Annotated in this window: 101 protein-coding genes, 3 tRNA genes, 3 pseudogenes and 1 riboswitch (1 of these 108 running past the window's edge); of the genes and pseudogenes, 59 read left to right on the forward strand and 48 right to left on the reverse strand. The window is 35.5% G+C overall.

The window, feature by feature from the left end; genetic code table 11:
* The 4 genes and pseudogenes from C9E89_RS23235 to C9E89_RS00020 all read left to right on the forward strand — a co-directional run.
* Nucleotides 1–326: pseudogene (locus tag C9E89_RS23235) on the forward strand (hypothetical protein); the annotation flags it as partial.
* A 23-nt stretch (nt 327–349) separates the two neighbouring features.
* Nucleotides 350–2,362: a hypothetical protein gene (locus C9E89_RS00010; RefSeq protein WP_107006396.1), complete on the forward strand. Its 2,013-nt coding sequence runs from the start codon at nt 350–352 to the stop codon at nt 2,360–2,362.
* A complete protein-coding gene (locus tag C9E89_RS00015; protein WP_107006397.1) occupies nt 2,349–4,307 on the forward strand; it encodes a hypothetical protein in 1,959 nt (652 codons plus the stop codon). The genes C9E89_RS00010 and C9E89_RS00015 overlap by 14 nt, the downstream gene beginning before the upstream one ends.
* Entirely contained in the window at nt 4,300–4,704 is a 405-nt protein-coding gene (locus C9E89_RS00020; RefSeq protein WP_107006398.1) for a hypothetical protein, read from the forward strand. Before C9E89_RS00015 ends, C9E89_RS00020 begins: the two co-directional genes overlap by 8 nt.
* 185 nt (nt 4,705–4,889) lie before the next feature.
* Here C9E89_RS00020 and C9E89_RS00025 read toward each other — a convergent pair whose 3' ends face one another.
* Entirely contained in the window at nt 4,890–5,378 is a 489-nt protein-coding gene (locus C9E89_RS00025) for a hypothetical protein (RefSeq protein WP_107006399.1), read from the reverse strand.
* Between the two features lie 69 nt (nt 5,379–5,447).
* Between C9E89_RS00025 and C9E89_RS00030 the strand changes: the two genes are divergently transcribed.
* The 13 genes from C9E89_RS00030 (at nt 5,448) to C9E89_RS00095 (ending at nt 23,492) form a co-directional block, all read left to right on the forward strand.
* Nucleotides 5,448–5,666 carry a helix-turn-helix domain-containing protein gene (locus C9E89_RS00030; RefSeq protein ID WP_107006400.1) on the forward strand — a complete coding sequence of 73 codons (219 nt, stop codon included), beginning with the start codon at nt 5,448–5,450 and terminating at the stop codon, nt 5,664–5,666.
* A 317-nt stretch (nt 5,667–5,983) separates the two neighbouring features.
* Nucleotides 5,984–7,465 (forward strand): type I restriction-modification system subunit M, encoded by a 1,482-nt coding sequence (locus tag C9E89_RS00035; protein WP_107006401.1) that lies wholly within the window; start codon nt 5,984–5,986, stop codon nt 7,463–7,465.
* Complete coding sequence (locus C9E89_RS00040; RefSeq protein ID WP_107006402.1) at nt 7,462–8,649, forward strand: restriction endonuclease subunit S; 1,188 nt, start codon at nt 7,462–7,464, stop codon at nt 8,647–8,649. The genes C9E89_RS00035 and C9E89_RS00040 overlap by 4 nt, the downstream gene beginning before the upstream one ends.
* A 390-nt stretch (nt 8,650–9,039) precedes the next feature.
* A complete protein-coding gene (locus C9E89_RS00050) occupies nt 9,040–10,926 on the forward strand; it encodes a nuclease-related domain-containing DEAD/DEAH box helicase (RefSeq protein ID WP_171405046.1) in 1,887 nt (628 codons plus the stop codon).
* Nucleotides 10,927–11,093: 167 nt separating this feature from the next.
* A complete protein-coding gene (locus tag C9E89_RS00055; protein WP_107006405.1) occupies nt 11,094–14,534 on the forward strand; it encodes a DEAD/DEAH box helicase family protein in 3,441 nt (1,146 codons plus the stop codon).
* A gap of 26 nt (nt 14,535–14,560) precedes the next feature.
* Nucleotides 14,561–15,253, forward strand: a complete 693-nt coding sequence (locus tag C9E89_RS00060) for a P-loop NTPase family protein (protein ID WP_107006406.1) — start codon at nt 14,561–14,563, stop codon at nt 15,251–15,253.
* Nucleotides 15,254–15,260: 7 nt separating this feature from the next.
* Complete coding sequence (locus C9E89_RS00065; RefSeq protein ID WP_107006407.1) at nt 15,261–15,713, forward strand: hypothetical protein; 453 nt, start codon at nt 15,261–15,263, stop codon at nt 15,711–15,713.
* Between the two features lie 62 nt (nt 15,714–15,775).
* Nucleotides 15,776–16,618, forward strand: coding sequence for a hypothetical protein (locus C9E89_RS00070; RefSeq protein ID WP_107006408.1), 843 nt, complete (start codon nt 15,776–15,778; stop codon nt 16,616–16,618).
* A gap of 205 nt (nt 16,619–16,823) precedes the next feature.
* Nucleotides 16,824–18,017, forward strand: coding sequence for an SIR2 family protein (locus tag C9E89_RS00075; RefSeq protein ID WP_171405052.1), 1,194 nt, complete (start codon nt 16,824–16,826; stop codon nt 18,015–18,017).
* Entirely contained in the window at nt 18,010–19,677 is a 1,668-nt protein-coding gene (locus C9E89_RS00080) for an ATP-binding protein (protein ID WP_107006410.1), read from the forward strand. The genes C9E89_RS00075 and C9E89_RS00080 overlap by 8 nt, the downstream gene beginning before the upstream one ends.
* Nucleotides 19,678–19,713: 36 nt before the next feature.
* Nucleotides 19,714–19,923: a hypothetical protein gene (locus tag C9E89_RS00085; RefSeq protein WP_107006411.1), complete on the forward strand. Its 210-nt coding sequence runs from the start codon at nt 19,714–19,716 to the stop codon at nt 19,921–19,923.
* 171 nt (nt 19,924–20,094) lie between these two features.
* Nucleotides 20,095–21,828, forward strand: a complete 1,734-nt coding sequence (locus C9E89_RS00090) for a hypothetical protein (RefSeq protein WP_107006412.1) — start codon at nt 20,095–20,097, stop codon at nt 21,826–21,828.
* Nucleotides 21,825–23,492, forward strand: a complete 1,668-nt coding sequence (locus C9E89_RS00095; protein WP_107006413.1) for a hypothetical protein — start codon at nt 21,825–21,827, stop codon at nt 23,490–23,492. Before C9E89_RS00090 ends, C9E89_RS00095 begins: the two co-directional genes overlap by 4 nt.
* A 151-nt stretch (nt 23,493–23,643) precedes the next feature.
* Here C9E89_RS00095 and C9E89_RS00100 read toward each other — a convergent pair.
* The 3 genes and pseudogenes from C9E89_RS00100 to trpS all read right to left on the reverse strand — a co-directional run.
* Nucleotides 23,644–24,249: pseudogene (locus C9E89_RS00100) on the reverse strand (flotillin family protein); the annotation flags it as partial.
* 29 nt (nt 24,250–24,278) lie between these two features.
* On the reverse strand, nt 24,279–24,917 hold the full coding sequence (locus C9E89_RS00105) for a YqiJ family protein (RefSeq protein WP_107006415.1): 639 nt from the start codon (nt 24,915–24,917) through the stop codon (nt 24,279–24,281).
* A gap of 641 nt (nt 24,918–25,558) precedes the next feature.
* Entirely contained in the window at nt 25,559–26,572 is a 1,014-nt protein-coding gene (gene trpS, locus C9E89_RS00110) for a tryptophan--tRNA ligase (RefSeq protein WP_107006416.1), read from the reverse strand.
* A gap of 213 nt (nt 26,573–26,785) precedes the next feature.
* On the opposite strand from trpS, the gene C9E89_RS00115 reads away from it, so the two are divergent.
* Entirely contained in the window at nt 26,786–27,700 is a 915-nt protein-coding gene (locus C9E89_RS00115; protein WP_107006417.1) for a DUF808 domain-containing protein, read from the forward strand.
* A gap of 67 nt (nt 27,701–27,767) precedes the next feature.
* Nucleotides 27,768–28,658 carry a KPN_02809 family neutral zinc metallopeptidase gene (ypfJ, locus tag C9E89_RS00120; protein WP_107006418.1) on the forward strand — a complete coding sequence of 297 codons (891 nt, stop codon included), beginning with the start codon at nt 27,768–27,770 and terminating at the stop codon, nt 28,656–28,658.
* Between the two features lie 49 nt (nt 28,659–28,707).
* Here the strand turns inward: ypfJ and C9E89_RS00125 are convergent, their stop codons facing one another.
* Nucleotides 28,708–29,253, reverse strand: coding sequence for a hypothetical protein (locus tag C9E89_RS00125; RefSeq protein ID WP_107006419.1), 546 nt, complete (start codon nt 29,251–29,253; stop codon nt 28,708–28,710).
* Between the two features lie 241 nt (nt 29,254–29,494).
* Here C9E89_RS00125 and C9E89_RS00130 point away from each other — a divergent pair, with 241 nt between their 5' ends.
* The gene (locus C9E89_RS00130; RefSeq protein WP_107006420.1) at nt 29,495–30,994 is read left to right on the forward strand and encodes a cation:proton antiporter; all 1,500 of its coding nucleotides are present in this window, start codon (nt 29,495–29,497) and stop codon (nt 30,992–30,994) included.
* A gap of 80 nt (nt 30,995–31,074) precedes the next feature.
* On the opposite strand, the gene C9E89_RS00135 is transcribed toward C9E89_RS00130, so the two are convergent.
* From C9E89_RS00135 to C9E89_RS00145, 3 genes are all read right to left on the reverse strand, one after another.
* On the reverse strand, nt 31,075–31,950 hold the full coding sequence (locus C9E89_RS00135) for an arginase family protein (RefSeq protein WP_107006421.1): 876 nt from the start codon (nt 31,948–31,950) through the stop codon (nt 31,075–31,077).
* 12 nt (nt 31,951–31,962) lie between these two features.
* Entirely contained in the window at nt 31,963–32,937 is a 975-nt protein-coding gene (locus C9E89_RS00140; protein WP_107006422.1) for a hypothetical protein, read from the reverse strand.
* Between the two features lie 249 nt (nt 32,938–33,186).
* Nucleotides 33,187–34,152 (reverse strand): alpha/beta fold hydrolase, encoded by a 966-nt coding sequence (locus C9E89_RS00145; protein WP_107006423.1) that lies wholly within the window; start codon nt 34,150–34,152, stop codon nt 33,187–33,189.
* Between the two features lie 102 nt (nt 34,153–34,254).
* Between C9E89_RS00145 and C9E89_RS00150 the strand changes: the two genes are divergently transcribed.
* From C9E89_RS00150 to C9E89_RS00190, 9 genes are all read left to right on the forward strand, one after another.
* Nucleotides 34,255–34,590, forward strand: coding sequence for an MGMT family protein (locus tag C9E89_RS00150; protein ID WP_107006424.1), 336 nt, complete (start codon nt 34,255–34,257; stop codon nt 34,588–34,590).
* Between the two features lie 279 nt (nt 34,591–34,869).
* Nucleotides 34,870–35,565: an outer membrane lipoprotein chaperone LolA gene (lolA, locus tag C9E89_RS00155; RefSeq protein ID WP_107006425.1), complete on the forward strand. Its 696-nt coding sequence runs from the start codon at nt 34,870–34,872 to the stop codon at nt 35,563–35,565.
* A 98-nt stretch (nt 35,566–35,663) separates the two neighbouring features.
* A complete protein-coding gene (locus C9E89_RS00160; protein ID WP_107006426.1) occupies nt 35,664–36,383 on the forward strand; it encodes a hypothetical protein in 720 nt (239 codons plus the stop codon).
* A 17-nt stretch (nt 36,384–36,400) separates the two neighbouring features.
* A complete protein-coding gene (locus C9E89_RS00165) occupies nt 36,401–37,099 on the forward strand; it encodes a hypothetical protein (RefSeq protein ID WP_107006427.1) in 699 nt (232 codons plus the stop codon).
* 77 nt (nt 37,100–37,176) lie between these two features.
* Entirely contained in the window at nt 37,177–37,989 is an 813-nt protein-coding gene (locus C9E89_RS00170) for an RsiV family protein (RefSeq protein ID WP_107006428.1), read from the forward strand.
* Between the two features lie 115 nt (nt 37,990–38,104).
* Nucleotides 38,105–39,376, forward strand: coding sequence for a serine--tRNA ligase (gene serS, locus C9E89_RS00175; RefSeq protein WP_107006429.1), 1,272 nt, complete (start codon nt 38,105–38,107; stop codon nt 39,374–39,376).
* Nucleotides 39,377–39,482: 106 nt separating this feature from the next.
* The gene (locus tag C9E89_RS00180; protein WP_107006430.1) at nt 39,483–42,365 is read left to right on the forward strand and encodes a UvrD-helicase domain-containing protein; all 2,883 of its coding nucleotides are present in this window, start codon (nt 39,483–39,485) and stop codon (nt 42,363–42,365) included.
* Nucleotides 42,366–42,376: 11 nt separating this feature from the next.
* Complete coding sequence (gene cysG / locus C9E89_RS00185; RefSeq protein ID WP_107006431.1) at nt 42,377–43,759, forward strand: siroheme synthase CysG; 1,383 nt, start codon at nt 42,377–42,379, stop codon at nt 43,757–43,759.
* A 141-nt stretch (nt 43,760–43,900) separates the two neighbouring features.
* A complete protein-coding gene (locus tag C9E89_RS00190; RefSeq protein ID WP_107006432.1) occupies nt 43,901–44,380 on the forward strand; it encodes a tRNA (cytidine(34)-2'-O)-methyltransferase in 480 nt (159 codons plus the stop codon).
* A gap of 93 nt (nt 44,381–44,473) precedes the next feature.
* On the opposite strand, the gene C9E89_RS00195 is transcribed toward C9E89_RS00190, so the two are convergent.
* Nucleotides 44,474–44,878: a winged helix-turn-helix transcriptional regulator gene (locus tag C9E89_RS00195; protein WP_107006433.1), complete on the reverse strand. Its 405-nt coding sequence runs from the start codon at nt 44,876–44,878 to the stop codon at nt 44,474–44,476.
* A gap of 121 nt (nt 44,879–44,999) precedes the next feature.
* Here C9E89_RS00195 and C9E89_RS00200 point away from each other — a divergent pair, with 121 nt between their 5' ends.
* Nucleotides 45,000–45,554, forward strand: a complete 555-nt coding sequence (locus tag C9E89_RS00200) for a flavodoxin family protein (protein WP_107006434.1) — start codon at nt 45,000–45,002, stop codon at nt 45,552–45,554.
* Between the two features lie 70 nt (nt 45,555–45,624).
* Here C9E89_RS00200 and C9E89_RS00205 read toward each other — a convergent pair whose 3' ends face one another.
* The 6 genes and pseudogenes from C9E89_RS00205 to rpoD form a co-directional block, all read right to left on the reverse strand.
* Nucleotides 45,625–47,010 carry an APC family permease gene (locus C9E89_RS00205; RefSeq protein WP_107006435.1) on the reverse strand — a complete coding sequence of 462 codons (1,386 nt, stop codon included), beginning with the start codon at nt 47,008–47,010 and terminating at the stop codon, nt 45,625–45,627.
* Between the two features lie 267 nt (nt 47,011–47,277).
* Nucleotides 47,278–48,462 (reverse strand): iron-containing alcohol dehydrogenase, encoded by a 1,185-nt coding sequence (locus C9E89_RS00215; protein WP_107006436.1) that lies wholly within the window; start codon nt 48,460–48,462, stop codon nt 47,278–47,280.
* A gap of 3 nt (nt 48,463–48,465) precedes the next feature.
* Entirely contained in the window at nt 48,466–48,999 is a 534-nt protein-coding gene (locus C9E89_RS00220) for a hypothetical protein (protein WP_107006437.1), read from the reverse strand.
* Nucleotides 49,000–49,079: 80 nt separating this feature from the next.
* The gene (lipB, locus tag C9E89_RS00225; protein ID WP_171405047.1) at nt 49,080–49,748 is read right to left on the reverse strand and encodes a lipoyl(octanoyl) transferase LipB; all 669 of its coding nucleotides are present in this window, start codon (nt 49,746–49,748) and stop codon (nt 49,080–49,082) included.
* A 158-nt stretch (nt 49,749–49,906) separates the two neighbouring features.
* The gene (locus tag C9E89_RS00230; RefSeq protein ID WP_107006439.1) at nt 49,907–50,194 is read right to left on the reverse strand and encodes a YbeD family protein; all 288 of its coding nucleotides are present in this window, start codon (nt 50,192–50,194) and stop codon (nt 49,907–49,909) included.
* Between the two features lie 115 nt (nt 50,195–50,309).
* A pseudogene (gene rpoD, locus C9E89_RS00235) lies at nt 50,310–52,199 on the reverse strand (RNA polymerase sigma factor RpoD); the annotation flags it as partial.
* Nucleotides 52,200–52,576: 377 nt separating this feature from the next.
* On the opposite strand from rpoD, the gene C9E89_RS00240 reads away from it, so the two are divergent.
* Both C9E89_RS00240 and C9E89_RS00245 read left to right on the forward strand, forming a co-directional pair.
* Nucleotides 52,577–52,786 carry a PA3496 family putative envelope integrity protein gene (locus tag C9E89_RS00240; protein WP_065994931.1) on the forward strand — a complete coding sequence of 70 codons (210 nt, stop codon included), beginning with the start codon at nt 52,577–52,579 and terminating at the stop codon, nt 52,784–52,786.
* A 67-nt stretch (nt 52,787–52,853) separates the two neighbouring features.
* On the forward strand, nt 52,854–53,378 hold the full coding sequence (locus C9E89_RS00245) for a YecA/YgfB family protein (RefSeq protein WP_107006441.1): 525 nt from the start codon (nt 52,854–52,856) through the stop codon (nt 53,376–53,378).
* 64 nt (nt 53,379–53,442) lie between these two features.
* On the opposite strand, the gene C9E89_RS00250 is transcribed toward C9E89_RS00245, so the two are convergent.
* From C9E89_RS00250 to trhO, 3 genes are all read right to left on the reverse strand, one after another.
* Entirely contained in the window at nt 53,443–54,054 is a 612-nt protein-coding gene (locus C9E89_RS00250; protein WP_107006442.1) for a DedA family protein, read from the reverse strand.
* A gap of 100 nt (nt 54,055–54,154) precedes the next feature.
* The gene (locus tag C9E89_RS00255; protein ID WP_107006443.1) at nt 54,155–54,436 is read right to left on the reverse strand and encodes an FUSC family protein; all 282 of its coding nucleotides are present in this window, start codon (nt 54,434–54,436) and stop codon (nt 54,155–54,157) included.
* Between the two features lie 214 nt (nt 54,437–54,650).
* Nucleotides 54,651–55,583 carry an oxygen-dependent tRNA uridine(34) hydroxylase TrhO gene (gene trhO, locus C9E89_RS00260; protein WP_107006444.1) on the reverse strand — a complete coding sequence of 311 codons (933 nt, stop codon included), beginning with the start codon at nt 55,581–55,583 and terminating at the stop codon, nt 54,651–54,653.
* 115 nt (nt 55,584–55,698) lie between these two features.
* Here trhO and C9E89_RS00265 point away from each other — a divergent pair, with 115 nt between their 5' ends.
* Together C9E89_RS00265 and C9E89_RS00270 are read left to right on the forward strand one after the other, a co-directional pair.
* Nucleotides 55,699–56,211 (forward strand): DUF1289 domain-containing protein, encoded by a 513-nt coding sequence (locus tag C9E89_RS00265; RefSeq protein WP_107006649.1) that lies wholly within the window; start codon nt 55,699–55,701, stop codon nt 56,209–56,211.
* 34 nt (nt 56,212–56,245) lie between these two features.
* Nucleotides 56,246–56,854 carry a LysE family translocator gene (locus C9E89_RS00270; protein ID WP_107006445.1) on the forward strand — a complete coding sequence of 203 codons (609 nt, stop codon included), beginning with the start codon at nt 56,246–56,248 and terminating at the stop codon, nt 56,852–56,854.
* On the opposite strand, the gene C9E89_RS00275 is transcribed toward C9E89_RS00270, so the two are convergent.
* Nucleotides 56,836–57,396, reverse strand: coding sequence for a TetR/AcrR family transcriptional regulator (locus C9E89_RS00275; RefSeq protein ID WP_107006446.1), 561 nt, complete (start codon nt 57,394–57,396; stop codon nt 56,836–56,838). The genes C9E89_RS00270 and C9E89_RS00275 overlap by 19 nt on opposite strands.
* A 97-nt stretch (nt 57,397–57,493) precedes the next feature.
* On the opposite strand from C9E89_RS00275, the gene C9E89_RS00280 reads away from it, so the two are divergent.
* Nucleotides 57,494–58,024 (forward strand): HPP family protein, encoded by a 531-nt coding sequence (locus C9E89_RS00280; RefSeq protein WP_107006650.1) that lies wholly within the window; start codon nt 57,494–57,496, stop codon nt 58,022–58,024.
* 86 nt (nt 58,025–58,110) lie between these two features.
* Here the strand turns inward: C9E89_RS00280 and ribB are convergent, their stop codons facing one another.
* Nucleotides 58,111–58,770: a 3,4-dihydroxy-2-butanone-4-phosphate synthase gene (ribB, locus tag C9E89_RS00285; RefSeq protein WP_107006447.1), complete on the reverse strand. Its 660-nt coding sequence runs from the start codon at nt 58,768–58,770 to the stop codon at nt 58,111–58,113.
* A 107-nt stretch (nt 58,771–58,877) separates the two neighbouring features.
* Nucleotides 58,878–59,035, reverse strand: a riboswitch (FMN riboswitch).
* 193 nt (nt 59,036–59,228) lie between these two features.
* Here ribB and C9E89_RS00290 point away from each other — a divergent pair.
* Nucleotides 59,229–60,065 (forward strand): SDR family NAD(P)-dependent oxidoreductase, encoded by an 837-nt coding sequence (locus C9E89_RS00290; RefSeq protein WP_107006651.1) that lies wholly within the window; start codon nt 59,229–59,231, stop codon nt 60,063–60,065.
* A gap of 69 nt (nt 60,066–60,134) precedes the next feature.
* On the opposite strand, the gene C9E89_RS00295 is transcribed toward C9E89_RS00290, so the two are convergent.
* Together C9E89_RS00295 and rsmI are read right to left on the reverse strand one after the other, a co-directional pair.
* A complete protein-coding gene (locus C9E89_RS00295) occupies nt 60,135–60,584 on the reverse strand; it encodes a universal stress protein (protein ID WP_107006448.1) in 450 nt (149 codons plus the stop codon).
* Nucleotides 60,585–60,882: 298 nt separating this feature from the next.
* Nucleotides 60,883–61,725 (reverse strand): 16S rRNA (cytidine(1402)-2'-O)-methyltransferase, encoded by an 843-nt coding sequence (rsmI, locus tag C9E89_RS00300; protein WP_107006449.1) that lies wholly within the window; start codon nt 61,723–61,725, stop codon nt 60,883–60,885.
* 73 nt (nt 61,726–61,798) lie between these two features.
* On the opposite strand from rsmI, the gene C9E89_RS00305 reads away from it, so the two are divergent.
* From C9E89_RS00305 to C9E89_RS00320, 4 genes are all read left to right on the forward strand, one after another.
* Nucleotides 61,799–62,686, forward strand: a complete 888-nt coding sequence (locus tag C9E89_RS00305; protein ID WP_228198959.1) for a penicillin-binding protein activator — start codon at nt 61,799–61,801, stop codon at nt 62,684–62,686.
* Nucleotides 62,687–62,716: 30 nt separating this feature from the next.
* The gene (locus C9E89_RS00310) at nt 62,717–63,145 is read left to right on the forward strand and encodes a YraN family protein (RefSeq protein WP_107006450.1); all 429 of its coding nucleotides are present in this window, start codon (nt 62,717–62,719) and stop codon (nt 63,143–63,145) included.
* 75 nt (nt 63,146–63,220) lie between these two features.
* Complete coding sequence (locus C9E89_RS00315) at nt 63,221–63,919, forward strand: BON domain-containing protein (RefSeq protein ID WP_107006451.1); 699 nt, start codon at nt 63,221–63,223, stop codon at nt 63,917–63,919.
* On the forward strand, nt 63,906–64,793 hold the full coding sequence (locus tag C9E89_RS00320) for an alpha/beta hydrolase (RefSeq protein ID WP_107006452.1): 888 nt from the start codon (nt 63,906–63,908) through the stop codon (nt 64,791–64,793). Before C9E89_RS00315 ends, C9E89_RS00320 begins: the two co-directional genes overlap by 14 nt.
* Before the next feature lie 29 nt (nt 64,794–64,822).
* Here C9E89_RS00320 and nudC read toward each other — a convergent pair whose 3' ends face one another.
* From nudC to dnaQ, 3 genes are all read right to left on the reverse strand, one after another.
* Nucleotides 64,823–65,578, reverse strand: coding sequence for an NAD(+) diphosphatase (gene nudC / locus C9E89_RS00325; protein ID WP_107006453.1), 756 nt, complete (start codon nt 65,576–65,578; stop codon nt 64,823–64,825).
* Complete coding sequence (locus C9E89_RS00330) at nt 65,578–67,218, reverse strand: chemotaxis protein (RefSeq protein WP_107006454.1); 1,641 nt, start codon at nt 67,216–67,218, stop codon at nt 65,578–65,580. The genes nudC and C9E89_RS00330 overlap by 1 nt, the downstream gene beginning before the upstream one ends.
* Before the next feature lie 228 nt (nt 67,219–67,446).
* Entirely contained in the window at nt 67,447–68,883 is a 1,437-nt protein-coding gene (dnaQ, locus tag C9E89_RS00335) for a DNA polymerase III subunit epsilon (protein WP_107006455.1), read from the reverse strand.
* Nucleotides 68,884–69,098: 215 nt separating this feature from the next.
* On the opposite strand from dnaQ, the gene C9E89_RS00345 reads away from it, so the two are divergent.
* The 6 genes from C9E89_RS00345 to C9E89_RS00370 all read left to right on the forward strand — a co-directional run bounded on the left by C9E89_RS00345 (nt 69,099) and on the right by C9E89_RS00370 (nt 79,374).
* Nucleotides 69,099–72,401 (forward strand): LysM peptidoglycan-binding domain-containing protein, encoded by a 3,303-nt coding sequence (locus C9E89_RS00345; protein WP_107006456.1) that lies wholly within the window; start codon nt 69,099–69,101, stop codon nt 72,399–72,401.
* A 42-nt stretch (nt 72,402–72,443) separates the two neighbouring features.
* Nucleotides 72,444–74,288, forward strand: a complete 1,845-nt coding sequence (locus C9E89_RS00350; RefSeq protein ID WP_107006457.1) for an extracellular solute-binding protein — start codon at nt 72,444–72,446, stop codon at nt 74,286–74,288.
* A 57-nt stretch (nt 74,289–74,345) separates the two neighbouring features.
* A complete protein-coding gene (locus tag C9E89_RS00355; RefSeq protein ID WP_107006458.1) occupies nt 74,346–75,425 on the forward strand; it encodes a microcin C ABC transporter permease YejB in 1,080 nt (359 codons plus the stop codon).
* Nucleotides 75,425–76,438: an ABC transporter permease gene (locus C9E89_RS00360; RefSeq protein WP_107006459.1), complete on the forward strand. Its 1,014-nt coding sequence runs from the start codon at nt 75,425–75,427 to the stop codon at nt 76,436–76,438. Before C9E89_RS00355 ends, C9E89_RS00360 begins: the two co-directional genes overlap by 1 nt.
* Nucleotides 76,413–78,011 carry an ABC transporter ATP-binding protein gene (locus C9E89_RS00365; protein ID WP_107006460.1) on the forward strand — a complete coding sequence of 533 codons (1,599 nt, stop codon included), beginning with the start codon at nt 76,413–76,415 and terminating at the stop codon, nt 78,009–78,011. The genes C9E89_RS00360 and C9E89_RS00365 overlap by 26 nt, the downstream gene beginning before the upstream one ends.
* 118 nt (nt 78,012–78,129) lie before the next feature.
* The gene (locus C9E89_RS00370; RefSeq protein ID WP_107006461.1) at nt 78,130–79,374 is read left to right on the forward strand and encodes an NADH:flavin oxidoreductase/NADH oxidase family protein; all 1,245 of its coding nucleotides are present in this window, start codon (nt 78,130–78,132) and stop codon (nt 79,372–79,374) included.
* Here C9E89_RS00370 and C9E89_RS00375 read toward each other — a convergent pair.
* Nucleotides 79,371–80,072, reverse strand: coding sequence for a glutathione S-transferase (locus tag C9E89_RS00375; RefSeq protein WP_107006462.1), 702 nt, complete (start codon nt 80,070–80,072; stop codon nt 79,371–79,373). The two genes, C9E89_RS00370 and C9E89_RS00375, sit on opposite strands and share 4 nt — an antisense overlap.
* 85 nt (nt 80,073–80,157) lie before the next feature.
* On the opposite strand from C9E89_RS00375, the gene C9E89_RS00380 reads away from it, so the two are divergent.
* The gene (locus C9E89_RS00380; RefSeq protein WP_107006463.1) at nt 80,158–80,754 is read left to right on the forward strand and encodes a YiiX family permuted papain-like enzyme; all 597 of its coding nucleotides are present in this window, start codon (nt 80,158–80,160) and stop codon (nt 80,752–80,754) included.
* A gap of 70 nt (nt 80,755–80,824) precedes the next feature.
* On the opposite strand, the gene C9E89_RS00385 is transcribed toward C9E89_RS00380, so the two are convergent.
* From C9E89_RS00385 to pyrC, 7 genes are all read right to left on the reverse strand, one after another.
* A tRNA-Glu gene (locus tag C9E89_RS00385) sits at nt 80,825–80,900 on the reverse strand.
* A gap of 48 nt (nt 80,901–80,948) precedes the next feature.
* Nucleotides 80,949–81,024, reverse strand: a tRNA-Glu gene (locus C9E89_RS00390).
* Between the two features lie 148 nt (nt 81,025–81,172).
* Complete coding sequence (locus tag C9E89_RS00395) at nt 81,173–82,045, reverse strand: lipase family protein (RefSeq protein WP_107006464.1); 873 nt, start codon at nt 82,043–82,045, stop codon at nt 81,173–81,175.
* 128 nt (nt 82,046–82,173) lie between these two features.
* Entirely contained in the window at nt 82,174–83,589 is a 1,416-nt protein-coding gene (locus tag C9E89_RS00400) for an amino acid permease (RefSeq protein WP_107006465.1), read from the reverse strand.
* Between the two features lie 211 nt (nt 83,590–83,800).
* Nucleotides 83,801–83,876 (reverse strand) — tRNA-Glu (locus C9E89_RS00405).
* Between the two features lie 20 nt (nt 83,877–83,896).
* A complete protein-coding gene (rnt, locus tag C9E89_RS00410; protein ID WP_107006466.1) occupies nt 83,897–84,556 on the reverse strand; it encodes a ribonuclease T in 660 nt (219 codons plus the stop codon).
* A complete protein-coding gene (pyrC, locus tag C9E89_RS00415; protein WP_107006653.1) occupies nt 84,541–85,575 on the reverse strand; it encodes a dihydroorotase in 1,035 nt (344 codons plus the stop codon). Before pyrC ends, rnt begins: the two co-directional genes overlap by 16 nt.
* A gap of 539 nt (nt 85,576–86,114) precedes the next feature.
* On the opposite strand from pyrC, the gene C9E89_RS00420 reads away from it, so the two are divergent.
* The 5 genes from C9E89_RS00420 to C9E89_RS00440 all read left to right on the forward strand — a co-directional run bounded on the left by C9E89_RS00420 (nt 86,115) and on the right by C9E89_RS00440 (nt 91,420).
* Nucleotides 86,115–87,146, forward strand: coding sequence for a L,D-transpeptidase family protein (locus tag C9E89_RS00420; protein ID WP_107006467.1), 1,032 nt, complete (start codon nt 86,115–86,117; stop codon nt 87,144–87,146).
* 282 nt (nt 87,147–87,428) lie between these two features.
* Complete coding sequence (locus C9E89_RS00425; protein ID WP_107006468.1) at nt 87,429–88,733, forward strand: GGDEF domain-containing protein; 1,305 nt, start codon at nt 87,429–87,431, stop codon at nt 88,731–88,733.
* A gap of 89 nt (nt 88,734–88,822) precedes the next feature.
* A complete protein-coding gene (locus C9E89_RS00430; protein WP_107006469.1) occupies nt 88,823–89,890 on the forward strand; it encodes a 4-phosphoerythronate dehydrogenase in 1,068 nt (355 codons plus the stop codon).
* The gene (gene epmA / locus C9E89_RS00435) at nt 89,887–90,870 is read left to right on the forward strand and encodes an EF-P lysine aminoacylase EpmA (protein WP_107006470.1); all 984 of its coding nucleotides are present in this window, start codon (nt 89,887–89,889) and stop codon (nt 90,868–90,870) included. Before C9E89_RS00430 ends, epmA begins: the two co-directional genes overlap by 4 nt.
* Nucleotides 90,871–90,946: 76 nt before the next feature.
* Complete coding sequence (locus C9E89_RS00440) at nt 90,947–91,420, forward strand: hypothetical protein (protein WP_107006471.1); 474 nt, start codon at nt 90,947–90,949, stop codon at nt 91,418–91,420.
* Between the two features lie 54 nt (nt 91,421–91,474).
* On the opposite strand, the gene C9E89_RS00445 is transcribed toward C9E89_RS00440, so the two are convergent.
* The gene (locus C9E89_RS00445; protein WP_107006472.1) at nt 91,475–91,942 is read right to left on the reverse strand and encodes a hypothetical protein; all 468 of its coding nucleotides are present in this window, start codon (nt 91,940–91,942) and stop codon (nt 91,475–91,477) included.
* Nucleotides 91,943–92,418: 476 nt separating this feature from the next.
* Here C9E89_RS00445 and C9E89_RS24010 point away from each other — a divergent pair, with 476 nt between their 5' ends.
* Nucleotides 92,419–92,541: a hypothetical protein gene (locus C9E89_RS24010; RefSeq protein WP_265935918.1), complete on the forward strand. Its 123-nt coding sequence runs from the start codon at nt 92,419–92,421 to the stop codon at nt 92,539–92,541.
* Nucleotides 92,542–92,664: 123 nt separating this feature from the next.
* On the opposite strand, the gene C9E89_RS00450 is transcribed toward C9E89_RS24010, so the two are convergent.
* The 13 genes from C9E89_RS00450 to C9E89_RS00510 form a co-directional block, all read right to left on the reverse strand.
* Entirely contained in the window at nt 92,665–93,906 is a 1,242-nt protein-coding gene (locus C9E89_RS00450; RefSeq protein ID WP_107006473.1) for a multifunctional CCA addition/repair protein, read from the reverse strand.
* A 79-nt stretch (nt 93,907–93,985) separates the two neighbouring features.
* A complete protein-coding gene (locus C9E89_RS00455; protein ID WP_107006474.1) occupies nt 93,986–96,265 on the reverse strand; it encodes an NADP-dependent malic enzyme in 2,280 nt (759 codons plus the stop codon).
* A 133-nt stretch (nt 96,266–96,398) separates the two neighbouring features.
* Nucleotides 96,399–99,257, reverse strand: coding sequence for a sensor domain-containing protein (locus C9E89_RS00460; protein ID WP_107006475.1), 2,859 nt, complete (start codon nt 99,255–99,257; stop codon nt 96,399–96,401).
* 161 nt (nt 99,258–99,418) lie between these two features.
* The gene (locus C9E89_RS00465) at nt 99,419–100,132 is read right to left on the reverse strand and encodes a 16S rRNA (uracil(1498)-N(3))-methyltransferase (RefSeq protein ID WP_107006476.1); all 714 of its coding nucleotides are present in this window, start codon (nt 100,130–100,132) and stop codon (nt 99,419–99,421) included.
* A gap of 36 nt (nt 100,133–100,168) precedes the next feature.
* A complete protein-coding gene (gene metF, locus C9E89_RS00470; RefSeq protein WP_107006477.1) occupies nt 100,169–101,005 on the reverse strand; it encodes a methylenetetrahydrofolate reductase [NAD(P)H] in 837 nt (278 codons plus the stop codon).
* A 196-nt stretch (nt 101,006–101,201) separates the two neighbouring features.
* Complete coding sequence (gene ahcY / locus C9E89_RS00475; protein WP_107006478.1) at nt 101,202–102,584, reverse strand: adenosylhomocysteinase; 1,383 nt, start codon at nt 102,582–102,584, stop codon at nt 101,202–101,204.
* Nucleotides 102,585–102,977: 393 nt separating this feature from the next.
* Nucleotides 102,978–103,487 (reverse strand): tetratricopeptide repeat protein, encoded by a 510-nt coding sequence (locus C9E89_RS00480; protein ID WP_107006479.1) that lies wholly within the window; start codon nt 103,485–103,487, stop codon nt 102,978–102,980.
* Nucleotides 103,488–103,585: 98 nt separating this feature from the next.
* Complete coding sequence (locus tag C9E89_RS00485) at nt 103,586–103,924, reverse strand: DUF3325 domain-containing protein (RefSeq protein ID WP_107006480.1); 339 nt, start codon at nt 103,922–103,924, stop codon at nt 103,586–103,588.
* Nucleotides 103,921–105,627, reverse strand: coding sequence for a PepSY-associated TM helix domain-containing protein (locus tag C9E89_RS00490; RefSeq protein WP_107006481.1), 1,707 nt, complete (start codon nt 105,625–105,627; stop codon nt 103,921–103,923). The genes C9E89_RS00485 and C9E89_RS00490 overlap by 4 nt, the downstream gene beginning before the upstream one ends.
* Before the next feature lies 1 nt (nt 105,628).
* Complete coding sequence (locus C9E89_RS00495) at nt 105,629–105,985, reverse strand: hypothetical protein (protein ID WP_228198960.1); 357 nt, start codon at nt 105,983–105,985, stop codon at nt 105,629–105,631.
* A gap of 208 nt (nt 105,986–106,193) precedes the next feature.
* Nucleotides 106,194–106,580, reverse strand: a complete 387-nt coding sequence (locus C9E89_RS00500) for a carboxymuconolactone decarboxylase family protein (RefSeq protein ID WP_107006482.1) — start codon at nt 106,578–106,580, stop codon at nt 106,194–106,196.
* A gap of 174 nt (nt 106,581–106,754) precedes the next feature.
* Nucleotides 106,755–107,159: a hydroxyphenylacetyl-CoA thioesterase PaaI gene (gene paaI, locus C9E89_RS00505; RefSeq protein ID WP_107006483.1), complete on the reverse strand. Its 405-nt coding sequence runs from the start codon at nt 107,157–107,159 to the stop codon at nt 106,755–106,757.
* A 209-nt stretch (nt 107,160–107,368) separates the two neighbouring features.
* Nucleotides 107,369–108,157: an rRNA large subunit pseudouridine synthase E gene (locus tag C9E89_RS00510; protein WP_107006484.1), complete on the reverse strand. Its 789-nt coding sequence runs from the start codon at nt 108,155–108,157 to the stop codon at nt 107,369–107,371.
* A gap of 555 nt (nt 108,158–108,712) precedes the next feature.
* Between C9E89_RS00510 and icd the strand changes: the two genes are divergently transcribed.
* From icd to C9E89_RS24125, 3 genes are all read left to right on the forward strand, one after another.
* On the forward strand, nt 108,713–109,969 hold the full coding sequence (gene icd, locus C9E89_RS00515) for an NADP-dependent isocitrate dehydrogenase (protein WP_107006485.1): 1,257 nt from the start codon (nt 108,713–108,715) through the stop codon (nt 109,967–109,969).
* Between the two features lie 97 nt (nt 109,970–110,066).
* Nucleotides 110,067–110,555 (forward strand): hypothetical protein, encoded by a 489-nt coding sequence (locus C9E89_RS00520; RefSeq protein WP_107006486.1) that lies wholly within the window; start codon nt 110,067–110,069, stop codon nt 110,553–110,555.
* 60 nt (nt 110,556–110,615) lie between these two features.
* Nucleotides 110,616–110,936: a pentapeptide repeat-containing protein gene (locus C9E89_RS24125; RefSeq protein WP_407641415.1), complete on the forward strand. Its 321-nt coding sequence runs from the start codon at nt 110,616–110,618 to the stop codon at nt 110,934–110,936.
* 71 nt (nt 110,937–111,007) lie between these two features.
* Here C9E89_RS24125 and C9E89_RS00530 read toward each other — a convergent pair whose 3' ends face one another.
* Nucleotides 111,008–112,171: a YbfB/YjiJ family MFS transporter gene (locus C9E89_RS00530; RefSeq protein WP_107006654.1), complete on the reverse strand. Its 1,164-nt coding sequence runs from the start codon at nt 112,169–112,171 to the stop codon at nt 111,008–111,010.
* 386 nt (nt 112,172–112,557) lie between these two features.
* Here C9E89_RS00530 and C9E89_RS00535 point away from each other — a divergent pair, with 386 nt between their 5' ends.
* The 3 genes from C9E89_RS00535 to C9E89_RS00545 all read left to right on the forward strand — a co-directional run.
* A complete protein-coding gene (locus C9E89_RS00535; protein ID WP_107006488.1) occupies nt 112,558–113,949 on the forward strand; it encodes an L-cystine transporter in 1,392 nt (463 codons plus the stop codon).
* Nucleotides 113,950–114,083: 134 nt separating this feature from the next.
* Nucleotides 114,084–114,914 (forward strand): PhzF family phenazine biosynthesis protein, encoded by an 831-nt coding sequence (locus tag C9E89_RS00540; RefSeq protein ID WP_107006489.1) that lies wholly within the window; start codon nt 114,084–114,086, stop codon nt 114,912–114,914.
* A 198-nt stretch (nt 114,915–115,112) separates the two neighbouring features.
* Nucleotides 115,113–115,343, forward strand: the 5' portion of a protein-coding gene (locus C9E89_RS00545; RefSeq protein WP_107006490.1) for a winged helix-turn-helix domain-containing protein. 945 nt of this gene lie beyond the right edge of the window; 231 of the gene's 1,176 nt are visible here — the first part of the coding sequence; its start codon is at nt 115,113–115,115; the stop codon falls past the right edge of the window.

Raw genomic sequence — 115,343 nt, forward strand, 5'->3', positions numbered from 1 at the left:
TATTTCCTGTTAGTAAGCCATTTTCTGAAAAAGATGGTAAAGCTGTGTATAAAAATATGAAAGATCTTTTCCAGAAGATGGAAAATGATAAGCAATTAATACGAAAATTTAGTATTCATGATTTAAGAGCAACATTCGGTTTAAATTTAGTACATCTTCTTCAAAAATATGGTGTACCTGAGTCTCATATCATTGAAGAAGTTAGAGAGAGGATGGGACATAAAGATAGAGAAACAACATATCTTTATTTGAATTATAGTGCGAAAAATAAGCTTTATGAAAGTGTGAAGCAGGAATTTGTCGAGCTTATTTATTGTTTTAATTAATTGATATTGATAGAAGTGAAACTATGTTTGAAGAAAGAAATATTGAATTCGTCCATATAGAAAATTTCTATAAGTTTTCAGAAAATGGCTACGATGTGGAAAAATTAGTTTTAATTACAAAACAAGGCAATACAGATAGTTATGTTGATATAGGTTCTCTTTGTTATGCTAAAAGATCTAAATCATGCAAAACAAAACATTATGCAAAAGTTGTTAAAAGTACATTTAATGAAAAGATTGCAAGTGCAATAAAAGAGTTTCTAGATTACAAATGCACTAAGCTAACCGTTGGTTCAGCGAGAGTAATTTTAGGGCGGTTAAAAGTGACACTTGATGAACTGTATTCTATTGGTAGCGAACAGAATATAGAAATAAGTTTTGATGATATTAATCAATGTCACATTATTTATGAGTTTTATACTAAGTTTCTTATTGCAAAGATTAAAAATGAATTTAAGAATCCCAATTTTAAATCTACAAAAAATATAGCTGCTAAGCAAAAAATATGTGCTGAATTAATATCTTCAACTTGTAACGTTGATTTAGAAGATTTTATAGGTAAGTATATTGATATTAAAGGATATGATTCTCCGAATAAAGATAAAGAAGTATCAGAAACTGAGGATTACCGTGTATATATAAATAATTGTCAGAAGATATATAAGATCTTTTCTCAGTTTTCTTTAAATAATAGTAATTTTCCAATTAATTTTAATATTAATGATGATATTTCTGAAGTACCTTCTTTTTTATATATTACAAGCGCTTCTGCTCTTGTAAAAAAATATTTTTATAATAAGGAAGGTAGGTTTTTAACCCGAATTGAAGCAGTTAAGAATGTTAAAAAGATTGATGATGTAGATGAGTTGAAAATTCGTTATAAAGATAAAAATGACGAATTACCCTTTGAAATTAAAAAGAGCTATAACAAGCATTTGAAAATGCTTTTAAATGCTAATAGACATAATAGTAGAGAGCGGTTAAAGGTTATTAATATAGCTATGTCAAGTATGGCATTATGGATAATAACTGATTCAGGATGTAATTTGTCTGTGATATATGGGCTACAAACTCAAGATTTGAAAAACTTAAATCCTGATGTACCAAATCAAAAAATATTTTATGTTAAAGAGCGTTCAGGAGGACGAACTATTCCTGTAGGGTTAACTAATAAAATTGTTCAGCCTTTAAAAGACTTTTTAGCCTTTCGTGAATATGTATTGAATTTAGTTGATGAAAAAGAACGAAAAAAAATAGGGAATTATGTTTTTTTTACATTTAAATTAAATGCTAATAAAAATATTAAGGATCTAATAGGCCTTTATAGTGCTAAAGATTTGATTTTATACAAAAATTGGTATAACTCAATTTTTGGTAAAGGGTCCTATATAAGTCCAAGAGTAGGACGAGGGAGTTATGCCAACATCTACAAGAATTTAGAGGGTGTTAAAAATCATAATCAAGCAATTGATATTAGTGCAGAAATATTAGGTCATACCTCTACAGTAGATTTTAAATATTATACTGATGCTACAAAGGAACAAGTACGTTCTCAATTTACTGAATTTTTTGATAATGTATATGACCAAATGATTTTTAAGAATCGTACTACTAGGAAAGCTATTCCTGTTATTACTGATATTGAAAGTAGCCCTACGATAGCTGGACATTGTAATCATACATCGCCTATTAGAGCTGATGGTTTTAATGAAAATATAGAACAACCAAATTGTTCAAATCCATCCACATGCTTATTTTGCGAAAATTATGTTTTACATACAGATGAAATCGATTTACGTAAATTACTTTCTTTAAGAAAAATTACTGAGATGCATTCTGATCTAAACGAGGAAATGCTAATAGTTAAATTTCGTATAGATGAAATATTGAAACAGATAGTTAATAAATACGACCACGTAAAAAGTCTTATACATACTATTAAAGATGAAGTTGATGATGGGTATTTTGATGAAAACTGGCAAAACATATTAGAGTTATTGATTGATTTAGGGGTGCAGTTTTATGTTGAAGACTAAATTTATAAATTTAGAAAAAATTAAGCTTTCAAATACATTACCCAATCAATCTACAATAGTAATTTTTGAAAATGATAAACCTTTGAATTACTTTACTGATGATTGTTGGGATTTTAAAGATTATATTACAAGTTATGCTCAAGCGACTGTAATCGATTTTAGTAAATCTAATTTGAATGATGAGTCAAAATATTATGTGAAGTTATGTTTATATTATTATATGTACTATTATTCAAATAATGTAGCAGGGCTTTCCTTTAATACTATTGAAGGTAAATATTCAGATCTAAGAAGATTAGCAACCTTGTGTGAATCCTTTAAATTGAATTTTTCTAATATGAGGGATAATGTTTTTTATTTCAATGCATTAATTGATACATTGGCAACTGATAATAGGATGCTTATCGAAAAGTATATATCTATTTTATCTTTGATCAGTAAAACTGGTGTATTTTTCAATCTTGAAAATTTTGGGATTTCAAAAAAACAGTTCTCCAAACTTGATAAGATGAAAAAGGTGGCAACTAAAGAGCCTAATCAAACTGTATTGATACCTTCAAGAATACTTGCCGATTTTATATATAAATCAACTGAATTTTTTCAATTTTACCATAGTATTCGATCTGAACTTATAGATTTTATTAATCATGAAAAATTCACTAGTAGACGCCCTAGTAAAGGATTTAGATGCTCTTTTAGCCAACTTTTAATTAAGCTTAATATATCAAATGAGCTTAAACTTTATTTTGAAAAATATTCAATTACACAAAGACCTCATTTAATAAGTCATTTTCTTTACATTCAGTCATTGGGAAGTGCATTTATTTCTTGTTTCAGTGGTATGCGTAAGAATGAGATTACTAATTTACCTTATTATTGTTTAGAAGAAATAACGAATAAGGCAGATGGTAGTAAGACTTTTATTTTAAATAATTTTACTTCTAAGCTCACTAAATTAGGAGTAGTATCTGCAATTTGGGTAACTTCAAAGCAAGTAGTTCAAGTAGTTGAAATTCTACAAGATATTGCTAAGCTACATAAGTTTTTATTGAGTATAGGATATATTGAAGAAAAAATAATAAATATTCCTCTTGAAGAATACCCTTTATTACCAATTTTTAATCAGCAGAAACACCCTGTTGGTATAAATCCTTTATATGATTATGCTACTTTATTTACACCTACTTTAGGGAAAAATATTTATAAAATAATTGAACCTATTATAATTGAAAATTCTGATCTTGAAGAGTTATTTAATTTCAATATGTTAGTAGATTGGGAGGGTGATTATAACATTCAAATCGGTCATGCATGGAACTTTGCTTATCATCAATTTAGAAGAAGCCTAGCAGTTTACGCTTCTCGTAGTAATATAGTTAAGCTACCTGCATTAAAAAAACAGTTAAAACACATTAGTTTTAGTATGACTATGTATTATGGAAATAATTTTCATAATGCAAAAAACCTAAACTTTCAAAAGGATATAGTTAATCAATATAGAGCAGAAAGTGAGTTATTCCAATTTTCCTCCTTCTCGCATAACGTTATTGAAAATGATTCAGTCTTATTTGGTGCAAAAGGAACTTATTTTGAACTACAGAAAAATGCCCCTCACCCACCTAAGTATTTAACTGATCGTCAGCAAACTCTTAAACATATTAAAGACGGTCGCATTTTTTATAAAAAAACTCCCTTAGGGGGCTGTGGTAAAAGTGATAACTGTAATAAATTGTCTTTTGCATTTGCTACTGCATGTGTAACTTGTAGCGAAGCAATTTTTGATGACAATTCGTTGGATGCGTTGAATACAGCAAAGGAAAATTATTTAAAACAAATTGATAAATTGGATGAAAATTCAATTACATATAAACAGTTTAGAATAGAAATTGATGCTATTGATAGAGTATTAGCGAAAAGAAATGTATTGGAGGATAACAATGTCTAAAATGCGTGAAAACTATGAATTAGCATTAGACCGTTTAATTTTAAATAAGCCTACCCATCCTGAATTAATTAATAAGAAGTACAAGATTAATAAGGCAACTGTAGCAATTGAAGCTGGTAGAGACCCTAGTTCAATTAGAAATGATAATCCAGAACTTGAAGAGTTAAGAGATAAGATAAAAAAGGCTGAGCTTGCTAGAAGAATTGCATCAAATTCTCCTGTTCAGAAGGACCTGAAAGCAAGTATTACTATAAAAAATGATAAATACAAAGAATTATGTGCTCTCTATGAAATAGCGCTAGGGCAAGTTAATTCATTAATTATTGAAAATAAAAGATTAAAAGATGAGCTTAAATATTATAGGAAAAAGGATAATATATTAGATTTTAAGTATTAGTTTGATCCCTAAAAGTTATATCTAATTTCTAAAAATTATATGTGGAATTATTTTAATTTTAAAGTTTTTTAGATATTGGCTTTAAGTAAATTTTAGCCAATATCTAAAATATTTCTACATCAGAAATGCGTGGTTAAGTAGATTATTATCAGACTTCTTCTTATTATTGCTGTTATTTTGGAAGATTATGAAATATTCTCTAAAATAATATCTATAGCTAGTAATTCTGATTCAAGTTTTAAAAGTTTATACTCTCGTTCATTCATAAATGAAGCAATTTTTTCCTGAATCTTGGGATACAGTAATAAATACTTATTAAAAATTTCTAGTTCTGCTTTAATTTTATGTAATTCTGATTTTTTTTGATGATACTCGACTAACAGTTGGTTCTGTAAAGCATTTTTATCATATGATTGCTCTAATAAACTTAAGAATTTTTTTTGGTCAGCATTCGTACTGTATTTATAAGTACAGCCAGATTTATCAATTTCAAGTAAGTTTAATTCTTCAAACTCTCGGATGAGATGATAAATTTTTTGGTAGTACTTTTTTGACTTAAATTCAGGTAAATTCTGAATAAATCCTTCATATATATACTTAAATTCACTTTTCTCAAAAGTATTTTTAGATAGATATATCAAAATATCCTGTTTGAGACTGTGAGCAACATTCATTCTAGAACCAAAGACTTATGAAATATCCTATTTTGGGATATTTTGTCTCATAGTTCAATATCTGTTTCTATGAGTTCATTACATGACCCTAGATATCGGGCATTCATCAGAAAGTTAATTGAATTACGTGAGTCTAAAGTAATGACTCAGGTACAACTTGCTTCGTCTTTAAAAAAGCCGCAGTCATATGTGGCTAAAGTTGAAAATTTTGATCGCCGACTTGATATTATTGAATTACAAGACTGGCTCAATGCATTAGATATAGAGATATCTAAATTTTTTAATTAAATTTTTTCTTTTTCTCATTATTAAAATATAGGTGTTGATTAGGATTTTGTTAAAAACTCAATTAAAATTTAACGAATTAGAAGATGCTTTTATTAAAGATGATATAGCTGATGATCATGGAATCTTAATGTCTTAATAAATCATGAACTGCTTGTAAAGAAATTATATTGAAAAATAATTAGATATTAAAAGAAATCTCTTTTATTACTATATTTAAGTATTTAAACGCCATTCTCTGTCGCATCTTCTTTAATTCCAATAGCTTTTCCAACTAAAATCCAACACAATACTTTCAAAGAAATTTGAGAGTCATCTACGTGATTACAGGCGAAATTAAAAGCAAAATTGACCAGATTTGGAATGCATTTTGGAGTGGTGGTATTTCTAATCCTTTAGAGGTCATGGAGCAAATGACTTATTTGCTGTTTATCCGCCGACTTGATGAAATTCAGATTACCAAAGAAAAGAAAGCCAACCGTTTAAAAATAGAAGTTGAGCAACCCATTTTTACACCTGAGCAAGACCATTTACGTTGGTCAAAGTTTATTACTTTAGGTGATGCAGCAACGCTATATAACACCGTTGCCAATGAAGTTTTCCCATTCATCAAAAACTTAGGTGCAGAAGACGAAACCACCTATAGCCATCACATGAAGGATGCTCGTTTTACCATTCCTACACCTGCGCTTTTAACCAAAGTGGTGGATTTGGTTGCCGTTGTGCCAATGGATGACAAAGACACCAAAGGCGACATTTACGAATATATGCTCGGTAAAATCGCTTCAGCAGGACAAAACGGTCAGTTCCGTACCCCTCGCCATATCATTAAGATGATTGTGGAGCTGATGCAACCTAAACCAACTGATACCATCTGTGACCCTGCCTGTGGAACAGCAGGCTTTTTGGTGGCTGCAAGTGAATATTTAAACGATCACTACAGCACTGAGATTTTTGCCAATCCTGAAGCAGCAAAACGCTTTAGTGAAGAAACTTTCTTCGGTTATGACTTTGACAGCACCATGCTTCGTATTGGTTCGATGAACATGATGCTGCACGGTGTAGAAAACCCAAGTATTGAAAACCGTGATTCTTTAAGTGAAGCGCATTCGCATATTGCTGAAAAATACAGTTTGATTTTAGCCAATCCGCCATTTGCAGGAAGTTTGGACAATGAAAGCTGTGCCAAGAATATTCAAGCTGTGGTGAAAACCAAAAAGACTGAATTGTTATTTTTAGCTTTGTTCTTACGTCTACTTAAAACAGGTGGTCGTGCTGCGGTGATTGTGCCTGATGGTGTGTTATTTGGTTCATCAACTGCGCATAAAGCTTTGCGTCAAAAGATTGTAGAAGAGCAAAAGCTTGAAGCGATTATCTCGATGCCGTCAGGGGTATTTAAGCCGTATGCAGGCGTTTCAACTGCAATTATGATTTTTACCAAAACCATGTCGGGCGGTACGGACAAAGTTTGGTTTTATGATATGCAGGCAGATGGTTATTCGCTGGATGATAAGCGTAATGAGCTTGATGCGTCTAAGCATGAAAATAATAACATGCCTGACATTATTGCTCGTTTTAAAAACTTGGAAGCGGAAAGTTCTCGTAAAGCCACAGAGCAAAGCTTTATGGTGGATAAAGCCGATATTGCTGCCAATGGTTATGATCTGTCGATTAACCGTTATAAAGAAGTGGTTTATGAGCAAGTGGAATATGAAGCACCAAGTAAAATTTTGGCGGATTTAGAAGAGCTTGAGCAGGATATTTTAAAAGGAATGGCTACGCTTAAGGAGTTGTTAAAATGACAATTCCTGTTAAAAAAATAAGTACATTTTGTAAAACAGGTAGTGGTGGTACACCTTCTCGATCAAATAATGCTTTTTTCGAAAATGGTACAATTCCGTGGGTTAAATCAGGTGAATTAAAAAACCGTTATATCACCGAGGTTGAAGAATATATAACTGATTTAGCAGTAGAAAAATCATCAGCTAAATTAGTTTCAAAAGGTTCTTTATTAATTGCTATGTATGGTGCAACAGTTGGAGAGGTTTCTCAGCTTACTTTTGATGCGACAACAAACCAAGCTATTTGTAATATTCAACCTGATGAAAATGTCTGCGATGTTAATTATCTATACAGATTTTTAGAAGCATCAAAACCATATCTATTAAGCCGTCGAGTTGGTGGTGGTCAGCCAAATATTTCTCAAGGTGTGATTAAAGACCTAAAAATCCCACTCCCACCACTTGCAGAACAACGCCGAATTGCCTCTATTTTAGATCAAGCGGATGAGCTACGCCAAAAACGTCAGCAAGCGATTGAAATGTTAGATCAGCTTTTACAAGCCACCTTTATTGATATGTTTGGCGATCCTGTCAGTAATCCTAAAGGGTGGAGTTTGGTTAAAGTTGGAGAAGTAGTTGATGAGTTCATTGGTGGAAAAAATATAGAATGCCCTGATGAAAGTGACTCTGATTATAAAATTCTAAAAGTTAGCGCAGTCACTTCAAAAGTTTATAAACCTAATGAAAGTAAATTTGCACCTAACACATTTGAGCCTAATCCTTTAGCAATTGTCGAAAAAGGTGATTTACTTTTCAGTCGAGCAAATACAACCGAATTAGTTGCGGCAACAGCATACGTTTGGGAAACTCCTGAGAATATTGTTTTGCCTGACAAATTATGGAAATTTTCTATTTCAGATGAATCTAAAGTAAATAAACTTTATTTATGGGATTTATTTAAAAACATAGAGTTTAGAAATGAGCTCTCAAAACTATCAAGTGGTACAAGTGGCTCAATGAAGAATATTTCCAAAGGGAAATTGAACGAGTTAAAAATGCCATTACCCCCTAAAGAGCTTCAAGATAAATTTGCTGAATTTTCAACAAAACTTTGGGGGCAAATTAAGACTTTTCAGCAATCTTCTGATAGTTTGGATTCATTATTTAAATCATTACAAAACCAAGCATTTAACGGCACTTTATAAAATTTAATTTAAAATATGAGGGAAAGTATCATCGTTATATGTGTTACTTTCTCTATTTATTTGAATTTGATCAAAAAAATAACATACAGCGACTATAATTTTAGTTTCCGCTCAAAAATAAAACGATCTGCTATTTTGAATATTGATACATTTATTTTATTGATATCTAATAAGTTATTTACATTATTTGTTTGGGTAATAGTATGATTTACAAAATCAGATCCTCATTAACCAATTTTTTCGGGTGGATAGCATTTATATCAACAGCTTTGATTATATTATGTGGCTCGATGTTTAGTTACGTTGGTGTAAAAATACAATATGCTTTAATACCTACAGCCGTTATTTCAGGTCTAATTTGGTGGTTGATTCATCCAAATGAAAATAACAATGAAAACTGAAAGAATCATTTCACCGCCCAAAGCTGATTGGGATCAATTGCGCCAACCATTAGAAATCGGCGAAAAACAATTTATTGACTATTTAGATGAACATCTGCCAAGAGATTGGGAAATCTATATTCAGCCACATTTAAATGGTCTATGCCCTGATGTTGTTATTCTTCATCCTAAAATCGGAATTGGTGTATTTGAAGTAAAAAACTGGAATTTTTCTGCCATGCAATATGGTGTTGAAGCTAAAAATAATGGGAAAGTTCATCTGTATGCAATCAATCAGCAAGGAGAAAAAATATCCTATGTTAAGAAAAATCCTGTAGATCAATTACTTCTATATCGTAAAGAAATTATAGACTTATATTGTCCAATTTTAAGTAGACCTAAACATTCAATAGTTGTTTCGTGTGGTTTGGTACTGCCTTCTGCAACACAAGAAAATGTGGAAAATTTATTTAAACCGATTTTTCAAAGTCGAAATAGAAAGATCTTTGCTCGCAACGAGGATGATCAACACAATAGCTATATCATATTTTCAAAAGAAAGTTTTTCAAAAAAATTAGCTGAAAACTTTCCTTCAGGTATAGATAGAATATCATCAAATTACATGAATCCAGTGATTGCTCAACAATTGAGAGTTTGGCTTGTTGAACCAGAGTCAAGCAAAGAACAACGAGAGCCAATAAGATATAATTCACAACAACAAAAATTTATAAAGGAACGTACAGAATCAGGTTTTCGACGTTTAAAGGGACCTGCAGGTTCGGGAAAATCTGTAGTTGTGGCAGGTCGTGCAGCAACATTGTTAAGAGAACACAAGTCTGTATTGATCGTGACCTTTAATATTACATTAATGAATTACTTACAGGATTTGGCTGTTAGGGAATACCCCAAAATTAGATCAGATGCGACATGGATTAATTTCCATTACCTCTGTAGAAGATTGTGTTATGACGCAAGTTTAGATACTGAATATTCTGGATTATTTCGAAATGCAAAAGAACAAGGATTAAGCTTTCCTGACAATGATCAAATCTGCGATGTCGTCAATCAAGCATTAGATATCAGTGAACCAGAAAAATACGATGCAATTTTGGTGGATGAAGGACAAGATTTTAATCCTAAATGGTGGGATATTTTGAAAAAATTATTGGCTGATGGCGGTGAAATGCTGTTATGTGCTGATACAACCCAAGATATTTATTCATCTGCAGATTTGTGGACGGATGATGTGATGAAAAATGCAGGATTTAGAGGTGCATGGGCTGAATTAAAACAAACCTATCGATTACCCGATAATTTAATTCCATTGGCAAATAAATTTGCAGAAATGTTCTTGCCACAAGAAAAAATCATTAAATCAGAATCAAAAACATCACAACAAGATTCATTTGATTTTGGAGTAATTGAAGAATCAACGTTAATTTGGGAAAATGTTGAATCTATAGATTCATTGACCTTTTTTAATGCATTCAGTAAATTCAGAAATGAAGTTGTAAAACTTCAACTCAGTCATTCCGATATTACAATATTAGTCCAAACACATGAAGTTGGTATGAGTGTTTGCCAAACTTTAGATCAGCTCAAATTAAAATATATAGACATTTTTTCTAAAGATCCGACTGAATCTCGTCAGAAAAAAATGTGGTTTTTTAAAGGTGATACAAGGATTAAAGTTTGTACTGTTCATAGTTTTAAAGGCTGGGAAGCAAAAGCGCTCTTAGTTGTTTGGGATCAAATGTATTTGGATAAAGAATATGCGCTATTGTATACAGCAATCACTCGATTAAAATCAGGTCGAAGTAGCATTTTATACGTAGCTAATGCAGAACCAAGTTTGATTGAATATAGTAAAATGTGGAATTCTTCAAATTACTTATAAACTCTTATGATCTAAATTTCTCCTTGTTGAATATTTTTGTATAAAAGCACGTTCGAGGAGAAATTTACTTTTAGTTATAATTTAGATAATTAAATATTAAATCAGTCACTTAATTCAGTTATAGTATGGAAATAAAGTATATTTGAAAATAATTTATAGAGGGATAAATGAGCAATTTTCAGTTTTTAGAACCTGAATTTAAAAGCTTGGCAGCTACGGCTAAAGAAGCCGAAAAGCTCACGTATATATCCCCACAATTTGCCCTTGCTGCGGCTCGTACTTCGCTTGAAAACCTCGTGCTGTGGTTGTATCAATACGACAAAAAACTTACCCAACCTTACGATGCTTCACTGCATAACTTACTCAACGACCTCAAATTTAAAGATCTGATCCCGCCTTATATCTGGGACAAAATGGATAATATTCGCATGGTCGGCAACAGTGCCGTACATGGGAAAAAGTTCAAACAACTTACCACCGAAGAAACCGTCAAACACATCAGCCATTTATTCCTGATGTATGTTTGGTTTGAACGCAACTATGGCTCACCATCCAAAGACCGTTCTCAACAGCATATCTTTAAAACTGAATTGATTCCAAATTCAGATAACACCCAACAAATCACCGCCAATAAAGAGCAACTGCAAAAAGAAACCGAAGCCAAAGAAAAACAATTTGCAGAACAACACAAAGCACTACGTGAACTTGAACAACGACTGTTTGAACAATCTGCAAACTTAGAAGAACGTGAAAAACTATTAGCCAACATAGATGCTGAACTTGCACAGAAACGTGCCGACGTTGAACAAGCCAAAATTGCCAATAGCAAAATCGAAGACCATACCGACTATAAAGAAGACGAAACTCGAAAACTTAAAATTGACCTCATGCTTGAAGAAGCAGGTTGGGAAATTGGTACAACAGTTCGAGAAGAAGTCGCTGTTACAGGCATGCCAAGCCCATCGGGTAAAGGTGCAGTGGATTATGTACTGTATGATGCCAATGGCTTGCCTTTAGCAGTCGTTGAAGCCAAACGTACATCAACCGACCCTGATATAGGACAACAACAAGCTAAACTCTATGCCGACTGCTTAGAACAACAAACAGGTCAACGCCCTGTAATCTTCTATACCAATGGCTACAAAGCCCGAATCTGGAATGATGTTCAAGGTGGCCCACCACGTTTAGTCCATGGCTTTTATACACAAGCAGAACTCAAACGTCTGATCGAAAGACGTAAGAACAATCCTGATTTAAGCAGCTTTCCAATCAATGCGGACATTGTCGAGCGTTACTACCAAACTCGTGCCATCAAAGCGATGCTTGCAGCCTATCAACGTAAAGAACGTGCAGGCTTACTGATTATGGCAACAGGCACAGGTAAAACCCGTACCGCCATTGCATTGGTCGATGTGCTAATGAAAGCTAATATAGTGCAAAAAGCCTTATTCCTTGCAGACCGTACTTCATTGGTCAATCAAGCTCACAACGCCTTTAAAGCCAATTTAAAAGATGCCTCATTCGTCAATTTACTTGAAGATAAGAACCAAGTCGGTCGAGTCTATTTCTCTACCTACCAAACCATGATCGGCTTGATTGATGAAAAAAATGCCGATGGTACACGACAATTTGGCACAGGTATGTTTGACCTGATTATTATTGATGAAGCACACCGTAGCGTTTACCAAAAGTTTGGTGAGATTTTTAAATACTTCGATAGTTTGCTTGTCGGTTTAACCGCAACGCCACGAGATGAAGTTGACCGTGATACCTATGCACTCTTTGGTTTAGAAAGTGGTGTACCAACGGATTACTATGGTCTCGATCAAGCTATTGCTGATGGTTATCTCGTACCACCCAAAGCCTATTCTGTTCCACTTAAATTCATGCGTGAAGGCGTGAAATATGACGAACTCTCAGAAGAAGAAAAACAACATTGGGATAGCCTAAATTGGGGCGATGAAGATGCGCCTGAAGAAGTATCAGCCTCTAAAATCAATAAAGAGCTGTTTAATACAGGAACCATTGATTTAATGCTCAAGCATTTGATGGAAAATGGCATTAAAACCGAAGGTGGTGATCGTCTAGGCAAAACCATTATCTTTGCTGTGAATCAAAAACATGCACAGTTTATTGCAGACCGTTTTAATGAAAACTATCCGCAATATGATGGTAAGTTCGCTCGGGTGATTACCCATGCCACCAAATATCCGCAAAGCCTGATTGATGACTTTAGTAAGAAAGACTTAGCTGAGCCACAAATCGCCATTTCAGTCGATATGCTCGATACTGGGATTGATGTACCAGAAGTGGTCAATCTGGTGTTCTTTAAAGCAGTACGCTCTAAAGTAAAGTTTATGCAGATGATTGGGCGTGGTACACGACTCTGTGAAGATCTATTTGCACCTGATGAACATAAAAAAGAATTCTTTATCTTCGACTATTGTTCAAACTTTGAATACTTCAATGGAAATCCTGATGGTGCGCCTGTTGCGACCACTGAACCACTCGGACAGCGTTTGTTTAAAGCACGTTTAAATATCTTAAGTTTACTCAATGCAAAGGACTACGACATCGAAGAATTAAAAGCTGTACAGCAAGATATGCGTCAGAGTTTACAGACTGAAGTGAAGTCGATGAACAACGATAATTTCATCGTGAAGTCTGAACTTGAGCATGTTGAACATTTTAAGAAAGATGATGCTTGGAACAATTTAGATGACCTTGCGATTGGCACATTACGAGAACACATCTCTAAACTACCGAATCAGCTTGAGCCTGAAACACTAGAAGCCAAACTATTCGATATGTTGTGCTACAACTTAGAACTTGCCGTATTGGAAAAGAATAATAAGGCAATTGAAAACTATGCCAATCGAGTGATTGAAATTGCGTCTAAGTTAGAAGGCAAAGAAAATATTCCAGTGGTTGCGGAACAGATTGCACTGATCCAAGACATCCAAACCGTAGAATATTGGAAAGGCATTACCTTACCCATACTTGAGGCGATGCGTAAGCGGATTCGTGGCTTGGTCAAACTCATCGAGAAAACGACCTCAACCATTGTCTACTCCATGCTAGATGATGAAATTGGAGATATGCAAGCAGTCGATATTCCTGTTGTATCAACAGGTGTAAACCTTGTCCAATATCGCAAGCGTGTAGAAAGCTTCATTAAAGCCAATGAAAACCATATTACTATTGCCAAACTCAAGCGTGGCTTGGTTCTTACACCGACAGACTTAAGTGAGCTAGAGCGTTTTGTTTTTGAAGCTCAGGAAGTAGAAAGCCGAGATAAATTCGAGGAATGCTTTGGGACTGAAAAGTCGTTACCGTTATTTATTCGCTCTTTGGTTGGACTTGATCGTCAAGCTGTACAAGACGCTTTTTCAAAGTATTTGCAAGGCACAAGCTATAACGAAAAACAGATTCGCTTTGTGGAAATGTTGATTGAGCATTTGACACAAAATGGTGTACTAGAAGCAGCACAGTTATATGAACCACCTTTTAATCAGATCCACTATGAAGGGATTGATGGTGTGTTTAGTGATGGGGATGCTGACAACATATTTGGGGTTGTTGAAGTGTTTAATGAAGCGGTAGCTTAAGTTTTATTTTAAAGGAGAAAAATAACATGGTTTTACCAATATGGGCTGCTTATACTGTAGCAGGGTTAGCAATAAGTGGCGTATCAAGCTATTTTATTTACAATAACTGGGAGAAATTAAAAAAACTATTTAATGGTAAATCTATTGTCATTTTAGGGCAGCGTGCTACTGGTAAAACAACCCTTCTTAATTATTTACTTAAGGGGGAAATTACTTTGGAGCATGAAGCAACAATTGGTGTAAAAAAAGTAAAAGTTATTAAAAAAAAATTAGCTGACCTTGGTTGGGATGTTCGACTTAATAGCACACAAAATGATTATAGCGGTGTAACTTCCAATTATGAACAGTGGTTAAAAGCACTAAAAAATGCTGATATTTTTATTTACCTATTCAAAATTGATGAATGGATAATTGATGAAGGATCTGTTGAAAACCAAATTGAAAAAGATATAAAAAATATTCAAAAAGAATTAAATGGTAAAAATATACCGATGTTTATTATTGGAACTCATCTAGATTTGCTTGAAGGTATTGAATTTAATAATCAAGAGGAAAAACTTGATTTGATAAGTGATCTCCAAAATGAAGGATTTTTTAAAGGTATAAAATCTAGGTTAAATGAAGAAGATTCCAAAGTATATCTTCATTTCGGGAGTATGAAAGATGAAATTGGATTAAATGAAATTATTCATTTCATAATTGGCCATATGGGAGAATAGACCTATTATGGAAGATATTAGAATTTATATTTTTGCACAAGCATTAGATAATAGTAGCTCTGATGATTGGTATGAATACAATCAAAATTCTCTTGAAAAAATAACTGAAGAAAATACTCAATCGTGGGTTAATAATTTAATATTTGAAATGACTGATAAAGGCGAAAGAGAATTTTTTAATAATGTGGAGTGTTATTACAAATTAAATTCTAATGAACTTTTGGATTTAATATTGTTAATTGAAAATCAGCAAGAAGATAATATTGGAAGAAAATCGAAAACTGCCTTAATAATTAAGGGTTATAAAAATATTACGTTAGAATTTGAACAAATATTAACTTTGTTTTGGACAAGAACTAATAGAAATTTATCTAATGCAGACTTGCTAGCCAAGCAATGTAACGATATTCTTGAAATAATTAAAAAAAAAGGACCAAACGAAGGTGGATCTTTCCACTAGCATTGATAAGTTTAAGCGTAATATTAGTATTTTTGTTTCAAAAATTAAGCAAAGGATAGAAGATGAGTCTTAAAAGCTTTCCTAATGATATGGATGATCGTCGAGTAGTATGGTGTTTGTCTCAGGACACAATTGATACGGCTTTAGATGATAAGTCTACATCTGAATTAGTACTTGCGCCCAATGTTACGGTTATTCAGCTTCCTTTAAGTCGAATTGCAAAAAGAAAGTCGGATAAACTCTGTGAATTAGATAAACTAGGTTTATTGAAAATAGATCAAGTTCTAGTATGTTCAGATGACGGGGTTAATACTCAAGAAAAGTATTTAAAATTGGAAGATGTTATAGATGATTTCTTAACTTACAATCTAAAAAAAGCAAATGCGTATGCCAGATTTTTTGCTGCATTAGGTGCAACTTCATTTGAGTTTGAACATAAAAATTTTGATTTTTCTAGTTCTAAAGTTGATTTTTCAGCATCACTAGATGGTACTGTGTCTAGAATTGCTAAAGCTAATGTTGATTTGACAGCTAAAGCTGAAAAAACACTGAACCAAATTGCTTCAATTATGAAAAGTTATACTCAGAATAAATATCCAACTGAGCAAAGAATATTGTTAGCAGAAAAAATACTAGAAGAATATGGCTTAGAAAATGATGAAATTTGTTGTCATGAATTAGCGACACTTAAAGATGGTGCTGCACATTTAAGCGATTTAAATATATCTATGTCTTCTGCAAGTGATAACAATAGCAGTATGAAAATTCTTATTGATGTTGGACTTCATTTTCCACAAGTTGAAACAAAAGGAAAAAACAGTTCTCTCATATCCTTTAAGTCTAAACTTGAATTAGCATCTATAGTTAATAATAGCTTTGATTTTAATTTAAAGGTCAAATTTTAGTATGGACCACTGCTACAAAAGTAATAATAAACGCCTATAGGGTGTGGCATAGCTATTTGAACTATCCTTAAGTTAGGTTCATTATCAAGGAATAGTTGGTATTTTTTGTGAAGTTGATGCTGACAATATATTTGGCGTTATTGAAGTTTTTAATGAAGCTGTGGCATAAAGATAAAAATATATCAGGGGGATATATATGACTACAATAATTAAGAAATACTATGATTCGTCTGAATATATTTGGATTGAAGAAAAAAGCTCTGATGGTTCTGAAAATGAAAGTTTCGAACCTAATCTAAAAGGAAAATTAAAATCAGCTCTACAAATGCCAAACATTATGGTACTTGCAGGTAGTGGAACATCATTAGGTGATGTCGTGAATGGCCCAGGAATGTGGGATTTATGGAAAACATGTACAACTAACGATATGCTTACTATAGCTAATGACTGTTTTTCTGAAAGTAAATTTGATTCTGAAATTAAATCTAATCAGAACATAGAGATATGCCTCTCCCACTGTGAGGCATATCTACAAGTTGGGGAACAGATAGAAAAAACTACGCTGTTTATTAAAAAATGTAAGGAACTAATTTTACAAAAATGCCGTTTTATTAAAGATAAAAATTCTCAACTAGTTGGTCATAAGGAATTTATTAGGAAATTAGCAAGAAGAAAATCAAAAGATCCAAGAGTTAAACTATTTACAACTAATTATGATACTTGTTTTGAAGATGCTGCTGGGCTACTTGGCATCACAGTTATAGATGGCTTTTCTTTTTCAATGCCTCGTATTTATGATGCCAGATTTTTTGATATGGATATCGTCCGAAGAAATACAACATCATCTTCAACTAACATACATTATTTAGAGGGGGTATATCAGCTTTATAAACTTCATGGTTCTACAAATTGGAGTCGTGATGAAACTAGTTCTTATATCATTAAACAGGCTGAAAATGTAAAAGCAGAAGATAGCTGTATGATCTTTCCAGCGAAGGGAAAATATCAGCAGTCATATATACAGCCACACTTAGAGTTGATTGCTCGCTTTTCACAAAGTTTAAGAGAGCCTAATACGTGTTTAATTATTGCTGGCTTTGGTTTTAATGACGATCATTTATCTGAGCCAATTTTGTCAGCAATACTTTCTAACCCACACTTAAAAGTGATTGTTGTATCACCAAGTATTGAAAATGACTTTAATGCAGCTCCTCCTAAAACATCTAAGTATTGGAAAATATTTAAGAAGATCGCAGATGATAGAAAGAATGATGAAATAATCTTTATTAATTGTGATTTCCAACAGTTTTCAAGTCTGATTCCTGATCTTACAGCATTATCTCCAGCAGAGAACCTTCATGAAAATATGAAGAAATTATTTGGAGGTACACATGCATAATGGTGTAATTAAGCCAGAGCTACTCTTTGGTAAGGTAAATGCTGTTACTGCAAACTCTGTTAATTTTGAATATATTAATTTGCAACATCAAGCAACTTATTTTCATGGCAAACGCTATGGAAAAGGTGAGGTTGGTGAGTTTATATTAATTGAAAGTCAAGTAAATTTAATTCTTGGACGTATAGTAGAAATTAAAAAAGATGATTTAGATAAGTCTAATTTGGATATCGCAGGGAGAATTCAGCTTTTAGGAACTATTCAAATGGATAGTTTGTATGTCACTGCTGGGGTTGAGTATTATCCAAATATTAATGATCTTATTTATTCGGCACCACATGAACTTATCGCTCAATTGCCAAAACGCATGAATAAAGGAATGCAGAAGGTTGAGTTAAATATTGGTTTTATTGATGTAGATCAAGGTTGTGATATCACTGTAACACCAGAAAAGCTATTTGGTCGACACCTTGGAATTCTAGGCTCTACAGGAGGAGGTAAAAGTTATACGACAGCAAAGATTTTAGAGGAATGTAGAAAATTTAATTCAAAGGTTATAATTCTTGACCCAACAGGAGAATATAAAGATTTTATTGGAGATGATATTGAAAATGTCCATTTGAGTGAACCAATCAATGCAGCAATAAACTCTCATCAAGTGAGTTTGCCTGTAGAATGTTTTCAGGAAACTGATTTTATAGCGCTATTTGAACCATCTGGAAAAGTGCAAGGGCCTAAATTTAGAGATGCTATAAGAAGCCTAAGGCTAGTTAATATTTTAAATGATCGGCAACTACATTTAGATAAAATTGAAAATGGTATTTTCTTGAAAATTAGAAAAATGGAGCAATCTTGGAGAGAATGCGTTAATGCTATAGGTGGTACAAAACTTCTTGAGCACCCTTCAACACCATTTAATCCTTTAAAGCTTAGTAAACAAATTCGAGAGGAATGTATCTGGCCACCAAAATCGGATGGTATATGGGGAGAAGATCAGCAAAGCTTTAGTTATTGTCTTGCCTTAGTATCAAGAATTCATGGAATAACAACTTCTGATACCTTTAAATTTGTTTTTCAATCCAAAAACCTACCAACACTTGTAGAAAAAATCGATGCTTTCTATGATTCAAATAAAAAAATTTTGAGAATAGACTTAAGTGATGTTGGATTTGAATTTAAAGCTAGGGAAATCGTTGCAAATGTAATTGGACGACATCTTTTAGGTCTCGCAAGGGATCGAAAGTTCTCAGATAAACCGATAGTTGTTTTTTTAGATGAAGCTCATAATTTTATTGGTAAAAGTATTGGTAATGAAGATACGATTGCCAAATTAGATTCATTTGAGTTAATTGCTAAAGAAGGTCGAAAGTTTGGTTTAAATATTTGTTTAGCGACTCAGAGACCAAGAGATATAACTGAAGGTGTACTAAGTCAGTTAGGAACATTAATTGTTCATAGGCTTACTAATGATCGGGATAGAGAAATTATTGAACGCGCATGTGGTGAAATAGATAAAGCTGCTTCCGATTTTCTACCTAGTCTACAGCCTGGAGAAGCAGTTCTTATAGGGAATGATTTTCCAATACCACTAACTATTAATATCCACAAGCCTGCAATAATTCCAAACTCATCTGGGGCAGACTTTAAAAATAAATGGTTGTAAATTAATCAGTATGTAACGGAAAAGAGATAGTAAAATATGCCAAAAAATATTGATTTGGAAGAAGAACGTAGAAATGAATTAAGCATGCAAATGCTGGAAGATCTTAAAGCAATTGCGACATTGGAGCAAAGACCAATAAAGTATTTTAAAATGGATGAAAACGGAATTTTCTGTGAGGTACAAATTCTAAAAAATAATCAGGTTAAGAGGAGCAAGGATAATCAGATTAAATCAACTAAAAAATAATTTCAAATTCTGTTTAAAATAGATGCTGAAATTGTTTTTAACTTTGACCACTGTTGATTAATCAGCATAATATGAGGCTTAGTACAAAGTACGTTTGGTTGATTATTAAATTTACTTTATCGCAATTTTATATCACTAATATAAATAGGCCTTAGGAATATATAGAAAATTATGACCCTAGAAGATTTAATCAACAATTTGAAAAATGATAATTTAGATTTGGAAATAAAAATTCGTTCTCTATGCGATTTTTATTTTGATTCGGGTGCTTCTCAAAAAAATGCTAAAATAATAGCCAATGCACATGATGATAATCAAATTAATTTAATTGTTTTTGCTACCCAAGTTATTGATAAATTATATAAAAATGAATTAATTAATATAGATCAATTTGAACATGTTTTTTTCAACTTAGTAGTTTTAATGAATAGATTAGATTTCCCTGAGCTTATAAATATTGTTTTAAATTTTGAGAAAATATTTAAACATGATTCCATGAGGTTTCACTATCTAAAAAAAGTAGCACAAAAAAATATTATTTATGCAGAATATTTATTTAATTTTATAGTTACTAGATTAAATGTACATTATGATAAGTTAGGTGTAGCAGTAGCTTGCTTAACCATTTTTGATCCTATCAAAACAAAAGATTTTATTTTGAATCACTTTGACCTAGAGGGAAAGAGTATAGATTCATTATTAAATGCAGTTCGATACTTAGAATATTCTTCAACTACTGATGCGCATCAAATATTAGATAAAATTAATTATTTAATAAACAAAGATCAGCTAAATAGCTCTCAATTTGCTCAAATTTTAGAAATTATTACTTATATTACCTTACAATATAACGATCTAGAAAGTCATGTTATTAATACAATAGAGCTAATTCTTAGTAAGACTAGCCCTACTGATATTTCAGAAAAAGCTGCTAACTTATTGTTTTTTGAAAGAGCTACAATTTCAAAAAGCTTAAAGCAAAATTTTTATCAAATGATCATCAATGCTGAAAATATTTCTCATCAAGTTTGTAATAATTTGGGTCTAACCATAGAAAATCAAAGTACTGATGAAGATCTTAGAGAATTAATAGAGATTATTGAACAACTTTTACTTAAACACGAAAATATTTCCATCAAAAATTTTCATACCTATTATATTTGTGAAAATTCAGGTCTACTGAATAAAATAGTTACACGATGGTTTCTCTCCAAAAAGCAAAATTTATGGGAATCTGCATCGGATATAATTACATCTAATCATATTAAGTCATTGCACGTAGATTTTTCATGGGTTGGTAATTTTAAAGAAGAAGATTCTATTTTTTTAACAAAGAAAGCAATTGGATGGTTATATATACATGAAGACCTCATTCTTAACTTTATAATTGGCATTTTAAATTACATAAAAAATCCAGAAATCGTTCCACAAGTTTTAGATTTAGCTTTCCAACATGTCATTATCAATTATGAACCTGAACACGTTGTCTTCTTTTTTGATTTACAGAATTACACTGAAGAAGAAACGCAAAATAAAATTAAAGGATTAAAAAGCCAACATGAAACTATCTATAAAGATATAAAACAGGCAAATGATTTAAAAGAGTTAGCATGCCCATTAGAACACTCGAAATTAATCCAATATAAAAAACATCGTGACAATGAAAAAATTAATAAATCTGCTGATGAGCAATCTACTTTTTCTGATCTCTTTGCAAAAAGAATTATGTTATATGGTGATAAATTTATAAGTACATCCTCTATTGAAAATGAAAAAGAAGCTCTTCAAGAAGTTGAGCTTACTTCATTTTCCTATACTCTAACCCTACCTCTACAATATTTTACCGACCCTATATTATCAGAATATCAGAGACGAATTTTTATGAATGAGGGTATGGAAAAATGAAATTAATATTGAAAGAATACTTAAGATCGTTAAAAGAGCGTAATGAATTAGATGCTCTCCTACCTGATTTATTAACAGAAATGGGGATGGTCGTAACATCTTTACCTCAAAGAGGAACACGTCAAAATGGTGTGGACATAATGGCGGTAGGTAAAAATACTGAGCAGGAAGATACAGTATTTTTGTTTTCAGTAAAAGATGGAAATCTAACTCGTACACATTGGGATAATGCAAGTGACCAAGCATTAAGAAAATCTATTAATGAAATTCTTGATATATATATTCCTCATAGAATTCCAAAAGAACATCAGAATAAAAAGATTGTAATATGTTTATGCTTTGGTGGAACTATCGAAGAACAGCTTCGAGAAACTGTAACTAGTTATACCACTACAAATACAACTAATCGTATTTCATTTGAAGAATGGAATGGAGATAAAATAGCTGAATTAATTATTCAATATTTACTTAAAGAATCCTTACTTCCAGTCGGTTTTCGTGAAGAGCTTAGACGTTCTATTGCAATGATTGAAGAACCAGAAGCTTCTATACATTATTTTCATACTCTTTTAAAATTTATAGAAGAATCAAAGCTAAATAACTTACGCAAAATTCGTTTGATAAACCTAAGTTTATGGGTTCTATACTCATGGTCACGAAACTTAAATAATTTAGAAAGTATCTATCAATGTTCTGAAAAAGCTCTCTTTATATCTTGGTTGATTATCAAAGATATTTATCTGAATAAAAATAAAGAAGCTAAAGAATTGAAAAATGCTTTTGAAAATATAGTGAGAGTTTATAGACAAATTACTGAAAGTTTTATAGAAAAATTTAAACCTTATTGCGACAAACAATATGCAATATCAGCTAATGCACATTATGGTAGCCATGCAAATGCGAATATAAAATTATTTGATATCTTGAGTAGATTTTCAGTTTATGCCTATTGGTTATATTCTGATATACAGAATGAAAATGATAAGGATATTAAACAGAAATTAACTGATAAACTTTGTGATCATCTTGATGATTTGCAGTTATTGATATTAAATAACTCAATTCTTTTTACACCAATAAAGGATTCCCAAATTATAGAGATTTCATTATTTCTTATAGCATTTAATCTAAGTAATGAAAATAATCATATTGATTTTATTAGAAATTATGTGAGGAATTTAATAAATGCATTAAAAAGGTCATATGCTATAAAGTACTTGTATCCTGTTATATACGAAGATTTTAATAAGTTGTTAAATCATTCATCACAACATGATGATAGTTATTTTAAAGAAGCAACATCTGGAAGCCTAATGCTTCCAACTTTGGCTTTAATTTCTGCTATTTTTAATGATGAATCTTCTTACAATATTATTCAAGAAATACAAAGGGAAAAGCTTTCTCATTGTAATTTTCAATTTTGGTTTCCAAGAGAAAAATCAGAAAACATCATATTAAGATCACCTAATAGGCTTCATGGTGCTTGTTGGTCAAGTGTGCCAACTCAAAAAGAAAAGTTTGAATTTCTCAAAGAAATTGAACTAATGTTGTCGAAAAATGAACATATTAAAGATTTTTCACTTTTGAAAAATAATTTAGATCCTATATTTTTAGTTGCTTGTAGACATTATCGACAGCCTATTCCTTTGAATTTCACAATTTAAGATTTAGATATATTATCTAACTTTCTTGTGTGCAATTAGGATGAAAATATGGAATTTTTATTTATTTTTTATTGAATTTTATGGAATTTATAAAAAATGGAATTTTTTTTTAAATAAATTTTAAAAACAAAAACTTATAGAAAAATTCCATTTTTGCTTGTATAGATTGGTTTTCATTAAAAAATTTAAAGCTTGTTTGGTCTAAGCCAGTTAAAGATACTGTTTCAAGTTCTAGACCATTTTTAAATAAATCTTCAGAAACAACTTGTTGAACTTTTTGAACAAAATCGACACGCTTTTCATGTAATTCTTCCATTGCCATTTCTGCGGCAACAGCACGTAAAGAGTCAACGAATTTACCTTCAACCAAATCTTTTAATTCTGGCGGTGACATGGTTTTTTTACCCAGTGTCTGTGCTGCTGTTGCAATGGACTCCGCTGTTGGTTTTACACGTACATAAAATTCAGCCATGACATCAACACGCATGCGATCACGTGTAATCAGTGCTTGATCTGCTGCACGTTTTACCTCTAAACGTAAAGTATTCATATTTACAGGAATAACTTCATGTAAAACAGGGAGAACGATTGCGCCACCATTTAAGATGACTTTTTCACCACCAAAACCTGTTCGTACAAAAGAAACTTCTTTACTTGAACGTTTATAAAGGCGGGCAATTACAACGCCTATTACAATCAGCGCGGCTAAAATAATGCCTGCAAGAATTAAAATTTGGTATAAAGATGAACTCATCATATAATTTTCTCGTCATTTGTTATAAAAATTTAAAGTTGAATCGCTTGAAAACCATTCACTGTTTTGTGCGTTAATATGACCTCTTGTCCTTGTGAAAAAGTAATGTCAAGTTCAGGTTCGACCAATATATAATGCGTTTGACCAAATTGATCGAGCACTTTGGCTTGAGCGGGATAATTCTGTTTTGCTTGTCCTAAAATAATCAGGGCTGTTCGACCAATCAATTCTTCACTATGTATTGCAGTGGTTTCATCTTGAGGTAAAATTTTTGCAATGATTGCGGTACAAAGGCGTACAAAGGGCATACATAAAAATAAACTGACAGGCGCTGCAATCCAAATTGCTAAATAACTGTGAGTGAACTTAAAGAATACAGCCTGCATTGCAAAACCAAACAAGCTATAAACGGTTAAAAAAATAATGAGCCAAACCAGAACAGGCACACGACCTAAGTAAAGCCAGTCTAAAAATTGTACAAATAAGCTTTGATCTGTATCAAAATCAAGACTATGGCTACCTCCAACTTGTTCAGGAATAAACTGGTCTAAAAAACCCTGAGTAGATGAGCCTAAAATGAGTAATAAGCATTCAAAAATACCTAAAAGCAACATCAAGCATAAGCTGACGCTAAAAAATAAATTTGAAGCATGTGTAAATAATTCCCACATAATGTTTACTCTTGTTGAGTTCACGGTTTATTTGTTTTGATATGTTTTTTATAACCAGTAAAGTACTGATTATGAGTTAATTCTATTAAGAATCTCAGTTTATATGGTTATTTCAATATTGACAAGATTTTTTTAATATTAGTAATTGTAAATCAATAAGTTATTGATTTTTAGTAAAACAATAAATTTAAAGCAAGACAGTTGTAATAAATGATAAAGTAGATTATAAATTAGACATATCTAAAACAAGCAATAAAATGAATGATAAGGAGAAAAGGGATTTTAGGAAAAAAGGGATTAAACTTCAAAATCAATGTTTTCTAAACAATTAGCCTATTGGAAATGAAGTAAAAGGGTTTTATTGATTATTTTAAGCTCAAAAAAATACGCAATGATTGGGGTGATCACTGCGTATAACAACGAATCTGCATACACAAATTCGGTTAAGGAGAAATGTTATGAACTTTGGGGATTGCTCATAACGTGAAATAACTATAATACTGCCTGATAAATACGTCATTAGTTTTCACGTTAATTCGTGTTAAATTACGTTAATAAGAGACGATTTATGTTGCTTTTCTTTCCAGAATAAAAAAGCCTTTCAAATGAAAGGCTTTTTTATTGAACAACTTATTTATAACTTAAAAATGGAAAACACCTAAACCATCTTTAATTTCATCAAGCGTATTTTGAGTGATAATACGACATTTATCCGTACCCGTTTTCAAAATATCCATAATGTAATCAGGGTCTTTTGCAAGTTCCATACGACGCTCACGAATTGGCGTGATCAATTCTTTGAGTACACCTTCAAGACGTTTTTTCACAGTACCGTCACCTAAACCACCACGACGATAATGTGCTTTTAATTCTTCAACTTCTTCTTTATTTGGATCAAAAGCATCTAAATAAGTAAATACGATATTTCCTTCGACTTGACCTGGATCTTCGATACGTAGATGGTTTGGATCGGTATACATCGCATTAACTGCTTTCTTGATATCTTTATCAGAAGCATCAAGTACGATTGTATTGCCTAAAGATTTAGACATTTTTGCCTTACCATCAAAACCAGGAAGACGACTCATGTTCGAAAGAAGTGCTTTACACTCAGGTAAAATATCTTGACCAATTTGACGATTTAAACGACGAACAATTTCATTGGTTTGTTCAATCATCGGAATTTGGTCTTCACCTACAGGGACAACTGTTGCTTTAAATGCTGTGATATCAGCAGCTTGTGCTACTGGATAGCATAAGAAACCTGCGGGAATATCACGCTCAAAGCCACGTAATTGAATTTCAGCTTTAATCGTTGGATTACGCTCTAAACGAGAAACTGTAACAAAATTAAGATATAACATTGTCAGTTCATTGAGCGCAGGCAAACATGATTGAACACAAATCGTTGTTTTATTTGGATCAATACCAACGGCTAAATAATCTGTTGCAACTTCAAGAATATTACGGCGAACTTTTTCAAAATTGTCGGCATTATCTGTTAATGCTTGCGCATCTGCTAAAAGTAAATGTTGGTGATGTGAGTCTTGTAAACCTACACGTGAACGTAGTGAACCAACAAAATGACCTAAGTGAAGTTGTCCCGTTGGACGGTCGCCTGTTAGGATGACAGGGCGATTGTCTTGATTACTCATTATTTATTCCACAGCCGTAAGCGACGACATCTGTTGTTGCTAAGAATGTTGCACATTGTACGGCATAATTTTTTTTTATGTCAGCGAAATAATGTACTTGATTGCAAAAATTCAAAATTTCAAAAATGATATATAAAAATACAAGACAATCTATAAAGCATTTAAAAACTTAATTAAACTATTTAAATCAACACAGATTAGGATAAGAAAAAAATGGCAAGTAGCTTGTTATTACTATTAGATGATATTGCCACTGTATTAGATGATGTTGCTGTAATGAGTAAAATGGCAGCAAAAAAAACAGCAGGTGTTTTGGGGGATGATTTAGCCTTAAATGCACAACAAGTTGCAGGTGTTCGTTCTGAACGAGAAATTCCTGTGGTATGGAGTGTTGCAAAAGGGTCATTTATTAATAAGCTTATTTTAGTTCCACTCGCTTTGCTGATTAGTGTCATTGCACCATGGTTAATTACGCCTTTGTTGATGCTTGGTGGGCTTTTTCTGTGTTTTGAAGGGGTTGAAAAGGTTTTACATAGTCTTCTACATCGCAAAGCAAAAACTCAAAGTGAAGCAGAAGTAGAGTTGGATGCTGTAGAAACAGATTTAGTTAAATTTGAAAAAGATAAAATTAAAGGTGCTATACGTACTGACTTTATTTTATCTGCTGAAATTGTTGTGATTTCATTAGGTACTGTTGCACTTGCACCTTTTATGAGTAAGGTCATGGTACTTTCGATTATTGCAATCGTGATGACGGTCGGGGTTTATGGATTTGTTGCAATGATTGTGAAAATTGATGATTTAGGATTATATTTAACTCAACAAGCATCTAATTTTAAGAAAACAATAGGGCGTGGTTTACTGGCATTTGCACCTTTACTGATGAAAACTTTATCAATAGTGGGCACCATTGCAATGTTTTTAGTGGGTGGAGGGATTATTTCACATGGGATTTCATCATTACATCATTTTACAGAGCAAACTGTCGACCAAGTTGAACATATTCCAACTGTAGGGGCAATTATTGGTGCGCTTACACCGACTTTGATTAATTTGGTCATTGGTATAGTCGCGGGTTTATTGGTGCTTATTTTGGTAAAAACAGTACAAAAAATACGAGGTGCTTGAAGCTCTACCCAATTGTAAAAATATCATTAAACTAAACATCACTGAATTAAAAAATAAGGATCAGGCTATGCGTTGGAAAGGACGCCGAGTAAGTAGTAATGTTGAAGACCGTCGAGGTGGGGGCGGGGCAAAAGCAGGTGGCATTAGTATTCTCGGGCTAATAGTTGCTTTTGTTGCATGGAAGTTTTTTGGCGTAGATCCGCAACAAGCTTATCAAACCACTAAACAAGTGACTTCAGGTGTACAAACTCAGGCAGTTTCTCCTGAAAATTTAACACCTGAGCAGAAAGAAGTTTCAGATTTTGTAGGGACTATTCTTGCAGATACAGAAGATGTTTGGACCCCTATTTTTCAGGCACAAGGTGCTCAATATATACCACCTAAATTGAGGTTATTTACAGGAAGAACAGATTCGGCTTGTGGTACAGCACAATCTGCTATGGGACCATTTTATTGTCCTGCTGACCAAAAAGTGTATATCGATACTTCGTTCTTTAAAGACATGCGTCAGCAAATGGGTATTTCAGGTGAACAAAATCAATCTGAGCTCAGTGCTCAGGATGAGGCAGGGGATTTTGCACAAGCTTATGTGATTGCGCATGAAGTTGGTCATCATGTACAAAATCTTTTGGGGATCTCAGGGCAAGTACAACAAGCACGTCAGCGCGCAAGTGAATCACAAGGCAATCAACTCTCTGTTCGTTTAGAGTTACAAGCAGACTGTTTGGCAGGTGTTTGGGCAAATAAAACCCATCAAAAAACCCAATTTCTTGAGCAAGGCGATGTAGAAGAAGCCATGGATGCGGCTCAGAAAATTGGGGATGACTATTTACAGAAAAAAGCGAGAGGCTATGCAGTGCCTGACAGTTTTACACATGGAACAAGTCAACAGCGCATGCAATGGTTTCAAACAGGTTTAAAAACAGGTGATATTAATCAGTGTGATACGTTTAAATAAAGTCATTAGATGACATCACATGAAGCATAAGGAGAGACATATCTCTCCTTTATTTATTTAAAAATGTTTTAAAATTACGCAAAATTCGTACACTGACATAAATTGCAAAGAGGCTGAAAAAGAATAAAGGAATCAGCTGAAATTTTAATTTTTCAGTATCTGCTGTATAAAAATCAGAAATTTGTTGCTCAGTAAAATCAAATGATTTTTTTTGCAAAGTTTGTGTATTGGTAAAATCAATATGTTGAATATATTGATTTGATTTGTAATTTATGAGTTTTATAGAGTTTATTTTTCTAAATTGATGCTGATTGTCTTGGTCAGTACATAAAGAATCCATGTAGTGAATACATGAAATTGTTGCGACATAGCCTTGATTGGGAATGGTAATAAATAATTTTTGATCAGGTTTTTGGTTGTTACCGATTAAGCGAAATTCTTGAGCAGGTGTACTGCTGAGCTGCGTAGATGTTGCTTTAACATGAGGCGCATTGAAAACTTCAACAGTTTTAACTGAAGTTGTCCAAATCAAAATCAGACTGACTAAGAAAATAACAAAAGCAAAAAAATATCGAAAAACAATTTTTAAAGGCATAACCTAGAAAAGCAAAAACTAAATAATAATCATACCTTTTTATGGCTAAATTTTATATCCTTAAATCAGCTCTTAATCACATTTAAGAAGTTTTATGTTAAGAAATTATATTTTTACGGGTGATTTTAATCATTTTTTTGTAAGATTATATAAATTTAAAAATCAGCTTTCATTTTTAATTTACTTAAAAAATGATGGGTGATGGTTGTCCACCGATATTAAAAACTGAAAAAGGATACGCATGGGTAATTATTTTTTTCTACAGGTCTTTACAGTTGTTTTTGCTTTATCCATTGCTACAACCATATTCAATAAGCGTATTTTAGGTTTTCCGCAAGCCATAGGAGTGCCTTTAGTTTCAGCCGTTTTCGTCTTTATTTTACAATGGGGGGCAAGTTTACTAAATGGTAATCAATTTATCTCCATTAATATTCATAATATTGAAGAAGCGGTAAGACATATTGATTTTTATGACTTTTTAGTCAATGGCGTGATTTGTTTTATTTTAACTTCCTCTGCACTGAAATTTAAAGTATCAGATTTAAAAGTATATTGGAAACCCATCAGTATTCTTGCAACGATTGCTTTATTGTTATGTGCAGTATTTTTTGCAGGTCTTGTATTTGGATTCCAATATGTAATTGGTAATCCTGTACCGATTTTAGTGTTGTTGTTACTTGGTTCAGCATTAGGTGCAACAGACCCTATTGGTATTAAAGGTGTTTTAAGTTCTGTTCGCGCACCTCATCATTTAATGGTCAAACTTGAAGGTGAATCCTTATTTAATGATGCAATGTGTATTGCCGTATTTATGACTTTACTCAATGTGTTAGAAGGTGAGCATTTTAGTTTAGTTGCAACACTACAAACATTATTATATGAAATTGTTGTTGCTGTGATTATTGGTTGGGCATTTGGTTTAGCTATTTTGCGTTTACTGCGTGGTAAACATGAAATGGAATCTTTGATTTTAACCACAGCATTGTTGGCTTGTGGTTCTTATCTGGTTGCTTTATTTGCCCATGCCTCGGCACCGATTGCCTGCGTGATTGGCGGTTTGATTGTCGGCAATAAATGGAAAGAAATTTTACAAGATCGTGAAATTCGTGAGGTAAATCATTTTTGGCATACAGTAGAAGGGATTATTAATTCATTCCTTTTCACTTTAATTGGTCTAGAAATTTTTATTTTAGATTTAAGTACAAGTTTGATTTTAGGCGGTATTTTTGCTTTCTTTGCTTTGCATTTATCACGCTTTGCAGCGAACTATTTGGCATTCGCATTTTTCCCATCATTTCGACATAAGAGTTATAACGGCAGTTTAGCGATTTTATCTTGGGGTGGGGTACGAGGTGGTATTTCCCTAGCACTGATTTTGGCTGTGGCTAACATTCCTGAATTACGTGATTATAGTAGTATTTTGATTGGGTATACTTTTATCAGTGTATTACTTTCAGGAATTGTATGTGGCTTAGGACTGCCTGCTGTTATGAATGCATTTTATTACAACCCTTTAGAAGAAACGACAGGTTTTAAAGGTTGGTATCAACGTATGTGTCATAAAATGAATCGTAAAGGGGTGAAATATATTGTTGGTGAAGACGCAGAAGGGCATGAAACCATTACAATTTATAATCCTGAAGCAATTATCAATAAGCAAAGTGAAGATGGTGTGACTGCTGTATATCATCCTGATAAAGCACAAGAAGTAAAACGTTTGGAAAATCCAAATAACTTCTAGCACTATTTATTCTTCATAAAAAAAACCGAATGCATCATCATTCGGTTTTTTGATTTTTCAGTTTAATTTACTCAGTTTGCTTAAACCATTTCTGGAAAATAGATTTGATTCGCTGCTTTAAAGGTATTGATATGCAAAGGAACTAAATCATCTAATTTTTGATAACCACCTGCTAAAACGAACATGATGGGTAGGTTGTATTTTTTAGCAAGTTTGAAAACCATTAAATCACGTTGATATAACATCTCTGTATCAAACCATTTAGAACCACAACGATCATTTTGGTGGCAGTCCATTCCCGCTTGATAAACGATCAGATCCGCTTGCCAATCTAAAGCATGTTCAAAGCCTTCGATGACAGCAGCGGCGTATTGTTCAAATGAACCTTTTTTATTGTGAATATGACGTGTGATGCTACGTTCGTACGTTGCACAACCAAAGGCTAAAGCATAAATACTAAAATTGAATAAATTTTCAAATCTACGTGTATATTCTGCTGTTCCATTACCACCATGTTGATCACAATCTAAAACAAAAACTTTCTTATGCGGATATTGTTGTGCAATTAAGGCAAGTCCATTAAATGTACAATAAGCATTACCATGTTCATAAACTGCATGATGAAATCCTTGCGCAATATTGGCTGCAATTCCTTCTTTAAATGCAATTTCTGTTGCTAAAAGCTGACCTGCTTGTATGGCAAAAATAGCCTCACGAAATTGTAAGCTCCACTGTTTAAAGCCTTGCATAACAGCAAGAGGCTTTTTACCTTTGACAAAAGCTTGTACATATTCAGGGTCATGAATGCCATACAAAATTTTAGGATCAATACTTTCTGGGTCTACGAGTTCTGCAAGTTCGTAGACCTCAAGTTCTTGTGCTACCGCAGTCAGTTTTTCCATGCTATTCGTATGCGTTTTAGCAAAATACTGTGGTGAATAGCAAGCTTTTAACATGATAACTCTCGATTAAATTTGATCTTGGGCAACTGAAATTAATTGCTTCAATTCTGTTGTTTCTGGGCTAAATAGTCCATTATCAACTTGTTGTTTGAAATGTGAGCTAAATGCTCTCGCTCTGTTTTGTGGTGAAATCGCCAGTGTTGTTAAGCGTAAAAACCAAAAACCTATTACATCATGTATTGAAATAATATGACCTTTGAACACTTTATTTGGACGCTTGGCAATATTCTCTTCATCATAATATACAGAAAATAAACTCCCAAGTGGAATACGAATTCCATTAATAATCAATGGGACAAGATTAATGCAAGAATGATCATCTCCCATTTTAATTTTTTCCATTAAAATAGGGCGCTCATTTTTGTCGACAAAGATATTAATATTGCCTTGACGCAGCATACGACCATGCGCAATTTTTAAGAAAAAATTCTCTGCCATTGGGCAAGAACCGACTTTAGGCTTTTCATTCAGATTTTTTAATTCAAGACAGGCAAGCTCTGCAGGGTCTTTTCTTAAAATAATATCTTCTAAAAATTGGCACAAAACTTTACTTTCTTCTTTTTCGACATACTCATGGATATTGCGTAGTTTAGATTGAAATTCAACTTCTGTGCGTAAAGTATTGACAAAAGCATCGTCACTGTCTTGTTTGAGTTTTAAGAACTGTTGCACATCAGGATTAATATCTAAATTACGCCAAGTTTTAAGTTCTAAGCCAAATCCAAGTGCATTAGCCAGTAATGTTTTTAAACCTTTTGTGTCGTATTGATCAAAAATTTTGAAATCTTTAAAGTCAGTTTCATCCAATTCAGCATTAATAAACTCAGCAACAACACGTGTAGCTTGTGTATAACCACAACCACGACGTTCAGTTTGATGGCTAAAATGTTCATTTAACATTTCAGTTAAGTTTTTAGCCAGAGGATACAAACGCTCGGTAAAGCATTGTAAAACTTCATGATCTAAAGTGACATCATTCATATTATTCCCCAATAAAAATTTTTATCGTTTTTTAAATTATTTAGTCTTCCAACAATAATAAATTTAGATAATTTTCACAATATTTTCAGATCAGTTATTATTTTTTTGTTTGAATAAGCAACACATTAAAGATTTAATTTTTCTGATTTATTCTCAAATCATGACTATTTTTTTTAAAAGTAATAGGTTTTCATGGCGTGAAGTTATAGATAAAGCAGTAGAAATCTCTACTGCTTTAAAGCATATTTTTTATTTTACGCTATTCAAGAAATTAAGATAAGGTTGAACCAATAATTGCTCTTGCTCCATGATCGGCATATGACCTACACCTTTTAAAGTGAGAGGTTCTTTGGCATTTTTTAATAAAGATTTCAGTTCAGCAGCCGCCTCAACATTAATCACTTTATCTTGATCACCCCATGCAATAAGTACAGGTTGATCTATTGAGCGAGCAGCGAGTGCAAAAGTTTCAGGAGTATAAACTTTTGACATTAAAATTAATTGTTCTACTAATTTTGCGTTGTTGGCAGCTTGTGAAATCATCAGCTTTTCTTGAGCTTCTTTGAGTTCATTTGGAATAAAAGGTGGGAGTGTTGTTGCAATACCGAGAACTTTATCCAAATCTCCTTTTTTCGCGACAATCATACTGCGCAATGTCGTCGGATCTTTGAGATAAGGCGTATTTGCGGATTTAAAGACCCCAGCACTATCAACTAAAAAGAGTGATTTAGTATCTACAGGATATTGTGCTGCATAAAGTAGTGCGATTGAGCCACCCATACTATGACCAGCAACATGTAAACCTTGTTCAATTTTTGCTGCTTCAGCAAAACGACGTAGTTTTTCAGTCATGTTTGGAATGGTGTAGTCAAAGTCAGCGGGTACTTTGCTATCACCTTGACCAGGCAAATCTGGAATAATCACATGATAATAAGGCGTTAAATAACGTGCTAAACGATTCCAGTTATCTCGGCTACCTGCAAGACCATGTACTAAAAGTAAAGTCGGTTTTCCAACTTGACCACCTTCACTATAAGCCCAGTCAATATCAGCGACTTTCAGTCGTTTAGATTGTAAACCTGCCCAAGCACGTTCTTGTTGTAATACGCTTTGGATATCAATTGCGGCAAATGTTTGGCTAGGGATACTGACTGTTGCAGCAATACCCATACTTAATGCTGTAGAAAGCATGAGTTTACTTAAGATTCCTTTCATTTGTAGTGCTCTATGTTTTTGTTGTTAAAAGTGATTTAAGATTAGAACAGTATTTATAAAAATACATTTGCCTAAATATCCAATTAGAGTGTATTTCAGTCAATGAATGCAAAAAATCTACACAATCCAGCTCAAGAATTAGCTCAAATGATTATTGCTGTTGTGGTCTTGATTCCTTATGGTCAAGTGGCAAGCTATGGTCAGGTCGCAAAATTAGCAGGCTTACCACGACATGCTCGTTTAGTGGGGCGAGTCTTGGCACAACTAGAAACAGATCAAGATGTACCATGGCATCGTGTTATTAATTCACAAGGCAAAATGAGCCTAAACAAACTTGATGAACATGGCATGAATATTCAAGAAGCAATGCTCTTAGCAGAAGGGGTCGCAGTGATTCAGGCTAAAGTTGATCTAAAAAAATTTGGTTGGCAGCCTTAAAATGAATATTTGGAAATGAATATTTTAATTTAGTGTGTATTTTAAATAGAGTACTCAACGTCTATTTGGAGTTTTATTTATCAATGTTAAAACGAAAATAAACAATGATTAAAATGTGATTTAAAAAGCTGCTTATCTCCATCATGATGAATAAATTTCTACATAGTGCATTAATAACAATACAAAACTTCTTATTTTCTCTAATATTAGCACTAAAATTTGGTTTATGATAAATCATCTAACAAATTGCGATTGAGCAAATATATAAAAGGTGAACATATGAATATGCTTCGTAAAACCATGGGTGCAGTAACGATCAGTGCGGCGCTGTTTGCACCTGCAATGAGCACAACAGTTTTTGCTGCAACTGCTGCAACGGAGCAACAAGCAACGAGTAATTTAGTCAAACAGCTCAGTGGTATTCAAAGTTTATCTGCTAATTTTGAACAAACGACTAAGGTTACAAGTAATGGTAAAGTTGCTCAACAAAAAGGTTTGACTGCGCAACATATGAATCAAACTTTTAAAGGTGTGATGAAAGTTGCACGTCCTGGTAAGTTTTATTGGGAAACGACATCTCCAGCAAAACAAACGATTGCAACTACAGGGAAAATGGTTTGGATCTATGACCCAGATTTGCAGCAAGCCGTACGCCAAAGTTTAGATGAACAAGTTGCAAATACGCCTGCATTATTATTGTCTGGTAATACGCAGCAAATTCAGCAGGCATATCGTATTACGCAGCCTGACCAAGCAAAAACATATTACACTTTATATCCAAAAGACAAAGAAGGTGCATTCCAAAGTTTAACCATTAGCTTTGGTGCAAATAAAGCTCCTAGTCTGATGATTTTACAGGACTCTTTAGGTCAAACAACCTATGTAAAATTTAATAATGTGAAGCTCAACCCATCATTACCTGCATCTACATTTAATTTTGCACCACCAAAAGGTACAGATATTATTGACCAGTGAAATAGAACTGATGAATAAATATTTGCAACAAGAAAGCAGCTTTCGAGCTGCTTTTTTATGGTTATGATAGAGCGCTTTTATGATAAAAAAATTAAATAATGAAAAATTTTAAACATGAATTACATGAACAAAAGTTAGCACATCATTTTGATTTAAGTGCAGATTTGTTTTTTTGTTTCGCACGTATTGTTCAGGATGTGAAAAAAATTTATCCCTTGGGAGATGCCTTACGCTATTACCATGCCTCGTTTCAAATCAGTCAAAATCAGAGAATATGCAGCATTATTTTGCATGTACAGGCACAGCGAGCGGGAATTTTACAGTCTGAGATCCATTTGCATTATGATATTTACGAGCAAAAATTAATTCATGCACAACAGCTCGAACCATTGCGGCATGAGCCACAAATAAAAGTAAATATTGTGCAAGTTGATGATTTTCTTCAACTGAGTGTAGAAGCGAAAGTATTTAAATATATCGCACAGGCAAAGCATTTATTTGTGCAATGGAATGAATCCTATTATCCATTACAGTTTAATCAATTCCGTTTGACGGTGTTTGAGAAATCTTCTTTTGAGTATGCGTCAACGTTGATAGTACTGACGCAACCTGAGTCAATGCTATTGGAGCCACATTTTAAGCAAGATCAGGAAGAACCTCCTTTAAAGGCTTATGTCATGTTTGATATCAGTCAGCCTCCTTTTATTTTTCAACATTTTATTCAAAATAAAACGGAAGACATCATTCAACGCTTGCGTTTGCAACCCAAAGGACGCGTAAAAAGACAAAATGAAAAGCTACGTCAACAGCGGAAATAAAAAATAGGAAAATCCTCATGACTAGACATATGCATAATCCTTTTAGACGTGAAGATGGGGCAGAGGTTTATGACCTTTCAACAGAGATGTTCTTCTGTTTGCTTCAGCTCTATCGTGATTTTTCTAATAAATGTGCAGGTTTTGAGTTAGTGGCTTACTATGAGTTGTATTTGCAAGTTTCTGAAAATAAACGTGTGTTAAATGCTTTATTTACCCCAAAATCCAATTTAAGTGCTTATTTAGAATCCTATGATTTTGCTTATGATATTGCCAATCAGAAACAAGTTATTGATGTTCATGACGAAATCTGGAGTTTATCTATCAGTGAATATACATGGAGTGATGATGCACTTTTACATGATTTAATTGTATCTGCAACCATGTTAAAAAATTTATATTTAAGTTATCAAACATTTTTGTATAAAAATAAAACAGGTTTAGCATTGCGTTGGCAAGGCTATACGTTGGCTTTTTTGGGTGAAGAACCTTTAATGGCAATGGCGATTTATCCTGGACATGATCAAGGTGATTGGTTTGCTGGTGACATAGCAGGTTTGGAAGGCTATGTCATCTCAGATTTAAAGCGGGATAACATTCTTGAATCCAATGTACGTATTTGGGGGGTCTTACATGCTGTATACACAGATGAAGCAGCCGCACGAAAACGTGAAAATAAACGCTTAAACAAGAAATTAAGAAAGCAAAGCAGACAATAATTACAATAATCAATATCAATTTCGATGTTGTGGTTTTATGATACTTGTATCGCAATACATGTTTGAAAGACTGCATCATGCAAGTAAATTTAAAGAAAACGTTGGTCGCTTCTGCACTTCTGTCCATTTTATTGGTGGTTTCAGGCTGTCAAGAAAAACCTGCTTCACAGGTAGAAGCAGCATCTACAGATCAAGCAAAAAAAATTGAAATTCCTTTGATTCAAGCAAAAATGGAGCGTGTAGCACTGCCTGAAAAACAATTTTGCGATGAAGATGGTTGTACTCAATATGATTTTCAAACGGTTAAAACGCAAGTTGCTTGGATTGATGATTATTTTTTAAATCGTATCAAAAAAGATGTCCCAAGTGCTTTTGAAAAAACTCAGAAAGAGGCAACAGCAACAAGTAATGAGGCAGCAAACAAAAAAGGACTAAGCCAAAATTCAATTTATGTTCGTTTTATTTCTCAGCAGTATAATTTAGCGACTTTTATGATCCAGTCTTATACCTATGCAGCAGGTGCAGCACATGGCATGTATCATAATGAATATGTCACTTTTGATTTATCTAACCAAAAACGTCTAGCATTAACAGATATTTTAAAACCCGATGTCGAGGCTAAAGTAGCTGAACAATTGTATGATGCCAATGCCAATTGGTTGACGCAACACGACATTACCCGTGAAAAATTACAGCTCAGTGATAACTATTATTACGGTTCAAAAGGGATTGTTTTTGTTTATCCTTTATATGAATTAGCATCTTATGCAGAAGGGATGACAGAGCTTACTTTACCTTATTTAAGTGCAAGAGATTTGGTCAAAGCTGAGTATTTACCAAGTTTACCTGTGATTGAAGCTGTCACTGAAAAGCCTGTTGAAGCAGAATAAGCTCATTTTTCAACACAATATTTAAAATCTCTCCTGTGAATTTGCTCTGTCACTGTATTTTTTATGGTGAAGAGCTTACACTATAATCAGTTTTTTTCTCTTATTTAGATTGACTATGATCGACCCGAAATTAATCAGAAATAATATTGAGGCTGTAAATTTAGCCTTGGCAAAACGTGGTGTGCAACTCAATGTAGAGGAGTGGGCATCACTTGAAACTCGCCGTAAAGAAATTCAGTCCAAAACTGAAAATCTGCAAGCTGAGCGTAATTCGGGTGCAAAACAAGTTGGTCAAATCAAAAAAGCAGGCGGCGATGCTTCTGAAATCATGGCGCGTATGTCTGCAATTGGTGATGAAATCAAAGCTGCGGAAGTTGAGTTGAATGAGCTTCAAGCTGAACTTGATGCAAAACTCATGTCTATTCCAAATATGCCACATGAATCTGTGCCTGAAGGTAAAGATGAAAGCGACAATGTGGAAATCTTAAAATGGGGTACACCGCGTCAGTTTGACTTCGAAGTGAAAGACCATACCGACCTTGGCGAAATGATGGGTGGTTTGGAATTTGAAACTGCAACCAAACTTACAGGTACACGTTTTAGCGTATTAAAAGGTCCATTAGCGCGTTTACAACGTGCATTGACGCAATTTATGCTCGATACGCATACGCTGAAAAATGGTTATACCGAAGCTTATGTGCCTTACTTGGTGAATGCAGATTCTTTACGTGGTACTGGTCAATTGCCTAAATTTGAAGAAGATTTATTCAAATTACAAGGTGAAAAGGAATATTACCTGATTCCGACAGCAGAAGTGCCTGTGACCAACTTCGTACGTGACGAAATCATTGATCCTGAACGTTTACCTTTAAAATATGCTGCACATACGCCATGTTTCCGTAGTGAAGCGGGTTCTTATGGTCGTGATACGCGTGGTTTGATTCGTCAGCACCAATTTGACAAAGTTGAAATGGTTCAGATCGTTAAACCTGAAGATTCTATGCAAGCTTTGGAAGATTTGACAGGGCATGCAGAAGGCATCTTGCAAGCTTTAGGTTTACCGTATCGTAAAATCGTACTGTGTGGTGGTGACATGGGCTTTGGCGCATGCAAAACCTATGACTTAGAAGTTTGGGTGCCTAGCCAAAATACCTATCGTGAAATTTCTTCATGTTCAAATATGTGGGATTTCCAAGCACGTCGTATGAAAGCCCGTTACCGTGCAGACCAAAAGAAAACCGAATTTGTGCATACACTGAATGGTTCTGGTTTGGCTGTTGGTCGTACATTGCTCGCAGTGATGGAAAATTATCAACGTGCAGATGGTTCAATTGAAATTCCTGAAGTTTTACGTCCATATATGGGCGGAGTCAGCTTTATTGATTAATCATCAGTTCAGCATTTAGATTTTAAATAGAATAAGCCAAATTTGATATTTGGCTTATTTTTTATCCTTAACATAAATCGTGTAATCAGTTGAGTTTGGATTTGAGATGGATGTCTTAATTTATAATGAATTAGCAAATCAAAAAATTGTGGGTTTGGATAAACTCATTGCCTATTTGCAAGCAGATAATTTTAAATCCGCAGAAGTCAAAAAAATTCAGCCCAATTTATATCGTGCCAAACTGAACCGTAGTGATCGTATTTTATTTTCAATTTATCAATATCAACAAAAAAATTATATTTTAATTTTGGAATATTTAAAAAATCATGATTATCAAGGCTCGCGTTTTTTAAATGAAGACATCCAAATCAATGAAGCTGAAATTCCTGATGTGGAATCTATCGATGAAATGGAAGCACAGGAACAATTGGTGTATATCAATGCCAATAATCCCAATTTTGTTTATTTAAACAAATTTATTTCATTTGATGATGTGCAGCAGCATATTTATAAACAATATCCGCCTTTGGTGATTATTGGTTCAGCAGGTAGCGGTAAAACCGCGATTTTATTGGAAAAAATGAAGCAGTTGGAAGGGCAGATTTTATATGTCACTTTATCTTCATTTTTAGTGAAAAACTCACGTGAGTTATACTATTCTGATCAATATTATAATGATCGACAATTGGTCGATTTTTATTCTTATCAGGATTTTATTGAAAGTATAGCAATTCCTGAACATGCTTTTGCAGATATTGAGTTTTTTAGAACATGGTATAAGGCACATTATAAAAATAGCTTCAATGCACACAGTATTTATGAAGAATTTAAAGGTGTATTGACAGGTGCGATGACAGATCAGGCTTATTTGTCTGAACAGGATTATTTAAATCTAGGCATTAAACAATCGATATTCAGTGTTGAGGAAAGGTCTGAAGTTTATCGAATTTTTCAGCATTATTTGACTGAACTTGAGAAAAATAATTTATCGGATCTTAATATTTTAAGCTTTGAATATCTGCAAAAAGTCAAACCCGCTTATGATTATGTGGTGATTGATGAAGTGCAGGATATTACCGCGATTCAACTTTATTTGATTTTAAATAGCCTAAGTGATAAAGGGCTATTTTTAATGTGTGGAGATGCCAATCAAATTGTGCATCCAAATTTTTTCTCTTGGGCAAAGGTAAAAAGTCTGTTTCATCGTCATGAAGAGCTGCATCATGGCATGGAAATCACCCATATATTGCAACACAATTATCGTAATGCGCAGCGAATTACCGAAATTTCCAATCGGGTTTTATTGTTAAAAAATGCTCGATTTGGCTCGATTGATAAAGAAAGTCATTATTTAGTGCAAAGTAATGCAGATATACAGGGCGGTGTTTATTTTCTAAAAAACCGACCTGACATTTTGCATGAACTGGATCAAAAAACTGCGGTATCCACACAGTTTGCGGTCATCGTGATGCATGAAGAACAAAAGAAAACCGCACAGCGTGTTTTTAAAACGCCATTGGTCTTTGCGATTCAGGAAGCCAAAGGCTTAGAGTATCAAAATATTATTTTATATAATTTTGTCAGTCAGTCTGCGGTACATTTTACTGAAATATGCAGTGAGATTTCATTGCAGGATCTACAAAGTGATTTTGTCTATGCACGTAATAAAGATAAAGCGGATAAATCACTTGAAATTTATAAATTTTATATCAATGCCCTATATGTTGGATTAACACGGGCAATGTCCAATATTTATTGGGTGGAACAGCAAGATCAGCATCAGATTTTTCATTTGCTGGGTATGGATCAGGCTGCGGAAGTGCTTGATCTACAAGACCAACAATCAAGTTTAAAAGAGTGGCAAAAAGAAGCGCAGAAGCTCGAACTGCAAGGTAAAAAAGAACAGGCAGAGCGGATTCGTCGTGAGATTTTAAAAGAAGAATCACCGAATTGGGTGGTATTAAAAGACAGTGAACTGCGACATTTAGAACATCGGGCATTGCAAGACAAAGACAAAAAATCTCAATTGGTTTTATTTGAATATGCTGTGGTTTATCAGCATCAAGCGTATTTAATTCAATTGGCAAAAATTGGATTTAAGCCTGCAATCAGTGTTTTTAATATGCGTCATGAAGTGGTGGCACATAAAGCTGAGCAGGGTATTTTGTCTAAATACTATATGAATTATCAGGTGAAACATCCAACCGCATTGCTGAAAAAGATTGAAAAATTTGGGATTAATCATCGTAATGAATTTAATCAAACACCATTAATGGCTGCTGTTTGGGTGGGAAATGCCGCATTTTATCAGCAACTTATACAGGATGGTGCAGATGTTGATTTGCTTGATGGGCAAGGTTTAAATGTTTTACAAATTGCACTGCAACGTGTCACTATTCAGCCTAAGTATGCAGCCAGTTTGACTGACATTGCAGCACATTTACCGCAAGACAGCATTGTTTTGCAAATCAGCCAACGCTTATTTAAACTCGAATCTCATCATGCTGAATATATGATTTTTCAGCTCATGTACGTGATGAGTATGATTCAGGGTTATCAGCGTTTTGCTCGTTATGAAAAAGGTTTTGACAGTGCTTTATTGCTGCAAACGCTGGAAAAAATATCTGGTACGTTATTTGCTAAAAAGAAATTAAAGCGAAGTTATATCAGTTCACTTTTGTCTAAAAACGAAACAACAGGCAGTGACAAATATAACAAGCACTTATTTATACGAACAGGGCATGGGCAATATTTGCTGAATCCTGAATTGGTCATCAAAGTCAATGGGGAATGGCAGCCGATTTATCAGAGTATGAATGTGCAACGGGTTGATTTTTATATGGATGAACCTGAAGTGCCTGAACTGGCAAATAATCAGCATTGGCAAGATAGATTAAAACAGATCAATCAGTTTAATCGAAATCGTACATTGGCTTTTTTTGATGTTATTGGTCGTAAAGATGGTGCTAAAATTGAAACCGAATTGTAAAGGTGCGTAGTGTGGATATTTTCCCAATTTCATTAAAATTACAGCAACAGCCCTGTTTGTTGGTGGGTGGTGGTCATATTGCCTATCGAAAAGCAGTGCTTTTGGCAAAATCTGGGGCAATCATTCATGTGCTTGCACCTGAAATTGAGCAGGATTTATTGCAAATCGTGCATTCAACTCAGGGGCAATATCATGCTGAAGAGTTTAATACACAAATTAGCCTAAGTAGTTTTAGACTGGTGATTGCAGCAACCAATGATAAAGCAGTCAATCAAGCAGTGTTTGAAGCGTGTGAAGTGTTAAATGTATTGGTGAATAGTGTGGATGATCCACCGCATTGCCGTTTTATGGTACCTGCGATGATTGATCGTTCTCCCTTGGTAGTGTCAATTGCGACCAATGGTGCTTCACCTGTATTATCCCGTCAGATTCGTACACAATTGGAAGCATCCATTCCACATGGCATGGGAAAACTCGCTGATTTTTCAGGGAAATGGCGTAAGATTGTAAAGGAAAAAATCAGCAATCCTGATGAGCGCCGTATTTTTTGGGAAGATTTATACGCAAGTCCTTTAAAGGAACAAGTATTTAATGACAATCTGAGTGAGGCGGATCGCTTAATTGAGCAAGCCTTAAACGAATGGCAAAAGCCAAAAGGTGAAGTCTATTTAGTGGGGGCTGGACCGGGTGATCCTGAATTACTGACTTTAAAAGCACTGCGTTTAATGCAACAAGCGGATGTGGTGATTTATGATCGCTTGGTTTCACCTGCCATTATGGAACTGTGTCGCCGTGATGCAGAAAAAATCTATGTCGGTAAAGCACGTTCAAATCATGCTGTTCCTCAGGATGGGATCAATGCTTTATTGGTGAAGTATGCAGCCGAAGGGAAACGTGTTTGCCGTTTAAAAGGCGGTGATCCTTTCATCTTTGGACGTGGTGGTGAAGAAATTCAGGAATTGTTCGAAGCGGGCATTACCTTTCAGGTTGTGCCGGGAATCACCGCAGCATCAGGCTGTTCGGCTTATGCAGGCATTCCATTGACCCATCGTGATTATGCCCAAAGTGTGCGTTTTCTGACAGGGCATCTAAAAGAAGGTTCACCTGAGTTGCCTTGGAGTGAGTTGGTTTATGAGCATCAAACCTTAGTTTTGTATATGGGTTTGGTGGGTTTGGAGCAAATTTGTGAAAAATTAATCATGCATGGTCAGCGTCCTGACATGCCTGTGGCTTTAATTTCCAAAGGGACGACCCCTGAGCAAAAAGTCGTGATTGGGACTTTGGCTGATATTGCTTCTAAAGTGGAAGAACATCAGATTCAAGCACCGACTTTAACCATTATTGGTGAAGTGGTGAGTTTACGTGAACAGTTAAAATGGCATGAGCGAGGATAAGCAACGATTAAGTATCGTTGCCCGAAGCGCAAGACGAAGGCTTTGCCTGAGTGAGAGATGCACAACGACTTTTTTGCGATCTAGAATGTAAAGTGAAAATTTTACAGACGTAAATGAAAGTATTAGTAAGTGAGTAATTAAGTGATACATGTTGTTTTATACGAACCCGAAATTCCTGCAAATACAGGAAATATCATTCGTTTATGTGCTAATACAGGCGCGCAATTACATTTGGTCAAACCTTTGGGTTTTGAGCTGGATGATAAAAAATTACGCCGTGCGGGATTGGATTATCACGAATGGGCGCACATGAAGGTCTGGGAAAATTTTGAGCAATGTTTGGCACATCTGGCTGAGCAAGGCATTGAACGTGATGCGATTTATCCATTAACCACCAAAGGTTTTGAAACACCGCATACCTCAGATTTAAACCGTCCTGTGGCTTTACTGATGGGACCTGAAACTCGTGGTTTGCCTGAACATGTCCGTTTGATGTTTCCTGAACAGCATTGGATTCGACTGCCGATGGCACCAAATTCGCGTAGTTTAAATTTATCCAATGCCACGGCGGTGATCTTGTACGAAGCTTGGCGTCAGCAAGGTTTTCAGGAATTGAAATAGTCTAAAAAGCCTTCAGTTGTTAGATTTAAACCCATCATCAAGATGGGTTTTTGTTTATTTGGGTTGTAATGACTTGGTTTCTGGCAACATTGTTTAGTCAGCCATCAATTGCTCTTGAGTATTTTCCATCAATTGTTGTTGATCAAAATACTGTTGAGCTGAAAGGACATGCTGCATATTGGCTTCTGCCCAATGTTTAAATGATAACGCCGTTTTGGAAAATTCAAAACCCAATGCACTCAAGCTATATTGAACCCGAATAGGACGAGTGTCCAAAATTTCACGACTGATAAAACCGTCACGTTCTAATATTTTTAATTTATGTGATAAGACTTTTGGGGAAATGCCTAAGATTTTCTTTTTTAAACCATTGAAGTGCTCAGGCTGATTTCGCAAAGTGTCTAAAATAAACAAGATCCATTTATCCGCCATATTTTCAAAAAATAAGCGTGAAGGGCAGTTGGGGTGATAAATATTGAAGTTAGGGCGATTGTTCATATTTAGTAACCAAAAATGCTTTTTTTCAGCATATCATAATAGTTACTTTTAGGTAACTAATTGACAGCTAGTATCAAAAATATATCATATAAAGTATGTTCAATGATGATGGAAATAAAAAATGTCTAAAGTTGCTGTGGTGTATTATTCTGGCTATGGTCATACCAAAGTGATTGCTGAAAGTTTTGCCAATGAAATTAATGCTCAATTGGTTGCAATTGATCAGGAAGGTAATATTCAGGAGCAAGATTGGGATACTTTAAATGCCGCTGATGCGATTGTCTTTGGTGCTCCAACCTATATGGGCGGTGTGCCTTGGCAGTTCAAAAAATTTGCAGATGCAACATCGAAAATCTGGTTTACTCGTGGCTGGACAAACAAAGTATTTGCAGGGTTTACCAACAGCGCAAGCTTTAATGGTGATAAGCAAGTGACGTTGATTTATTTGCAAACTTTGGCATCTCAACATGGTGGAATCTGGGTCAGCTTAGGTCTGGCACCTGCAAATACCAAAGCAGCAACTCGTCAGGATATTAACAATCTAGGTGGTTCTGTAGGTTTACTGGTACAGTCGCCTGCGGACGCAAGTGTCGATGAAATTCCATCGGGTGATCTGGATACAGCAAAAAGTTTTGCCAAACGTGTTCAGGAAATTACGGATAAATTTGTTGCTTAATCAGCTGAGCAACAGATAAAACAAAAGGCGCATAATGCGCCTTTTGTCATGAATGAACAATCAATTTAAATTATTCATGTTCATTATGTTGTGGTGCAGGATAGCGGAAACCACGTGTTTTATACGCGAGATAACCGACACCAATCGCAGCCCAAATCAGACCGATTTTAAGTGCTGTTTGATCAATCTCAAGCCACATCATAAACACACTGGCAAAACCGAGCAGTGGAATCACAATATAACTTAAAATATCTTTGATATTTTTGGTGCGACCATCACGCAGTGCATAACGTGAAATCACAGAGAAGTTCACAAAACTGAATGCGGTTAAAGCACCAAAACTGATTAAGTTGGCAATGTGTTCAAAATCAAGGAAACCGGCAGTCAAGGCAACCACACCCACAATTAAAATATTGTAAGTCGGGGTAAACAGTTTTGGACTGATATGACCAAAGATTTTCTTGTTGATCACGCCATCACGACCCATCACATACATCAAGCGTGAAACACCTGCATGCGCAGAAATACCCGAAGCCATAACGGTCACGATTGCAAAATACAAGATCACAGTCTGGAAGGTAATTCCGCCGATTGCCAATAATATTTCAGGTTGAGTTTCATCAATCTTTTGGAAATATTGAGCTGGATCACTCGGGAAGTAAATCTGCATGAAATAGGTGCTGATAATGAAAATGACACCTGCGATTAAAGCGGTTAAGAAAATCGCTTTAGGCAAGGTTTTTTCAGTATCTTTGGTTTCTTCGGCAAGTGATGATAAAGCATCAAAACCTGTGAACGAGAAACATAAAATCGTTGCACCTGTGATCAGCGCACCAACAGATGTCATTTCATTCCAAAACGGTGCCATGCTCCATAATTGGTATTTTGAGCTATCCAGACTGCCATCGGCATTCATACCTTGAGTCAATAATACATAGACTTTATAGGTAAAGAATAAGATCACACCAATTTGAATAAACACAATGGTACTGTTCAGTCGAGCAACAAAACGTGCGCCAAATAAGTTGACCACCGTCATCAGAATGGTCAAACCGACAATCCAGATCCAGTTGTTGACTTCTGGGAAAAGTGCTCTGAGGTAAATATCAGCAAGAATAATATTGACCAAAGGCGATAATATATAGTCTAACCATGACGACCAACCGACCATAAAGCCGACATTGGGATGAATGGATTTTTGTGCATAGGTATATGCAGATCCTGCGGAAGGATAGCGTTTAATCATATGACCATAACTTACAGACGTAAATAAGATCGCAATTAACGCAAATATATAGGAGGTCGGAACATGACCTTGACTATCTTGAGATACTAAACCAAAAGTATCAAACACAGTCATTGGTTGAATATAAGCCAAACCAATAATGATAATGTGCCAAAGCACAAGGTTTTTTTGCAGTTTAGCTGCCGGTTGAGTCCCAGAGATATTTGTCAACGGCGTTATCCTCTTAATCTTTGATCAAGGATCAGTCATCTATCTAAGGATCGTTTGAGACGAACGATCCCCCCTACGAATAAAACAAAAGTGCGCCAATCTACTCTATATCAGAGCCACTTGTCAGTAACTTTGTTAGTTTTTTTAGCAAAAAATAAGCCATATTGATCAAAAAATAAGTGACTTAGATGTGTGCATGATAAAAGCCCGATACTTATAAAAAGTATCAGGCTTTTAATGAAACTATATTGGCTTATTTTTCAACAATTACCAAGCTTTTTCTAAGATTGATTTTAAGTCTTTGAAAGTGGCTTCTTTCGGGTTAAAAATGATAGAACCATCATTGAGTGCTTTGTCTGCAATCTCATCAAACTGCGCTTGAGTGACTTTACCTGTTTCACTCAAGGTGCGTGGTAGTTTAGTCAAGCTATAAATACGATCACGCATGGTATTGAGGAAAGCAATCGCTTTTTCAGCACGTTGATTTGCAGGCGTCTGTGCATAAATGTCTGCACCTGCAAGTGGCAATAATAAGTCCGCGATTTTATCGCCATTGACATCTTTGTTGTAATTTAGAACGTATGGTAAGAATAAGTTCATGCATAAACCATGTGGCAGATGCGCTACAGCACCTAAAGCATGCCCAAGTGAATGAACTATACCCACCATCGAGTTGGAAAATGCAATACCCGCCATGGTTGAAGCTTGTGCAAGTTCTAAACGAGCATCAGCATTATTTGGATCATCTAAAACTTGGAATAAGTTTGTGCTGATTTTTTTAATCGCTGCGGTAGCATAAGCATCAGAAATAGGATTTGCTGCAATACAGGTATAAGCTTCAATCGCATGGGTCATTGCATCCATGGCGGTCATCGCGGTTAAATGCGGTGGCAAAGTCAATGTCATACGTGGGTCAAGAATAGCCGCATTTGGCATCAAATAATTTGAGGCGAAAGCAAGTTTTACATTTTTTTGCGTGTCTGAAATCACCGCAGCCAAAGTCACTTCTGAACCTGTACCTGATGTTGTTGGAATCACGAAAAATGGTTTAAGTGGACGCGGTAAATTATGTGCACCTGAATATTGCGTGAGGTCATCACCACCTTCAGTCACCAAAATATTAGATGCTTTAGCTGTGTCAATAACTGAGCCACCACCAACAGCAATGATCGCATCGCAGTGATTTGCACGATAAGCCTGTGCAACAGCACGTACAGTTTCCAGACTTGAATCTGGTGGTACATCATCAAAAATTAATCCGATTTCAATCTCAGTTGACTCAAAAGCAGCTTCAATCGGTGCCAGTAGATTGTTGGCACGCACGCCTTTATCGGTGATGATCATTGGGCGCTTAGCACCTAATGATATGAGTTCAAAAGGAATATGTTCCAGTGCAGCATGACCAGCGATCACTTTTACAGGACAGAAAAATTCGTAATATGCTTTAGCCATGTGTTATGCACTCCCTTTTAAATATGATTGGGCAACTTTAAGATAAATATTCGCTGCACCTGTTAATTTTTCTTTTAAGCTTAATTCGGTTGGATATTGTTTGACTGCCAATTCAGCAACCAATTTTGGTAAAATCAATGCTTCCATTTTATTTAAGCAACGTACTAAGCGAATAGCATAAGAAACATCACCATCTGCAATCATACGGTCATTGGCAAAAGCTTGTGCTGTACTTTCTTGGAAAGAAAACACCAAAAAGGCATGATATTGATGCTTAAAAATAATCGCAAGATCAGGTTTATGATCTAGAGATTTGAGTAACTCGAGTTGATGCTGTTCATTGACTTTAGCAATAAATGAAGCGCCATTTGGAAATACTTTCATTGATAAAGTGAAGCCAACAGGAAGTGCAGAAACTTCATGTTTAATTTCATCATCAACTTGGCTCGCCATGACCAAGCCTCTGCCAATCACATCCATCATGAGTTTGACATAAGCTTGTTCTAAAGCGGGTTTTACAGATTTACTAGAAATCACTCGCTTATTCCTTCATTGAGTTCATATTTATAATTTAGAGTAATTACTCTAATTTGTTTTTATTGAAAAAGAAAGCCCCTTTAGTGCGAAATGACTTTAACGTCATTAAAAAAGCCACTTTCCCTGAGGTAAAGTGTAACATCTTGTGCTAGTTGATTGAAATTTGGATAATTTTCAACAAGATCACAAATGCGAACCATCTCTAAGCCTGCATAGCCACACGGGTTAATGGTATGAAAACCATCAAGGTTACAGTCGATATTAAGCGCCAAACCGTGATAGCTACGTCCTTTACGGATTTTGAAACCTAAAGAGCCAATTTTACGCTCATTGACATAGACACCAGGTGCATCGGGTTTTGCATAAGCCTGTACACCATATTTTTTGAGTAGATCAATCATCAGGTTTTCTGCGTAGCTGACTAAGGTACGTACATTCCACTTTAAGCGATTTAAGTCAAACATAAAATAAATCACCATTTGTCCAGGTCCATGCCAAGTGACTTGCCCACCACGATCTGATTGTACTACAGGTATATGGCTTGGAATCAAAATATGTTCAGGCTTTCCAGCTTGTCCCTGAGTGAGTACATCAGGATGTTGCAGTATCCACAATTGATCAAGAGAATTTTCATCACGTTGTTCAGTATATGTTTTCATTTCCTGAAAACGATCTGAATAGGGCGTTAAATCAGCGTATTGGCGGATGATGAGTTGTGGTTTTGAAGCAACATCAGTCACGGTAGACATGTCCTTTTTAGTTGGCTATGACAAGAGTATAACGTGATTTTGTTAGATAGAAGTGTTCTGATGAAACATTAATGAGCGTAAAAATGATTTTGATTTTGTGATATTGAAAAATAAAATTTGATCTATAAAAAAACACGCCAAGAGACGTGTTTTTTTAATTAAAGTGCGGTACGAATATGTTCACAAGCAGCAAGATCTGCATATAAAGCATGCACTTGCTCAAGCTCATTAAAACGTAACTGCGCAGTAATAGAGTGGTATTTGCCAGTACGAGAAGGTTGAACTTTTAGTGTTGCTTCATCAAACTCTGGAAAATGTTTTACCAAAATTTCGACTACAGCACCACGTAATTCTTCTCCAGCATTACCAATCAGTTTAATTGGATAATCCATCGGAAATACCCAAAGATCTTCGCGTAATTCACGAGATGGTGTGCGGTCTAACATGTTTCACCTCTAATTTATTAACAACGCCTGCAAAAGTGCAGGCGTTGTGTTGCTCTTAGTTACTTAATGGAGATGAACGATAAATTTTCAAGTCTCCATCGAAGCAACAAAAAACTTAGTCATTTTCTAAGAATGAACGCAAGTGTTCTGAACGAGAAGGATGACGTAATTTACGTAATGCTTTTGCTTCAATCTGACGAATACGTTCACGTGTTACATCAAATTGTTTACCAACTTCTTCTAAAGTATGGTCGGTTGGCATATCAATACCAAAGCGCATTTTCAATACTTTAGCTTCACGTTCAGTCAAGTTTTCAAGTACTTCACGCGTTGCTTCTTTTAAGCCTTCTGAAGTTGCAGCATCAACAGGAGAGGTGATATTGCCATCTTCAATGAAGTCACCTAAGTGCGAATCTTCATCATCACCAATCGGTGTTTCCATTGAAATCGGTTCTTTAGCGATTTTGAGCACTTTACGAACTTTAACTTCGTCCATTTCTAGACGCTCACCTAATTCCTCAGGTGTTGGTTCACGTCCCATTTCTTGTAACAATTGACGAGATACACGATTGATCTTGTTAATCGTTTCAATCATATGAACAGGAATACGAATAGTACGTGCTTGGTCAGCAATCGAACGTGTAATGGCCTGACGAATCCACCAAGTTGCATAAGTTGAGAACTTATAACCACGACGATATTCAAATTTATCTACAGCTTTCATCAAGCCGATGTTACCTTCCTGAATTAAATCAAGGAACTGTAAGCCACGGTTGGTGTATTTTTTCGCAATTGAAATTACAAGACGTAAGTTTGCTTCAACCATTTCTTTTTTAGCACGGCGTGCTTTGGCTTCGCCAATTGCCATACGTTTAGAAATATCTTTGATGCCTTTTACGTCTAAATCTAATTCTTTTTCAATATCAGCAATCTTTTGTTGGAATGCCAATACATCTGGGCGAACTTTTTCAAGATAAACTTTTTGGTCTGGAGATGCTTTTGCAATTTGCTCATCTAACCAAGCAGGGTTTGATTCTTGTCCTGGGAAAGAAGTACGGAATTGTGTACGATCCATACGACCACGGCGTACAGCATAACGCATGACTTCACGTTCAGAGGTACGGATTTGTTCATGTGTACCACGAATCATTTCTGAAATAATGTCAAATAAACGTGGTGTAAATTTAAACATCATGAATACAGTTGCAAGTGCTTCCATTGCAGCTTTGCTGTCAGCACTGTTACGACCTGATTTTGCTAGTGTTGCTTTTGCTTCATTCCACGCATTTTCAAGCTCTGTAAAACGAATTTTAGCAATTTCAGGGTCAGGACCAGATTCACCTTCAGAGTCATCTTCGCCTTCAGCTTCTTCCTCATCATCATCATCATCCAACTTTACATCTTTTGTTGGTTTACTTGATGACTCTTCTTCTTCATCTAAATCAGCTTCTTCTTCTAAAACTTCAGGAATTTCTTCATCAGTTTCAGGGTCAAGATAGCCTGATAAGATGTCAGCAAGACGGCGTTCGCCATTTTCATAATCTTTATATTCTTGTAAAACAACTTCTACCGCGTTTGGCCAGTAAGCAATTGAATGTAAAACGTCACGAATCCCTTCTTCGATACGTTTAGCAATACTAATTTCGCCTTCACGTGTCAAAAGTTCAACAGTTCCCATTTCACGCATATACATACGGACAGGGTCTGTGGTACGACCAGGTTCATTTTCTACAGAGGCAAGTACCGCAGCAGCTTCTTCTTCTGCAACTTCATCAGCAGCTTCACTATTCCCTTCAAACATGGTGTCGTCAGTTTCTGGCGCACGCTCATGTACAGGAATACCCACGTCTTGAAGCATTTGAATAATGTCTTCAATCTGTTCGCTTTCGGTGATTGATTCTGGGAGATGATCGTTAACCTCAGCATAGGTTAAGTAACCTTGTTCTTTGCCTCGGCTAATCAGAGCCGCTACTTGCGAAGTAGGGGAATGCATATCGCTCATCTTTACTCTCTTCTCGTTGAATCTGTGGCAGTCAAAAACCGTGCATCATCACATCACTATGCGTTTTGTCTGTGCATAGCGTGTGTATTTCATCAGAAAAAATTGCGCTGATAAAATCTTAAAAATCGGATTTTGGTGAAATAATTAAATGGGGATGAATTTGTTGTTTTCAAGCTCAACCCTTCGTACATTTCTATTTAAATTTGAATGTTAAATAGAAGGACGTAGGGTGGATTATACCATGCCACAAAATTTGGTACAAAAAAAGCCCCAAATTCAAATTAAAATTAAAAATAAACAAATAAAACTTGACAAGGTTAAAGAAGAGCGATAAATAGCGGCTAGACCCATTCACATTTTTTCATTATGAGGTAGTTTTAGTGTCTTCGACAGATTTTGAACTAGATGATAACTACGGTGATGATGATGTTAGTTTTGATGAGTCATCAAACAAAATTAGCGCCAAAGAATCATTAGAAAAACGTCGTTTAATCGATGACTTACTTGCTCAACGTCGTTTAGATCGCGAATTAAAAGATTTTGATTATGATTTCGATGATGATGACGATTTTGAAGATGATGAAGCATAAAAACAGCTTGGGCATAGTCATCTAAAATGCTATGCTTTTACCGTAATTAAAATTAATTGGAAACAAGATGAGTGCTTTAGATTTAGACCTGTTAAGTGACTATCTAGATGGCGACCAAAACGAGTATGGTCTAGATTTCGCAGCGACTCATGGTTTTTTATGTGCCATTGCTGTTGGTCCTCAATTTGATCGTTGGTTAGACGAGCTTTTTGAAGGAAATCAAGCTAAAGCACCGAAAGAAATCATTGCGCAAATTAAATTATGGTTAGGTGATATTCGTCAAAAGTTAGCCAATGAAGAAGGTGTGGAATTTCCTTTTGAAATTGAAGAGGCGGATGTTGAGTCTAGTCTAGGCGATTGGTCTGTGGGCTTTGTTGACGCAATGTTCCTCAATGAGGAAGCTTGGTTTAGCCCAGAGCATGAAGAGCAAGTCGTTGACTTAACTCTACCAATGATGGTCTTTAGCGGCGTCGATGATGAAGATCCGCAAATGGAATCTTTCCGCCGTAATGGTCAGTTGATGGATGAAATTGCAGAAGAAATTCCTGATAATTTAAATGAAATTTATTTGATGTTCCATTCAGATCAATAAGTTTAAGTTTTATAAAAAAGCACCTTTTTGGGTGCTTTTTTAATGGAATGATTTAGTTAATTTTTTAACTTACTGATCGTTTTTTGTTTTTTCTTCGATATAAAAAATAAATCAGCAGAATAATAACAATCGCGATAATAATATAGCTTACACGACTAAAAATTTGCTGCATTAAAGCCTGATTTTCACCAAAATAAAAACCAATACACGCTAAAAAAGTCGTCCAAATCATTGTACCTAAGCTGCTATATAGGATAAATTTCCAAAAAGGCATGCCACTCATACCCGCAGGAATACTAATTAAAGAACGTACAGCAGGAATCATACGACCGAAAAAAACAATCCGATGCCCATATTTTTCAAACCAATTTAGTGATTTTTTTACATCTTTTACTTGAATAAAAAGATATTTTCCATATTGTTCAACCCAATGAAGTAAAGTCTGTTGTGGTATTTTTCGACCGATCCAATAGAGTAATGCCGCTGCTAAAATTGAGCCTGTACTTCCTGCAATAATCACACCTGTTAAAATAAGCTGCCCTTGAGATGCAGCCAATCCTGCAGAAGGCATAATGACTTCTGAAGGAATAGGCGGAAATACATTATCTAGAAACATTAATAGAGCAATGCCAAAGTAGCCCAATTGTTCCAATATGGAAATGATCCATTCTGTCATTGTTTATCTATCAATTAGCGAATAAAGATTTATATTATAAATTGCTGAAGTTAAGGTAAAGTGATACTACGTAACGTCAGTCTTCGTTTCATTTGAAAAATTATTCTTGATAATGAATCAGTGTATGGATATACACTTTTCGTAACCAGTATGTTAGGGCGATAGGTAAAGCCATCAGCAAAAATATATTGATAAAGGTTGTATTGAGATGATAGCCAATAAACAGTGAGAATATTGTACCAATTAACATACCAAAACAGATAATAAATAAATGTGATTCTTGGTTGAGTTTTGCCTTAACACGCTCAATTTCAGTCAGTGTGTTGGTGTTGGTATATTTGTAATTTACTGTGTTGGGTTTTAAATAAGCAGTCCTTTCCATTTGATTGATCTCCTTAATAAATAATGATTATTTCTTAAAGTGAAGGTGTTAAAAAACACTCTATTTCTTATTTTGGAGATTAGCAAGAGAAACTGTAAACTGTTACGTATAAATTTTTAAAACCTGTATGGAAAAGTGATGGGTTTCATAACTAGTGTCATTTTTGTGTAAAAAAACCGCATAAAATATACGGTTATTTACAATTTAAAAATGATTAAAGACGTTTACGTTTTGCGGCAACAATTTGTGATTGGCGCATGCGGAAACCTTCTTTTTGCTTTTCAGAAGTTTTGTCTATGCAATATACACAAGATACGCCATGTTCGTAGCTTGGTAGTGCAACTTCTTCAGGGCTTAAAGGCCAGCCGCAAGCATGACACTTAATGTTAACACCTTCTTCAACGCCATGAGTGACCGCAGTACGTCCATCAAAAACGAAGCATTCACCTTCCCACATGCTTTCTTCAGCAGGTGTTTCTTCAAGATATTTTAAAATACCGCCTTTAAGGTGATAAACCTCGTTGAAACCTTCCTGTAAAAGTAATGATGTTGATTTTTCACAACGAATACCACCTGTACAGAACATGGCAATTTTTTTATCTTTGTGTTGTTCTAACTCTTTTTTAACATAGTCAGGAAATTCACGGAAAGTTTCAGTTTTTGGATCAACTGCGCCTTTGAATGTACCTGCTTTATATTCATAGTCATTGCGTGTATCAATTAAGATCACATCATCACGTGCAATGAGTTCATTCCATTCTTTAGGATCAAGATAGTGACCCACCAAATCACGTGGTTTAACTTCAACGCCTAAAGTGACAATTTCTTTTTTTAGCTTGATTTTCATTTTACGGAATGGTTTATCATCACTTTGTGATTCTTTATATTCCATCGTGTTGAAACCTTCATCTAAAAGAAATTGATGAATGGCATCAATTGCTTGACGGTCACCTGCAACAGTGCCGTTGATTCCTTCATCTGCAACAATTAGAGTACCGCATAAGTTGATGGTTTTTACCAAATCTAAAAGACGTTGCTGAAGATCAGCAGGATCTTGAACTTCTTTGAATTGATAAAGTGCTGCAACAACCCAACCAGTGGTCGCTTGCTGTTCTACAGGTGCAAGCTGTTCTACAGTAGCGTTCATGGAATACTCCAAATGTATTAAGATATGAAAAAATTTAGGTGCGTATTCTAGCCTGAATTTTAAAAATTTGCGAGAAAGCCATAGCAAAAATATGGTTTTAAATAAGGAGAATGTTTTGAGTAATAAAGGTCGAATTCCATCATTAACTCCATGTGTTGGGCGTTGTTCAACGGTTTTTGGTGATTCGGTTTGTCGTGGCTGCCGTCGTTTTAATCATGAAGTGATCCAATGGAATACTTATACCGCAGAACAGCATTTGGCAGTATGGAAGCGTTTAGATGCACAATTAGATCAAATTTTAGTGCCTATGTTGCCATTTGCTCAACTTAAACATGTTGAAGGTTTCATTTTAGGCAAACGAGTACGCCTCTTAGAAAATGCGTCTAAAGGGCGTAAATTATATTATGCGTTAAAAATTTGTGAGAAAAATCGTGCGTTGGCAGGTGAGAGTGGCTTAGGAATACATGCAAAGCAAGTTAAACCTTTGTGGGATGAGTTTGAACGCCGCGTTTTAGCATTAGCAACAGCAAGTTATGATTTGGCTTGGCTACGTGCCGATGGAATTCATCATAATTTACTTAAAATTGTGGAAGAAAAAGAAAATCTTCATATCCCAATTTCATTGTAAAATACTGCCTTATTAAGTATCGACTGGGTTTGTTTTGGATTTTTCAGCCTATTTTTTATATTGTGTTGCGGTGATTGTCATGATTGCAACACCCGGACCTGTGATGTTATTGGTGGCAAGTGCAGGTTTGCAAGGGGGCTATAAAAAGGCATTACAAACTATTTTCGGTACAAATTTAGCTTCTTTGGTTTTAATTGCTATTTCAGTCCTGATTTTAAAAGGTTTTGTTAATATCGCAAATCATTGGTTTGATGTTATTAAAATTTTGGGATGTCTTTATATTGCGTATTTAGGGATTCAAATTATTAGAGAGGCGGTTTTAAAACCAAGCACAAATGATGAAGTTTCATCTTCTATACAAGGTGGTTTTAAACAAGGTTTTTTAGTAGGAATTTCAAATCCTAAAGATATTATCTTTTTCGCATCTTTTTTCCCTCAATTTACGCATGTTCGTGATGATTTAGATCACAGTTTGATTTTACTCACACTCACTTGGATTGTGCTAGATTTTGTAACATTGTCAGTTGTTTATCTTGGTTTTAATGTTTTAGCAAAGTCGAAAATATATACAAAAATTTTAGCATTGTGTGGTGCAATTTTAGTTTTGGTGGCAATTTATGGCATTTATTCTGTTGTAAGCTGAAGTGTTTTAACCCAAAAATATAAAGAGCTTTGGGTGTCTAAAAAAACTTTTTCATCATACATTTCCACTAAAAAACGACTGATTAAGCCTTCAAGTAAGTTAAAACTCATTTCTGTGATTTGATGTGAAAATTTTAAATCTTGAATATTTTCAAAAATAAAATTTCTTAACCAAAGTTTATGTTGTTTAGCTATTTCAATGAGTTCCAAATCTTGCTGAGAAGATTCGCCAACAGCACGTACAAATAAACAACCTTTAAAATGGTCTGTTTGAAACCAGTTTTGATGCCAAACAAAAATTTTTTCTAGTGCTTCTAAACCACGATGTTCAGCGACAAAAGTCGTTAAGCTTTCTCGAAAACGTAAATCACGCTGTTGTAGAACAGAACACACCAATTGTTGTTTATTTTTAAAATACGTATAGAGCGTGGTTTTTGAGCAACCTGATTCATCTCGAATGAGATCCACACCCACGGCAACAAAACTATGCTCATTAAAAAGTTGTTCTGCGACATTTAAAATTTTTTGTGCTGATTTGGACATTGTTCATTCTCATCAATAACACTTGATATAAGTACAGATCTGTACTATTTTTTATTTTAGTATGATTGATGCTAAAAAACAAGGCAGGGTGAGCACAATGAACTTATTCGGTGGCAAAGAATTATTGGCAGCTATACCAAATGGTTTGGAACTATTTAGAGGATTTATTGGTGGGGCTTTGAGTATTCTAATTTTATTATTGCTTGGGCAGTGGTCACATCATATGTGGATTATGGCACCTTTTGGAGCGAGCTGTGTTTTATTGTATACCGTTGCCCAATCGCCATTAGCGCAACCAAGAAATATTATTTTTGGGCATTTTATTTCTGCTTTGGTTGGGTTAGTTTGCTTAAAATTTTTTCCAATCAATATTTGGACTATTGCTGGTAGTGTAGGTGTCGCAATTGCCCTAATGCAATATTGTCGCTGTGTCCATCCTCCAGCAGGGGCAAATCCATTGGTGATTTTATTGACTGCGCATACTGTATATTATGATTGGGATTTTCTGATTTTCCCTGTCTTGTGTGGAGCGGTTGCCTTGGTACTTGTTGCGTTGTTGGTGAATAATATCAAGGTCACAAAAAAATGGCCGATTTATGGCTTGGCATTGTGGGAAACAAAAAAGTAATCAAAAAAAATGCCTAATTTAAGCAAATATTAGGCATTTTTTAGTAATGAAAATATCAGAGATAAGTCATCAAAAATGAAGTTCCATTAGACACCATGTGCTAAACGATATTGCACAATTTCTTCAATGGTGATTAAAGTTAAATGGTGGGTTTGTGCATATGCTAAAACTTGAATACCTGAAGCCATCGTACCATCAGGGTTAGTCACTTCACATAAGACACCCGCAGGTTTTAGCCCTGCCATACGTGCTAAATCAATAGAACCTTCGGTATGACCACGGCGTGTGAGTACGCCACCATCACGACCACGTAAAGGAAATACATGCCCTGGACGGTTTAAGTCACTTGCTACAGCACCATCTTTGATTGCTGCATGAATGGTGGTTACACGGTCTTTCGCTGAAACACCTGTTGTGACACCTCCGGCAGCTTCAATGGTAATTGTAAATGCTGTTTTAAATTGACTTGAATTATCTTGAACCATGGGTGGTAATGCTAAATGGTCAGCAAGTTCTGAGGTTAAGGTTAAGCAAACAATGCCTGAACCATCACGAATCATACGTGCCATAGTTTCAATATTTAATGTTTCTGCAGCAACAATTAAATCAGCTTCATTTTCACGATCAAAATCGTCCATGACCAAGACAGGTTTGCCTTGACGCATATCTTCTAAAGCTTGTTGGATGCGTTGTTCAGCAGGAGGAAGGGCTGAAAAGAAAATTTCGGGTTGTATTAAGCTAGACATTGAAACGCTCTCGTAAGTAGAAATACGGTTGAACATTTCAGGACATGTGAAATAGTGGCGTTACAAAACAATTTCCAATGTATAGATTGAAAATTATTGAGCTGTGACGTCGTCTTCTTTCATCCGGACTATACCGTCGGCTTTGGCTTTTACCAAATCTGCTTATAAAATCAAAGAAATTATAGGCTCGTGGGCTGAATAAATCACAAAGAAATGTGTATTTAATTACCACCGGTGGGGAATTACACCCCGCCCTGAAGCGATGTTTTTTGATTATAAGCTATTTTTCGTCAAAGTTCAGAGTTTTTCTATAGAACGCTGCATTTGTCTTATGTGTAAGCACCAGAGAAAATTATTTTGATTTTATTTATAAACTCAGCATGCTATGAATAGAGCATTGAAATAAAAATCTTGAATGTATTTTGAGTCATAAGATTTTACTAGCAGCAAAGGTAATGATGAACATGCAAAATAAAAAGCCATCATGTGTTGTGATTACAGGAGGCTCGCGTGGGATTGGTTTGGGATTAAGTCAAGCATTTTTGACATTGGGCTGGTCGGTCGTGATTTCTGCACGTGATCTACAAAATTTACAGCAAGTTCAAAAGCAGCTACAACAGCAATTTGGTGAAGCTAAAGTTCATATTGTATGTTGTGAAGTGACGAAAATTGAAGATTTAGAAAAGCTTTGGCAAGAAGCGCTTTCTCACTTTGGTCGTGTTGATGTTTGGATTAATAATGCGGGTACCAGTAATAGCGCAAAATCTTTTGCCGCATTAAACCCTCAAGAGATTACAAATGTGATTGAAACGAATGTATTGGGATGTATGTTAGGCGCACAAGTGGCACTAAAAGGAATGTTAGTACAAGGGTTTGGGCAAATTTTTAATATGGAAGGTTGGGGAAGTCGAGGTGAGTGGAGTGCAGGTATGACACCCTATGCCACCAGTAAACGTGCAGTCGCTTATTTTAGTCAAGCATTATATAAAGAAACTAAAAAGACCACGATTCGAGTAGGTACTTTAAGCCCCGGAATGGTCGCTACAGATTTATTAGTTTCATCTTGGCAGGATGGTGATGTGGAAAACTGGCGTAAAATGAAATGGTTATTTATGTTTATCATTGATCCACCACATCAAGTATGTGGTTATTTAGCAGAGAAAATAATTCAAAATAAAAGAACCAATGTACGTATTGTTTGGATGACACCGTGGCGTTTATTACTCAGATTTTTTCAGCCTTATTATTGGAAGCGCAACCCAATTCAAGGTACAGCATTGAATGATTTAAAATAAGTTCAATTTTTTGTATGGATGAATCACTAAACATCTGAGCTTCAAATGTTTAGTGAAAGTTTTTATCAACTATACGTCATCTTGTTTCACGATTAAAACAGGTGCTTTGAGCGTTGTAATTAAGCTTTGTGCCACACTACCAATTAAAAGTTTTTTAAAGCCACTACGACCGTGTGAGCATAAAATAACCAGATCAGTATTGAGTTCATCGCTAGCTTTAGCAATGGCTTTGGCAATATTTTCACCTTCTAAAAGCTTGACTTGGACGTCTAAATCTTGCGCTTTAAATTTAGCTTTAGCTGTTTCTAAATTATCTAAAATATAATTTTTTGCCCGTTCAATAAGTTGATTGCTTTGACCATGAGCAATATATTCAGAGGCAATATAAGGATCTATAGTCATGACTTGAACTACGGTTACATTGGCATCAAATTTTTTTGCCATTTCAACCACAGTAGGAATGACAGCCAAAGACGTATCTGAACCGTCAACAGGAACTAAAATATTTTTAAAAGACATAAAATTCTCCTTATAGTTATTGCAAAAATATATACATTATTACTGTCTATAATTTCATCATAGCGCAAAATATTTACTTTGAAAATGTCGACTTTAGCATGAGATCAAAATATTAATTTTGGTGTTTTTTATTGGTATTAAGTTTATGTATTTAAATATAATTTATACTATTTTACTCGGAATTAAAATTGTAATATTGAAGCTGTGATTGTGATATCAAATTTGCTGCAATACTACAATTTAGTCTCACTTATTCTTTATTAAATCATGTGAAATAGGTCTTAAATTTAGCTTTGAATCACTCATCTTTTTGGGTGAGTTCTAAAGCACGTTGATAAGCCACTTTTTTCTTAACACCAGTTAAATCGGCAACCAACTGAGAGGCTGCTTTAACAGATAAGTCTTCAAGCAAACGGATCAATAACTGATCTAATTTCTCTTGCTTAACATCATGTTCTTGTGGCGCTCCACCAATCACTAAAACAATTTCACCTTTTTGTTGATGATGATCACTTTCAATAAAATGTAGTAATTCTGCTAAAGTCATTTTTTTAATTGTTTCAAAAGTTTTAGTAATTTCACGTGCAAAACCAACTGGACGTTCAGCACCAAATACGTCGACCATATCCTTAACACAATCTAAAATCCGATGTGGCGCTTCATAGATAATTAAAGTTTGTGTTTCATGTTTAAGTTTTTCTAACTGTAATAAGCGTTGTGATTGTTTAGATGGTAAAAAGCCTTCAAAACTAAAGCGATCACTGGGTAAGCCAACAGCACTTAAAGCTGCAATCGCTGCACAAGCACCCGGTACAGGAATCACACGAATATTATTTTCTTGAGCTGCACGTACTAATTTAAAACCAGGATCGCTAATCAATGGTGTTCCCGCATCACTCACTAAAGCAATATCTTCTCCATTTTTTAAGCGTTCGATCAGTATATTAATTTTGTTACTTTCATTATGATCATGACATGCAGTTAAAGGAGTTGAGATATTATAATGTTTAAGTAATTGTGCAGATTGTCGTGTATCTTCTGCGGCAACTACAGCAACGGACTTTAAAACTTCAATTGCACGATAGGTCATGTCATCTAAGTGCCCAATTGGAGTGGCTACAACAAATAACTGAGCACTCATAAGGTTCTCCATGATTAAAAATAAAAAATTGAATTATAGACAGACGCTATGTGGTCTTGGGCTTTTGAGCATAATGATCACTGCTCAAGCGGAAGTATTGGTTATTTTACCTGAAACAGGACCTCTGGCGCGAGCAAGTAACAGCATTAAACTTGGAATATCGACTGCATATCAAGCAATGGGGTCGAAAACTGTTCTAAAATTTGTAAATACAGACCAAAAATCAATCAGCGCTGTACTGAAGCAAAATATCAATAAGCAAACCCAAATGATTATTGGACCTTTAGGGCGCACTGATGTTGAAGAGGTTATTAAATTTTCGCCAAAAATACCTGTATTGGCATTAAATGAAGTGACTTTAAAACATCCTAATGTTGTGCAATTTAGTTTATCTAAAAATGATGATGCAGCAGCATTAATTGATACCATAGAAAGAGATGGAGTGAATAAATTATATATTTTACAACAACCTGAAAATATTCAAGAAAGTAAAGCATTTTTCAATGCATTGTCTGAACAATTTCAAGGGCAAATCCAAATTGTGAATAGCGTACCCGTAAAGATGGTCAAAAGTGAGGGATTACTGTTATTAGGGAATTATGCATGGATCAGTCAATTAAAAAAATTACCTGTACAAAACTTATATATGCAAGCTGTAGCCGTTGAGGACAGTCAGCCTTTGCCTAAGGGAATGAAGTTCTGCGATGTGCCTTCATTGTATATTTCTGAATGGAATGACGTTTTAAAAGCGTATCAACAAAGTCCAACCACTATGGCATATCAACGTTTATATGCTTTTGGTGGAGATGCATGGCAAATTACCCAGAGCTATATTACACAGCCACAAATGAAAAATTTAGACTTTAAAGGGCGTACAGGTAAAATTCATATTGAAAATAATCGCATTGATCGCGAGCCAATGTGTTTTGTGAGTACAGGCAAAGGTTTAGCAATCGCCTAAATCATCACATAAACAATTGGGATAGATCGAATGAAAGCGAAGTCTGTGCGGCAACAATTAGGTGAGTGGGCAGAACATACTGCTTTACAGCTTATGCAAGAGCATGCTTATCGTTTGGTGTGCCAAAATTATCATGCAAGTTGTGGTGAAATTGATTTGATTGTGGTCAAGGATAATGAGTTACTTTTTATTGAAGTCAAAGCACGTGCTAAAACTGAGTATGGTCTTGCTGTAGAGGTAATTACCCTCAGTAAGCAACGTAAAATTATTAAGACAGCTTTGAAGTTTTTGCAAGATCATGAACATTTTCAGGACTTTTATTATCGTTTTGATGCAATTTGTTTTGATTTTCATCAAGAAATTGCAAAAAATGTACAGCATGACTTTTCTAAAATCCCGTATGATTTACAGTGGATTGAAAATGCATTTACTTTAGATGCAGACTTGATTAATCTGTGAGTAAAATTTAAGCGTAAACTCGAGTAGCCGTTTAAAATATATAGAAATAATGATTTCAATGAGGAGTCTTGCTGAGTGTTAAACCGTATTGTCATTACAATGTTGTGTGTAGCAAGTTTATCTGGGTGCGCGAGCTTTATTTCTGGTGGCACAGGAAGTACACCTGTTGGAACTGAAAGTGGTGTCAGATCATTAGGGCAAGTATTCATTGATTCTTCAATTGAACGTACTGCAAAAATTAACTTATATAAATTAGATGCCAGATTTAAACAATCTCGTGTCAATATCAATAGTTTTCACAGCAATGTTTTATTGACAGGTCAAGTGCCAGATGTTCATTTAAAACAATTGGCTGAAGATAATGTCCGTGCCATGAGTGATGTCAAGGCTGTACATAATTATATTACAGTGGGTAATCAAATTAGCTACAGCACCATTATGCAAGATGCATCAGTAACAGCAAATACACGTGGCTTAATTATGAAAGCACCTGTTGTTTCAGATAATAAAGTTTTAGTACATACAGAAGATGGTGTGCTTTATGTCATGGGACGTCTGAATAATGCTGAAAGTGATGACTTAAATGATGTTTTGCAAAAAGTAGGTAATGTCACCAAAATTGTGACTTTATTAGATAATGTTGAGCAAGCGAGTCGTCAAGTACAAAGTTCATCCTTTACTGCACCTGTCGTTTCAAATGTTCAACCCGATGTTGTGACTCCTGTGGCAATAGACCCAGATGCAGTAGAGCCAAGTACAGATGTTCAACCGTAATTTTCAAGTTAAACCTAAAGTTGTATTGAAAAAAATCCAATCAATTAAGGCATTTTATACTGATTTTCGTTTATATGATTTAGCCAGTATCACGATTAATAAATTGACTCCTAAAAAGGGTTATCAATTTCATGCCAATATTGCATATGGTTTAAAAGCAAGACAGCGTTTAGATTTATATATTTCTAATCGTACACAAGAAAAACCATTAATTGTTTTTGTGCATGGTGGTGCTTGGAGTCATGGCGATAAAAGTGCTTATAAGTTTGTTGGCGAAGCATTTAGTCGTTATGGTTATGATGTTGCGGTATTGAATTATCATTTAGCACCACAGCATAAGTTCCCTACTTATGTAGATGATTTGGCTGTTGCTTTAAACTTTTTAGAGCAACAACAAAACAAGCTTGGTATTTCTACGCATAATATTGCTTTAATGGGGCATTCAGCAGGCGCATTTAATATTACCTCTTTATTGTATAATCCTAAGCGTTTTCAGTCTGAGGTCAAAAAAAATATTAAGGCAATCGTGGGGATTGCTGGACCTTATCACTTTGATTATAAAGGTGATCCTTTAGCTAGTGATGCATTTGATCAAGATATCCCTTATCAACAAGTGATGCCTTATTACTTTATTGAAAAAAATGAGATTCGCCACTTTTTATTTACTGCAGCTCATGATCAAATTGTTGAGGAAAGCAATAGTCTAGATTTGAAGGCACAACTTGAAGCTTTAGGAAATCATTGCCAAATGACAGTGATTCCAAAAACAGGTCATGTGTCTATTATGGGAAGTGTCTCAAGTTTATTTAGTCGTTTTTATCAAACACGATCAGAAATTGTTAAAGCATTAGATCAAACTTTTAAAAACAACTAAAATTGTCATTTAAATCAAAAAAATGCCTGTTAATCAGGCATTTTTTTATTAAAAATCACGTGTTCAATCATGGCATGTGCAATACTGCCTGAAAAAGGAATTTCGGGTAAAGCATCAAATTTAAAGAATTGAGCATCACTGATTTCTTCTTCTTGTAAGACAATTTCACCTGAAGCATATTCAGCTTTAAAGGCAAGCATTAAGTTGCTTGGAAAAGGCCATGGTTGGCTCGCTAGATATTGAATATTTTTAACTTCAATGCCAATTTCTTCAAGGGTTTCACGTTGTACAGCTTCTTCGAGTGTTTCTCCAACTTCAACAAAGCCTGCGATTAAACCATACATATTACTGGTGTTTTTAGCATTTTTTGCGAGTAAAATTTCATCTTTTCCTCGTGTAATCACTGTAATAACACAAGGTTGCACACGTGGATATTGATGGTAGCGACAAGCAGGGCAAACCATCGCATATTCTGTAGGATGAACTTCTGTTTCATGCCCACAATGGCTGCAAAACTTATGGTTACGGCGCCATTCTAAAAGTTGTAAAGCACGGCTTGCTTGTTCAAATTGAACCTTTGTCCATTGTGAAATAAGCTGGCGAATGGGAACGAGTTGATAACCTTCAGGAATATTTTCCTCAATAAATAGATCTCGGGCGATAATCTGATCACCCGAGTTAAAAATAAGATCACTTGCTAATTGTTCAACTTGTGGTAATTGAAAATTGTCATCAACAAGAAGTTGGTGATGGTGAAAAATATAGGCAAGTGATAATTCTGACATTAGGCGATCGCTTTTAAGTTTTGGCTACTTTTCAATGCTATATCAAACATAGATTGTAGGACAGGTTGTTTATTCTGTAAATTTTCAATCATCATATCAGCACTTGCTAGCACTTCTAATACAGATTGAATTTGCTGTGGATTTAATGTGGTACTTTGAGATAAAGCATGGTCAATAAATTGAGCACATGTCAGTAATGTTTCTTGGCTTGCTTTAGAACCAAGGAATAACATTGCACCGCTAATTTCAGTCAGTTGTAATGCAACATTAGCAATAGTTTCCTGATTTTTTTCAGAAATATATTGAACCAATGCTTGGCTAGTGGCATCAATCTGAATCTTCGTTTCTGCTAACAAGGTAGTATGTGCTTCATCTAAACGATCAAGTGAAATTTGCAGATTATTGACACGAAGTTGCAAGCGATTTGATGTGTAATTACGTTCTAAAATACCAATTGAATTCATAGCAGATAAAATACTATTCATCAATTGTTGCGCATAGTTTTCATCTTCTAAAATGGTTGGATTGTCGAGTAGGGCTGCTTGTTGTACAAGTTCTGTTGCTGCTTCATTGAGATTCAAAACTTTAAAAATGTTCGCTAAACCTAATAACTTGCTTTTGAGTTCAATAGTTTTTTCATCTGACATGTTTTGATAGTTGTACTCAATCGCATTACGAATTTCTGTCATTTCCTCAGTGATCAGTTTGCTCACGCTATGAATCGTTTCAAAATCTGGACCATATAAATGACGACTAAAAACATGAAGTTGATTGTCTGTTAGAACATCATCACCAACTTGAATTTTATGGCGTAAATTTTGTGCAATATCATTATCTTGGCTAATACACAAACTGAGAACATTCGCAACTTGTAAGTTATCTACATTAAACTGTTGTGGCTGACTGAGGAAGTTACCAATATTGGTTTCAATTTGAATTAACGTGCGTAAGCGAGCATCACTCAAAATAGTATCTTGTAGATGCTGTAAGGCATTTGCGACCAATTTCCAATATTGAGCACTTGGCGTTGTATCTGCTAAATGAGAAAGATATGCTCCCACCAGTTGTAAGCCTTGATAATCTAATTGAGTTTCGTTTTGTTTCAAAAGGTGATTTAAGCAGAGCTTATATAACCGATGTACATAATTCGATTTTTCGAGTTCTTGCGCTTGGGCTAATTCTAAAGGAGGAATTTGCGCCAACAATGGTGTTAGATTTTCTCCCTCTTGTGTAAGCGGTTTGCCAAGCGCTAGCTCTAAACGGTTTAAGGTATCAAGCAAAAACTGGTGAACTTTGACTTCACGTAAACAGGTAAACTCGACAAAGCGTTTGAGCATTGTTGTGCCTTCGCTCAGCGCAAGTACATCTGATGTTTTAATATTACGCGGATCTTGCATGATTTTATGCATTAATTCCGCTGCATATTCAGTAAGTTGTGCGAGTTGCGGTATGTTGATCAAACGAATCACATGTGCACATTGTTCAAACTGATTCAGTGCATCATCTATACCAAAAGGTAAGGTTTGATCTTCAACCAAACTACTAACAGCCGACTCAACTTGTTGAATCGAATTATCCACTTCATTTTTTATTATTAATAATGCTGTTGGATCAAAATATATTGATGTTTGATAAGACATCAAAGCCCCCTGATGAAAATAAATGTTCTAATTTTTTAGCCTTTAGTATAAAGACTAATTTTTAGATTTTAATATCGCTTAAATGCAGACAATTTACAATAGACTTATTTGCTTAGTCTTAGGACTTTACAAACTGTACGAAGTGGAATGCTGTCTATTTACCCAGTTCTTTTCAGTTGATTGCTGAATCGATTGGATTCTTGAGTGATTCCACTTTTGACTGTCCTGTTATTTACCAAAAATACATGCTTCTCCATTTTTTTCTTGGTATTTTTGTACCCAAGCATCGTGCGCTGCTAACTCTTCTTCTGATGCTAAAATGACAGGCGCTTGTACATCGATTTTTGCACGTGTTTGTTGCTCAGAAGATAAGTTTGAGGTGTCTGATAAAGCATCCATGTCAAAGGAAACTTGTCCACCTGTCATGGCTAGATAGACATCAGATAAAATCTCAGCATCCAGTAAAGCACCGTGGAAAGTACGGTCACGTTGTGGAATTTCATAACGACGAACTAAAGCATCTAATGAGTTTTTTTGTCCTGGATGCTTACTTTTTGCCATTGCCAAAGTGTCAGTGACACTACAAACTTCAGATAAAGCGACAAAGCCACTACGTTTAAACTCCATATCTAAGAAGTTCATATCGAAGCTTGCATTATGTGCAATAATTTCTGCACCTTCTAAATAGTCAAAAAGTACTTGTGCAACTTCATGATACTTAGGTTTATCTTTTAAAAACTCATCCGTAATACCGTGAATTGCTTCAGAGTCACCTACAGGCTTTTCAGGGTTAATATAAATGTGAATAGAGCTACCTGTGAGTTTACGATTGATCATTTCAATCGCTCCAACCTCGACAATACGGTCACTGTCTTGAAAATAAAAACCTGTGGTTTCTGTATCTAAAATAAGTTGTCGTGGACCTTCAATATCGAGTTTTTTTGGAGTAATGACAATATCAGGATGCTGTTGAATATTTGTCGTTGAATGTTCTTGTTCTTTTGCTGCTGTTTCATGACCGAAATGTTGAGCAGAAGATAACGTATCTATATTTTCATTTTCTTCACTTTCACTGCTCAGTTCAATTTCTTCGGCTGTATCTTCATCTTCATTGACAAGGTCAAAACCAAAAGGGTCATCTAAAAGCCAATCTGCTTCAACTTTTTTTTTATCTTGAGTCATGGTGGTCTTTGCCTGAGTTAAAAGTTTCTGAGTCGTGGTAATTTGAGTCTGGGTGATACCTTGCGCTGTATTTGATGCACCTAAATTGGCAAGTTGATCTGCCATTTCGTTGCCCGCATGTCCTGCATGTCCTTTAATCCAGTTCCATTCAATGTCACGACCTTTACATGTAGCATCGAGTTTTTGCCACAAATCAGGATTTTTGACATCTTTCCAGTTTTTCTTTTTCCAATTTTCAATCCACTCCGTGATACCACGTTTGACATAGTTAGAATCTGTCCACAAAATGAGCTTGGCATCTTTGGGGCAAAATGCAATGCCCTCAATAGCGGCTGAAAGTTCCATCCGATTATTGGTTGTTTCTCTTTCACCACCACACAGTTTATGTTCTTCTGTTTCAGTAATGATATACGCACCCCAGCCGCCTAATCCTGGATTGCCTTTACATGCACCATCGACATAAAGCGTGATTGTTTGAGACATAATGATAACCAATGAATGAAATTTAGTGTTGAACATCGTGAGCTAAGAATTTATTGTATACGCAAATCGAGTTTTCCACCGCTAGAACTCCGATTTTTTTAATTTTTTGTAACATTTGTAAGCAGTTTGCTTGCAATAAGTGCCTTGTATGAGCCAGATGCTCTACTAAAATGGCATGGATAAAATAATTTACTATATGTTGTTCGGAATCCTGTATGTCTAAACCAACCACGATTGTGTGGCAGTCCACTACTCCTGTTTTATTTAAATTATCATTCATGACAACAGCACTGGCTGCCATTGGTTTAATGACAGGGTGTTCTTCTTCTCAAACTGTGAGTAAACCACAGACGAGTAAGCAAACAGGAATGTTGGATGCAACAAGTCTGGACTCATTAGAAGATCTATTATCAGCAACTGATATGCGTGCTGTAGAGGGCGATCGTTTACTTATTTTAAAACATGGTGATGTCTGGAAACGTATGTCAGTCGGTTTTAAAATGAATGAAGATCGTTGGGATCCACGTATTGATGCACAGCGTAGTTGGTTTGCTGCACGTCAGCCTTATATTGATCGTTTAAGTGCCCGTGCATCTCGTTATTTATACCATACTGTCAAAGAAGCTGAACGTCGTGGTTTACCAACTGAATTAGCACTTTTACCTATTATTGAAAGTTCTTATGATCCTGCTGCAACCAGTAGTGCAGCCGCAGCAGGCATGTGGCAGTTTATCCCGAGTACAGGGAAAATTTATGGTTTAAGACAATCAGGTTTGTATGATGGTCGTCGTGATGTGGTCGAATCTACCCGTGCAGCTTATGAGTTTTTAGGAAGTTTATATAATCAGTTTGGTTCTTGGGAGCTTGCTTTAGCAGCATATAATGCAGGTCCAGGACGTATCCAACAAGCAATTAATCGTAATGAAGCGGCGGGTTTACCTACAGATTATTGGTCATTACGTTTACCACAAGAAACCATGAACTATGTACCACGTTTCTTGGCTGTGGCACAGATTGTAAAAAATCCACAAAAATATGGTGTAACACTACCTCCTATTGCCAATCGACCACACTTTAGAGAAGTGTCTGTGCCTGCTGGGGTGCAACTGAATCAAATTGCTGCAACTACAGGTTTAAGCCGTGCAGAGTTATATGCTTTAAACCCTGGGCATCGTGGTGAGGTTGTTGATATCTCTAGCCCAATGAAAATTTTAATTCCAGCAGATTTAAATCCAAATATTGATACAAAATTAAGAGGCTTACAGCCGAATTCAGGTTCATATTTAGCAAGTAATACGCCGACTTATGTGCCAGCACCGACTTATGTACCTGCAAATACAGGGACGCCTATCGCGCCAACCAGAACGAATCCACCTGTACTGAGTGCAAGTAATACAACTCCCCAACCTGTTACACCTGTCACAACAACAAAGCCTGTTACGCCTTCAACTGTAACTACAGTTAGAAATACACCACAAGGTGCTTCTGCTTTAGCTGCATTTGCCTCAGATGCTGTTATTCCAAGCGCACCCCGTATTCCTGTAGCTGTGACACAAGCCAGCAATGTAAAACCTGTTACAGTTGAGCCGCCATTATCTGTACAAGAACGTGAGCAAATTATGGCAGCAGTAAAAACAGAGGACGAAAAACTCACAGTTAAGCAAGTGATTGATCCTCAAGCAACACAAGCTGAAAAAGATGAGGTCGTCAAAGAAATTAAAGCAATTGCGCCACAAGGAACTGAAATTGTTGATCCTTATGACGGTAAAATTAAGCTTACAGCGATTCAAACGAGTCAGTCTGTGGCTGAGCAACAAGGACGAGAAAATACAGTCGGCTTTGCTTATCCAAAAGGTGTAGCAGAAACCACAGCGAAAACATCAGAAGAAGCAAAATTAAATCAAGATAAAAACTTTGCCAAAACAGATAGTGAAGTTGTGGTGGTACCACCAAAAGGTAAACGTAGTACTTATACAGTGTTAGCTGGTGACACACTGGCAATCATTGCAATGAAAAATGGTGTAAATTGGCGTGATATTGCGAAATGGAACCAAGTTGATCCAAGTGGGACATTATTTGTTGGTGCAACTTTATATTTGTATGACGCTAAACCACAAGAAGCAGAAACACCATCAAGCTCAGTCAAAAAACCTGATCATACACCTGCAACGTATGTCGTAAAACCAAATGACAGTTTAACAGGCGTGGCAGAACAATTTAATCTGTCTGTTTCACAGTTGGCGAGCTATAATAATTTAACAACAACGAGTAATTTACTGGTTGGGCAAAAGCTTAACTTAAAAGATATAGGACAAGAAAAGCTCAGTGCATTAAATAAAACGCTTGTTCATTCTGACACCTCTAAACCTGAAGCAAAAATTAAGACGAAACCTTATGTTGTAAAACGTGGTGAATATCTGAAAGTTATTGCAGATCGCTATGCTTTATCTGTACAAGAGTTAGCAGATTTAACCCCTGGTTTGGAAGTAGGTAATCTATTTGCTGGGCAAAAAATTAATGTTCCATTGCAAGAAGTACAGCAAAGTGCTGAAAAACTTGAGTCGAAAGTTGTAGATCAAACTAAATTTAATAATGTCAAAGCTGAAACTCAGTATAAAACTGAAAGTTATCGTGTAAAAAGCGGTGATACTTTATCGAGTATTGCAGTTCAGTCTAAGATGAGTTTATCTGAGTTAGCCGCATTAAATAATTTATCTGTTTCAAAAGGCTTATTGGTTGGGCAAACCATTAAAGTGCCAGAAGGTAGTACGGTTCCAGAGAGTTATGTGGTTCAATCGGGTGATAGTTTGACGACTGTTGCCAATAAGTATAATTTGTCTTTAAGTCAAGTTGCTGATTTAAATGGTTTAAGTACAATAGCAGGTTTGTTTGTTGGGCAAAAACTAAAATTATCAGGTGAGCCTGTACAAGCTGCAAAAACTAAGCAGATTGAACAGCCTGAAATCCAGAGTAATGAACGAAATGTAAGTAAAGATATACATATTGTGAAATCTGGCGAAACGATTGCTTCAGTCGCTAAAAAATATCATTTACAAGTCGCATTTTTAACAGAGTTAAATGGTTTAGCACGTAATGCAAGTTTACGTGCAGGTCAGCGTCTAAAAATTGATGGTGAATTATCAACTAAAGAAAGTAATGTCAAGGAAAAAGAAGAGCCAGTGACGAAAGTGACAGCTTCAACAAAAGCCTCGACTAAAGATACTGAAGCTTATACAGTAAAAGCAGGTGAGTCGCTCAATGTCATTGCGAGTCGTACTGGTGTTTCAGTGCAGGAGTTGGCGGCATTGAATAACTTAAATGCACGTTCAGGTTTGCAACGTGGGCAAAGTATTCAAATTCCAAAAACTGTGACTGAATATAAAGTCAAAAGTGGTGATTCTTTAATTCGCTTAGCCAGTAAATATGGTATAGCAAGTAATGAACTCGCTGAAATGAATAATATTCAGCCAAATACACAGTTGCGTATTGGAACTGTCATTCGAGTACCAAACTTATAATTGATCTGTAAGTTGATTTAAAAGTAAAAGGATAGACTCAATATGCTATTGAGCTTTGCGTATGCGAAACAGCTAGGGGCAGTAGGGGTTTTATGTTGGATCGCAGGTGCATTATATGCAGCACCTCAAACAACCCCTTATATTGCAATTCATACCACTGCAAAGTACGCAAATGCTCAAGCAATGCCGTATGCTAATCCAGTTGCTCCCAAAGGCGGCATGATTAGTCAGGCAGGAAATGGAACATTTGATAATTTAAATGGCTTTAATGGCAAAGGAACGAGCGCTGAAGGTACAAATTTTTTATTTGATACCTTGATGAGTTCATCACTCGATGAACCAAGTGTTATGTATCCTTTACTAGCAGAAAAAGTGACTTTTGATCCCGATAAAACCAAGTTTGTGATTTTTCATCTTAATCCCAAAGCGCGTTTTAGTAATGGCACACCTGTCACCGCAGAGGATGTTAAATTTACCTTTGATATTATTCAGAGTAAAGCCAACCCTGGCTTTCAAATGTATTTATCTGATTTAGAAAAAACAGAAGTATTGTCTAAATACCAAGTTAAAATGACGTTTAAATCAGATAATAATACAGAAATGCCTTTGATTTTGGCGTCTATTGCCATCTATTCCAAAGCAGACTGGAAAAATAAAGACTTTGCCAAAATTACTTTACAGCCAATTTTAGGTTCAGGACCTTATTTGATTGATCGTATAGATGCAGGACGTAGCATTTCCTATAAACGTAATCCAAATTATTGGGCAAAAGATTTAGCTGTAAATAAAGGACGCTATAATTTTGATCTTGTGAAATTTGTGTATTATCGTAATTTAGATATTGCTTTTGAAGGTTTTAAGTCGGGTCAATATACGTTTCATGAAGAAAAAATGTCTCGAAAGTGGACAACAGAATATAACTTTCCTGCGTTAAAAGCAGGTATGGTCACCAAATATATTTCTAAAACAGCAAACCCTGCACCGACACAAAGCTTTGTTTTTAATACGCGTAAAGCACCTTTTAACGATATTTATTTTCGTCAAGCATTAAGTTATGCCTATGATTTTGAATGGTTAAATAAAGCTTTATTTTATGGGCAATATATTCGTTTAAACAGCTATTTCCAAAATAGTGAGCTGGCAGCTACAGGTCTACCATCTCAGCAAGAATTACAGATGATTCAGCCTTACTTAGCGCGTTTGCATCCTTTACAACGTCAAGGCGTTTTGGCAAATTGGAAATATCCACCTTCCGATGCCAGTGGGTTTAACCGTAATAATTTACTCGTAGTGCGAACTTTGCTGTTAAAAGCAGGTTATCGTTATCAAAATGCGATGTTGGTAGACCCAAAAGGGCAGCCAATTCGTATCGAGTTTATGATATTTCAGGAAAGTTTAAATCGAACCTTAATGCCTTTTGTGCGTAATCTTAAAAAACTTGGCATTCAGGTTTCTATTCGTCAGGTTGATGTTCCCCAATATATTGAGCGAATGCGCCGTTCAGATTTTCAAATGACCACCAATGTGATGCCTCAATCATTGACTCCAGGGAATGAACAAGCACAAATGTGGAGCAGTAAAGCAGCCGATGAAGTAGGAAATTATAACTATGCAGGGATTAAAAACCCTGTAATTGATGAAGCAATACAAGAAGTGATTCGTGCGCCAAATCGAGAGCAGTTAATCCTACGTACTAAAGTTTTAGATCGCTTATTGCGTTCAGGTTATTATCATATTTTGACTTATAGTAAAGACAGTGATTGGTATGCTTATTGGAGTATGTATCAACAACCAAAAGTGAAACCGCAATTATCACTGGGTTTGGACTACTGGTGGTCTGAGCCAAAACAAGCGCAAAAAATCAATCAATATTTGCGTAAACAATAATTTAGGCTGTATTTGATTGAAAATAAAAGCCATGCGCTTACAAGGAATGTCACATCAATGGGCACATACATTCTCAAACGACTTTTACTTATTATCCCGACATTATTTTTTATTTTATTAATTAATTTTGTGGTGATTCAATTGGCACCAGGTGGTCCAGTAGAGCAAGCGATACAGCAAGCTGAAAGCTTTCAAGGGATGGGGAATGCACCTGCGGGAGCAGAGGTGGTATCCGCTTCAAATAATCCCAGTCAATACCAAGGTGCTCGTGGTTTGAGTGATGAAATGGTTGAAAAAATCAAAGCACAATATGGTTTTGATAAATCTGCACCTGAACGATTTTGGATGATGCTCAAAGGTTATCTGCATTTTGATTTTGGTACCAGCTTTTTTAAAGATAAGCCTGTAACTCAATTATTATGGGAAAAAATGCCTGTGACGGTGTCTTTGGGCTTATGGAGTACTTTGCTGATTTATTTGGTTTCTATTCCATTAGGCATTAAAAAAGCCAAACAGCACGGTATGATTTTTGACAAATCAACTTCTTTGTTGTTGGCGGTTGGCTATGCTGTTCCTTCCTTTGTATTTGCTGTTTTGTTGATTGTGTTTTTTGCAGGTGGCTCTTATTTTCAGTGGTTTCCACTACAAGGCTTGGTCTCGGATGATTTTCATAGTTTAAGTGTATTGGGCAAAATTAAAGATTACTTTTGGCATATGACCTTACCTTTGATTGCGATTGTATTGGGTGGTTTTGCTGGTTTGACCTATCTCACTAAATATTCATTTATGGAAGAGTTAAATAAACAATATGTTCTGGCTGCACGTGCCAAAGGTTTAAATGAAAATCGAGTGCTCTATGGGCATGTTTTTCGTAATGCCATGCTGATTGTGATCGCGGGTTTACCTGAAGCTTTGGTGGGTATTTTCTTTGTTGGAAATCTATTTATTGAAATTATTTTTAATTTAGATGGGTTAGGTTTACTCGGCTTTGAGGCAATTACTCAGCGAGATTATCCTGTGATTTTTGGTACATTATTTTTATTTACGCTGTTAGGGCTTGTATTACGTTTGATTAGTGATGTGTTGTATCAAATTATTGACCCTCGTATCGACTTTGAATCAAGAGGAGCAAAATAATGTCTCCATTGATGCAAGCAAGATTTAAAAAATTTAAAAAAAATCGTTTAGGCTTTAGTTGTTTTATTCTATTTGCGCTTATTTTTATTTTATCTTTAGGTGCCGAATTTATTGCCAATGATAAGCCTTTATTGGTCAAATATGATCAGCATTATTATGCGCCTGTATTAAAAACTTATTCTGAAACGACATTTGGTGGTGTTTTTGAGAGTGAAGCAGACTATCGTGATCCTGCTGTGCAACAGTTAATTGATGCTAAGGGTTGGGCGATCTGGCCGATCTTACGTTATTCCTATCAAACACCAAATTTAGACTTGGCTGTGCCTCTACCTTCACCACCGACTGCACAAAATTGGTTAGGTACAGATGATCAAGGACGTGATGTCGTTGCACGAATTTTGTATGGTTTAAGGATTTCTTTGTTATTTGGTTTAGCTTTAACGTTATTTGCTTCAGTGATTGGTATTTTTATCGGCGCAATACAAGGTTATTACGGTGGTTGGGTTGACTTAATTGGTCAGCGCATATTGGAAGTGTGGGGTGGTTTGCCAACACTCTTTATGATTATGATTTTAGTGAGTTTATTTACACCAAGCGTATATTGGCTATTTTTGATTATGTTGGTTTTTGGTTGGCCAGCGTTGGTTGGCTTAGTACGTGCTGAGTTTTTACGCGCACGAAACTTAGACTATGTTCGTGCTGCACGTTCTTTAGGTGTGCGTGATGGGACGATTATGTTTAGGCATATTTTACCTAATGCGATGAGTTCAAGTTTATCGCAGCTTCCTTTTATGTTGACCGCAAATATTACAGCATTAACTGCATTAGATTTTTTAGGTTATGGTTTACCACCGGATGCAGCATCTTTGGGTGAGTTGTTGTTACAAGGCAAGAATAACTTAAATGCGCCATGGTTGGCTTTATCGGGCTTTTTTACATTGGCTTTGGTTTTATCTTTGTTGATTTATATTGGGGAGGCGACACGTGATGCATTCGATCCAAGACGTCAATAAAGACGCAAAATTAGTATTGTCTGTGCGGCATTTAAGTATTCAAAATCAACAACATGATTTGGTGCAAAATTTAAACTTAGATTTACATGCAGGAGAAACGATTGCCATTGTGGGGGAAAGTGGTTCAGGTAAATCTATCAGCAGTCTAGCAATGCTAGGTCTATTGCCTGAACACTTAAAAGTTACAGGTGAAGCCAATTTAAATGGGCAAAATTTATTACAAATGAATGAGACACAGTTACGTCAAATTCGTGGTAAAAAAATTGCGATGATTTTTCAAGAACCTATGACGGCTTTAAATCCATTACATCGGGTTGAAAAAATTATTGGTGAGCCTTTGTTGTTAGAGGGTATGCCTAAAAATAAAGTGCGTAAACGTGTGATTGATTTACTCACAGATGTGGGCATTCCTGAACCTGAAGAAAAGTTAAGTCGTTATCCTCATGAGTTATCAGGTGGGCAAAGACAGCGTGTGATGATTGCAGCAGCTTTGGCATTAGAGCCTGAAATTATTATTGCAGATGAGCCAACTACAGCTTTAGATGTGACTTTGCAAGCGCAGGTGTTAAATTTATTACAGCTATTGATTGTAAATCATGGCATGGCAATGATTTTAATCAGTCACGATTTAAATTTAGTGAAACGTTATGCCAATCAAGTCATTGTAATGAATAAAGGTCGAGTTGAAGAAAAAGGTGCGGTGAGGGACATTTTTAATACACCTAAGGCGGACTATACGAAGCATTTACTTGATCATGATTTTGGTATTGCAAATCCTGTACCACGACAAGACCCTTCTGCATTGGTGTTGTCCTTACATCATGTTGGTGTCAAATTCCCCATCAAACAAGGCTTGCTAAATCGGGTAAAAGACTATTTTGTTGCTGTTGAACCTTTAGAATTGAGATTACATCAAGCAGAGTCAATCGGAATTGTGGGGGAGAGTGGTTCAGGTAAAACGTCTTTGGCTTTGGCTGTAGCACGTTTGATTGACAGTGATGGCTTAATCGTCTTATTAAATCAAGATTTAAATAGGCTCAAAGAGTCAAAATTGCGTCCATTACGTGCTGAATTTCAAATGGTTTTTCAAGATCCATTCAGTAGTTTAAATCCACGTATGACGGTAGAACAAATTATTGGTGAAGGCTTGGCTTTGAAAAAACTCAAAGCAGATGAAATTCAAAAACACATTACAGAAGCTTTGTTAAAAGTTGAGCTTCCTGCTGAATTTATATCACGTTATCCACATGAATTATCGGGTGGGCAACGCCAACGTGTTGCATTAGCACGTGCTTTGGTTTTACGTCCAAAATTAATTATTTTTGATGAGCCAACATCGGCTTTAGACCGTACTACACAGCGAGCTATTGTGAAGTTATTACGTCAGTTGCAAGCAGAGTTTCAAATCAGCTATTTATTTATTAGTCATGATTTACAGGTTGTCAAAGCATTGTGTCAAAAAGTTTTAGTATTGCGTCATGCTAAAGTCATAGAGTTTCAGGATACTGAATCTTTATTTAAAAACCCTAAAACTGACTATACTAAGCAATTGATTTCAGCGAGTCAGTATTAAAATAGCGCAGCGTTTAAGTTTGGCATGCAATTTTGACATGAGATATTGTCAGATTTTGCTTGACCATTTTTTTAAATAATTTAGAGTAAATATTCTAAAAATAGATTAGAGATGCACCATGAGCCATATTGCACAATCATTTAAAATACGAAATACCACCTTTAAAAATCGCATTATTAAAGGTGCAATGAGCGAAGCATTAGCAAACCATGCAGGTCAACCGAATAAATTACATTTAGGTTTATATGATGCATGGGGTAAGGGTGGTTTAGGCTGTGCGATCACAGGTAATGTCATGGTGGATTTTCGTGCCAAAAACGAACCAGGCGTGGTTGTGGTTGAAACAGAGCGTGATCTAGAAAAACTCACAGCATGGGCAAATGTCGGTAAAAAGCATGACATGGTACAACTGATTCAGTTGTCACATCCGGGACGTCAATGCCCACGTGGTTTAAATAAAGAAACCGTTGCACCTTCTGCAGTGGCATTCAGCCCAACGTTGGCAACGACATTTGGTACGCCACGTGCTTTGGAAGAAGCTGAGATTTTGGATATTATCCAGCGTTTTGCTGAATCTGCACGAATTTGTGAAAAGGCGGGTTTTGAAGGTGTGCAACTGCATGGCGCACATGGTTATTTGATTAGTCAGTTTTTATCGCCATTGACCAATAAGCGTCAGGATCAATGGGGTGGTTCTATTGAAAACCGTTCACGTTTTTTATTGGAAATTTATAAGGCAGTTCGTGCTAAAACTTCAGAAAATTTCATTGTTTCCGTTAAATTAAATTCGGCAGATTTCCAACGTGGCGGTATTACTGAAGAAGAAGTGATTCATGTCTTTAAAGCTATTGATGCGGCAGGCATTGACTTAATTGAAGTATCAGGCGGAACCTATGAAGCGCCTGCGATGGCGGGTGCCAAGGCGGATAAACGGAAGGCGAGTACCATTGCCCGTGAAGCATATTTCCTCGATTTTGCAGAAAAAATTCGTAAAGAAGTCAAATGCCAACTGATGGTGACGGGTGGTTTCCGTACTGCGCAAGGTATGAATGCGGCTTTGGACAGTGGTGCATGTGAATTTATCGGGATTGCCCGTCCTTTGGCGGTAGAAACAGATGTCAGCAACAGTTTGATTGCTGGGCGTGATGTACGCTATGCCGTGGAGCAAATTAAAACGGGTATTCCATTTGTTGATAAAATGGCAATCATGGAAATTCTGTGGTATGCAGCGCAGTTTAAGGCGATTGGTGAAGGCAAACAGCCAAATCCTAAATTATCACCATTAAAAGTCTTCTTGAACTACGCCAAAAATAATGTCAAAGCTGTGATTCAAGGGCGAGTGAATTCACGTAAATCAGCTTAATGGGCTTTATTCCAATATAATTGAAAATGCTCGGCAGACCATTGTCCTTTCGCTTTTGCACGCTGAAAGGCGGGTCTGCTTTCTATTTGTCTCAGATAGGCATTGATATGCACGTAGTTTTGAAATGTCTGATCCAGTTGTGTACAGGCAAATAAGGGAAACCACAATAAAATATCAGCAGCCGAAAAGCGTTCTCCTGCGATCCATGGATTAAGTTTAAGTTGTAGCTCAATCTGCTGCATGTGTTGTTGTAGTGCGTTATTTAAATAGCCCTGATCAAAACCATATTTAAATACTTTGGCAATAAAACGAATTGGAAATGGCGTATGTTGCACGATTTGTGCAAAAATTTGTTTGAGTGCCACATTTGGCATAAAAGAAGCATCTGCACAATTTTTCCAATAATAAAAATCAGCAAGTTGCTTATTTTCCATCATATGATGTGTGGCGAGCTGTGTAGATTGCTGGCAAAGAAAATCCACAATGGCAGTGGTCTCTGCCAATACCAAGGCGGATTGCGCAGGCGGAGCATACACCAAAGTTGGAAATTTTTTAAAGGGATGAGGGTGTTTAGGGTGGTCTTGTTCTTGTAGATGTTCTGTAAAGGTCAAGAGTTCATAGTCAAGATTTAATTCTTCACATAACCAAACGATGCGTTGCGAGCGCGAGTTTTGTAGATGATATAAAGTGATGTGCATTTGATTGCTACTTTTTAAAATAATGCTTGATGTCAAATTGCGAAACGCAAAGTGATTTTAAAAATAATATGAGTAAATTGAAGTGATGTCTCGATTAATTAATACAATATTTTATCTGATTTTAATGCTCAGTTGCAGCGCTGTATACGCAATACCATTACAGACTGGCGATTTGATTTTTCAGACCTCGAAGTCTGCACAGAGTCAGGTGATCCAACTGGCAACGCATTCACCTTATAGTCATATGGGAATGTTGGTGAATAAAAATGGTCGATTATGGGTCTTGGAAGCAATCCAACCTGTTCAATACACACCATTTGAGGCATGGATAAGGCGTGGTGTGGATCAAAAATATGTCGTAAAGCGTTTGATTCAAAGTCTAAACTCAAAACAACAAAATGCTTTAATCAAAAATGAAGAACAGTATTTAAATAAACCTTATGATATTTATTTTGAATGGGATGATCGTGCGATTTACTGTTCTGAAATTGTGTGGAAAGCCTATAAAAATGCTTTGGCAATAGAATTAACGCCTTTACAACAATTAAAGAATTTTGATTTAACTAACAGTAAAGTTAAAGCTTTAATGAAGCAGCGCTATGGTGAACATATTCCATTGCAAGAAAAAGTGATTAGCCCTAAAGCACTGTTTGATTCTCGATATTTAAAAAACAGTTTATAGTCGATAGGCATAAAAAAACCTGAGTCATGATGCTCAGGTTTTTTATAAGAATGTAAAACATTCTAGAATGTGGCGACCCTACGGGGATTCGAACCCCGGTTACCGCCGTGAAAGGGCGATGTCCTAGGCCTCTAGACGATAGGGTCAATAAAATGAGGCATACCTTTGAATTTAGAAACTAAACCATAAATTAATGGCGACCCTACGGGGATTCGAACCCCGGTTACCGCCGTGAAAGGGCGATGTCCTAGGCCTCTAGACGATAGGGTCGTTTCAGAGGTGGGCGTATAATAGGGTGAATAAGTGAATGTGTCAAACACTTTTCAGCAATAAAAAAGAAAAAATAATTTGAATGTATAAATATAAAACAATATTTTGGGTTTTGGTTGAATTTGGCACAGTTTTGGGACTGTGTGAGCTAAAGTGCTTGAAGAATAGCTTGAATGACAGCAGGATTTTGTAAATAACCAGCAATATTATGTGGGTGGTCAATAAATGTCCGAATGCGTTGATTTAGAATATGAGGTTCAAAATTAAAAGGTGCATTGCTTAAAGGAAAAGCACTTAAAAAATCGTCTTGAGAATAAAAATTGAACCAATCACCCTGTAAAATTGTTGGGCGCAGAATAGGATGCAAAATTTTGGCTTGAATGACACGAAAAGCTAAGGGGGAAGCGAGAGTAATAAAACGTTGTATATTATATTTCGGATCAAGTCGTTGTAATAAATTATAGGCAATCACAGTGCCAAGTGAATGCGCAACAATAATATGTGGCTCATGTTCATCTAAACACTTTAGAACCCGTTGATGTACTTCTTGTAAAAAGTCTGCATTATCTAAATATAAATAAGTTTCAATCAGAAAACGATGAATCATACTTTCATGCAGTTGAGGGAAATGATTTAAAAGTAATACAAATTCTTTTAATGCACTGTCTTTGATCATCTCTGATGCTAAATAGAGTTGTGTTTTAAGTGCAACAGGTTGTTGAGGAGAAAGTGTCGGAATAAATGTAGGAGGGTGAATAGAAAGTGTAGACGGCTTTTTAGCAAAATATGGGACATGAAAATTAAGCAAAAATTTAGGCAAGAGCATTTCTAAATCAAACTGATTACTCAAATGATGTGTGGTAATGAGATCGCCATAAAATGCCAATTGAATATTTAATGGAGATTTGAGCGCAATCTGCTGAGCATTTATACCTTGCTGAAAAATATCACACCAATATCTTTGTAGGGATTGTGCTGTGTGGTTTTGTTGATTCATGCCATGAATAAAAATAATTTTCATTAAAATTTTAAAAATGGTTTTTGTTTAATCCAATATAACAATTGTCATTATCATTAGGGAATTTAAAACATAAAAAAGTGCAGCTTACGCTACACTCTTTTAGGCTCATTACTTTTGTTTGGTTATTATTATTCTGATTTATAAAAATAAGCATAACTTGCATAACAACCTGCAATAAACACTAAACAACTGATAAAGCCAACATGCATTTCGGGGTCAAACACCATACTAATTCCTGTAATTAAACAGAAAATAAACCCTAAAATTGGAATAATAGGAAAGAAAGGTACGGAAAAAGCAAGATCAGATTTACGATGTCCTGATTTATACCATGTACGACGAAAATTAAATTGACTCCAGCAAATACTCATCCACACAATTACCATTGTAAATGCTGCAATTCCTAATAGATTTTTAAAAATCTTTTCAGGTGCAAATTGCTCAGACAATAAGCCAGGCATTGCGCCTAACATGGTCACTAACACTGCAATATAGGGAATACCACGAGCATTTAATTTAGAAAATATAGCAGGGAGCTGTTTTTTTGCGGATAACGACCACATCATGCGTGAAGCTGCAAATAAACCTGAGTTTGCTGCTGATAATAATGCCGTAATAATCACAAAACGAATAATATCTTCAGCATAAGGAATACCAATATGCGTAAACACCGTAACGAATGGGCTACTACTAACACCTTCAGCATTTAAGCCTGCCAGTTCATGAGGAAGAAGTGCGCTAATTACAATGATTGTACCCACGAAGAAAATTAACAAACGCCACAGTGCAGTATTAATCGCTTTAGGTACATTTTTTGCGGGATCTTTGGTTTCACCCGCTGCAACACCGATCAACTCTGTACCAGAAAAGGCAAAATTAACAATTAACATTGTGGTAAAGATAGGAAACAAACCTTGTGGAAACCAGTCTCCTGCTGTCAAGTTGCTAAAAAGAGGTGCTGTGCTATAGCCGTCGTAATGAATGACGCCAAAAATAGCCAGTAAACCTAGCAGAATAAAAGCAACAACGGTCACTACTTTGATTAAAGAGAGCCAGAACTCAGATTCAGCAAACCAGCGTGTCGAACTCATGTTGAGTATAAGTACAATAGCTGCAAAAATAAGTGTCCATAACCACATAGAAACTTGTGGAAACCATTCTTGCATCAATAAGGCGGCGGCGGTAAATTCGGTACCCAAAGTTGCTGACCATGTTAACCAGTACAGCCATGTCACAGTATAACCTGTTGCAGGACCAATATATTTTTGAGCATAAGAGCCAAAAGAGCCTGACTCTGGCATGTGTACAGCAAGTTCGCCCAAACAGAGCATCACCATATAGGCAATAATACCACCCAAAATATAGGAGATAATGGCACCAATAGGACCCGCTTGAGCAATAACTTCACCAGAGCCTAGAAATAAGCCTGTGCCTATTGCACCACCTAGTGAAATCATCACCAAATGTCGAGTACTCATTGCACGTTTTAATTGTGCAGAATCGTCCTGAGTTTGGTTGTCATTCTGAGTATGAGATGGCTGCATAAAAAGTAATGAAAGATAAATAGGAAGCGCAGTATTGTAGGTGTTATTGCGTTAGAGTTCAAAGCCGAACTGATAAATTCAGTGTAATTGTATAGATTGTTTGAACAATTAATAAAGTTGGGTGTTAAAAAATAGACAAGATGAGATGCAAACAAAAAATGCTTGGAGTACTAGAAAAATTGAGATGAGTACATGAAATACTAAAAATAGATGGCGACCCTACGGGGATTCGAACCCCGGTTACCGCCGTGAAAGGGCGATGTCCTAGGCCTCTAGACGATAGGGTCGTTTAGAAGATGGCGCTATCTTATTGATCCGCCATCAAAGTGTCAAGTACATGAGGAGAGAGTTTGTTCAAAATATAGCAAAACAGTTCAGCAGTTTTTTGAGTGTCATATAAAGCAGAGTGTGCTTCTTTGCCATCAAATTCAATTCCTGCCTGAATACATGATTTTGCTAATACAGTTTGACCAAACATCACAGCACTCAAAGTGACTGTATCAAATACAGAAAAACTATGAAATGGATTTTGATTTTTAGTTCCTGTACGTGCAATGGCTGCTTTGAGGAAACCTAAATCAAAATGTGCATTATGTCCAACCAAAACTGCATGCGTACATTGTTGTTGGCGACGAACTTCATTCACTGCTTTAAACATACGTTTTAATGCTGTTTTTTCGTCTTCAGCCATCGCAATACGCATAGGATTTGATGGATCAATCCCAATAAAATCTAATGATCGACGGTCTAAATGAGCACCTTCAAAAGGATTAATGTGTGCGTGATGAGCCTCACCAGGCACAAATTTTCCTTCAGCATCATAAATAATTGGAATACACGCAATTTCAAGTAGAGCGTCTGTATCTGCATTAAAGCCTGCTGTTTCAACATCCACGACAACGGGTAAAAAACCACGGAATCGTTGAGCAATTACAGGCTGTATTTCAGTTGTCACACTTTTCTCCATTGAATGGTTTTACCCGCATATAATGGAATAATATTTTCACCATCTAAATAGTCTAAACTTTCAGGAATCACTTGGTCTTCTTTCACAAGGGTGATGGTTTTGGTGTTACGAGGAAGTCCGTAAAAATCAGCACCGAAATGACTTGCAAAACCTTCTAAACGCTCAATTTTACCAATTTGGTCAAATGCTTGAGCATAAAGTTCAATTGCTGTTGGCGCACTATAACAACCTGCACATCCACAAGCATTTTCTTTAGCATTTTTTGAATGCGGAGCACTATCAGTACCTAAGAAAAATTTAGGGTTACCGCTACTTGCAACTTCTAATAATGTTTGTTGGTGAACTTGACGTTTTAGAATTGGTAAGCAATAAAAATGAGGCTTAATGCCACCCACTAACATGTCATTACGGTTAAATAATAAATGTTGTGGTGTGATGGTTGCAGCAACATTACGATCTTGTTCTAAGACAAAATGCGCAGCTTCACTGGTTGTGATGTGTTCCAATACCAATTTTAATTTTGGAAATTGTCTTAATAAAGGAACTAAGACTTCATCTAAAAAGCGTTTTTCACGATCAAAAATATCAACATGGTTATGTGTAACTTCACCATGTAATAATAATGGGACTTGATGTTCTTCAAGCTGTTCAATAACGCCGTAAACCTTACGAATATCACTCACGCCATTATCTGAATTTGTCGTAGCGCCTGCTGGATAAAGTTTAATTGCATTGACATGGGTTGAATCTTTAATCTTTTTCACTTCAGAAGGTGCGGTTTGATCTGTAAAATACAGCACCATGCGTGGGTCAAAGTCCATGCCTTCAGGTACATGTGCCATGATACGTTCACGATAAGCCAATGCTTCTTCAACTGTTTTTACAGGTGGAACAAGATTTGGCATACAAATCGCACGAGCAAATTGTTTTGCTAAATCAGGAACAGTACGTTTTAATGCAAGACCATCTCTAAGATGAGCGTGCCAATCATCGGGCTGAAGAATAGTAATCGTGTTCAAGGCAGTTCTTACTGAAAAATAAAGTAGATGATAATCCATTCCAACAAAAATGGTAACCGCTATTTTTCGCTTGCTAAATCTTTGCACATATTCTATAGATTGAATTGGTGTTTTTTTAGCAATATTTATTTCTATTTTAAAATTAAATGTTTATTCTTTATACAATACTTTAAAATAGTCAGAAAATAGCAGGGGAAAAATAAATACTTTGATTTAATGTAGGATAATCAAATAAATATTTTCTATTGAGTAAAGAGTCGGCTTATTTTAAAAAAACGCAATAAAATTACACTTTCCTTTTGATAAAGTGTTAAATTTGTCACGTTTTTTGATGCAAATATATTTTGAGTGAATAAATTAATCTTTTTAATGATTGGTATATTTAACGAGCTGATATTCAAAAATAATTTATTGGTTTTACTTTGGGTAAAGTATATTGTGTTGATAGGGTTATGATAAAAAGCATATCGGTTAGACTAAAAAATTTAGATAACGATTTGTTTTTTAATATTTAAAATGAGATGAATAGAGAGTAGAAAATGCGCAAAAGTGTGCCATTCATCATGTTGTTTGCATGTGTCACGATTTTTAATACATCAATTTATGCGACAACAAGCAAAGCTGCGAATGATGATAAAAAAATAGCTCAAGTTGCATCTGCACCATCCGTTAGTTGGGATAAAGAGTCCATAAATAAAGCTGTGTGGTCTGCTCAATTAGCACGTGGACAGTATCCTGCTTATGCACGAGCACAAGTCATGCTCAATAATTTACATGCTTCTCCTGGTCCAATTGATGCAAAAAGTGGTAAAAATTTCTTGAAAGCAATTTCTGCTTACCAACAAATGAATGGTCTAGAAATTACAGGAGTTTTAAATCAAAGCACATGGAATAGTTTGGTTGCTCAGCAAACACAACCTGCCTTTACTGAATATACGATTACAGCACAGGACTTAAAAGGTCCTTATGCGAAAAGTATTCCACGTAATTATGCTTTACAAGCGAAAATGAAAGGCTTGTATTACACACGTATTACTGAAATGTTAGGCGAAAAATTTCATATTGATGAAGAGTTTTTAAAACAAATAAATCCTAAAGTAAATTTTAATAAAGCAGGTCAGAAAATTATTGTACCGAATGTACGTAATGATTTATCTGCGGATATTACTTTGATTGTGGCACATAAAGGCGCACGCCAATTATATTTGTTTAATCATTTAAATCAATTGGTTGGATCTTTCCCTGCAACCATTGGTGGTGCTGATACGCCTTCGCCTAAAGGTACACATAAAGTCGTAAAAGTCGCAGCAAATCCTTATTATGGTTATTCACCAAAGAATTTTGTACAAGGCGGTAATAAGAAACCTTTAACATTACCACCTGGTCCAAATGGTCCTGTGGGTAATATGTGGATTGCTTTAAGTAAGCCGTCTTTTGGTATTCATGGCACACCAAATCCATCTTTAATTTCGAAAACAGCATCACATGGTTGTATTCGCTTGACCAATTGGGATGCGAATGATTTAGGGCGTAAAGTTCAAGAAGGCGCTGTAGTAAAATTTTTAGAGTGATTTTAGCCGTTAAAATTTTTTGTTTATAAATAGAGGTATTTTATACCTCTATTTTTATTTTAAACTTATTATTTAATTATATTAAAATATTTATTTATTATTTATTTAATATTATTGTGATTTAAACCGCTTAAATATAATAAAAATGTGATTTATTTTATTTTTATAAAGTTGGAATTAATTATTTCATTGCATTATTTATAATGTTAATCTTGTTGAGGTTTTATTTATTTTTAAAAATAAACTTTAAAATAATGGAATGTAAAAGTAAGTAGTAAATAGATGAATAGTAAAATAGAAGATGAACCCGAAATCCAAGAACTAGAAAGGCAGCGAAAAGAATACGAGTGCTTACTCGAAAATCAATCAAAAAGTATGTCATCACTTTTTTCAAAATCATTAGAGGCTAAATTTTGGAAAGATCGTGAAGACAGATTAACTAAATTAATTGTACGGGCATTTTTTCCAGCCACCATTTTCTATTTTTTATTTGAACTGATTAGTTTACCCATTAACTATTTTACGACTGAGGTGATGTATCGTAAACATGATGTTCTGATGACGCTTATTTCATATAGCACAGGGTGGATTGCATTATTAACGGTTTATTTAATGGCAAAGCATCCTGTATGGAAAGTTTATTATCGTCATGTTGTTATGACTGTCATTATGATCGGTTTGAGTATTGTACAAATTGTTTTATTTTCAACTCAATCAGGATCTATGACATGGCGAGGCACATTAATTATCATTTTTGCATTAATGTTTGCTTATATTTGTTCAGGTATACGTCCGCGATATACTTTTATCGCAGGTATGATGTCCGCACTCATAACATGTTTAGTGTTATGGATAACAGGGAAATATGTACCACAATGGGTATTATTTAATGTCTTAGTCTTAGGAAATTTAGTCGGTTTAGGTCTTGCAGTTTTAACCATTTCAACAGAAAGAATCCGTTTTTTGCAGTCGCTTATTATTGATCTTGATAAAAAAATATATGCTGCTTTAAATCAGCATTTAGTACGGTTAAGTCATCAAGATACTTTAACATTACTCGATAATCGTAGAAGTTTTGAACAGAAATTTTCACAAAGTTTATATCGTGCAAAAGATAAACAACAACCTTTGGCATTATTATTTATAGATGTCGATTTTTTTAAGTTATTTAATGATTATTATGGGCACCAACAAGGAGATATGGCTTTAATCTCTGTAGCTGAAGTATTAAAAAAGAATATTCAAGACGATGATATTGCAATTCGTTATGGTGGAGAGGAGTTTATTATTTTATTAAATAATAGTTCTTATGAAGCCGCGATTAAAGTTGCAAAAAAATTACTTGAGGATATGTATAAACAAAAAATTCCACATGAGCATTCTAAAATTTCCAAATATTTAACGATCAGTATTGGTTTAACGGTTTATTTAGGAAATGAGCATATTTTAGAAAAAGAGCTTTTAAATATCGCGGATAATGCCTTATATCAAGCCAAAAAACAGGGGCGCAATCAGTATATTTTTATGCCTACCAATACCAATATGCATGATATAGATGTCAATAAAAACCCAGTTAAAAACTCATAGCTGAATTCTGTATTGTATTCATCCGTATTCGCATAGTCAGTGATCGCGCAAAGGGTTATTATAGCTGCATTATTGCATTGGAATGAATTATGAAAATTGTTGCAGATGAAAATCTAGCATTTACTGAATACTTTTTTTCAGAATACGGGGAAATTCATCAAGCAGCAGGGCGTACTTTGACCCATGATGATGTCAAAGAGAGTGATGTTTTATTAGTGCGTTCAGTGACCAAAGTTAATGAAGCATTGATTGGAAATACAGCGCTGCAATTTGTAGGTAGTGCAACGATTGGTACAGATCATTTAGATATTGAGGCTTTAGAAAAACATCAAATTGCTTGGTCAAATGCAGCAGGTTGTAATGCTCAAGCTGTTGCAGAATATGTGATTACGGCATTATTACATTTAAATGTGAGTTTAATTGATCAAAATAAGACATTTACTTTAGGGATTATTGGACTTGGTAATGTAGGTTCACGTTTGGCTTATATGGCAACTTTACTTGGTTGGCATGTGATTGGTTATGATCCATTTGTAAAATGTAATTATATTCAACAAGTTGAATTAGAAAGATTATTAAAAACAGCCGATGCAATTACCACGCATGTTCCACTCACCAAAGCAGGTGAGCATCCAACCTATCATTTGATTAATGCTGAAGCATTAGCAATGATGAAACCTGAAGCAATTTTAATTAATTCAGCACGTGGCGCTGTCGTAGAAGAAGCAGCCTTAATCCAAGATATTCAACAGACGCAACGCCGTGTCGTGCTAGATGTATTTGAACATGAGCCTGAGATTTCTCAGCAATTATTAGACTTAATCAGCATCGTCACCCCACACATTGCAGGTTATAGTTTTGAGGGTAAGGCACGCGGTACACAAATGATCTATGAGGCATTTTGTAAAACGTTTGATTATGCTGCACACAAAAAATTTGAGAGCCAACTGCCTGCATGTGAACAATATTTTTATGGCAATAATATTAAGCAAACATTGAAAAAGTATCTTACAGAAATTTATGACATTCAACGTGATGATGATAATTTAAGAGCTTGTTTAAAAGATGGTAAAGTAGATCAAAAAGCCTTTGATTATCTTAGAAAAACCTATCCTTTACGTCGTGAATGGGCTGCACACGGGGGACCTAAAGCATGAGTGATTATAAAGTGAATTATCAGCCGACATGTGATATTCAAGCACTGAAAGCCCGTGCCAAAATGTATAGCCAAATTCGTCAGTTTTTTGCTGAACGAGATGTATTGGAAGTTGAAACGCCTGTGCTTTCTCAAGCGGGTGTGACTGATGTGCATTTGGCTTCTGTGCAAGCGCAACGTCATGTACAAGGTAAAAAGCAAACGCATTATTTACAGACTTCGCCTGAATTTGCCATGAAGCGTTTGCTCGCAAGTGGCAGTGGTGCGATTTATCAGATTTGTAAAGTGTTCCGTGACGATGAACATGGGCGGAAGCACAACAGTGAATTTACCATGTTGGAATGGTATCGACCTGCTTTTTCACTGAAAGATTTGATGCTTGAAGTGACTGATTTGTTGAATGTAGTTTTGGCACAGCGTTTCGGTGAAGTTCGCCCAACCATTTACAGTTATAAGCATGCATTTATGGATCGTTTGGATTTAAATCCCTTGCAAGCGACTTTGGCAGAATTGAAAGATGCTTGTCGCCGTGTTGGTTTAAATCTGGATTTGGGTGATGATCGTTTAGGGTATATCGACCTGTTATTTTCACACATGGTTGAGCCAAGTTTAGGTTTTGATACACCTGTGTTTTTAACCGATTTTCCACCTGAGTTGGCTTCTCTTGCTAAGACACGTGTTGATGAAGATGGTGAATTGGTTGCGGCTCGTTTTGAGTTGTATATTGAAGGTTTAGAGCTTGCCAATGCTTATGATGAGTTGATTGATGCTGATGTGTTACGTGGGCGTTTTGAGGCGGATAATGCTGAGCGTGAAAAACTCGGTTTGCATGTGATGCCGATAGATGAATACTTACTTGCAGCTTTGCCGAATATGCCTGAATGCTCAGGAATTGCTTTGGGAATAGATCGTCTATTGATGGTGGTGCAAAATCAAATGAAGCTGGAAAAAGTGGTGAGTTTTACTGCGGATGTGTCGTGATATAATGAATGAAAACATGTCTGATTAATGTGATTGGGCATGTTTTTTATAAAATAATTATAGAAGACGAAAAAATATGAAACCTTATTTTATTAAAGATGATGATGGAAATTATCTAAATCCTGAGTATATCGAGCGTATTATAAAAATAAGATATTCAAGATTAGGATCAATATTGGTTTTTATGGGGATAAAAAGACCAAAAAGTGGCGGTGATCTTGATACGACAAAATTTTTAGAAGGTGACTTTGATGTATTGGAATGGATAGAAAATTTAACGGAGGTATGTCCTGACGTCGCATGTCTACTCTCTCATGATGAATGGGTGAATGATAAGTTGTGTGATATTAATTTAGACAATATGAATAAAACAGAAATTCATACAGCATTAGATAGTAATAAAATTTCGCACATTAACTCTATTTATGAAAACAATATATTCCAATATTTTGAAATTGTGTATATTGATTCAGATCAGGGCACAATTAAAAAGTTTGATTCGGAAGAGTTGGCACAGGACTGGATTGCAGAGCATTTTAAAGTGATTTAAATAAGAGTAAGAAAAATTATCAGTTATTGGATAAAATGCGGTGCTTCAATGATATCAAAGTAATTCATCTTTAATATAAATGATCGCTGTCAAAATAATGAAAATACTCATAAAGGACATTTCTAAAAATTTATTTCTCTGAATCTTTTTATAATAGAAAATAACAGCTAACGGTGAAAGAATAAAACTGGTAAAAATACCCCAAATCCAATTGGTATTCATACGTCTATCTATAGTACCGTTAGGATTGGTAATCCAGCCTTGATATGGATGAATAAAATCTACAATTAAATGAGTCAATAAATAAATATTGATATAAAACATGACTAATAATACAACATAGAAAGGAATGGAGCTTATGAATGATGATTTAATGGATAATGAGGCTAATGTGAAAATTCCGAAGAAGAACATGATGATTTGTGGCATGCTTTTTAAATGAGTTTGGGTAAAACCCATGCCAATGAGCAGTCCACAAAACAATACAATAGTGCTTAAATGATATAATTTTTGTTTCATCATTTTTTATTCCGTAGATTCAAAAGCATTTCTCTAAATGTTTAAAATAGCATATAGAGAATGGATGAGATTGTATTGTATTGGGCATGTAGGTGTTCTTATATTTTATAAAAAATATAAAGTTGGAAAAAGTGGTGAGTTTTACAGCGGATGTTTCGTAAAATTAAACATAAAACATGTCTGATTGTTGGGATTAGGCATGTTGATTTAAGAATAATAAAGATGTCAAAGAGAAAGAAGATGAAACCTTAGTGTATAAAAGATGATAGAAATTATATGAATCCAAGCAGTGAATTACCAAGTTCAATGAATCTTACGACATACAAAATAGACGACGTAGGTTTTTAATCTAAAAAAACAATTAATATTAATAAAATAATCGGTTTTAATGAGTTTTAAATATTATGTATATTTATCGCACTCAGTTGATGCAGATAAACCTTTGATATGTATCAACTCAATTTTGAGGAATTTGTGTGATGAATAAATTTGTTTTGATTGTTTTAGTCGCTAGTACAGTATCAGCATGTGCATTTAACCCAGCTCAATATGATGAAATGAGACATCTGGAAAATCTACATCATGATAAAATGAACGGTTAAGATGCTAGGTAAAAAGGCAAGTCATTGATTTGCCTTAATTCATAATAAAGATCTCTAAGTTTTAGCTCAAAAATTCACAATTCAAAAAATAGATTTTCTAGACTTTTATAGAGATACTTTATATCAAACCGTATGGCTATGATGTCCCAACTCATGCTTTAACTGCGCAATCGCCTCAATCCGTTTTTGAATGAGCATTTCACCAATATCCGCACCTTTGATCTCAGGGGGTAGGTCAGAAGCCTTGATGGTACGAACACGTTGCGTGATTTTCCATAAAAACTCAGCTTGAGGATAATCACGCTCTTCCATACCTAAGCGACCACGTGCATCACATTCACAGGCTTGTAAAAATGCCTCCACACGCTCAGGACGACGCAATACATCCAAACGCTGTAATAAACGCCACAAAGTCCCTGCTTTTAAAGTAAATGCCTGATGACATTTCAAATGCTCCTTACACACAGCAAGCGCAAGTTGCTTGGTATGTGTTGGTACTTTTAAACGATCACACACTTCAGTCACAGGTGCTATACCACGTTCTTCATGCTGAACATGACGCGGCAATTCATCAACAGGGGTGAGTGCTTTACCCAAATCATGCAGTAACACGGCAAAACGCACATCTAAAGAATAGTTGGCTTTACAGGCTTGTTGTAAAGACATTAATGTGTGAATACCACAATCAATTTCAGGATGATATTCAGGACGCTGTGGAACACCAAATAAAGCATCTATTTCAGGAAATAAAATTTTAAGCGCACCACAATCACGTAAAACCTGAAAATAAACATCAGCATGATTTTCCATCAAGGCACGTGAGGTCTCTTTCCAAACCCGTTCAGGGGTTAGTGCTTCAAGTTCACCTGACTCAGCCAATTGACGCATGAGCGCCAAAGTTTCATCGGCAATGCTAAAACCATATTGTGCATAACGCGCAGCAAAACGCGCTACACGTAGCACACGTAAAGGATCTTCGGCAAAGGCATCTGAAACATGACGCAGGATTTTATTGTTTAGATCATTTTGACCATGATAGGGGTCAAATACCTGACCTGCCTCATCCATTGCCATGGCATTGATGGTGAGGTCACGGCGAATCAGGTCTTCTTCCAAAGTCACATTAGGATCGGTAAAAAACTCAAATCCATGATAACCATGTCCTGACTTACGCTCAGTACGTGCAAGTGCATATTCTTCTTTTGTTTCAGGATGCAAAAACACAGGAAAATCTTTGCCCACAGGCTGATAACCTTGAGCGATCAGTTGTTCTGGTGTTGCACCGACAACCACATAATCTTTTTCGTGATAGGGATGTCCGAGTAAATGATCTCTGACGGCACCGCCTACTAAATAAACTTGCATGAAAAAACCTCTATTCTTCAAGCCATGATGCTACAGAATAGAGGTTTTCTCAAGTCACAAGATGTGAGTAAACGTGCAATTAAAGTGCAGCTTTCTCATTTTCCTGAATTTCAGCAACGGTTAATGCTGTCATATTCACAAGGCGACGTGTCGTTGCAGTTGGTGTCAAAATATGAACAGGTTTTGCTGCACCCAGTAAAATAGGACCAATCGTCACATTATTACCCGATGTAGATTTTAACAGGTTGAATGAAATGTTTGCCGCATCAAGATTTGGCATAATCAACAAGTTTGCAGAACCTTTGAAACGCGAGTTCGGGAATGCAAAATGACGAATATTTTCATCCAATGCCGCATCGGCATGCATTTCACCTTCAACTTCAAGGTCAGGTGCAATTTCAGTCAAAATTTCAAAGACTTTACGCATTTTTTGTGCGCTTGGGTCATTTTGATCTGAACCAAAACTTGAGTGTGATAATAAAGCAACACGAGGTGTCATACCAAAACGACGCACTTCTTCAGCCGCTAAAATCGTCATTTCAGCCAACTGTTCAGCCGTTGGGTTACGGTTGATGTACGTGTCTGCAATGAAAATATTACGATCTTCAAGCATCAAAGCGTTCAACGTAAAGAAGTTATTACGACCTTCTTTTAAACCGATGACATTTTTCACGAAATCAAGGTGAATGTCATAGCTTGAATAAGTACCACAAAGCATACCGTCAGCTTTACCAAATTTGACAAGCATGGCTGCAATCAGTGTAGAGCGACGACGTGATTCACGCTGTGCATATTCAGGTGTAACACCTTTGCGTTGCATGATGGTGTGATAATCATCCGCAAATTTTTCATAATCAGGGTTATTTTCCTGATCAACAATCGTGATATTTTCACCATTTTGCAGACGTAAACCAAGTTTTTTGATGTTCGCTTCAATCACTGCGGTGCGACCAACAAGAATCGGTTTAGCCAAATCTTCATCTACAGCAATTTGCACAGCACGGAGTACACGTAAATCTTCACCTTCTGCATAAACAATACGTTTAGGGTCAGATTTTGCTTGAGCAAAAATTGGTTTCATCATCAATGCTGAGTTATAAACAAACTCAGAAAGACGTTGACGATATGCAGAGAAGTCTTGAATTGGACGGCTAGCAACACCTGAGTCCATCGCAGCTTGTGCAACAGCTGGCGCAATTTCAAGAATTAAACGTTGGTCAAGTGGACGTGGAATTAAATAATCACGACCAAATGATGCAGATTTTTCACCATAAGAGGCTGCATCTGCTTCAACATGCGCCATGCGTGCAATCGCATGAACACAAGCAATCTTCATTTCTTCATTGATTGTCGTTGCCCCAACATCTAGCGCACCACGGAAGATATAAGGGAAGCAAAGAGCATTGTTCACTTGGTTTGGATAGTCTGAACGACCTGTCGCCATGATCACGTCTGGACGAACTTCATGTGCATGTTCAGGTAAAATTTCAGGATCTGGGTTTGCCAATGCAAAGATGATTGGGTCAGCCGCCATCACTTTAACCATTTCTTTGGTTAAAATACCCGCAGCAGAAAGACCAAGGAACATATCTGCATCTGTAATAACATCTGCAAGTTGAGAACCTTCAATATCTTGTACATAACGCTTTTTAGAGTCATCCAAACCTTCACGTTTCGTAGTTAATAAACCACGTGAGTCAGCAACGATGATATTCTCTTTTTTTGCACCTAATGCGCATAATAAATCTAGGCAAGAAAGTGCTGCTGCACCTGCACCTGAAGCGACAATTTTAATCTCTTCAATTTTTTTGCCATTGAGTTGCAGGGCATTTAAAAGCGCTGAACCTACAATGATAGAAGTACCATGTTGGTCATCATGGAACACAGGAATGTTCATGCGTTCACGCAGTTTTTGTTCAATGTAGAAGCATTCTGGTGCTTTGATGTCTTCTAAGTTGATCCCACCAAAAGTAGGCTCTAATGCAGCAACGATATCAACGATCTTATCAGGATCGTTCTCAGCAATTTCGATATCGAATACGTCAACACCAGCAAACTTTTTAAATAGTACGCCTTTACCTTCCATAACAGGTTTAGAAGCTAAAGGACCAATATTTCCCAGACCTAAAACGGCAGTACCATTACTGACCACTGCCACCAAGTTTCCACGTGCAGTATACAGTGCTGCTTTAGACGGATCTTTCTCGATTTCCAAACATGGCGCAGCAACACCTGGAGAATAGGCAAGTGCTAAATCATGCTGGTTAACGAGTTGTTTACTTGGAGTAACGCTGATTTTCCCTGGGCTTGGGAATTCATGGTAATAGAGGGCTTGCTGTTTTAGTGATTGATCGTCCATTTACATCTCGTTTGTTACAATGTACCAGCGGGGCTGGCGATTTTGGCTAGATTTTCTTGAATATACCATTTGTTGAGCGATACGGACAGTCGAAAAGATATCTTTTTGAACAAGATGTGCAATTACGGATTATTCAACTACGGTAAACAGAAGCGAGTTTGAATTTTGAAAGATAGTCAATGCATTCTTGAGCCGTGAGTGGCTTAGAATAATAGTAACCTTGTAAAATATGACAATCGTGTTTTTTGAGGAAGTTAATTTGCTCAATCGTTTCTACACCTTCGGCAACAATACTGAGCCCCATTGCTTTACCCATTGCAATAATTGCACTCACAATAGCTTGATCTTTTTCTTGCTCAATTTTTGCAATAAAGAGTTTATCAATTTTCAAAGTATCAATAGGATAATTGATGAGATAAGCAAGAGATGAATAGCCTGTTCCAAAATCATCTAAAGAAATAGAAATATGACGATGTTTCACTTGCTGCAAGAGCGTGAGTACATTTTCTGATTTTGCAATGAGTGATGATTCTGTAATTTCAAGTTCAAGCATATCGCCAGAAACATTATATAGTTCTAAAGCTTGATCAATATCATGAATGAGCTCACCACGATGAATTTGTTGAGCAACAACATTGACCGATATGCGTAAATAATCAAAATTTAAATCCTGCCAAATTCTGATTTGTTTACAGGTTTCAAATAAAACAAAACGTCCAATTTCGGTAATTAGACTAGATTCTTCTGCGATTGGCAAGAAAATATCAGGCGTTAATAAACCTAACTTAGGATGTTGCCAACGAATTAAAGCTTCAAAGCCATACACTTTTTCTGTTTTTGTACAAATTTTTGGTTGATAGTAAACCAGTAACTCTTTGTTTTTAAGTGCTTGTCTTAAATCACCTTCTAAATTTACCCCTTGGTGAAAGAGTCGTGTATTTTTATTGGTGTAAAAATAAGCTGTATTTCCCCCTAGACTTTTGGCTTCAGCTAATGCTTGTTCTGCATGGCTGTTGAGTGTGTCAATTTGTCGACCATGTTCAGGATAAAGCGCAATACCAATTGAGGTTGAAATAAAATGCTCATTATTTTGAATGACAAAAGGACTTTCAAATGCTTCTAAAATTTTCTTAGCAATTTGTTGGATATTTTTTTTGTTTTGACCATATTTATAAATAATCGCAAAATCATCATTATTTAAATAAGAAATTAATAAAGCGTCAGGACAGGAATGTCTTAATCTTTGTGCAGTTTTTTGCAGTAATATATCACCTGCTTGAGTGCTTACAAACTCATTAAATGATCTAAAACGATCAATATTAATGCGGATTACAGCTAGATTTTGTATTGAATCATTTGGATCTGTTAGATAATGATGTAGTTGCAAATTAAAATAAAAACGGTTTGGTAAATCTGTTAATAAATCATAGTTTTCTAAATATGAAACACGTTGTTCTTGTTTCTTACGTTCTGTTAAGTCAGTAATAATGCCAATATAATTGGTGATTTTATTTTTTTCATCAGTCACTGCATTAATATGCACCCATAATGTTAAAACTTTACCTGTTAAAAACTCAATTTGTAATTCTGCATCATATTCGCCATCTGCTATGAGTTTCTTAGTAACATCAAAATGCTGTGACAAAATTTCTTTTTTTGTATTGACTGTAATATCAAATAAATGTTTACCAAGTAAATCACTTTGATGATAGGAAGTAAGCTTTTCAAAATAAGGATTGACTTCTAAATAGCATAAATTGTTATCTAAAACAAAAACACCTTCTGCGACATGTTCAAACACATTTGCTGCTAATTTTAATTGTTCCTGATCCGTTTTTTCTTTTTGAATATCACGATGAATTCCAACCATTCTCAATGGTTTATAAGACATAGGATGGCGTGCAACAACTTTGCCAGTATCTTGAATCCAGCACCATTGTTGATCTCTTTTAATACGATAACGTGCTTCAAAACGTTCTGTTTTACCTCTTAAATGTTGACGCATTAATTTTTGATAATTATCTAAGTCATCTGGATGAATTAAGCTTTCAAATTGAACTTCATTTTCACTAATATGGTTGAATAAAATTTTTGATTTTGTATCAAATATTTCAATACTACGTTTTTCAATATTCCATAGCCAAGAATTAATGCCCGCAGTTTCATGGGCAAATGCTAAGTTTGCTTGATGGTTCTCTAAACGATCATTAATTTGTTTAATATCATAAGTACGTTCTTTTACTTTTTGCTCGAGGAGTTGATTGTGTAATAAAAGCTCATTTTGCATTTGATTTGATTTTTCAACTGCATTTTTTAAATTAAGACCCAATTGATTCTTATCTTGCGTAAGCTGTGTTTCTTGGAGAGAAAATTTATTATTTTTAAAAGATAATAAGCTTAATTGTGTGTGATATCTATGCACAATAAAGGCACAGATAATAATAAATAAAAAAATAAAATTAAATGTAAATTGATAATAAGTAGATAATGGTGTGAAGAAAATAAACTTATATAAAATACATGGCGTAATAAAAGGAATAAATAAAAATAAAAAATATCGGAATCTATTGCTCAGATACAAAATAGAAATGGTAGATGTCGAAAAAATTAAAATCCCTGATAATATGATTAAATGATTTAAAGTCATATTCGGGGTATCAATATTGACATAATGATGTAAATTAAAAATCCCAAAATCTAAAATACATCCTAAAACTAGGCAAATAAATTGACAGAGTGCATCTAAATTAAAGGTATTATTATAAGGAGAGGCGATAGTGGCTTTAATTAATAACCAAAAAATACTCAGAAGAATAGAAACTGAAATGAACCATAAGTTAAATGCAAATGAGAAGCTTTCAAAATAAAAAAAGTGAACAAGATCAACATATGCAAGAATGCCAAAAAGACAGACTAGAAAACGCTGTAAATGAACTGCTGCACTTTTAATCTGTGAAGTGTACAAAAGTTCATCTTGAACATCTATGACCATTCCTAATGCCTTTTCCTTATTTTAAATGCTTTTAGAATTTAATTTTATAGACAACATTTAATATTACTTTAATAATTGCTCAAGAAATATGTAAATTACTTATTTTTTTTGGCAAAATCAATAGATTTTTAAGGCACAGTTCACAAAAAAAGATTAAATATTTATTGAAATTTATAGTTTAAAATGGACAAAGCAACAACAGGTGCTGTTTCTGTTCGTAATACACGTTCACCAATACACCAATTTATAAAGCCTTTCTGATTTGCATTGTTTATTTCAGTATCACTTAAGCCTCCTTCTGGTCCAATTAATAAAGCTAGATCAGTTGTTACATTTGCTAATACATTGACTTCTTCTTTATTAGGCGCAAGAACTAATCGTGTTGTAGGAAGTTCGCTTGTTAGCCATTGCTCCAAACTAAGTGGTGCAAGAATTTCAGGTACAATATTCAATCCACATTGTTCGCAAGCCGCAATCGCAATACCTTGCCAATGATCAAGTTTTTTTTGGTCACGATCATATTTTAAGCGCATTTCGCAACGTTCAGAAGTTAAGAGCTGAATTTTTGATACTCCAAGCTCAACGGCTTTCTGAATGGCATAATCCATACGATCACCTTTACTCATGACTTGACCAAGGAGTGTGCTGAACTTTGTAACACGATTAATAGGATTAAAATTATTGACTTTGACTATGGCTGATTTTTTAGAAATATCAGTTAATTCAACTTCATATTCGCCACCTTGCCCATTAAACAAAGTGGCTTGTTCACCGATTTGCGCACGTAAAACTTTTACCCAATGATGAAATACTGTTTCAGTCAGTTCAACTAGAGTATCAACAGCTAAATCAGTTTCAATATAAAAGCGGGGCATGTAGTTTTACTCACAAATAACGATGATGGTTTTGACTTAAGCTAGACCGAGGTCAAGCACAAGCTGACGATTTGGCTCTGTATGGTTCATGGTATAGAAATGTAGACTTGGTGCGCCGCCTGCAATTAGACGTTCGCAAAGCTTAACAACAACTTCATGACCAAAGGCTTTGATTGAAGCTGTGTCATCACCATAGGTCGCCAGTTGTTTACGAATCCAGCGTGGAATTTCTGCACCTGTACCATCGGCAAAGCGAATTAAATTACTTGCATTAGTAATTGGCATAATGCCAGGGGCAACAGGAATATCTATACCTTCTTTTTGAATACGATCTACAAAATAGAAATACGCATCTGGATTAAAGAAGAACTGTGTCAGTGCCGCATTCGCACCTGCACGAGCCTTGTCACAAAAGCGTTGAATATCTAAGTCAAAGCTGTCTGCTTGAGGATGCATTTCAGGATAAGCTGCAACTTCGATATGGAAATGATCGCCTGAATGTTCACGGATAAAACGAACTAAGTCAGTTGCATAAGGTAATTCACCTAAGCCCACTTGACCAGAAGGTAAGTCGCCACGAAGCGCAACAATACGGTCAATACCTTGTGATTTATATAAATCAAGTAATTCAGCAATACGTTCTTTACTGTCACCAATACAAGAAAGATGCGGAGCAACAGGCGTGCCTTTACCATTGAAATCATTCAGTGTAGACAAAGTGCGTTCACGGGTCGAACCGCCTGCACCATAAGTCACAGAGAAAAATTCTGGATTTAATAACTGAAGTTCTTGATGAACAACTTTCAGCTTTTCCGCACCAGCATCAGTTTTGGTTGGGAAGAACTCAAAGGAAATCGGGACACGTTTGGTCATGGTTAAGTCCTTTTTTATAAATACTTTAATTTTTTCCCTCTCCCTGCCCTCTCCCAAAGGGAGAGGAGAATTCATTGAAGAATAATGCAGGGAAAAAGCTAACTTTCTTCAAATGATGACAGGAAATTCATTGATGAAGGAGTTGCGTGGTCACCCTCTCCCTCAGGGAGAGGGATGGGGTGAGGGAAATTAAAAATTAATATTTATAAGCCTCAGCTTTAAACGGACCTTCAACAGCTACACCTAAGTAGTCCGCTTGCACTTGAGTCAATTGAGTCAAGACACCACCAAAACCTGCAACCATTGCTGCAGCAACTTCTTCATCGAGTTTCTTAGGAATAAGTTCTACACGGATCGCTGCTTGTTTTTGATCTTCAGGAAGATCAGCAAATTTTTCAGCAAACAAGTGCATTTGACCTAAAACTTGGTTAGCAAATGAACCATCCATGATGCGTGATGGGTGACCTGTTGCATTACCAAGGTTCACTAAACGACCTTCAGATAAAAGAATTAAATAGTTATTTTCATCTTCTGAACGATACACTTGGTGAACTTGTGGCTTAACTTCAACCCATTTGTAACCACGTAAATAGTTCGTGTCGATTTCAGTATCAAAGTGACCGATGTTACAAACCACTGCGCCAGCTTTTAAGCTGTCTAACATTGCAGCGTCACATACATGATAGTTACCAGTTGTTGTTACGATTAGGTCAGTATTTTGAAGAAGATCAAGGTTAATGTCTTCTTTCTTACCTGTTTGCACGCCGTTTTTGTAAGGAGCAACAACTTCATAGCCGTCCATACATGCTTGCATTGCACAGATTGGGTCAACTTCAGTGACACGTACAATCATGCCTTCTTGACGAAGAGATTGAGCTGAACCTTTACCTACGTCACCATAACCGATCACAAGCGCACGACGACCAGATAAAAGCATATCTGTACCACGTTTGATTGCATCATTCAGAGAGTGGCGGCAACCGTATTTATTGTCATTTTTAGACTTAGTTACAGAGTCATTTACGTTGATCGCAGGAACTTTTAAAGTACCATCACGGTGCATTTCATACAGACGTTGAACACCTGTTGTTGTTTCTTCTGTAATACCGTGGATTTTTGCAATCACTTCAGGATATTTTTCATGAACAAGTGCAGTTAAGTCACCGCCATCGTCCAAAATCATGTTGGCATCCCAAGGTGTACCATTCACGTTAACTTGCTGTTCTAAACACCAAACGTATTCTTCTTCAGTTTCGCCTTTCCAAGCAAATACAGGAATACCCGCAGCAGCAATCGCAGCAGCAGCATGGTCTTGTGTAGAGAAGATGTTACAAGATGTCCAACGAACTTCTGCGCCTAATTCAACCAATGTTTCAATAAGAACAGCAGTTTGAATAGTCATGTGGATACAGCCGAGGATTTTCGCACCTGCAAGTGGTTTTGCAGCAGCATAACGCTTACGAAGACCCATTAAAGCTGGCATTTCTGCTTCAGCAAGTTTGATTTCTTTGCGACCATAGTCTGCAAGTGAAATGTCAGCAACTTTATAATCTGTAAATGAAGCATTAACCGCGTTCATCACGATCTCCTTAATAAAAATAAAAATTGATCAGTATGTTCGCGGATGCCGTTGTTGGTATATCTGAATAGAATACCGATGGTCGAGCCTAGCGATCTTACATTTAGTGCCTGTAAGAAAGTCGCAGCATCCCTCGACTGTGGCGTATTGTACTTGGAAATTGGTTTGATTCCAATGTGATCTTGTTGCTTTATTCATCGAGCTGTATCTCAATGCCTAATTTTGTAAGGTGAGATTAGATCGCTTCTTCTATTCTTTGAAATAACAATGTTTGTTCTGTTAAATGATGTCTTTCATTATATTTTTTTGAATTAAACGCTCAGTTTAATCTTGAAGATTTTTGAGTAGAATGAATCAGCTCATTGAAAAATATATTCAATGAGCTTGCTACTTTTATTCCGCTGCTTTTACTTTTTCCGCCCAAAAATCAGCTTTTGCTTCATCAATATCCACACCCAAACCATGTTCATAAATGGCGACAAGGTCACGCATGGCTTGTACTTCGCCAAGTTTAGCAGCTTGTTCTAGCATTTCGATTGATTTAACCACATCCTTTTCTACCACATCCCCACGGCGGTAAAAATTGGCTAATTCAAAAATGGCAGCAGGGTGATGGTGTTTAACAGCTTGTTCTAACCAACGATGTGCATGTTCAAAGTAGGCTTTCGCTTCTTCATGATCTTCTTCTAACATATCTTTTGCATAGATGGCATAGCCTTCACCCAACCAGTACATCGCTTCTACATGACCCAGTTGTGCTGCTTTGAGTGCCCATTCTTCTGCTAATTCAACATGTTCATCTTTGTCACTTTGCATATAAATTTCAGCAAGTTCAAATTGAGCATTACGGTTGCCAGCCATCGCACGGTTATATAATTCAGTTGAAATAGGGAGATCAGACATATTCAAAAATCCAAAGCATCAGAGCGTTATAGCCTAAAAGGTTACCACAAAAAAGCCAATCCGAAGATTGGCAGGCATCACAAAGGTATCTGAAACAATCAGAGCAAGTAAAGTAAACCACTGATTATAGAAAGTAGCAGACACATTTGCATAAGTTTTTTAATTTTTTCAGGAAAATAACTGAGTATTAACCCAACAAAAAGCGCAGAAAAGGTCAGCACACCGACCCAATAGCTTATCATATTGCTCATTTGCCCTTGAGAAATACAAATTCCTAAGGTGATCAATAAAATCAACCAACCGATACAGCGTGCAAAACGAGTTTTAGATGCATCTAACTCGGTCAAATAGATCTGCTTTTGATGTTTTGACATTGAACTAGCTAAAGCAAAAAAGCCAAGATTAGACAAAGACCAAATGATGAGAAAGAAAATCATGCTTCATTCTCCTGTACTTTATGCGCTATTTTGGCTTTTTTGCTCGGTAAACCTTGGTGTTTTTTCACTTTATAAAAACTATAAGCAAAGAGTGCAGCAAGTACCCACATTGCAATATCAAAACTTGCAATCATCCATAAACCTTGTGGGATGGACTGCCAAAGTGCTGCGCCACCTGTTGCAAAATTAATGATAGGTAATAGTGCAAATGCAAGCGTTGCCAACATTAATAATTCTAACCATGCTTGGCGATGTGGGCGTAGTGCTGCATAGATTAAGGTCAGCAGCCAGATGATAAAGAACGTACGAATTTCCCAATTTAAGCGTAATTCTATTTCTGTCGGAATAAAACGGTTCGCATAAAAATATGCAGCACAGGCAATCGGTAAGCCAATAATTGCTGCAATATTTGTGACTTCAACAACACGATAACCAAAAGATTTATAACCCTGTTTTTGTTGCTGTGGCGCACGTTTGACACACCATAAAATCAGTCCTGTAGCGATCATCATTGTGCCTACAATGCCTGAGAAAAATAACAGCCAACGTAAAGCATAATCAACACCACGTGCTTCATGTAGTACAGTCGTGACATTATAAATCCCTATTGGAATAGAAGGATTAAGTATTTTTGCATTGTCATCCGTGATGTTCTGACCTGTCACGCCATTAAATTCTAAACTGGCATAAATGTTACGATGTGCCACGCTTTCGCCATGTAAAGCACGTAATTCAATTTTGGCTTTGTTGGTATTAGGGTTGATGATATTAATGCTTGCAATCGGATTGTCTTTCCATTTGGCTTGTGTTGCAGCAATGATCGGTGCAAGATCAGCCAATGGTGCAGATTGAGGTGCTTGGCGTTGACGACCTTCACCGCGTTCACCATGAGAGGCTCTTTCACCACGTGCCTGTGGATTTTCACCATTCGCAGGGCGTTCGCCACGCTCGCTATTATTTTGCTGTACTAAAGAGCGACTTTGATCTTGTAGGAATTGTCCGCGATTTTCATATAGTTGATTGACCCCCCACGGCATAATGGTAAATAACAGCAGCAATAAGCCACTAAAAGTAATCATAATATGGAAGGGAAGCGCAAAAACTGCTGTGGCATTATGTGCATCAAGCCAAGAGCGTTGTCCTTTACCTGAACGAAAGGTAAAGAAATCTTTAAAGATTTTTTTATGTGTGATAATTCCACTGATAATTGCAACAAGCATCATCATCGTCGCAATACCGACAATCCAACGCGCCCATGTACGTGGTAAACCATAAAGCTCAAAATGAAAACGATACAAGAAACTACCGCCACGTGTATCACGTGCAGTTAAAACTTCACCTGTCTGGCTATCAATACTCACGCGTTCACCACCACGACGTGCACGGGGGTCTTCACCTTGTTTACGAATGGTTAAGGTTGTGACATTTTGTCGTGAATTTGGCAGTTGGATCGACCAACTCCCTGCTTCAGCATGATTTTTTTGTAGATAATTTAAAGCGACTTGCGTATTTTGAATTTGTGATTGGCTTGGTATGGATTGATGAAATTCAGGTTTCATCCATGCACTAATTTCCGATTGAAAAAAACTGAGCGTTCCAGTCAAGAAAATGGCGTAAAGTAACCAACCTAAAATTAAACTTGCCCATGTATGTAACCATGACATCGATTGGCGAGGGCTTTCAATTTTTTCATCAGTTCTCATTTTAGTTGCCCAAACCTTTATAAATTAAAAATAAAATGAGAATGGGTAGGAAAATACCTAAAGTGGCTTTTAATGTTTTATTCACCATAAAAACCCAAATAAACACAGCACAATGCAGACTAAATGCAATCAAAGTAGCAGCCATAGCAGCACTTGAACGATACTCTGCAAAAGTTTGTGCGATGAGTATTGCTGATAAAGAAGCAAGAATGTAGCCGCCTAAAATTGCCAAGATAAAACGATAAAAAATCATGATTCGATATGTGAATAATGACTGAGTTTTAGTGCTTTTTTTTACTTTTTCGGATGGCGAAATAAGAGGGGGAGATTTTTGCATCTCAAGATTGGCGCTAGACATACATATTGATCATAGGGTTAATATTAATGCAAATGATAACAATTATTATTAAAATTTAAAACAAGAGAAATCAAAAGCCTAAACAAATATAGATTTTTTAAAATTAAATCAGGTGAATATCGTGATTATTGAACGCAGAATGTAGATTTATAATATGTTTGATCAATCAGTATAAGGCTAGATTGTAACTAGCCTTATACTTTTATTTTTATTCAGTTTTTTGGTATTCATTAATCACTTCAAGTGCTGCACGAAAAGCTTCTTGAGTCGTAGGTGCGCCACAATAAGGTAGGCTATGCAATAAAACTTCTTGGATTTCTGCGACAGTCGCACCATTATTTAATGCACCACGCACATGACCTTTTAATTCAGTTGGGCTTTTTTGAGCAGTTAAAAATGCAATGGTAATGAGAGAACGATATTTACGTGGCAAAACATCTTCGCGTTGCCAAGTTGAACCCCATGCGTGTTCATTGATCCAATCTTGTAAAGGTTGTGTGAAAGGTACAGTATTTTCTTGTGCGCGTTTTACAAAGCTTTCGCCCATAACTTCTGTGCGGACTTTTAAGCCATTTTCATAATCTTGTTGTGACATTGATCTTGATCCTGATCATTCAATATTATGTGTTATAGCCTAAAGCTTTTTAGCAAGAAAACCATAGGCGGAACGTCTAAGTTTAGAAAAGTATTACGCTCAAGTGCTGTAAAAATTCAAATCTTTCAATCAATATTGAACAATTCTGTCTTGCAGATGTACTTTTTAGTGATATTAAGTATTTTTTATTTTACTGACCATTCGTGATACACCTCGAAATTCTGCAATGATTTCATTGTGTTGGTTTGTTAGCGTAATATCATAAATTTCAGAGCGACCGCTAGGTGCTTTAAATATCGCTTTTGCAGTTAATGTATCTCCAACATTTCCAGGTTTTAAATAGCTAATCGTACAATGTTGTCCAACGGCTGTTGTTTCAGAATTACATGCAACCGCAAATGCACCATCTGCAAGTGTAAAGATAATACCACCATGACAAGTTCCATATCCTTGTGTATGGTCAGTGGTAATGGTTAAGGAGAGCTGTGCTGTTTTATGTGAATAGTGATCAAGCTGAACACCTAAATTTTGCATTACGGCATCATTTTCAAAAACGTTTTTTTGTAGATCCTGTGTCATTTTAAAATTCCTTTATTGATACTTAATTATTTTAAAATATAAAATAATGTATCATAAATATCATTTTGATGATGCTAAGACAAGATGAATACAGCGTAAAACTGTGATTATTTTCAAGAGTTGAGTTAGACGTTATATAAAAATATAAACTTATGCAGCGTAGAAAATTAAAAAAGCCCACATATGTGAGCTTCATTAAAACTTAAAACTTAACGACCATTACGTCCACGACCACGCGGTGCTTTGGTATTTGGACGCGTCGTACCGTTGGTTTTACGCTTTGGTTTTTCACTGTCATCCATTTGCCAGATCCGCTTTGTCCCTGACTTTTTCACAGAACCATCTTTATTCTTACGAACCATCGGTTTACCACCTGTACCACCCGGTTTTTTCACATACGAACGAGAACGATAAGGTTCTTCCGCAGGTATATTTTGGAAGTCTGGATATAAAAGTGGTTCAATCTCTTTGGTGTCACCTGGTTGTAAAGCCATTTGTACCAAATCAATCGCACCAATTTTAGTACGAATTAAACGTAAAGTTGGAAAACCCACAGCGGAAGTCATACGACGAACCTGACGGTTTCGCCCTTCACAAATTGAAATTTCAATCCAAGACGTTGGAATATTGGCACGGAAACGTACAGGAGGATCACGCTCCCATAACCATTCAGGTTGTGCAACTTTTTCAGCTTTGGCAGGTAAAGTGATACCATCTTTAAGTTCAACGCCTTTACGCAGTTGTTCTAAAGCTTCTTCAGTCACATCACCATCGACCTGAACCAAATAGGTTTTAAACTTTTTATTGGCAGGATTGGTAATAAATTGGTTTAAGCCACCATGATCGGTTAAAAAAACCAATCCTTCTGAGTCCATATCCAGACGACCCGCAATACGTAATGTTGGATCAGCGACAAAGTCCGAGATCGTCATATGTGCTTCGTCTTTACGAAATTGGGAGAGGACGTCATAGGGCTTGTTTAGAATGACAATTTTCATCTTAAGCTACTAATATCATGAGAAATAAAATAAATCGAGTACGGTATAAGCCATTCAGTTAAGCAAAATTATTGACTAAATTCCTAAAAACTCCCCCTAATTTCTCTTTGAAAAAGAGGGGGGACTTCCACTAACTAAAGTCATTTTTAGTCATGAAAAGTTCCCTGCTTTGAAAAAGTAGTGTTGGGAAGGATTAAAAATGCTTAAATGATTGGCATTAGTTCAGTGACTCGTTTTAACAAAGGTGGGGCAGGCATCAAAATAAAAAGCCCGCAGGATTGAGGGCGATTATAACAGAATTAAATTTTATGCTCTGCAACTTTATGCTTTGCATTTATCAACAGTCAGTAAGATGTGTTGAAACATGTGGATTGAGTCCAGACAATGTAAAAGCATGTCGCTTATTCAATTAAGAAATGTAGTTATTCCTGATATAAATCTCAAAAACATGCAAATTCGATTAATCTCTAAGAGATAGGGAAAGATGCAAAATCTCTTTTTATTACTGTAAATTTTTAAAAATCGCCAATTATAACAACAGGGAGATCCTGAAAAATGGGTTATCAAAAGATCGTTGTACCTGCGGACGGCAGCAAAATTACCGTAAATGCAGATCTGTCACTCAATGTTCCGAATCATCCTATTATTCCTTTTATTGAAGGAGATGGTATTGGTGTGGATATTACACCGGCAATGAAAGCCGTGGTCGATGCCGCGGTACAAAAAGCCTATAGTGGCAAACGTTCGATTGAATGGATGGAAGTGTATTGTGGCGAAAAAGCCAATAAAATTTATGGCACTTATATGCCTGAAGAAACCTTTGAGGTTTTGCGTGAATATGTCGTTTCAATCAAAGGTCCATTAACCACACCTGTAGGCGGTGGTATTCGCTCTTTAAATGTCGCATTAAGACAGGAACTTGACCTGTATGTCTGTGTACGTCCTGTGCGTTGGTTTGAGGGAGTGCCTTCACCATTGTTACATCCTGAGCTGACTGATATGGTCATTTTCCGTGAAAATTCCGAAGATATTTATGCAGGAATTGAGTGGAAAGCTGACTCGCCTGAAGCGAAAAAAGTCATCAAATTTTTAAAAGAGGAAATGGGTGTTACTAAAATCCGCTTTGAGGAAAACTGTGGTATTGGAATTAAACCTGTTTCCAAAGAAGGCACACAGCGATTGGTGCGTAAAGCCATTCAATTTGCCATAGATAATGATAAACCTTCAGTCACTTTGGTGCATAAAGGCAATATCATGAAATATACCGAAGGCGCATTTAAAGAGTGGGGCTATGAACTTGCACTTGAGCGTTTTGGGGGTGAATTATTGGATGGTGGTCCTTGGGTGAAAATCAAAAATCCAAAAACAGGTCAGGACATTGTTATTAAAGATGTGATTGCTGATGCATTCCTGCAACAAATTTTAATGCGCCCTGCGGATTATTCTGTGATTGCCACCTTAAACTTAAATGGCGATTATATTTCTGATGCCTTGGCTGCTGAAGTGGGTGGTATTGGCATTGCACCGGGTGCCAATATTGGCGGGGCAATTTCAGTTTATGAAGCGACACATGGCACAGCACCTAAATATGCAGGACAGGATAAGGTGAACCCTGGTTCGATTATTCTTTCTGCGGAAATGATGCTGCGTGATATGGGGTGGACGGAGGCAGCAGATTTGATTATTAAGGGTATTTCGGCTGCCATTGAAGCTAAAACAGTGACTTATGATTTTGAACGTTTAATGAAAGGTGCAAAATTATTACGTTGTTCTGAATTTGCTCAAGCCATTATTATGCATATGGACAGTTAATTCATAACATCGATTGCAATACAATATAAAAGAAGCTCATAGAATTGATGGGCTTTTTTTATATTGTTGGTTTTATAAACTTAAAGGTTGGATAAAAATGATAAATGAATTTTATAAGACATTGATTTCACTTCGTGTTCCAGCACGTTGGAGTATTGCAAAGAATAATTTAATTCAAGTTCCCTTAGATGTGATCAATGCTTTGAATGAAGATGATCTATTTAAAATTACTGAATTTTATCTTAGCTATAATGTTTTTTTGGCAGAGTTTATTTGGACTAAACAATATAAAGTGACATTGTGGGTCAGCTCGTATCCGCGATATGAACACGATAAAATTGTGGATTTAAGTTATGAAATTGATCTTTATGTGATTAATGAAGGAATTACAAGTAAAAAGCGTAGCCAGATTGTTTTCTCAAAAGTGTTGGAAATAGCAACTTTTGAGCAATTACAGGCGAGTTTAAATACCTTAATGCTAAACACAACTTATGGTTTTGATGCGTGTTTGAAAAAGAGATTATTCTCAGATTTATTATTGGATCTTGATCCTCAAATTGTACAAACAGATTATCGACAAGATTAGTTTTATGGTGAATTTTTAAAATCGCATGGGAGACGCTTATCAAGCATGATGTATGATTTTATGTTTGAACAAAATTTTAGAAGTTTTGTTTATATCGGAAAATTTCAGTTTAATGCTGTAAATTTACATAGAGTGAGATTTTATAATATCCATTTTATAGGCTTTACATGGTTTAAAACCAATTTGCGCGGTGCTTTTTTTATAAAATGTCATTTTGAACATTGTTATTTTATAGAAACCAATATGATTACATTGATTATTCATCAATCCCGTATCGAAAATTGTACTTTTAAGTGTTGTAACATGAAATATATGCAAATTTCTAAGACTAAATTTGTGAATTGTCAGATTAATTCTCAGTTAAGTTTCGATTTTATCTAGAAAAATATTTTTAAAAATATCAGCCTAATAAGCGTTTATGTATGTCCAATAGCGTATTAACTTGGATGATATTAAAGCGGCTTTGCTCGCAGGCTATAAACAAAAAATTGTAATGTACCGACCATTAACACAGCAGCAGCAAGTATAAATTGTTGATGATAATTTACTCCAAAATGTTGTAAAGCACTAAAACATAAACCACCGACTAATTGTGTAAGCGCAAACGCCAAGGTCGCTATACTCCAAAGTTTTTTATACGCCACGCCATAAAGCTGCATAATGGTAAATGAGGTTAAAAAAACTACAGCAGGGTTGAGTAAACCTGTAAAAAATGAAGATATATAAGTAAAAATAGGGTTTAAATCTAAAATGGCAATAATAATTGCTACAACATACAAGCTATATAAGACTTTAAGTGCCGTAAAATGCCCAAAGATCCGTGCGAATACATAAGCACTAATTGCGCCCAAAGCACTCCCTGAACCATATAAAATCCAATTAAAATTAATATGATATAAATCAAGAGCCAAAGTGTTTTTTAAATAATCAATCCAAAATAAAGAGTGCGGCACATAGGCAAATGCACTACAGGCATAAACCAGTAATAAGCTAAAATACATGCCATCCATCACATTGTTTTGTTGGAGTGGCATTTGAATATTATTGAGATGATTTTTAAAAATATTAAGCAAATATAAAAGAATGAGACAAATAATAAATGAAAAAGCAAATAAAATGAGCCATGCAGTTTGTGTTGAAATATGATCTAAATACGGCATAAATAAAGTTGCGATTAGGACACCAATCCCAATTCCACTAAAACCAATAAAGTTAATTTTTAAGCGATCTTCTACGGCACAACATTGCACTACAACACTCGGTGCAAGAATCATCAATAACCCACCACTGACACCTGAAATAATACGCCAAAAAACATACCAACTTGCAGGAAGCTCAGCAAAAGCACAACTGAGTAGACTTAAACTACCTGCAAATGCAGCATAGAGTAAGTATTTCGCCATACTCTGATTTTGTGGTAGCTTCATTGCGAAAAAAGCCCCAATCAAATAACCAAGAAGATTGGCACTGCCTAACATACTGGCAAAGTGAGCTGTCCATTCATAACTTTCACGTGTTGAAGGAAGAAGAGCTGTATAAGAAAAACGCAATAAACCAATGCCCAAACATGTACTTAAGCAGAGAAAAAGACTCAGTTTAATTTTGCTTATTGACATGATTTGATTACTCAATTTTTTATCATCTGTTTTAATCATGAGTCTTACACTAAATTGCTACTTAAAGCTTGGCAAGTTATTTTAATTATTTATTTGAGGAATACTTAAACTGTGATGATTTATGTTTTTTTTCAAATGAAAAAGACACTTATATGAAAAATATAAAGAGTGCTACAGTCATTTGAGTTTGGTTTGAATGTTATACACTTATATATTTTATTTTTAGAAATACTTATCATTTTTTTATATATAAGCAAGAAGTATTTGATTTATCAATTTATTATAATTTGGGTGAAAATTCGCCATTTATACATAAAAATGCTAAATAACAAGGAATTCCACTGAATTAGAATATAATAAAAGCAGTGTAAAAAATTGGAAATTGAATGAATTATCCGCTCATTTTGAATATTTTGATATTCGCAGGTTTAATTCTGATCTTGATGCAAACCCGAAAAACGAACTGGAGTCTTGCTAAAAAAGTTTTCGCAGGCTTATGTTTAGGTGTGGGATTTGGTTTAGGTTTACATCTTGTTTATAGCGCACAGCCAGAAATATTAACTGAATCTATTCAATGGTTTAATATCGTAGGTAATGGTTATGTAAAACTATTGCAAATGGTGGTTATGCCATTGGTATTTATTTCTATTCTGAGTGCTGTGATTAAACTTCATGATGCAAGTTCATTGGGTAAAATTAGTATTTTTAGTATAGGAACCTTACTATTTACGACTTTGATTGCCGCATTGGTTGGTGTATTTGTAACGAATTTATTTGGTTTAAGTGCAGCAGGACTGGTTCAAGGAACGCAAGAAACAGAACGTTTAGCAAAGTTAAATTCTGATTATGTCGGTAAAGTAACCGATTTAAATGTTCCAGATTTTATTTTATCTTTTGTTCCTACAAACCCTTTTGCTGAATTAACAGGTGCAAATCCAACTTCTATTATTAGTGTTGTAATTTTTGCGACATTTTTAGGTCTTGCTGGTATTCAATTGATTAAAGAGAATGCTGAAAAAGGGCAGCGTATTGTAACAGCCATTGAAACTTTACAAGCTTGGGTGATGAAGCTAGTTCGTTTGGTTATGTTACTTACACCTTATGGTGTTTTTGCATTGATCACAAAAGTTGTTGCGAGTTCTAAACTGGTAGACATTATAAACCTTGGTGGTTTTTTAGTGGCTTCTTATGTTGGTCTTGCCATTATGTTTATGGTGCATGCCATCATTTTGGCTTTGACAGGTGTCAACCCAATTCGCTTTTTTAAAAAAGTTTTACCTGTGCTGACCTTTGCTTTTACCAGTCGTTCAAGTGCCGCAAGTATACCTTTGAATATTGAAGCGCAAACTCGTCGTTTAGGTGTACCTGAGTCAATTGCCAGTTTTTCAGCTTCGTTTGGTACAACCATTGGTCAAAATGGCTGTGCTGGTTTATATCCTGCGATGCTTGCTGTTATGGTTGCTCCAACAGTTGGAATTAATCCACTAGATCCTGTTTGGATTTTAACATTGGCATGTATTGTCACTCTGAGTTCGATAGGTGTAGCAGGTGTCGGTGGTGGCGCAACCTTTGCTGCTCTTATTGTTTTACCTATTATGGGATTACCTGTAACTTTAGTGGCATTGTTAATTTCAATTGAACCTTTGATTGATATGGGGCGTACAGCCTTAAATGTGGATGGATCCATGACTGCGGGCATGGTCACCAGTCAATTGATGGGGCAAACTGATCAAACCATTTTACAGTCAGAACAATATGAAGAATTACAGCAGCGCTAAGCTTTGCTGAGCATTTTTATTTAAAAGCATTATGGTCACATAATGCTTTTTTTGTATCTGGTTAAAAATAAAAAGTGTATCTGTTTTTCAAGCAATGGTTTTGGCTAAAATACCCATGAATGAGGAGATTAAACATGAAAATGTATCAGGTTGATGCTTTTACCCAACAATTATTTAAGGGTAATCCTGCGGCTGTATTGGTTCTAGATGAGTGGCTGGACGATGCCCTCATGCAAAAAATTGCCTTGGAAAATAATTTGGCTGAAACTGCATTTGTCAAAAAAATGGATGCGGAAAACTATGCAATCCGTTGGTTTACCCCAATTTTGGAGGTGGATTTCTGTGGACATGCAACTTTGGCATCAGCTTTTGTTTTATTTGAACATTATACAGCGGCAACCACACTGCAATTTCATGTTGAAAATTTAGGTATTTTTATTATTCAGCGCAATGAAAATGGAATGATTCACATGAATTTTCCAATTCGTAGAGCTGAACCTTTGCTGAATTATCCTGAACTGTTAAATCAGGTGATTGATCAGCCTTTTGAAGAGGTTTATATCAATCCGCAAGCTTTTATTTTGGTATTAAAGTCAGCACAAGCGGTTCAAGATGCTATTCCAAATTTGGATGCAATTCAGAAACTTGCAGCATCCTATAAAATCTCGACCGCAATCACTGCCAAAGAAGATCAATTGGATCTGACCATCACGGCAGCTTCTTCAAAATATGATTATATTGCACGTTATTTTGCACCACATAAAGGCATTGATGAAGACCCTGTGACAGGTTCCATGCATACAGGATTGGCACCGTTATGGGCTGAAAAACTCAGTAAAGATCAACTGATTGCTTATCAGGCTTCTGCACGAGGCGGAGAGTTATATTGTAAAATTCTGAATGATCAACGTATTGAAATTTCAGGTTATGCGCAGTTGTATATGGTGGCTGAACTTTCTCTGTAAATTCTGCATTGTATCTTAAAAAATAATGTTGGCATGCTATAACTATAGACTTTCTTTAGGGAAAGTCTTCTTGAGTGACATTTTAAGGCTGATGTGGATGCTTCAACTTTTGTATCATTCTGCTTTGCTCATTCAAATCAATATTCAAATCTATAACTTTAATATTCACCTGAAAATAACAACTATATTGTGTGATTTATGCATCAACAAAATTTAAGACAATTGGCATTGGCTCATCAAAAATTAATCCCAGATGCTACGGAATATATCGGAAAGTCAGGAACATTGAGCATGATTCAACACTTGGGTTATGTACAAATTGATACCATTTCCGTTGTAGAGCGGGCACATCATCATGTGTTATGGAATCGTGTGCAGGATTATCAGCAAGATCATTTGAATCATTTGGTGAAAGATCAACAGATTTTT

Origin of the sequence: Acinetobacter sichuanensis (assembly GCF_003024515.2) — a bacterium.
Lineage (GTDB): Bacteria > Pseudomonadota > Gammaproteobacteria > Pseudomonadales > Moraxellaceae > Acinetobacter > Acinetobacter sichuanensis.

Coding starts and splice junctions, on each gene's coding strand:
- C9E89_RS00010 (WP_107006396.1), top strand. CDS start 350: ATGTTTGAAGAAAGAAATATTGAATTCGTCCATATAGAAAATTTCTAT.
- C9E89_RS00015 (WP_107006397.1), top strand. CDS start 2,349: ATGTTGAAGACTAAATTTATAAATTTAGAAAAAATTAAGCTTTCAAAT.
- C9E89_RS00020 (WP_107006398.1), top strand. CDS start 4,300: ATGTCTAAAATGCGTGAAAACTATGAATTAGCATTAGACCGTTTAATT.
- C9E89_RS00025 (WP_107006399.1), bottom strand. CDS start 5,378: ATGAATGTTGCTCACAGTCTCAAACAGGATATTTTGATATATCTATCT.
- C9E89_RS00030 (WP_107006400.1), top strand. CDS start 5,448: ATGAGTTCATTACATGACCCTAGATATCGGGCATTCATCAGAAAGTTA.
- C9E89_RS00040 (WP_107006402.1), top strand. CDS start 7,462: ATGACAATTCCTGTTAAAAAAATAAGTACATTTTGTAAAACAGGTAGT.
- C9E89_RS00050 (WP_171405046.1), top strand. CDS start 9,040: ATGAAAACTGAAAGAATCATTTCACCGCCCAAAGCTGATTGGGATCAA.
- C9E89_RS00055 (WP_107006405.1), top strand. CDS start 11,094: ATGAGCAATTTTCAGTTTTTAGAACCTGAATTTAAAAGCTTGGCAGCT.
- C9E89_RS00060 (WP_107006406.1), top strand. CDS start 14,561: ATGGTTTTACCAATATGGGCTGCTTATACTGTAGCAGGGTTAGCAATA.
- C9E89_RS00065 (WP_107006407.1), top strand. CDS start 15,261: ATGGAAGATATTAGAATTTATATTTTTGCACAAGCATTAGATAATAGT.
- C9E89_RS00070 (WP_107006408.1), top strand. CDS start 15,776: ATGAGTCTTAAAAGCTTTCCTAATGATATGGATGATCGTCGAGTAGTA.
- C9E89_RS00080 (WP_107006410.1), top strand. CDS start 18,010: ATGCATAATGGTGTAATTAAGCCAGAGCTACTCTTTGGTAAGGTAAAT.
- C9E89_RS00085 (WP_107006411.1), top strand. CDS start 19,714: ATGCCAAAAAATATTGATTTGGAAGAAGAACGTAGAAATGAATTAAGC.
- C9E89_RS00090 (WP_107006412.1), top strand. CDS start 20,095: ATGACCCTAGAAGATTTAATCAACAATTTGAAAAATGATAATTTAGAT.
- C9E89_RS00095 (WP_107006413.1), top strand. CDS start 21,825: ATGAAATTAATATTGAAAGAATACTTAAGATCGTTAAAAGAGCGTAAT.
- C9E89_RS00105 (WP_107006415.1), bottom strand. CDS start 24,917: ATGTGGGAATTATTTACACATGCTTCAAATTTATTTTTTAGCGTCAGC.
- trpS (WP_107006416.1), bottom strand. CDS start 26,572: ATGAGTAATCAAGACAATCGCCCTGTCATCCTAACAGGCGACCGTCCA.
- C9E89_RS00115 (WP_107006417.1), top strand. CDS start 26,786: ATGGCAAGTAGCTTGTTATTACTATTAGATGATATTGCCACTGTATTA.
- ypfJ (WP_107006418.1), top strand. CDS start 27,768: ATGCGTTGGAAAGGACGCCGAGTAAGTAGTAATGTTGAAGACCGTCGA.
- C9E89_RS00125 (WP_107006419.1), bottom strand. CDS start 29,253: ATGCCTTTAAAAATTGTTTTTCGATATTTTTTTGCTTTTGTTATTTTC.
- C9E89_RS00130 (WP_107006420.1), top strand. CDS start 29,495: ATGGGTAATTATTTTTTTCTACAGGTCTTTACAGTTGTTTTTGCTTTA.
- C9E89_RS00135 (WP_107006421.1), bottom strand. CDS start 31,950: ATGTTAAAAGCTTGCTATTCACCACAGTATTTTGCTAAAACGCATACG.
- C9E89_RS00140 (WP_107006422.1), bottom strand. CDS start 32,937: ATGAATGATGTCACTTTAGATCATGAAGTTTTACAATGCTTTACCGAG.
- C9E89_RS00145 (WP_107006423.1), bottom strand. CDS start 34,152: ATGAAAGGAATCTTAAGTAAACTCATGCTTTCTACAGCATTAAGTATG.
- C9E89_RS00150 (WP_107006424.1), top strand. CDS start 34,255: ATGAATGCAAAAAATCTACACAATCCAGCTCAAGAATTAGCTCAAATG.
- lolA (WP_107006425.1), top strand. CDS start 34,870: ATGAATATGCTTCGTAAAACCATGGGTGCAGTAACGATCAGTGCGGCG.
- C9E89_RS00160 (WP_107006426.1), top strand. CDS start 35,664: ATGAAAAATTTTAAACATGAATTACATGAACAAAAGTTAGCACATCAT.
- C9E89_RS00165 (WP_107006427.1), top strand. CDS start 36,401: ATGACTAGACATATGCATAATCCTTTTAGACGTGAAGATGGGGCAGAG.
- C9E89_RS00170 (WP_107006428.1), top strand. CDS start 37,177: ATGCAAGTAAATTTAAAGAAAACGTTGGTCGCTTCTGCACTTCTGTCC.
- serS (WP_107006429.1), top strand. CDS start 38,105: ATGATCGACCCGAAATTAATCAGAAATAATATTGAGGCTGTAAATTTA.
- C9E89_RS00180 (WP_107006430.1), top strand. CDS start 39,483: ATGGATGTCTTAATTTATAATGAATTAGCAAATCAAAAAATTGTGGGT.
- C9E89_RS00195 (WP_107006433.1), bottom strand. CDS start 44,878: ATGAACAATCGCCCTAACTTCAATATTTATCACCCCAACTGCCCTTCA.
- C9E89_RS00200 (WP_107006434.1), top strand. CDS start 45,000: ATGTCTAAAGTTGCTGTGGTGTATTATTCTGGCTATGGTCATACCAAA.
- C9E89_RS00215 (WP_107006436.1), bottom strand. CDS start 48,462: ATGGCTAAAGCATATTACGAATTTTTCTGTCCTGTAAAAGTGATCGCT.
- lipB (WP_171405047.1), bottom strand. CDS start 49,748: ATGTCTACCGTGACTGATGTTGCTTCAAAACCACAACTCATCATCCGC.
- C9E89_RS00230 (WP_107006439.1), bottom strand. CDS start 50,194: ATGTTAGACCGCACACCATCTCGTGAATTACGCGAAGATCTTTGGGTA.
- C9E89_RS00245 (WP_107006441.1), top strand. CDS start 52,854: ATGAGTGCTTTAGATTTAGACCTGTTAAGTGACTATCTAGATGGCGAC.
- C9E89_RS00250 (WP_107006442.1), bottom strand. CDS start 54,054: ATGACAGAATGGATCATTTCCATATTGGAACAATTGGGCTACTTTGGC.
- C9E89_RS00255 (WP_107006443.1), bottom strand. CDS start 54,436: ATGGAAAGGACTGCTTATTTAAAACCCAACACAGTAAATTACAAATAT.
- trhO (WP_107006444.1), bottom strand. CDS start 55,583: ATGAACGCTACTGTAGAACAGCTTGCACCTGTAGAACAGCAAGCGACC.
- C9E89_RS00275 (WP_107006446.1), bottom strand. CDS start 57,396: ATGTCCAAATCAGCACAAAAAATTTTAAATGTCGCAGAACAACTTTTT.
- C9E89_RS00280 (WP_107006650.1), top strand. CDS start 57,494: ATGAACTTATTCGGTGGCAAAGAATTATTGGCAGCTATACCAAATGGT.
- ribB (WP_107006447.1), bottom strand. CDS start 58,770: ATGTCTAGCTTAATACAACCCGAAATTTTCTTTTCAGCCCTTCCTCCT.
- C9E89_RS00290 (WP_107006651.1), top strand. CDS start 59,229: ATGAACATGCAAAATAAAAAGCCATCATGTGTTGTGATTACAGGAGGC.
- C9E89_RS00295 (WP_107006448.1), bottom strand. CDS start 60,584: ATGTCTTTTAAAAATATTTTAGTTCCTGTTGACGGTTCAGATACGTCT.
- rsmI (WP_107006449.1), bottom strand. CDS start 61,725: ATGAGTGCTCAGTTATTTGTTGTAGCCACTCCAATTGGGCACTTAGAT.
- C9E89_RS00305 (WP_228198959.1), top strand. CDS start 61,799: ATGATCACTGCTCAAGCGGAAGTATTGGTTATTTTACCTGAAACAGGA.
- C9E89_RS00310 (WP_107006450.1), top strand. CDS start 62,717: ATGAAAGCGAAGTCTGTGCGGCAACAATTAGGTGAGTGGGCAGAACAT.
- C9E89_RS00320 (WP_107006452.1), top strand. CDS start 63,906: ATGTTCAACCGTAATTTTCAAGTTAAACCTAAAGTTGTATTGAAAAAA.
- nudC (WP_107006453.1), bottom strand. CDS start 65,578: ATGTCAGAATTATCACTTGCCTATATTTTTCACCATCACCAACTTCTT.
- C9E89_RS00330 (WP_107006454.1), bottom strand. CDS start 67,218: ATGTCTTATCAAACATCAATATATTTTGATCCAACAGCATTATTAATA.
- dnaQ (WP_107006455.1), bottom strand. CDS start 68,883: ATGTCTCAAACAATCACGCTTTATGTCGATGGTGCATGTAAAGGCAAT.
- C9E89_RS00345 (WP_107006456.1), top strand. CDS start 69,099: ATGTCTAAACCAACCACGATTGTGTGGCAGTCCACTACTCCTGTTTTA.
- C9E89_RS00350 (WP_107006457.1), top strand. CDS start 72,444: ATGCTATTGAGCTTTGCGTATGCGAAACAGCTAGGGGCAGTAGGGGTT.
- C9E89_RS00355 (WP_107006458.1), top strand. CDS start 74,346: ATGGGCACATACATTCTCAAACGACTTTTACTTATTATCCCGACATTA.
- C9E89_RS00360 (WP_107006459.1), top strand. CDS start 75,425: ATGTCTCCATTGATGCAAGCAAGATTTAAAAAATTTAAAAAAAATCGT.
- C9E89_RS00365 (WP_107006460.1), top strand. CDS start 76,413: ATGCATTCGATCCAAGACGTCAATAAAGACGCAAAATTAGTATTGTCT.
- C9E89_RS00370 (WP_107006461.1), top strand. CDS start 78,130: ATGAGCCATATTGCACAATCATTTAAAATACGAAATACCACCTTTAAA.
- C9E89_RS00375 (WP_107006462.1), bottom strand. CDS start 80,072: ATGCACATCACTTTATATCATCTACAAAACTCGCGCTCGCAACGCATC.
- C9E89_RS00380 (WP_107006463.1), top strand. CDS start 80,158: ATGTCTCGATTAATTAATACAATATTTTATCTGATTTTAATGCTCAGT.
- C9E89_RS00395 (WP_107006464.1), bottom strand. CDS start 82,045: ATGAAAATTATTTTTATTCATGGCATGAATCAACAAAACCACACAGCA.
- C9E89_RS00400 (WP_107006465.1), bottom strand. CDS start 83,589: ATGCAGCCATCTCATACTCAGAATGACAACCAAACTCAGGACGATTCT.
- rnt (WP_107006466.1), bottom strand. CDS start 84,556: ATGGAGAAAAGTGTGACAACTGAAATACAGCCTGTAATTGCTCAACGA.
- C9E89_RS00420 (WP_107006467.1), top strand. CDS start 86,115: ATGCGCAAAAGTGTGCCATTCATCATGTTGTTTGCATGTGTCACGATT.
- C9E89_RS00425 (WP_107006468.1), top strand. CDS start 87,429: ATGAATAGTAAAATAGAAGATGAACCCGAAATCCAAGAACTAGAAAGG.
- C9E89_RS00430 (WP_107006469.1), top strand. CDS start 88,823: ATGAAAATTGTTGCAGATGAAAATCTAGCATTTACTGAATACTTTTTT.
- epmA (WP_107006470.1), top strand. CDS start 89,887: ATGAGTGATTATAAAGTGAATTATCAGCCGACATGTGATATTCAAGCA.
- C9E89_RS00440 (WP_107006471.1), top strand. CDS start 90,947: ATGAAACCTTATTTTATTAAAGATGATGATGGAAATTATCTAAATCCT.
- C9E89_RS00445 (WP_107006472.1), bottom strand. CDS start 91,942: ATGATGAAACAAAAATTATATCATTTAAGCACTATTGTATTGTTTTGT.
- C9E89_RS24010 (WP_265935918.1), top strand. CDS start 92,419: ATGAATAAATTTGTTTTGATTGTTTTAGTCGCTAGTACAGTATCAGCA.
- C9E89_RS00450 (WP_107006473.1), bottom strand. CDS start 93,906: ATGCAAGTTTATTTAGTAGGCGGTGCCGTCAGAGATCATTTACTCGGA.
- C9E89_RS00455 (WP_107006474.1), bottom strand. CDS start 96,265: ATGGACGATCAATCACTAAAACAGCAAGCCCTCTATTACCATGAATTC.
- C9E89_RS00460 (WP_107006475.1), bottom strand. CDS start 99,257: ATGGTCATAGATGTTCAAGATGAACTTTTGTACACTTCACAGATTAAA.
- C9E89_RS00465 (WP_107006476.1), bottom strand. CDS start 100,132: ATGCCCCGCTTTTATATTGAAACTGATTTAGCTGTTGATACTCTAGTT.
- metF (WP_107006477.1), bottom strand. CDS start 101,005: ATGACCAAACGTGTCCCGATTTCCTTTGAGTTCTTCCCAACCAAAACT.
- ahcY (WP_107006478.1), bottom strand. CDS start 102,584: ATGAACGCGGTTAATGCTTCATTTACAGATTATAAAGTTGCTGACATT.
- C9E89_RS00480 (WP_107006479.1), bottom strand. CDS start 103,487: ATGTCTGATCTCCCTATTTCAACTGAATTATATAACCGTGCGATGGCT.
- C9E89_RS00485 (WP_107006480.1), bottom strand. CDS start 103,924: ATGATTTTCTTTCTCATCATTTGGTCTTTGTCTAATCTTGGCTTTTTT.
- C9E89_RS00490 (WP_107006481.1), bottom strand. CDS start 105,627: ATGAGAACTGATGAAAAAATTGAAAGCCCTCGCCAATCGATGTCATGG.
- C9E89_RS00495 (WP_228198960.1), bottom strand. CDS start 105,985: ATGTCTAGCGCCAATCTTGAGATGCAAAAATCTCCCCCTCTTATTTCG.
- C9E89_RS00500 (WP_107006482.1), bottom strand. CDS start 106,580: ATGTCACAACAAGATTATGAAAATGGCTTAAAAGTCCGCACAGAAGTT.
- paaI (WP_107006483.1), bottom strand. CDS start 107,159: ATGACACAGGATCTACAAAAAAACGTTTTTGAAAATGATGCCGTAATG.
- C9E89_RS00510 (WP_107006484.1), bottom strand. CDS start 108,157: ATGAAAATTGTCATTCTAAACAAGCCCTATGACGTCCTCTCCCAATTT.
- icd (WP_107006485.1), top strand. CDS start 108,713: ATGGGTTATCAAAAGATCGTTGTACCTGCGGACGGCAGCAAAATTACC.
- C9E89_RS00520 (WP_107006486.1), top strand. CDS start 110,067: ATGATAAATGAATTTTATAAGACATTGATTTCACTTCGTGTTCCAGCA.
- C9E89_RS24125 (WP_407641415.1), top strand. CDS start 110,616: ATGTTTGAACAAAATTTTAGAAGTTTTGTTTATATCGGAAAATTTCAG.
- C9E89_RS00530 (WP_107006654.1), bottom strand. CDS start 112,171: ATGTCAATAAGCAAAATTAAACTGAGTCTTTTTCTCTGCTTAAGTACA.
- C9E89_RS00535 (WP_107006488.1), top strand. CDS start 112,558: ATGAATTATCCGCTCATTTTGAATATTTTGATATTCGCAGGTTTAATT.
- C9E89_RS00540 (WP_107006489.1), top strand. CDS start 114,084: ATGAAAATGTATCAGGTTGATGCTTTTACCCAACAATTATTTAAGGGT.